At 73.3% G+C, this 113,175-nt stretch carries 91 protein-coding genes, 2 tRNA genes and 5 pseudogenes (1 of these 98 only partly in view); 45 read left to right on the top strand and 53 right to left on the bottom strand.

From position 1 onward, the window contains the following. The 5 genes from AB0N31_RS14970 to AB0N31_RS14950 all read left to right on the top strand — a co-directional run. Positions 1-776, top strand: the 3' portion of a protein-coding gene (locus tag AB0N31_RS14970; RefSeq protein ID WP_366058782.1) for an ABC transporter substrate-binding protein. 535 nt of this gene lie to the left of the window's left edge; only the last 776 of its 1,311 coding nucleotides appear in the window; its start codon lies beyond the left edge, outside the window; it ends in the stop codon at positions 774-776. Between the two features lie 70 nt (positions 777-846). Continuing rightward, a complete protein-coding gene (locus tag AB0N31_RS14965) occupies positions 847-1,806 on the top strand; it encodes a sugar ABC transporter permease (protein ID WP_366058781.1) in 960 nt (319 codons plus the stop codon). After that, positions 1,806-2,639 (top strand): carbohydrate ABC transporter permease, encoded by an 834-nt coding sequence (locus AB0N31_RS14960; RefSeq protein WP_366058780.1) that lies wholly within the window; start codon positions 1,806-1,808, stop codon positions 2,637-2,639. Before AB0N31_RS14965 ends, AB0N31_RS14960 begins: the two co-directional genes overlap by 1 nt. Positions 2,640-2,728: 89 nt before the next feature. Beyond that, on the top strand, positions 2,729-3,916 hold the full coding sequence (gene ugpC, locus AB0N31_RS14955) for a sn-glycerol-3-phosphate ABC transporter ATP-binding protein UgpC (RefSeq protein WP_366058779.1): 1,188 nt from the start codon (positions 2,729-2,731) through the stop codon (positions 3,914-3,916). Positions 3,917-4,172: 256 nt separating this feature from the next. Further along, complete coding sequence (locus AB0N31_RS14950; protein ID WP_366058778.1) at positions 4,173-5,987, top strand: ABC transporter ATP-binding protein; 1,815 nt, start codon at positions 4,173-4,175, stop codon at positions 5,985-5,987. A 38-nt stretch (positions 5,988-6,025) separates the two neighbouring features. Here AB0N31_RS14950 and AB0N31_RS14945 read toward each other — a convergent pair whose 3' ends face one another. Genes AB0N31_RS14945 through AB0N31_RS14925 form a run of 5 tightly spaced genes read right to left on the bottom strand, consistent with a single transcriptional unit; the run spans position 6,026 to position 10,443 of the window. Next, positions 6,026-6,454 carry a (2Fe-2S) ferredoxin domain-containing protein gene (locus tag AB0N31_RS14945; protein WP_366058777.1) on the bottom strand — a complete coding sequence of 143 codons (429 nt, stop codon included), beginning with the start codon at positions 6,452-6,454 and terminating at the stop codon, positions 6,026-6,028. Positions 6,455-6,459: 5 nt separating this feature from the next. Then, positions 6,460-6,999, bottom strand: a complete 540-nt coding sequence (locus AB0N31_RS14940; protein WP_363090647.1) for an NUDIX hydrolase family protein — start codon at positions 6,997-6,999, stop codon at positions 6,460-6,462. Between the two features lie 7 nt (positions 7,000-7,006). Beyond that, positions 7,007-8,146, bottom strand: a complete 1,140-nt coding sequence (locus AB0N31_RS14935) for an amidohydrolase family protein (RefSeq protein WP_366058776.1) — start codon at positions 8,144-8,146, stop codon at positions 7,007-7,009. A 1-nt stretch (position 8,147) separates the two neighbouring features. Then, positions 8,148-9,551: a glutamine synthetase family protein gene (locus tag AB0N31_RS14930; protein ID WP_366058775.1), complete on the bottom strand. Its 1,404-nt coding sequence runs from the start codon at positions 9,549-9,551 to the stop codon at positions 8,148-8,150. Between the two features lie 40 nt (positions 9,552-9,591). Continuing rightward, entirely contained in the window at positions 9,592-10,443 is an 852-nt protein-coding gene (locus AB0N31_RS14925; RefSeq protein WP_366058774.1) for an SAM-dependent methyltransferase, read from the bottom strand. A 121-nt stretch (positions 10,444-10,564) separates the two neighbouring features. On the opposite strand from AB0N31_RS14925, the gene AB0N31_RS14920 reads away from it, so the two are divergent. After that, positions 10,565-11,434, top strand: a complete 870-nt coding sequence (locus AB0N31_RS14920; RefSeq protein WP_366058773.1) for a Cof-type HAD-IIB family hydrolase — start codon at positions 10,565-10,567, stop codon at positions 11,432-11,434. 88 nt (positions 11,435-11,522) lie between these two features. Here the strand turns inward: AB0N31_RS14920 and AB0N31_RS14915 are convergent, their stop codons facing one another. The 3 genes from AB0N31_RS14915 to AB0N31_RS14905 form a co-directional block, all read right to left on the bottom strand. Next, complete coding sequence (locus AB0N31_RS14915) at positions 11,523-11,855, bottom strand: DUF3140 domain-containing protein (RefSeq protein WP_366058772.1); 333 nt, start codon at positions 11,853-11,855, stop codon at positions 11,523-11,525. Positions 11,856-11,952: 97 nt separating this feature from the next. Further along, on the bottom strand, positions 11,953-12,435 hold the full coding sequence (locus AB0N31_RS14910; RefSeq protein WP_366058771.1) for a DNA starvation/stationary phase protection protein: 483 nt from the start codon (positions 12,433-12,435) through the stop codon (positions 11,953-11,955). After that, entirely contained in the window at positions 12,432-12,689 is a 258-nt protein-coding gene (locus AB0N31_RS14905; RefSeq protein WP_366058808.1) for a WhiB family transcriptional regulator, read from the bottom strand. The genes AB0N31_RS14910 and AB0N31_RS14905 overlap by 4 nt, the downstream gene beginning before the upstream one ends. A 213-nt stretch (positions 12,690-12,902) precedes the next feature. On the opposite strand from AB0N31_RS14905, the gene AB0N31_RS14900 reads away from it, so the two are divergent. Together AB0N31_RS14900 and AB0N31_RS14895 are read left to right on the top strand one after the other, a co-directional pair. Then, positions 12,903-14,090 carry a thiolase family protein gene (locus AB0N31_RS14900; protein WP_366058770.1) on the top strand — a complete coding sequence of 396 codons (1,188 nt, stop codon included), beginning with the start codon at positions 12,903-12,905 and terminating at the stop codon, positions 14,088-14,090. Between the two features lie 91 nt (positions 14,091-14,181). Further along, positions 14,182-14,955, top strand: a complete 774-nt coding sequence (locus AB0N31_RS14895; RefSeq protein ID WP_366058769.1) for a sulfite exporter TauE/SafE family protein — start codon at positions 14,182-14,184, stop codon at positions 14,953-14,955. Here the strand turns inward: AB0N31_RS14895 and AB0N31_RS14890 are convergent. Further along, positions 14,944-15,741, bottom strand: a complete 798-nt coding sequence (locus AB0N31_RS14890; RefSeq protein WP_366058768.1) for an HAD-IIA family hydrolase — start codon at positions 15,739-15,741, stop codon at positions 14,944-14,946. The genes AB0N31_RS14895 and AB0N31_RS14890 overlap by 12 nt on opposite strands. Positions 15,742-15,853: 112 nt before the next feature. Here AB0N31_RS14890 and AB0N31_RS14885 point away from each other — a divergent pair, with 112 nt between their 5' ends. Further along, entirely contained in the window at positions 15,854-16,600 is a 747-nt protein-coding gene (locus tag AB0N31_RS14885) for a cobalt-precorrin-6A reductase (RefSeq protein WP_366058767.1), read from the top strand. A gap of 20 nt (positions 16,601-16,620) precedes the next feature. On the opposite strand, the gene cobF is transcribed toward AB0N31_RS14885, so the two are convergent. Then, positions 16,621-17,394, bottom strand: coding sequence for a precorrin-6A synthase (deacetylating) (gene cobF / locus AB0N31_RS14880; RefSeq protein ID WP_366058766.1), 774 nt, complete (start codon positions 17,392-17,394; stop codon positions 16,621-16,623). A gap of 45 nt (positions 17,395-17,439) precedes the next feature. Next, positions 17,440-17,946, bottom strand: coding sequence for a DUF309 domain-containing protein (locus AB0N31_RS14875; RefSeq protein ID WP_366058765.1), 507 nt, complete (start codon positions 17,944-17,946; stop codon positions 17,440-17,442). Between the two features lie 98 nt (positions 17,947-18,044). Here AB0N31_RS14875 and AB0N31_RS14870 point away from each other — a divergent pair. The 4 genes from AB0N31_RS14870 (at position 18,045) to AB0N31_RS14855 (ending at position 20,954) form a co-directional block, all read left to right on the top strand. Beyond that, positions 18,045-18,118, top strand: a tRNA-Pro gene (locus tag AB0N31_RS14870). A gap of 210 nt (positions 18,119-18,328) precedes the next feature. Further along, positions 18,329-18,901, top strand: a complete 573-nt coding sequence (locus tag AB0N31_RS14865) for a TetR/AcrR family transcriptional regulator (RefSeq protein WP_366058764.1) — start codon at positions 18,329-18,331, stop codon at positions 18,899-18,901. A gap of 113 nt (positions 18,902-19,014) precedes the next feature. Then, positions 19,015-20,193 carry an acyl-CoA dehydrogenase family protein gene (locus AB0N31_RS14860; protein WP_366058763.1) on the top strand — a complete coding sequence of 393 codons (1,179 nt, stop codon included), beginning with the start codon at positions 19,015-19,017 and terminating at the stop codon, positions 20,191-20,193. 2 nt (positions 20,194-20,195) lie between these two features. Then, entirely contained in the window at positions 20,196-20,954 is a 759-nt protein-coding gene (locus AB0N31_RS14855) for an SDR family NAD(P)-dependent oxidoreductase (RefSeq protein WP_366058762.1), read from the top strand. 3 nt (positions 20,955-20,957) lie between these two features. Here AB0N31_RS14855 and AB0N31_RS14850 read toward each other — a convergent pair whose 3' ends face one another. Further along, positions 20,958-21,743 (bottom strand): GntR family transcriptional regulator, encoded by a 786-nt coding sequence (locus tag AB0N31_RS14850; protein ID WP_366058761.1) that lies wholly within the window; start codon positions 21,741-21,743, stop codon positions 20,958-20,960. Between the two features lie 278 nt (positions 21,744-22,021). Between AB0N31_RS14850 and AB0N31_RS14845 the strand changes: the two genes are divergently transcribed. From AB0N31_RS14845 to AB0N31_RS14825, 5 genes are all read left to right on the top strand, one after another. Then, complete coding sequence (locus AB0N31_RS14845) at positions 22,022-23,041, top strand: sugar ABC transporter substrate-binding protein (protein ID WP_366058760.1); 1,020 nt, start codon at positions 22,022-22,024, stop codon at positions 23,039-23,041. Then, positions 23,041-24,117: an ABC transporter permease gene (locus AB0N31_RS14840; protein WP_366058759.1), complete on the top strand. Its 1,077-nt coding sequence runs from the start codon at positions 23,041-23,043 to the stop codon at positions 24,115-24,117. Before AB0N31_RS14845 ends, AB0N31_RS14840 begins: the two co-directional genes overlap by 1 nt. A 4-nt stretch (positions 24,118-24,121) precedes the next feature. After that, positions 24,122-25,036 carry an ATP-binding cassette domain-containing protein gene (locus tag AB0N31_RS14835; protein WP_366058758.1) on the top strand — a complete coding sequence of 305 codons (915 nt, stop codon included), beginning with the start codon at positions 24,122-24,124 and terminating at the stop codon, positions 25,034-25,036. A gap of 25 nt (positions 25,037-25,061) precedes the next feature. Next, positions 25,062-25,649, top strand: coding sequence for a GNAT family N-acetyltransferase (locus tag AB0N31_RS14830; RefSeq protein ID WP_366058757.1), 588 nt, complete (start codon positions 25,062-25,064; stop codon positions 25,647-25,649). 238 nt (positions 25,650-25,887) lie between these two features. After that, on the top strand, positions 25,888-27,132 hold the full coding sequence (locus AB0N31_RS14825) for a serine hydrolase domain-containing protein (RefSeq protein ID WP_366058756.1): 1,245 nt from the start codon (positions 25,888-25,890) through the stop codon (positions 27,130-27,132). Between the two features lie 81 nt (positions 27,133-27,213). Here the strand turns inward: AB0N31_RS14825 and AB0N31_RS14820 are convergent, their stop codons facing one another. The 3 genes from AB0N31_RS14820 to AB0N31_RS14810 all read right to left on the bottom strand — a co-directional run bounded on the left by AB0N31_RS14820 (position 27,214) and on the right by AB0N31_RS14810 (position 30,376). Then, positions 27,214-28,218 (bottom strand): Gfo/Idh/MocA family oxidoreductase, encoded by a 1,005-nt coding sequence (locus AB0N31_RS14820; RefSeq protein ID WP_366058755.1) that lies wholly within the window; start codon positions 28,216-28,218, stop codon positions 27,214-27,216. 160 nt (positions 28,219-28,378) lie between these two features. Further along, the gene (locus AB0N31_RS14815) at positions 28,379-29,212 is read right to left on the bottom strand and encodes an SDR family oxidoreductase (protein ID WP_366058754.1); all 834 of its coding nucleotides are present in this window, start codon (positions 29,210-29,212) and stop codon (positions 28,379-28,381) included. Between the two features lie 15 nt (positions 29,213-29,227). Further along, on the bottom strand, positions 29,228-30,376 hold the full coding sequence (locus AB0N31_RS14810) for a phytanoyl-CoA dioxygenase family protein (protein WP_366058753.1): 1,149 nt from the start codon (positions 30,374-30,376) through the stop codon (positions 29,228-29,230). 108 nt (positions 30,377-30,484) lie between these two features. Between AB0N31_RS14810 and AB0N31_RS14805 the strand changes: the two genes are divergently transcribed. Next, positions 30,485-31,516, top strand: coding sequence for a LacI family DNA-binding transcriptional regulator (locus tag AB0N31_RS14805; protein WP_366058752.1), 1,032 nt, complete (start codon positions 30,485-30,487; stop codon positions 31,514-31,516). A gap of 47 nt (positions 31,517-31,563) precedes the next feature. Here AB0N31_RS14805 and AB0N31_RS14800 read toward each other — a convergent pair whose 3' ends face one another. After that, the gene (locus AB0N31_RS14800) at positions 31,564-32,724 is read right to left on the bottom strand and encodes a Gfo/Idh/MocA family oxidoreductase (protein ID WP_366058751.1); all 1,161 of its coding nucleotides are present in this window, start codon (positions 32,722-32,724) and stop codon (positions 31,564-31,566) included. A 143-nt stretch (positions 32,725-32,867) separates the two neighbouring features. After that, positions 32,868-33,212 (bottom strand): cupin domain-containing protein, encoded by a 345-nt coding sequence (locus AB0N31_RS14795; protein WP_366058750.1) that lies wholly within the window; start codon positions 33,210-33,212, stop codon positions 32,868-32,870. A gap of 212 nt (positions 33,213-33,424) precedes the next feature. Between AB0N31_RS14795 and AB0N31_RS14790 the strand changes: the two genes are divergently transcribed. The 6 genes from AB0N31_RS14790 (at position 33,425) to AB0N31_RS14765 (ending at position 39,276) form a co-directional block, all read left to right on the top strand. Continuing rightward, positions 33,425-34,075 carry a GntR family transcriptional regulator gene (locus tag AB0N31_RS14790; protein WP_366058749.1) on the top strand — a complete coding sequence of 217 codons (651 nt, stop codon included), beginning with the start codon at positions 33,425-33,427 and terminating at the stop codon, positions 34,073-34,075. A 178-nt stretch (positions 34,076-34,253) separates the two neighbouring features. Continuing rightward, entirely contained in the window at positions 34,254-35,006 is a 753-nt protein-coding gene (locus tag AB0N31_RS14785) for a PIG-L deacetylase family protein (RefSeq protein ID WP_366058748.1), read from the top strand. Beyond that, on the top strand, positions 35,003-35,716 hold the full coding sequence (locus AB0N31_RS14780) for a 4-carboxy-4-hydroxy-2-oxoadipate aldolase/oxaloacetate decarboxylase (protein WP_366058747.1): 714 nt from the start codon (positions 35,003-35,005) through the stop codon (positions 35,714-35,716). The genes AB0N31_RS14785 and AB0N31_RS14780 overlap by 4 nt, the downstream gene beginning before the upstream one ends. Then, complete coding sequence (locus AB0N31_RS14775) at positions 35,713-36,825, top strand: 4-oxalomesaconate tautomerase (protein ID WP_366058746.1); 1,113 nt, start codon at positions 35,713-35,715, stop codon at positions 36,823-36,825. The genes AB0N31_RS14780 and AB0N31_RS14775 overlap by 4 nt, the downstream gene beginning before the upstream one ends. Then, positions 36,822-37,772 carry a catechol 2,3-dioxygenase gene (locus tag AB0N31_RS14770; protein WP_366058745.1) on the top strand — a complete coding sequence of 317 codons (951 nt, stop codon included), beginning with the start codon at positions 36,822-36,824 and terminating at the stop codon, positions 37,770-37,772. The genes AB0N31_RS14775 and AB0N31_RS14770 overlap by 4 nt, the downstream gene beginning before the upstream one ends. 172 nt (positions 37,773-37,944) lie before the next feature. Then, positions 37,945-39,276: an aromatic acid/H+ symport family MFS transporter gene (locus tag AB0N31_RS14765; RefSeq protein WP_366058744.1), complete on the top strand. Its 1,332-nt coding sequence runs from the start codon at positions 37,945-37,947 to the stop codon at positions 39,274-39,276. 359 nt (positions 39,277-39,635) lie between these two features. On the opposite strand, the gene AB0N31_RS14760 is transcribed toward AB0N31_RS14765, so the two are convergent. From AB0N31_RS14760 to AB0N31_RS14730, 7 genes and pseudogenes are all read right to left on the bottom strand, one after another. Next, on the bottom strand, positions 39,636-40,694 hold the full coding sequence (locus AB0N31_RS14760) for a class I SAM-dependent methyltransferase (protein WP_366058743.1): 1,059 nt from the start codon (positions 40,692-40,694) through the stop codon (positions 39,636-39,638). Further along, positions 40,691-41,854: a glycosyltransferase gene (locus tag AB0N31_RS14755; RefSeq protein ID WP_366058742.1), complete on the bottom strand. Its 1,164-nt coding sequence runs from the start codon at positions 41,852-41,854 to the stop codon at positions 40,691-40,693. The genes AB0N31_RS14760 and AB0N31_RS14755 overlap by 4 nt, the downstream gene beginning before the upstream one ends. Beyond that, positions 41,851-42,705, bottom strand: coding sequence for an alpha/beta hydrolase (locus AB0N31_RS14750; protein WP_366058741.1), 855 nt, complete (start codon positions 42,703-42,705; stop codon positions 41,851-41,853). Before AB0N31_RS14750 ends, AB0N31_RS14755 begins: the two co-directional genes overlap by 4 nt. 2 nt (positions 42,706-42,707) lie before the next feature. Beyond that, a complete protein-coding gene (locus AB0N31_RS14745; protein ID WP_366058740.1) occupies positions 42,708-43,025 on the bottom strand; it encodes an acyl carrier protein in 318 nt (105 codons plus the stop codon). Beyond that, entirely contained in the window at positions 43,022-47,587 is a 4,566-nt protein-coding gene (locus AB0N31_RS14740) for a beta-ketoacyl synthase N-terminal-like domain-containing protein (RefSeq protein WP_366058739.1), read from the bottom strand. Before AB0N31_RS14740 ends, AB0N31_RS14745 begins: the two co-directional genes overlap by 4 nt. Before the next feature lie 8 nt (positions 47,588-47,595). Next, on the bottom strand, positions 47,596-54,468 hold the full coding sequence (locus tag AB0N31_RS14735; protein ID WP_366058738.1) for an SDR family oxidoreductase: 6,873 nt from the start codon (positions 54,466-54,468) through the stop codon (positions 47,596-47,598). A 452-nt stretch (positions 54,469-54,920) separates the two neighbouring features. Continuing rightward, positions 54,921-55,067 (bottom strand): annotated as a pseudogene (locus AB0N31_RS14730) (TetR family transcriptional regulator); the annotation flags it as partial. A gap of 141 nt (positions 55,068-55,208) precedes the next feature. Here AB0N31_RS14730 and AB0N31_RS14725 point away from each other — a divergent pair. Together AB0N31_RS14725 and AB0N31_RS14720 are read left to right on the top strand one after the other, a co-directional pair. Further along, a tRNA-Pro gene (locus tag AB0N31_RS14725) sits at positions 55,209-55,285 on the top strand. Between the two features lie 164 nt (positions 55,286-55,449). Next, entirely contained in the window at positions 55,450-56,205 is a 756-nt protein-coding gene (locus tag AB0N31_RS14720; RefSeq protein WP_366058737.1) for a class I SAM-dependent methyltransferase, read from the top strand. 171 nt (positions 56,206-56,376) lie between these two features. Here the strand turns inward: AB0N31_RS14720 and AB0N31_RS14715 are convergent, their stop codons facing one another. Further along, the gene (locus tag AB0N31_RS14715; protein ID WP_366058736.1) at positions 56,377-57,462 is read right to left on the bottom strand and encodes a M12 family metallopeptidase; all 1,086 of its coding nucleotides are present in this window, start codon (positions 57,460-57,462) and stop codon (positions 56,377-56,379) included. A gap of 71 nt (positions 57,463-57,533) precedes the next feature. Here AB0N31_RS14715 and AB0N31_RS14710 point away from each other — a divergent pair, with 71 nt between their 5' ends. Continuing rightward, complete coding sequence (locus AB0N31_RS14710; protein WP_366058735.1) at positions 57,534-59,417, top strand: LuxR family transcriptional regulator; 1,884 nt, start codon at positions 57,534-57,536, stop codon at positions 59,415-59,417. 99 nt (positions 59,418-59,516) lie between these two features. Here AB0N31_RS14710 and AB0N31_RS14705 read toward each other — a convergent pair whose 3' ends face one another. After that, positions 59,517-62,081 carry a CHAT domain-containing tetratricopeptide repeat protein gene (locus AB0N31_RS14705; RefSeq protein ID WP_366058807.1) on the bottom strand — a complete coding sequence of 855 codons (2,565 nt, stop codon included), beginning with the start codon at positions 62,079-62,081 and terminating at the stop codon, positions 59,517-59,519. A 329-nt stretch (positions 62,082-62,410) separates the two neighbouring features. Here AB0N31_RS14705 and AB0N31_RS14700 point away from each other — a divergent pair, with 329 nt between their 5' ends. Genes AB0N31_RS14700 through AB0N31_RS14690 form a run of 3 tightly spaced genes read left to right on the top strand, consistent with a single transcriptional unit; the run spans position 62,411 to position 64,999 of the window. Beyond that, positions 62,411-63,847 carry a S8/S53 family peptidase gene (locus AB0N31_RS14700; protein WP_366058734.1) on the top strand — a complete coding sequence of 479 codons (1,437 nt, stop codon included), beginning with the start codon at positions 62,411-62,413 and terminating at the stop codon, positions 63,845-63,847. Between the two features lie 7 nt (positions 63,848-63,854). Continuing rightward, entirely contained in the window at positions 63,855-64,493 is a 639-nt protein-coding gene (locus tag AB0N31_RS14695; RefSeq protein ID WP_366058733.1) for a sigma-70 family RNA polymerase sigma factor, read from the top strand. 5 nt (positions 64,494-64,498) lie between these two features. After that, entirely contained in the window at positions 64,499-64,999 is a 501-nt protein-coding gene (locus tag AB0N31_RS14690; RefSeq protein ID WP_366058732.1) for a hypothetical protein, read from the top strand. A 349-nt stretch (positions 65,000-65,348) separates the two neighbouring features. On the opposite strand, the gene AB0N31_RS14685 is transcribed toward AB0N31_RS14690, so the two are convergent. The 4 genes from AB0N31_RS14685 to AB0N31_RS14670 all read right to left on the bottom strand — a co-directional run bounded on the left by AB0N31_RS14685 (position 65,349) and on the right by AB0N31_RS14670 (position 71,617). After that, entirely contained in the window at positions 65,349-67,568 is a 2,220-nt protein-coding gene (locus tag AB0N31_RS14685; RefSeq protein WP_366058731.1) for an NADP-dependent isocitrate dehydrogenase, read from the bottom strand. 198 nt (positions 67,569-67,766) lie between these two features. Continuing rightward, a complete protein-coding gene (locus AB0N31_RS14680; protein WP_366058730.1) occupies positions 67,767-68,858 on the bottom strand; it encodes a mechanosensitive ion channel family protein in 1,092 nt (363 codons plus the stop codon). Between the two features lie 183 nt (positions 68,859-69,041). Further along, complete coding sequence (locus tag AB0N31_RS14675) at positions 69,042-70,574, bottom strand: amino acid permease (protein WP_366058729.1); 1,533 nt, start codon at positions 70,572-70,574, stop codon at positions 69,042-69,044. A 47-nt stretch (positions 70,575-70,621) separates the two neighbouring features. Beyond that, on the bottom strand, positions 70,622-71,617 hold the full coding sequence (locus AB0N31_RS14670) for a hypothetical protein (RefSeq protein ID WP_366058728.1): 996 nt from the start codon (positions 71,615-71,617) through the stop codon (positions 70,622-70,624). A 296-nt stretch (positions 71,618-71,913) separates the two neighbouring features. Between AB0N31_RS14670 and AB0N31_RS14665 the strand changes: the two genes are divergently transcribed. Genes AB0N31_RS14665 through AB0N31_RS14650 form a run of 4 tightly spaced genes read left to right on the top strand, consistent with a single transcriptional unit; the run spans position 71,914 to position 78,034 of the window. Next, positions 71,914-73,353 carry an FGGY family carbohydrate kinase gene (locus tag AB0N31_RS14665; protein WP_366058727.1) on the top strand — a complete coding sequence of 480 codons (1,440 nt, stop codon included), beginning with the start codon at positions 71,914-71,916 and terminating at the stop codon, positions 73,351-73,353. After that, a complete protein-coding gene (locus tag AB0N31_RS14660; RefSeq protein WP_366058726.1) occupies positions 73,350-74,792 on the top strand; it encodes an FAD-dependent oxidoreductase in 1,443 nt (480 codons plus the stop codon). Before AB0N31_RS14665 ends, AB0N31_RS14660 begins: the two co-directional genes overlap by 4 nt. After that, on the top strand, positions 74,789-76,081 hold the full coding sequence (locus AB0N31_RS14655; protein ID WP_366058725.1) for an FAD-dependent oxidoreductase: 1,293 nt from the start codon (positions 74,789-74,791) through the stop codon (positions 76,079-76,081). The genes AB0N31_RS14660 and AB0N31_RS14655 overlap by 4 nt, the downstream gene beginning before the upstream one ends. 39 nt (positions 76,082-76,120) lie before the next feature. Next, positions 76,121-78,034, top strand: coding sequence for an ABC transporter ATP-binding protein (locus AB0N31_RS14650; RefSeq protein ID WP_366058806.1), 1,914 nt, complete (start codon positions 76,121-76,123; stop codon positions 78,032-78,034). A 138-nt stretch (positions 78,035-78,172) separates the two neighbouring features. Here the strand turns inward: AB0N31_RS14650 and AB0N31_RS14645 are convergent, their stop codons facing one another. Next, positions 78,173-79,240, bottom strand: coding sequence for a MerR family transcriptional regulator (locus AB0N31_RS14645; RefSeq protein ID WP_366058724.1), 1,068 nt, complete (start codon positions 79,238-79,240; stop codon positions 78,173-78,175). 207 nt (positions 79,241-79,447) lie between these two features. Here AB0N31_RS14645 and AB0N31_RS14640 point away from each other — a divergent pair, with 207 nt between their 5' ends. After that, on the top strand, positions 79,448-81,100 hold the full coding sequence (locus AB0N31_RS14640) for an N-6 DNA methylase (protein ID WP_366058723.1): 1,653 nt from the start codon (positions 79,448-79,450) through the stop codon (positions 81,098-81,100). A gap of 9 nt (positions 81,101-81,109) precedes the next feature. Here AB0N31_RS14640 and AB0N31_RS14635 read toward each other — a convergent pair whose 3' ends face one another. The 6 genes from AB0N31_RS14635 to AB0N31_RS14610 form a co-directional block, all read right to left on the bottom strand. Further along, the gene (locus AB0N31_RS14635) at positions 81,110-83,266 is read right to left on the bottom strand and encodes a UvrD-helicase domain-containing protein (RefSeq protein ID WP_366058722.1); all 2,157 of its coding nucleotides are present in this window, start codon (positions 83,264-83,266) and stop codon (positions 81,110-81,112) included. Between the two features lie 40 nt (positions 83,267-83,306). Next, complete coding sequence (locus tag AB0N31_RS14630) at positions 83,307-84,542, bottom strand: restriction endonuclease (RefSeq protein WP_366058721.1); 1,236 nt, start codon at positions 84,540-84,542, stop codon at positions 83,307-83,309. Further along, positions 84,539-86,374: a DUF4357 domain-containing protein gene (locus AB0N31_RS14625; RefSeq protein ID WP_366058805.1), complete on the bottom strand. Its 1,836-nt coding sequence runs from the start codon at positions 86,372-86,374 to the stop codon at positions 84,539-84,541. Before AB0N31_RS14625 ends, AB0N31_RS14630 begins: the two co-directional genes overlap by 4 nt. Before the next feature lie 233 nt (positions 86,375-86,607). Further along, on the bottom strand, positions 86,608-86,919 hold the full coding sequence (locus AB0N31_RS14620; RefSeq protein WP_366058720.1) for a hypothetical protein: 312 nt from the start codon (positions 86,917-86,919) through the stop codon (positions 86,608-86,610). Then, the gene (locus AB0N31_RS14615) at positions 86,919-88,307 is read right to left on the bottom strand and encodes a hypothetical protein (RefSeq protein ID WP_366058719.1); all 1,389 of its coding nucleotides are present in this window, start codon (positions 88,305-88,307) and stop codon (positions 86,919-86,921) included. Before AB0N31_RS14615 ends, AB0N31_RS14620 begins: the two co-directional genes overlap by 1 nt. Next, positions 88,304-89,935, bottom strand: coding sequence for a GTPase (locus AB0N31_RS14610; protein WP_366058718.1), 1,632 nt, complete (start codon positions 89,933-89,935; stop codon positions 88,304-88,306). Before AB0N31_RS14610 ends, AB0N31_RS14615 begins: the two co-directional genes overlap by 4 nt. Before the next feature lie 708 nt (positions 89,936-90,643). Here AB0N31_RS14610 and AB0N31_RS14605 point away from each other — a divergent pair. Then, complete coding sequence (locus AB0N31_RS14605; RefSeq protein ID WP_366058717.1) at positions 90,644-90,886, top strand: DUF5302 domain-containing protein; 243 nt, start codon at positions 90,644-90,646, stop codon at positions 90,884-90,886. A gap of 560 nt (positions 90,887-91,446) precedes the next feature. Here AB0N31_RS14605 and AB0N31_RS14600 read toward each other — a convergent pair. From AB0N31_RS14600 to AB0N31_RS14590, 3 pseudogenes are all read right to left on the bottom strand, one after another. Continuing rightward, positions 91,447-91,593, bottom strand: a pseudogene (locus tag AB0N31_RS14600) (ABC transporter ATP-binding protein); the annotation flags it as partial. Beyond that, a pseudogene (locus tag AB0N31_RS14595) lies at positions 91,590-91,742 on the bottom strand (ABC transporter ATP-binding protein); the annotation flags it as partial. The pseudogenes AB0N31_RS14600 and AB0N31_RS14595, both read right to left, overlap by 4 nt. After that, positions 91,739-91,891 (bottom strand): annotated as a pseudogene (locus AB0N31_RS14590) (ABC transporter substrate-binding protein); the annotation flags it as partial. The pseudogenes AB0N31_RS14595 and AB0N31_RS14590, both read right to left, overlap by 4 nt. Before the next feature lie 357 nt (positions 91,892-92,248). Between AB0N31_RS14590 and AB0N31_RS14585 the strand changes: the two are divergent. Continuing rightward, positions 92,249-93,211, top strand: a complete 963-nt coding sequence (locus tag AB0N31_RS14585; protein WP_366058716.1) for a hypothetical protein — start codon at positions 92,249-92,251, stop codon at positions 93,209-93,211. An 84-nt stretch (positions 93,212-93,295) separates the two neighbouring features. On the opposite strand, the gene AB0N31_RS14580 is transcribed toward AB0N31_RS14585, so the two are convergent. Further along, complete coding sequence (locus tag AB0N31_RS14580; RefSeq protein ID WP_366058715.1) at positions 93,296-93,763, bottom strand: hypothetical protein; 468 nt, start codon at positions 93,761-93,763, stop codon at positions 93,296-93,298. 87 nt (positions 93,764-93,850) lie between these two features. After that, a complete protein-coding gene (locus AB0N31_RS14575) occupies positions 93,851-94,075 on the bottom strand; it encodes a DUF397 domain-containing protein (RefSeq protein WP_366058714.1) in 225 nt (74 codons plus the stop codon). Between the two features lie 306 nt (positions 94,076-94,381). On the opposite strand from AB0N31_RS14575, the gene AB0N31_RS14570 reads away from it, so the two are divergent. Beyond that, positions 94,382-95,269, top strand: coding sequence for a helix-turn-helix transcriptional regulator (locus AB0N31_RS14570; RefSeq protein ID WP_366058713.1), 888 nt, complete (start codon positions 94,382-94,384; stop codon positions 95,267-95,269). After that, positions 95,266-95,457, top strand: coding sequence for a DUF397 domain-containing protein (locus AB0N31_RS14565; RefSeq protein ID WP_366058712.1), 192 nt, complete (start codon positions 95,266-95,268; stop codon positions 95,455-95,457). The genes AB0N31_RS14570 and AB0N31_RS14565 overlap by 4 nt, the downstream gene beginning before the upstream one ends. Before the next feature lie 54 nt (positions 95,458-95,511). On the opposite strand, the gene AB0N31_RS14560 is transcribed toward AB0N31_RS14565, so the two are convergent. The 4 genes from AB0N31_RS14560 to AB0N31_RS14545 form a co-directional block, all read right to left on the bottom strand. Beyond that, positions 95,512-96,021 carry a hypothetical protein gene (locus AB0N31_RS14560; RefSeq protein ID WP_366058711.1) on the bottom strand — a complete coding sequence of 170 codons (510 nt, stop codon included), beginning with the start codon at positions 96,019-96,021 and terminating at the stop codon, positions 95,512-95,514. Positions 96,022-96,609: 588 nt separating this feature from the next. Beyond that, positions 96,610-96,891: a hypothetical protein gene (locus AB0N31_RS14555; RefSeq protein WP_366058710.1), complete on the bottom strand. Its 282-nt coding sequence runs from the start codon at positions 96,889-96,891 to the stop codon at positions 96,610-96,612. 514 nt (positions 96,892-97,405) lie between these two features. Beyond that, complete coding sequence (locus tag AB0N31_RS14550) at positions 97,406-98,083, bottom strand: response regulator transcription factor (protein ID WP_366058708.1); 678 nt, start codon at positions 98,081-98,083, stop codon at positions 97,406-97,408. After that, positions 98,070-99,356, bottom strand: coding sequence for a sensor histidine kinase (locus AB0N31_RS14545; RefSeq protein ID WP_366058707.1), 1,287 nt, complete (start codon positions 99,354-99,356; stop codon positions 98,070-98,072). Before AB0N31_RS14545 ends, AB0N31_RS14550 begins: the two co-directional genes overlap by 14 nt. Before the next feature lie 270 nt (positions 99,357-99,626). On the opposite strand from AB0N31_RS14545, the gene AB0N31_RS14540 reads away from it, so the two are divergent. Both AB0N31_RS14540 and AB0N31_RS14535 read left to right on the top strand, forming a co-directional pair. Continuing rightward, positions 99,627-100,406, top strand: coding sequence for an ABC transporter ATP-binding protein (locus AB0N31_RS14540; RefSeq protein ID WP_366058706.1), 780 nt, complete (start codon positions 99,627-99,629; stop codon positions 100,404-100,406). Beyond that, positions 100,406-102,979 carry an FtsX-like permease family protein gene (locus tag AB0N31_RS14535; RefSeq protein ID WP_366058705.1) on the top strand — a complete coding sequence of 858 codons (2,574 nt, stop codon included), beginning with the start codon at positions 100,406-100,408 and terminating at the stop codon, positions 102,977-102,979. The genes AB0N31_RS14540 and AB0N31_RS14535 overlap by 1 nt, the downstream gene beginning before the upstream one ends. A gap of 203 nt (positions 102,980-103,182) precedes the next feature. On the opposite strand, the gene AB0N31_RS14530 is transcribed toward AB0N31_RS14535, so the two are convergent. The 5 genes and pseudogenes from AB0N31_RS14530 to AB0N31_RS14510 form a co-directional block, all read right to left on the bottom strand. Then, a complete protein-coding gene (locus tag AB0N31_RS14530; protein WP_366058704.1) occupies positions 103,183-104,289 on the bottom strand; it encodes an aliphatic sulfonate ABC transporter substrate-binding protein in 1,107 nt (368 codons plus the stop codon). A 445-nt stretch (positions 104,290-104,734) separates the two neighbouring features. Next, positions 104,735-105,193: an Rrf2 family transcriptional regulator gene (locus tag AB0N31_RS14525; protein WP_366058703.1), complete on the bottom strand. Its 459-nt coding sequence runs from the start codon at positions 105,191-105,193 to the stop codon at positions 104,735-104,737. Positions 105,194-105,572: 379 nt separating this feature from the next. Further along, a complete protein-coding gene (locus AB0N31_RS14520) occupies positions 105,573-106,802 on the bottom strand; it encodes an acyl-CoA dehydrogenase family protein (RefSeq protein ID WP_366058702.1) in 1,230 nt (409 codons plus the stop codon). Positions 106,803-106,816: 14 nt separating this feature from the next. Then, on the bottom strand, positions 106,817-107,386 hold the full coding sequence (locus AB0N31_RS14515; protein ID WP_366058701.1) for a winged helix-turn-helix domain-containing protein: 570 nt from the start codon (positions 107,384-107,386) through the stop codon (positions 106,817-106,819). 301 nt (positions 107,387-107,687) lie between these two features. Then, positions 107,688-107,963 (bottom strand): annotated as a pseudogene (locus tag AB0N31_RS14510) (amino acid ABC transporter permease); the annotation flags it as partial. A 1,023-nt stretch (positions 107,964-108,986) separates the two neighbouring features. Between AB0N31_RS14510 and ssuE the strand changes: the two are divergent. From ssuE to AB0N31_RS14495, 3 genes are all read left to right on the top strand, one after another. Then, positions 108,987-109,544: an NADPH-dependent FMN reductase gene (ssuE, locus tag AB0N31_RS14505; protein WP_366058700.1), complete on the top strand. Its 558-nt coding sequence runs from the start codon at positions 108,987-108,989 to the stop codon at positions 109,542-109,544. A 49-nt stretch (positions 109,545-109,593) separates the two neighbouring features. Then, entirely contained in the window at positions 109,594-110,685 is a 1,092-nt protein-coding gene (locus tag AB0N31_RS14500) for an LLM class flavin-dependent oxidoreductase (protein ID WP_366058699.1), read from the top strand. Positions 110,686-111,063: 378 nt separating this feature from the next. After that, entirely contained in the window at positions 111,064-112,020 is a 957-nt protein-coding gene (locus tag AB0N31_RS14495; protein WP_366058698.1) for a glutathione S-transferase C-terminal domain-containing protein, read from the top strand. A gap of 576 nt (positions 112,021-112,596) precedes the next feature. On the opposite strand, the gene AB0N31_RS14490 is transcribed toward AB0N31_RS14495, so the two are convergent. Then, positions 112,597-112,899, bottom strand: coding sequence for a muconolactone Delta-isomerase family protein (locus AB0N31_RS14490; RefSeq protein ID WP_366058697.1), 303 nt, complete (start codon positions 112,897-112,899; stop codon positions 112,597-112,599). Positions 112,900-112,970: 71 nt separating this feature from the next. Further along, positions 112,971-113,175, bottom strand: a 205-nt coding sequence (locus AB0N31_RS14485) for a nuclear transport factor 2 family protein (RefSeq protein ID WP_366058696.1), incomplete at its 5' end; no start/stop codon positions are given.

The following is a 113,175-nucleotide window of genomic DNA, read 5'->3' as shown; positions in this document are numbered from 1 at the left end:
CCTGGGGCGAGATGCTGGACATGGCCGGCGCCCTCGCGGGGCAGGGCAAACCGCACTTCGTGGAGATCCAGGGCGCCCAGTACGAGGGCCTGACCGTCTGGTTCAACACGCTGATCAACAGTGCGGGCGGCTCCATCCTCAACGCGAGCGCGACCGAGCCCTCCCTCGGTCCCCCTGCCGTGCGGGCCGCCGGGATCATGCGTGATCTGGCGAAGTCCCCGGCCGCGGACCCCTCCCTGTCCAACCAGATGGAGGACCAGAACCGCCTCGCCATGGAGTCGGGGGTGGCGGCGTTCGAGCTCAACTACCCGTTCGTCTATCCGTCGATGAAGGCGAACAACCCCGAGCTGTTCAAGAACTTCCGCTGGGCGCCGTACCCTCGGGTCGACGCGAACCGCCCGGCACGGCCCACCATCGGCGGCATCGACCTGGCGGTGAGCGCCTACTCGCGCCACCCCGACCTGGCCTTCGAGGCGGCGCTGTGCCTGCGCAACCGGGAGAACCAGCTCACCGCCGCGCTCGAGGGCGGTCTGCCGCCCACCCTGCGCGCCCTGTACGACGAGCCCGCGTTCATGAAGGAGTACCCCTTCTCCAAGGACGTGCTGGCCGCCCTGGAGTCGGCGAGCGTGCGCCCGCTCACCCCTGCCTACCAGAACGTGTCGATCGCGGTCTCCCACACGCTGTCTCCGCCGTCCGGGATCAAACCGGAGAGTTCCGTCGACACCATCGGGGAGCAGATCGACGATGCCTTGCGATCCGAGGGTGTGATCCCGTGAACCACCTCCTCCCGCACCACTTGGTCAGCCGGCGCCGCAGTGCGCGGGCCTCGTCCTCGGACGGCCCGAGATGAGCACGCGGGCGCAACCGGCCGGGACCCCGCCGCCCCCCGAGGCGGAGACGGAGCAGGCGGGGCCGGACCGGGCGGCACTCTCGGCGGGCGCCAGGCAGGAGCGGCGGCTCGGCTGGCTGCTCTGCGCGCCCGCGGTCGTCGTCATGATCGCCGTGACCGCCTACCCCATCGGGTACGCCGTCTATCTGTCCCTCCAGCGGTACGACCTGCGTTTTCCCGGGCGGGCGGAGTTCGTGGGCCTGAGCAACTACGGGGCGGTGCTGTCCTCCCCGTTCTGGTGGGACGCCTTCTGGGTCACGCTGTTCATCACCGCCGTGTCCGTGACGGTCGAACTGGTCCTCGGAATGGGGCTCGCCCTGGTCATGCACCGCACGATCTTCTGGCGCGGCGTCGTCCGCACGTCGGTTCTCGTTCCGTACGGGATCGTCACCGTCGTCGCAGCCTTCTCCTGGCAGTACGCCTGGACCCCGGAGCTCGGATACCTCGCCGCGCTGTTGCCCAGTGGGGAGGCCCCGCTGACCGAGCAGTGGCCCGCCCTCTGGCTGATCATCCTCGCCGAGGTGTGGAAGACGACGCCGTTCATGGCCCTGCTGCTGCTCGCGGGCCTCGCGCTGGTCCCCGAGGAGACCTTGAAGGCGGCCATGGTGGACGGGGCCACCGCCTGGCAGCGCTTCACCAAGGTCATGTTGCCGCTGATGAAACCGGCCATCCTGGTGGCACTGCTCTTCCGCACACTGGACGCGTTCCGGATCTTCGACAACATCTACGTCCTGACCGCGGGCGCCCACGGGACCGGGTCTCTGTCCATCCTCGGGTACGACAACCTCTTCACCGCGCTGAACCTGGGCATCGGGTCGGCGATCTCGGTCCTGATCTTCATCTGCGTCGGGATCATCGCCTTCACCTTCGTCAAACTGTTCGGCACGGCCGCACCCGGCGCGGAGGTGAAGCGCTGATGGCCGCGGCGGGAAAGACGCATGCCGCCCGATGGGGTGTCATGAACGTTGTCGTGGTGCTGTACGCCCTGTTCCCTGTGTGGTGGATCGCCGCCCTGTCGTTCAAGGCCCCCACCACCCTGACGGACGGCAACTACATCCCCACGGAATGGACCTGGGAGAACTACCGGGGCATCTTCGAGACCGCCGAGTTCACCCGCGCGCTGATCAACTCGATCGGTATCGCCCTGATCGCCACCGTGATCGCGGTGACGCTGGGCACCATGGCCGCCTATGCGGTGGCCAGGCTGCGCTTCCCCGGCAAGCGGGTGCTCATCGGCATGTCACTGCTGATCGCCATGTTCCCCCCGATCTCCCTGGTGTCACCCCTGTTCAACATCGAGCGGATCATCGGGATCTTCGACACCTGGGTCGGGCTGATCATCCCGTACATGACCTTCTCCCTGCCGCTCGCGATCTACACCCTGTCGGCTTTCTTCCGGGAGATCCCCTGGGATCTGGAGAAGGCCGCCAAGGTCGACGGGGCGACGCCCGCGCAGGCCTTCCGGATGGTGATCGTGCCGCTGGCCGCGCCGGGCGTGTTCACCACGGCCATTCTCGTGTTCATCTTCTGCTGGAACGACTTCCTGTTCGCGATCTCGCTGACGTCCACCGAGTCCGCGCGCACGGTGCCGGCCGCGATCGCGTTCTTCACCGGGAGCTCCCAGTTCCAGCAGCCCACAGGGTCGATCGCCGCCGCCGCTGTGGTCATCACCGTCCCGATCATCGTTTTCGTCCTGTTCTTCCAGCGGCGGATCGTCGCCGGACTGACCTCCGGGGCGGTCAAGGGGTGAGCGGACCGACCGCGGCGGACAGGCCACCGGTCCGAGACACCGACCGCGGTGCGCGGACCCGGAAGGCATGAAGGCAAGGAGGCACCACCATGGCCGAGATCATTCTCGAGGGAGTCACCAAGCGCTTTCCCGACGGGTCCCTCGCGGTGAAGGGCGTGGACCTCGATATCGCCGACGGCGAGTTCGTGATCCTGGTCGGTCCGTCGGGATGCGGCAAGTCCACCACCCTGAACATGATCGCCGGACTTGAGGACATCACCGAGGGCACCCTCCGCATCGGAGACCGAGTCGTCAACGACCTGGCTCCCAAGGAACGCGACGTCGCCATGGTGTTCCAGAGCTACGCCCTGTACCCGCACATGAACGTCCGGGAGAACATGGGCTTCCCGCTGCGCCTGGCCAAGGTGGACAAGGACACCATCGACGCCAAGGTGACGGAAGCCGCCCGGATCCTCGACCTCACCGAGCACCTGGACCGCAAGCCCGCCAACCTCTCGGGCGGTCAGCGCCAGCGGGTGGCCATGGGGCGGGCGATCGTCCGTGATCCCAAGGCGTTCTTGATGGACGAGCCGCTGTCCAACCTGGACGCCAAACTCCGGGTACAGATGCGCACGCAGATCTCCCGGCTGCAGCGGAGCCTCGGCACGACCACCGTGTACGTCACCCACGACCAGACCGAGGCCATGACGCTCGGCGATCGCGTCGTGGTCATGCGGCAGGGCCTGGTCCAGCAGATCGGCACGCCTGCCGAACTGTACGACTTGCCGCGCAACATCTTCGTCGCGGGCTTCATCGGCTCCCCGGCGATGAACTTCCTGAACGCCACGCTGGAGCACGGTGCCCTGCGCTCGCCGCTCGGCGACCTGACCCTCGACGACCGTACGCGGCAGGCGCTGGAACGCCAGAACGCGCCCCGCGAGGTCATCGTCGGGCTGCGGCCGGAGGCATTCGAGGACGTGGCCCTGTCCCACGACTCGGACCGGACGGGTCCGGTCTGCACCGTCACCGTGGAGGTACTGGAGTCGCTGGGCTCCGACGCGTACGTCTACTTCACCGCGGAGGGCGGGCCCGCCACGAGCACCGAACTGGAGGAGCTCGCCAAGGACTCGGGCCTGCGCGACACCGGCACCGACACCCAGCAGATCGTGGCCCGCCTGGACGCCGCCACGCGTGCCCGCGAGGGCGAACCGGTGGAGCTGCAGGTCGACATGGCCAAGGCCCACGTGTTCGACCCGGCGACCGGAGCGAACCTCACGCATCCGGTGAGGGCGGACTGACGACCCGCCGCACAGGACGCGATCCGCGTCCGTGTACCCGGCGACCCGAGAGGCGGCTGGTCCTCGCCGACCGGGCAGGCGTCCCGGAAGGCGGCCTTCGCCGTGTCCGCGGCCGGGGGCGGTCCCGGTCGCCCTCCGGGGGCGCACGGGAGCACCGGTGGCGTTCGGCGCGTTATTCCTTGGACTCCGTCGGAGCCGTCGCGGGACACTGCGAGGGCCGGCCCGGCCGGTTGGCGGACGACCGCACGGGGTGGGGATGGGATCGTCTGAAGCGCGCAAGGTCAGGCCCGGGAAGGGCTCCGTACTGCTGGCACTGCGTTACTACGGACGGGAGCTGGGCCGCCTTCGGTGGCTGACCGCTCCCGCCCTGCTGCTGCCGGCGCTCGGCAACATCGGCATCAACTACATCGCCCCGCTGGTCGTCGCGAAGCTCGTCGGGCGGCTGGCCGGGGAGCCCGGCATCGGCGTCGGCCCGGCGCTGCCGTACGTGCTCGGCTTCGCCGGGGTGCTGCTGCTCGCGGAGACGCTGTGGCGGGTCGGGCTGCACTGCCTGAACCGCCTGGACGCGTTCGGCATCGAGCATCTCTACGTGATCGGCATGGACGAGCTGTTCGCCAAGGACGCCGCGTTCTTCCACGACAACTTCGCCGGGTCGCTGACCAAGCGTGTGCTGAGTTTCGCCTCCCGCTACGAGGAGTTCGTCGACACGCTCACGTTCCAGATCGTGGGCCGTTTCGTGCCCCTGCTGTTCGGCTCGGTGGTGCTGTGGCACTACGAGCCGCTGCTCGTCGTCGGACTGCTGACGATGATCGCCGTCACGGCGTGGTGCGTGGTGCCGCTGATCCGCCGCCGGCAAGCGCTCGTCGCCGAACGCGAGGAGGCCATCGCCCGGGTCTCCGGCCACGTCGCCGACAGCCTCATGAACATGGACACGGTCCGCGCGTTCGCGGCGGAGGAGCGCGAGGCCGCCGAACACCGCTCCCGGGTCGCGGCGTCCCGGCGGCTCACCCTGCGCTCGTGGGACTACGGCAACCTGCGCATCGACACCCTGGTGGCGCCGATGTCCGTGCTGACCAACGCGCTGGGCCTGCTGCTCGCGGTCGCGCTCGGCGGGGGCGGCCACGGCGTGGAGGCGGTCGTGGTGGCCTTCACGTACTACTCCAACGCGACGCGGATCATGTTCGAGTTCAACCAGGTCTACCGCCGCCTGGAGAGTTCGATGACGGAGGCCGCGCAGTTCACCGAACTGCTGCTGTCGCCGCCGACCGTGCTCGACCCGCAGGTGCCGGAGCCGCTGCGGCCCGCCGCCGACGTCCGCTTCGAGCGGGTGACCTTCGCCCACGGCGGCGCGCGGCCGCTCTTCGAAGGGCTCGACCTGGTCGTGCCCGGCGGGACGAAGCTCGGCCTCGTCGGCCGGTCCGGCGGCGGCAAGACCACACTGACACGGCTCCTGCTGCGGATGACGGACATCGACGGCGGACGCATCCTCGTCGGCGGCCAGGACATCACCCGGCTGCGCCAGGCCGACCTGCGCAGCCTGATCGCCTACGTGCCGCAGGACCCGGCGATGTTCCACCGCTCGCTGCGGGACAACATCGCCTTCGCCCGGCCGGACGCCACCGAGGCCGAGGTCCGCCGCGCCGCCGGGGCGGCCCACGTCACGGAGTTCGCCGACGCGCTGCCCGAGGGCTTCGACACCCTGGTCGGCGAGCGGGGCGTCAAACTGTCCGGCGGTCAGCGCCAGCGGGTCGCGCTCGCCCGGGCGATCCTGCGCGACGCCCCGATCCTGCTGCTCGACGAGGCGACCAGCGCCCTCGACTCCGAGAGCGAGATCCTCGTCCAGGAGGCGCTGTGGCGGCTCATGGAGGGGCGGACGGCGCTGGTCGTCGCGCACCGGCTGAGCACCGTCGCCGGGATGGACCGGCTGGTCGTCCTGGACCGCGGCCGGATCGTCGAGCAGGGCACCCACCAGGAACTGCTGGCCGCGGACGGCACCTACGCCAAGCTGTGGCAGCACCAGTCGGGCGGCTTCCTCGACGACGACCCGGCCCGGGCGGCCGATCTGCGCTGACCGCGCCGCCGGCGGGCCGAGGACCGCCGCCCGCCCCGTCACCCGCGGGCGCGGGCCGGGCGGGGTGGGCTGATGAACTGGAGCTCCAGGATGGCCGGGGGCCCGGCGACACCCGGGCCGCCCGCCGCCGCCCAGGCCAGGATCTCCTCGGTGCAGTCGTCGTCCGTCGCGAAACCGACCCAGGTGGCCCGGCCGCCCGCCCGGCGGCCCGCTCCGGACGGCTGGACGACGATCACGTTCGCCTGGTCGCAGGGTCCCAGACAGTCCGTCGTACGGACCTCGAAGGCGCCCGCCGACGCGGCGGCCGCCGCCCGCAGGCGCTCCAGCTGCCAGGCGTGGTCGTAGCCGGGGTGCTTGCGGGCGTCGCCGCAGCAGCAGCCCCGGCAGACCACCAGGGTGCAGGGCCGGCGTGCGGCGGCGCCGACCAGCGCCACGCGCCGGGCGGGCAGGGCGGAACGCGGCCCCACGCCGGTCAGGACGCCGACTGGCCGACGTGGGCCAGCGCCTGCCGCAGCAGGAAGCCGTGCCCGCCCGGCATCTCGCTCTGCACCGCGGGCGAGACCGCCTCCTGCGGGTCGAACCACACCAGGTCCAGGGCGTCCTGCCGGGGCCGGCAGTCACCGGTCACCGGCACGATGTACGCCAGCGACACCGCGTGCTGACGCGGGTCGTGGTACGGAGTGATGCCCTGCGTGGGGAAGTACTCCGCGACCGTGAAGGGCTGGAGGGAGGCCGGGACGCGGGGCAGCGCCATGGGGCCGAGGTCCTTCTCCAGATGCCGCAGCAGGGCGTCGCGGACCCGTTCGTGGTGCAGGACCCGACCCGAGACCAGGGTCCGGCTGACGTTGCCGTCCGGTCCTATCCGCAGCAGCAGGCCGATCTTGGTGACTTCGCCGCTGTCGTCGACGCGCACGGGCACGGCCTCGACGTACAGGATCGGCATGCGGGAGCGGGCGAGTTCGAGTTCGTCCTGGCTCAGCCAGCCGGGCGTGGTATCGGTCAAGTCTGACATTGCTTGATCATACTTTCAGTCCGTCGGGAAGCCGGTAGACCCGGCGGGCGTTGTCCGCCCCGGCCCACCGCGCCAGGCGCAGCGCGTCGGGCAGGCCCAGTTCGTCGGCGTCCACCCGGTCCTGGAGCAGGTCCCCCAGTCCCCGGCGGAACGCCAGCGCGCCGAGCCCGTAGAACTCGGCCACGCCGTAGGCGTCCGAGCTGTACAGCAGCTTGCGGAACGGTGTGATCTCCAGTGCCTCCTCCAGGACCGTCCGCGCCCGCACCGGGCCGACGTGGGGCAGGGTGAGCCCCACGTCCAGGTACACCTGCTCGAACACCGCGGCCAGATAGGCGGCTTGCCGCTGGTAGGGCCAGCAGTGCAGGAGCAGCACCGGGATCGTGCCCGCGATGAGGTGCAGCCAGTCCGTCAGTCGGGCCGGATCCGCCCGGTGCAGGCGGACGTCGTTGTCGCCGAAGCCGGTGTGCAGCTGGAGCGGCAGCCCCAGATCGACGGCGGTCCACAGCAGGTGCCGCACGAGCACGGGCTCCGCCAGGCGTCCGCCGCGCGCCAGCCAGCGCCGGGCCGCGCGGGTCACCTCCGCGTCCGCGGGCCGGACCGGGTCGAGGTCGAAGCCGGTGCGGTACGCGGCCACCGACTTCACCGCCACCACGCCGGGCGCGCGCACCGCGTCCAGCGCGGCCGCCCGGAACGCGTCGCCGTACCCGTCCGCGTCGACGCCCCGCGCGGACACGGCCTCGGCGACCGTCTCCAGCCGGACGACCTCGTGGGCCACCCCGCCCGCCGCGTCGGCGAGTTCGGCCGGGGTGGTGAGGCGGTCCGGCGCCAGACCGGTGTCCACGCAGAACACGCCGGTGCGGGCGGCCGTCAGGAACCGCCGGTTCACCTCCCGCGGTCCCAGTTCGGCCCGCCGCGCCAGATAGGCGTCGGCCGGGGCGTGCCGCTCCAGGTCCAGCAGGGGCGCGCAGTGGCGGCGCACGGCCACGCCCGCCGGGGTGTCGAAGGGGGAGCTGCCCGGCCAGCGGTCGCCCTCGGTGAGCAGCGCCTCGAACCCCGGCCGGTCCAGGGGGGCGGTGACCACGCCGTGGCAGTGGTGGTCGACCAGCTCCAGCTCGGCGAGCGCCTCGTGGACCGGTCCGCCGCCCATGTCAGTACACCCAGCGGTAGGCCGCCGCCACCCGCTCGTCGTCCAGCCCGGCCACGCCCTCGATCTCCCCCTGCCGTACGGCGGTCACCGCGTCGGCGAGGACCGGGCCCAGCGCGGCCCGTAGCACCTCGTCCGCGCGGAACTCCGCCACCGCCTCGCCCAACGAGGTCGGCAGCCGGCGCACGCCCCGGGCCGAGGCCTCCTCCGGGGCCAGCCGGGCCGGGTCACCGGTGGTCTCCTCGGGGAGGACCGCGGCCGAGACGATTCCGTCCAGGCCCGCGGCGATGAGACAGCCGAGGGCGAGATAGGGGTTCGCGGCCAGGTCGACCGGCTTCACCTCCAGGTTCGCCAGCTCGGCACGCCGGCCCGCGGTGCCCCGCACCAGCCGGATCGCGGCCTCGCGGGTCTCCAGGCCCCAGGCGGTGAACACGCCCGCCCACTGGGAGGGCCGCAGCCGCAGCCGGCTGGCGGGGCTGGGCGCGGTCACCGCCGTGAGCGCCGGGAGATGGGCGAGGACACCGGCCGCGAAGGCCTCCGCGTCGGCCGTCATGCCGTACCGGCGGCTCCCGCCGCTGTGCAGGTTGGTGCCGTCGCGCCAGGCGGAGAGGTGGACGTGGCCGCCGTTGCCGACGCCCCGCGCCAGCACCGCGGGGGAGAAGGAGACCCGCAGGCCGTGCCGGCGGGCCACCGCGCGGATCGTCTGGCGCACCAGCACGCTGCGGTCGGCCGCCGCCACCGGGTCCAGGGCGGCCACCGAGATCTCGAACTGGCCCGGCGCGTACTCGGGATGGACCTGGTCGACGTCCACGCCCTGGGCCGCGCACGCCGCCAGCAGCTCGGCGGCGCAGTCGCTCAGCTCGATCTGCCGGATCGCGCCGTACGCCGGCCCGGAGGTGGCGGGGACGAACTCGCCGGCCGGTGCGGAGTCCAGGCCCACGGACCACTCGATCTCGATGCCGGCCCTGAAGGCGAGACCGTGCGCGCGGGCCGCCCCGGCGACGGTGCGGCGCAGGAAGGTGCGGGAGCAGCCCGGGTGCGGCTCGCCGTCCTGGGTGACGCGGTCGACCGGCGCCCACGCCCAGCCGGGCTGCGCGGCCAGCACCACCAGCCGGTCCAGGTCCGGGTAGAGGCGCAGGTCGCCGTCGGGGGAGCCGAGGACGTCGGTGGTGACGCTGCGGTCGTCGGCGAGGAAGGTGTCGAACACCGGGGACATCCCCACGCCCCAGGCGGCCGCGGAGGCCAGCCGGGCCGTCGGGACCGTCTTCACCCGGCCGACGCCCGCGGTGTCGACGTAGGCCAGGACGATCCCGTGCACGCCCCGGCCCGCCAGTTCGCCGCTGAGGGCCCCGGCCCGTTCGACGTCGCCGGGGCGGCCGCCGGGGAGGGGATCGTCGAGGGTGGTCATGTGGGCCTCCAGGGTCGCGTCGGCGCGCGGGCCGTGCCGGTCAGGGTTTCACGGCCACCGCGCCGTACTGCGGCACCACGGTGGCCCCGCCGTCCTCCGCGCGCCAGCGGGAGCAGGACACCAGGCCCGGCTCCAGCAGGTCCAGGCCCGTGAAGAACGCGGCGATCTCCTCGCCGGTGCGGGCGGTGATCGGCGGGGTGGCGTTCTCGTTCCAGAACCTCATCGCCGGGATCTGGCCCTCGCCGCCCAGCGCGCTGTCGTGGGTGGGGTGCGTGAGGACCAGATGGCTGCCCGGCGGGAGCTCCGCCATGATCCGGCGCACGATGTCGCGCGCCGCCCCGCCGTCCGGCACGAAGTTGAGGATGCCGAGCATCATCACCGCCACCGGCCGGCCGAGGTCCAGGGTGCCGGCGGCGCGTTCGAGGATCGCGGCCGGGTCGCGGACGTCGGCCTCGAGGTAGGCGGTGGCGCCCTCGGGGGCGCCGGTCAGCAGCGTGCGGGCGTGCGCCAGGACGACCGGGTCGTTGTCGACGTACACGACGCGCGCGTCGGGCGCGATGCGCTGGGCGATCTCGTGGGTGTTGTCCCCGGTCGGCAGGCCGGTGCCGAGGTCGAGGAACTGGCGCGCGCCGCGCTCCCGGGCCAGGTGGGTCACCGCCCGGCGCAGGAACCGGCGGTCCGCGCGGGCGATCTCGCGGATGAGCGGGAACATCCCGGCGATCCGGTCGCCGACCCGCCGGTCGACCTCGTAGGCGTCCCCGCCGCCGATCCAGTGGTTCCACACGCGCGCGTTGTGCGCCACCGTGGTGTCCACCCGTGCCGTCCCGTCCGCCGGCCTGCGGTCCTCGCCCACGTCCCCGCTCCTTCGCGCGCCCTGCCCGTCGTCCGCCATTGTGCCGTCGGGCGATCACCGGTGTCCCGGGATCGGCCGCACCCGCGACCCCGGGCCCGGGGCCGGCCGGGGGTCCCCCGGTAGGGTGACAATCCGGTCACCCCCGTACAGGAAGCAGGACATGCCCTACTCGCACGCCCCCCAGCTGACCGCGCCCGAGCCGTCGGCCGGCAGCGCCGGCATCCGTCTCGTCGTCACCGACATGGACGGGACGCTGCTCGACGACGACAAGCGGACGCCCGACGGGCTCTGGGAGGTCCTCGCGCTGCTGCGGGAGCGGGGCGTGCTGTTCAGCCCCGCCAGCGGCCGGCAGTACGCGACGCTGGCGCGGGAGTTCGCCGAGGTCGCCGACGGGATGGTCTTCATAGCGGAGAACGGCAGCTACGTCGTCCGCGACGGCGAGGAGATCAGCTCCGATCCGCTGGACCCCGCCGTGGTCGCCCGCGTCGTCGACGCCGTACGGCGGCTCGTGGCGGGCGGCGCGGACGTCGGGGCCGTCGTCTGCGGGAAGCGGTCCGCGTACGTCGAGCGTGCCGACGAGGCCTTCCTCGCGGAGGTGGGCCGCTACTACCTGCGCCACCGGGTCGTCGAGGACGTCGCCGCCGTCGAGGACGACGTCATCAAGGTCGCCCTGTTCGACTTCGGGTCGGCGGCGGAGACCACCGCACCCGCCCTGGCCGCCTTCGCGGACACGCACCAGGTCGTCGTCTCCGGCGAGCACTGGGTCGACGTCATGAACCGCACCGCCAACAAGGGCGCCGCCCTGCGCCGGCTCCAGCGCGAGCTGGGCGTCACGCCCGCGCAGACCGTGGTGTTCGGCGACTACCTCAACGACCTGGAGATGCTGGACGCCGCCGACTGGTCCTTCGCCATGGCCAACGCCCACCCGGAGGTCGTCCGGCGGGCCCGCCACCTGGCTCCCTCCAACAACGACAACGGGGTGCTGCGCACCCTGGTCCGCCTTCTCGACCTGCCGGTGACCGGGCTCTGACCCGGGCGCCCGGCTCCGTCCGGCCCAGGGCTCCACCGACTCAGGGCTTCACCGGCTCAGGGCTTCACCGGCTCAGGGCTTCACCGGCTCACGGCTTCAGCGGATCGTGGCCGATCGTCATGAGCCGGTGGCGCAGGCCGGTGTCCTCGGCCGCGGGCTCGTCCGCCGTGTCCGTCTCGTCGTCGACCGTGTCCACCACCTTCCGCATCACGCGGAGGTCGTCCTCGGTGAGGTCGGTGCGCCGCTTCTGGAGGATCGCCAGCACGTGCCGGCCGGTCGGGGTGCCCGCATCCTCGGGCAGGGCCTCGGTGTCCTCGTCGGCGTCCCGCACCCGGAGCCAGGCGGCCAGCTCCTGCGAGGTCATGTTCACCACGCGGTGGAAGTCCTCCCACAGCGCGTCGAGTTCGAGAACGTCGGTCATGGCATGCCCTTCCGTCGTGCCACTGCGTCGTGCGCCCGGGCCGTGTGCGCGCGTCGTGCGTCCGCGTCGTGCCCTGCCGCGTGGTCCGTGCCGGCGGTCAGTCCTCGCGCGGCCAGTTCTCCGCCTCGAACATCCACCGCTGCTTCTCCAGCTCGGCGGTGATGCCGATCAGCAGGTCCTGGGTGACCGGATCGGCCTTCTCGGTGGTCCCGATCCGCTCCCGCAGCCGGTCGATGGCCACGCCCAGCGTCTCCGCGATCACCCGCACCACGTCCTCGTCGCGCAGCCAGCCGTCCTTCGGGGACGGCAGCGTGAACGCCGACGCGATCGTCTCCGGGCGGCCGTCCGGCGGCAGGCCGAGCGCCGCGGCCCGCTCGGCGACCGTGTCGGCGAAGGCGCGGGCGGTCGTGACCACCTCGTCGAGCTGGAGGTGGATCGAACGGAACCGCGGGCCGACGATGTTCCAGTGCGCCTGCTTGCCGATCAGGGAGATCCCCAGCAGATCGACGAGCGTGCCCTGCAGCGCGTCGAAGGTGACCTGGCGGGCCGGTTCCGGCAGAGGGCTCTTGACGACAGTCATACGGCGGTCCTCCTTCTCACGTCGTCTCGTGCGGTACGGAGCAGGTCGGCGCGTTCCGCCTCGTCGGTGCCGCCCCACACGCCGGACATCTGTCCGCCGGCGAGGGCGTACTCCAGGCAGTCGGCGGTCACCGGGCACCGCCGGCAGACCCGCTTGGCGTCCGCGGTCTCCCGCAACGCCGGTCCGGACGTGCCCACGGGGAAGAAGAGTTCCGGGTCCTCGCCGATGCAGGCGGCACTGCGCAACCACTCCATGGGGGCGCGGGTGCCCAGGGCGATTCGGTGCAAACGCGGCTCCCGGCGGGAGCGGCCGCGGCTTCGGGGCGGGTGCGCGCGGAACTCCGGGGCGGCCGGCGCCGCCGCCCGGTGACCTTCCCACGGGACGTGACGGCGGTCTATAGTCCGAAACTAGCAGTGCTAATTAATCTGTCGGACCACAGCGTCGTCGTCGGTCAGGAGTCCCCAGTCGTGCGTCCCGTCCACTTCGCGGCCGCCCGCCGCACCCCCATCGGCAAGCTGCGCGGCGCCCTGTCCGCCGTACGGCCCGACGACCTCGCCGCGGGCGTCATCCGCGGCCTGGTCGCCGACCTGCCCGCGCTCGATCCGGCCCGGATCGACGACGTGTACTGGGGCGCCGCCAACCAGGCCGGTGAGGACAACCGCAACGTCGCCCGCATGGCCGCCCTGCTCGCCGGACTCCCCGAGACCGTGCCCGGCGCCACGGTGAACCGGCTGTGCGCCTCAGGAATGGAGGCGGTCACCGCCGCCGCCCGCACGATCGCCGCCGGCGAGGCCGAGATCGTGCTCGCGGGCGGCTCCGAGTCGATGAGCCGCGCCCCCTTCGTGCTCGCCCGCCCCGACGAGGCCCTCCCGCACCGGCTGGAGACCGTCGACACCCGGCTCGGCTGGCGCCTGGTCAACCCCGCGATGAAGGACCTGCACGGCCTGCTGGCGATGGGCGAGACCGCCGAGGAGGTCGCCGAACGGTACGGCATCCCCCGCGAGCGCCAGGACGACTTCGCGCTCCGCAGCCACCGGCGTGCCGCGCTCGCCCGCGAGAAGGGCCACTTCGACGACGAGATCCTGCCGGTCCGGCTCCCGGACGGCGCGGTCGTCGACGCCGACGAATGCGTCCGGGAGGACACCTCCTACGACAAGCTCGCCCGGCTCCGGCCCGTCTTCCGGCAGGGCGGCACGGTCACCGCGGGCAACGCCTCCCCGATGAACGACGGCGCCGCCTGTCTCCTCCTCGTCAGCGAGGAGGCCCTGAACGAGCTGGGCCTGGAATCCCTCGGCCGCTACGTCGCGGGCGCCTCCGCCGGCGTCCACCCCGACGTGATGGGCATCGGCCCGGTCCCCGCGACCCGCAAGGCGCTGGACCGCGTCGGGTGGAGCGTCGACGACCTCCAGGAGGCCGAGTTCAACGAGGCGTTCGCCGCGCAGGCGCTGGCCTGCGTGGACCAGCTGGGCATCGACCCCGAACTGGTCAACCCCAGCGGCGGCGCGATCGCCCTCGGCCATCCGCTCGGCTGTTCCGGGGCCCGCATCCTCACCACCCTCCTGCACCGGATGCGGCGCACGGGCGCGGAGCGGGGCCTGGCGACCATGTGCGTCGGGGTGGGGCAGGGCAGCGCGGTGCTGGTCGAGCGGCACTGACGCACCACGGCAGGACGGCCCGGCGGCCCCGGCCGCCGGGCGGGAGGCTCCTCACCGGGACCGATCACGTGTGCGTAGCATCGGTCCCCGCATGAACACGATGACGTTGTGGCACATCACCGGCTGGGAGTTCGCCGCCCTCGCCCTCGCGGCCCTCCTGGTCGGCTTCTCCAAGACGGCCGTCAGCGGGGCCAACACGGTCAGCCTGGCGGTCTTCGCCGCGGTCCTGCCCGCCCGCGCCTCCACCGGCGTCCTGCTGCCGATCCTGATCGCCGGGGACGTACTGGCCGTCCTCACCTACCGGCGGCACGCCCACTGGCCCACGCTGTGGCGGCTGTTCCCGGCGGTGGCCGCCGGTGTCGTCGTCGGCACGCTGTTCCTGATGCGGGCCGACGACGCGGCCGTACGCACCTCCATCGGCGCGATCCTGCTGTTCATGGCCGGCGTCACGGTGTGGCGGCGGCGCACCGCCGAGGCGGCCGACGACCCCGACGCCGTGGTGACCCGCGCCGGCCGCCTGAAGGCCCGCTCCTACGGCGTCCTCGGCGGCTTCACCACGATGGTCGCCAACGCCGGCGGCCCGGTGATGTCGATGTACCTGCTGTCGGCGGGATTCCGCAAACTCGGCTTCCTCGGCACCTCCGCCTTCTTCTTCCTCATCGTCAACGTCTCCAAGGTGCCCTTCAGCGTGGGCCTCGGCCTGATCGACGGCCGCTCGCTGCTCCTGGACGCGGCCCTCGCCGCCTTCGTCGTCCCCGGGGCGCTGCTCGGCAGGTGGGCGGTGCACCGCATCGACCAGCGGCTGTTCGAGCGGCTCGTCATCGCGGCGACGGTGGTGGGCGGCCTCCAGCTGCTACTGCGCTGACCGCAGCCCCGCCAGCAGGGCGGGCAGGTCCGCGAACGAGTCGACGACGTGGTCCGGGGTGCCGTCGGCCGCCTCCAGCGCCCGCGGCAGGAACTTGCCGGTCCTGACCAGCACCCCGGTGATCCCCGCCCGCTGCGCCGCGAGGACGTCCGACTCGACGTCGTCGCCCACCATCAGCGCCTGTCCGGCGCCCGCCCCGAGGCGCCCCAGCGCGGCCGCGAAGAACGCCGGCGACGGCTTCCCCGTCACCTCGGCCGTCACCCGCGCGGCCGCCTCCAGCCCCGCCAGGAACGCCCCGGCGTCCAGCCGCAGTCCCGCGTCGGTGCGCCAGTACAGGTTGCGGTGCATCGCCACCAGCCGCGCGCCCCGCTGCAGGTGCCCGAAGACCCGGTCCAGCGCCTCGTAACCGAACTCGGGGCCCGCCCCGCCGAGGACCACCACGTCCACGCCGTCCGCGTCGAGGCCGACCCGGTTCACGCCCGCGAGGTCCTCCTCGACGTCACCGCTGTTCAGCAGTGCGCACCGGGCGCCCGGAAACCGCTCGGCGAGGTGGGCGGCGGTCGCGGCCGGCGCGGTAAGGACGTCCTCGGCGCCCACCGGGAAACCGGCGTCCGCCAGCGTCGCCGCGATCGAGGCCCGGGTCCGCGAGGTCGTGTTGGTGACGAGGACGACGCCGAGCCCGGCCTCCTGCACCGCCCGCAGCGCCTCCACCGCCCCCGGGAGCGGCTTCCAGGAGACGGTGAGGACCCCGTCGACGTCGATCAGGACGGCACGCACAGCACCCATACGGGGACGATAACGCCGGGGCCGGCGGTCCGCCGCGAGGATCACCCGGGTGTGCCGCCCGGGACCGGCCCCCGCGCGTCCGCCGCCGCCCCCGCCTCGTACGCTCGACGCCATGTCCGCCCACGTCCTGGTCCTCGGCGGCACCACCGAGGCCCGCGAACTGGCCGCCGCCCTGGCGGCCCGCCCCGGTGTCCGGGTGACCTCGTCACTGGCGGGGCGGGTGTCCCGGCCGGCGGCCCTCGCGGGGGACGTCCGCAGCGGCGGGTTCGGCGGGGCCGACGGGCTCGCGGCCTGGCTGGCCGAGCACGCCGTGGACGCCGTGGTCGACGCCACCCACCCCTTCGCCGCCGGCATCACCGCGAACGCGGCGCACGCCGTGACCGCCGCCGGACGGCCCCTGATCGTGCTGCGCCGACCGGGCTGGCGGCCCGGCCCCGGCGACCGCTGGCACCCCGTGGGCTCCCTGGCGGAGGCGGCGGAACTGCTGCCCCGGCTGGGCGGACGCGTCCTGCTGACGACGGGACGCCTGGGCCTCGCGGCCTTCGCGCACCTCACCGGGCCGCACTTCGTCGTCCGGTCCGTGGAGCCGCCCGCGCCGCCGATGCCGCCGGACACCGAACTCGTCCTGGCCCGCGGCCCGTTCACCGTCACCGACGAGCTGGCGCTGCTGCGGGAGCACCGCATCGACGTGCTGGTCACGAAGGACAGCGGGGGAGCGGCGACGGCCGCGAAACTGACGGCCGCCCGCCGGCTGGGCCTGCCCGTCGTGGTCGTACGGCGGCCGCCGCTGCCGGACGGCGTGACGGCGGTGCCGGACGTGGCCGGAGCACTGGAGCGGCTGGGGCTCGACGCGCCGTGACGCGGTGCCCCCCGGTGGTCCTAGTCGCCCCGGGGGTTGCGGCGCAGGAGGTACGTGTCCATGATCCAGCCCTTGCGTTCGCGGGCCTCGGCGCGCAGACGCTCGATGCGGGGGCCGGCCTCGGCGAGCGGGCCGGAGACCAGGATCTCGTCCGGGGTGCCGATGTAGGCGCCCCAGTAGATGTCGATGTCCTGGTCGGCGTACCGGCGGAAGGTCTGGTGGGCGTCGAGCATCACCACCACGTCGTCCACCCCCTCCGGGAACCCTTCGGCGAGCCGCCGCCCGGTGGTGATCTGCACCGGCCCGGCCACCCGGTTCAGGCCCGTGCGGTGGCGGGCGACGAGCGCCGAGACGCTGCTGACGCCGGGCACCACGTCGTACGCGAAGGTCACCGTGCCCCGTGCCAGCACCTCCTCCAGGATGCCGAGCGTGCTGTCGTACAGCGCGGGGTCGCCCCACACCAGGAACGCGCCGCTCTCGTCCTCGCCGAGTTCCTCGGCGATCAGCCGTTCGTAGATCCCGGCACGGGCGCTGCGCCAGTCGCCGACGGCGGGGGAGTACGCGGCGCCGCCCGCGCGGCGGTCCCGCTCCGGGTCGCGGGCCTCCACGACCCGGTAGCCGCCCTCCGGCAGATGCGTGTCCAGCATGTCCCGGCGCAGCCGCGTGAGGTCGCTCTTCACCTCGCCCTTGTCGAGGACGAAGAACACGTCCGTGCTCCGCAGCGCCCGGACCGCCTGGAGGGTCAGCTGGTCGGGGTCGCCCGCGCCGATACCGATGACATGAATCGTTCGCACGGCCACGAGTCTGCCGTACGCCACCGGCGGTGACGGTGGCGGGTGTCAGTGCAGCCGCGGCGCCGAGGCCCGCGCGTCCACCGCCGTCCCCGACTCCTCCACCTCCCCCGCCAGCCGCCGCGCCCAGTCGGCCAGTGCGGCGAGGTCCATCCCGTACGGGTCCCACCGCCCGGAGCCGCCGGCCCACTCCTCCACGGACGCCGCCCCGCGCCGCAGCAGACGCGGCCCGCCCGTGAGGTTGCCGCGGGCGGCGTGGGTGAGACCGACCGCGAGCTGGGCCAGTCCCCGCCACAGCGCGCGCTCCGCCTCCGGGCCCGACTTCCAGGCGTCCTCGAACACCTCGTGGGCGTGGAACGGCTTCCCGGCGTCCAGCAGCGCCTGGGCCTCGGCGAGGCTCTCCCGCGGACGGCGTACGACGCCCTCGGGCTGGCGCTCCACCCCGGCCGCCCCGTACGGCAGCGGCCGCCCCAGCCCGTCCCGGGGCCGCGCGCTGCGCGCCCGCCCCTCCTCGTCCCGGTCCCGCGCGTCCCCGTCGTTCCTCATGCTGCCCATGGGGCGATTGTCCCGCGCCGGTGCCGCTTTCGGCGCAGCGCCCGGTGTGGGGTAAAGTGCTGTTCGCGCGATCACGCGGACATCCGTGGGAAGCGCACCGGGACGTGGCGCAGCTTGGTAGCGCACTTGACTGGGGGTCAAGGGGTCGCAGGTTCAAATCCTGTCGTCCCGACCGGCGTCATCGCAGGTCGGAAGCCGCTTTCTCATCCGTGAGAAGGCGGCTTCGGTGCGTTCGGGGGATGTTCCGGCGCGATGAGGGGCGGTGCGCCTCACGCCGGGGCCGAGAGGTGCGGCGGCGGCTGGATTCCGCGCGCTGAGGCCCGACCGCGCCGATTCCGGACCGGGCGGCCGGGCGTGGCGGAGGCGCGGATATTCTGGGATCATGCCGTCCCCCCGCCGCACCGCCCGACAGGCCGACCTGCTGGAACGACTCGTCGCGCTGCTGACGGCGGAGGGGTTCTCCGACCTCACCCTGGACGATCTCGCCGAGCGGCTGCGCTGCTCCAAGACCACCCTGTACCAGCTGGCCCGCAGCAAGCAGGGGCTGGTCGTGGAGGCGGTCAAGCACTACTTCCGGGGCGCGACCGAGGCCGTGGAGAAGCGGGTGGCGCAGACCGACGATCCCTCCGACCGCGTCCGCGTCTACCTGACTGCCGTCGCCGAGCAGTTGCGCCCGCTGTCCCGCCGTTTCCTCGACGACGTGGCCGAGTTCCCGCCCGCCCGCGAGGTGTACGAGGCCAACACGCGCATGGCGGCGGAGCGGGTGCGCCGGCTGATCGCGGAGGGCGTCTCCGACGGCGCCTTCCGCGAGGTGCACACCGCCTTCGTCGGCGAGGTCGCCGCCGCCACCATGCGCCAGATCCAGCAGGGCGAGCTGAAGGCGCGCACCGGGCTGACCGACGCCGAGGCGTACGAGCAGCTCGCCTCGCTCATCGTGCACGCCGTCTCCTCCTGAGACCTGCGGCTCCGGCATCTTCGATCCCGTCCGCGGATGTCCCGGCACACCCGCGTGCAGTACTGTGAATGATACTTTCGTACTCCTTTCAGTATCACTCCGTGGAGGCCGACATGCCCGCCACCCGCGCCCTGCCCACCGAGGAGGCCGTCGACCTCGTCGAGCTGACGCGCACCCTGGCCGCCAGGGAACTCGCGCCCCGGGTCGCCGACGCGGAGGCGGACGGGACGTTCCCGCGGGACGTCTTCCGCACCCTCGGGCGCAGCGGTCTGCTCGGGCTGCCCTTCGCCGAGGAGGACGGCGGGGCGGGACAGCCGTACGAGGTGTATCTCCAGGTCCTGGAGGAGATCGCCGCGGTCTGGTCCAGCGTGGCCGTGGGGATCTCGGTGCACGCGCTGTCCTGCTTCCCGCTGGCCCGCTTCGGCACCGAGGCGCAGCGGCGCAAGTGGCTGCCCGAGATGCTGGGCGGAGAACTGCTCGGCGCGTACTGCCTCTCCGAGCCGCACGCCGGCTCGGACCCGGCGGCGATGCTCACGCGCGCCGTCCGCGACGGCGACGAGTACGTCCTCAACGGCGCCAAGGCGTGGACGACGCACGGCGGGTACGCCGACTTCTACACGGTCATGGCCCGCACCTCCGACGACCGCGCCCGCGGCATCTCCTGCTTCCTCGTCCCGGCGGACACCCCGGGGCTCAGCGCCGACCCGCCGGAGCGGAAGATGGGCCTGACGGGGTCGGCGACGGCAACCATGCGCCTCGACGACGTGCGGGTGCCCGTCGAACGGCGGATCGGGGAGGAGGGGCAGGGCTTGAAGATCGCGCTCGCCTCCCTCGACTGCGGCAGGCTCGGCATCGCCGCCGTCGCCACCGGTCTCGCCCAGGGCGCCCTGGACCACGCGGTGCGTTACGCCCGCGAGCGCGAGACCTTCGGCAAGCCGATCATCGAGCACCAGGGCCTGGCCTTCGTCCTCGCCGACATGGGGGCGGCGACCGAGTCGGCGCGCGCCACGGCGCTCACCGCCGCCCGGCTCAAGGACGCCGGCCTGCCCTTCACCCGGGAGGCGTCCGTCGCCAAACTCGTGGCCACCGACAACGCCATGAAGGTGACCACGGACGCGGTGCAGGTCCTGGGCGGGTACGGATACACCCGCGACTTCCCCGTCGAGCGCTACATGCGCGAGGCGAAGGTCATGCAGATCTTCGAAGGAACCAATCAGATCCAGCGCATGATCATCTCGCGTGCGCTGGACCGGAACGAGGGCGGTGCGCTCACCGTCCTCGGCAAGGAGTGATGATGCAGCTCGAGAACACCGCCGCCCTTGTCACCGGCGGTGCGTCCGGCCTCGGCGCGGCCACCGCGAAGGCGCTCGCCGAGGGCGGCGCGCGGGTCTTCGCCCTCGACCTCGAGGACGGCATCGACAAGGCGCCCGAGGTGCCCGGCGTGAGCTACGTGCCCGCCGACGTCACCGACCCCGAGCAGGTACGGGCCGCGGTCGCCACCGCGGCCGGCTCGGGCGTGCCGCTGCGCACCGTCGTCAACTGCGCCGGCATCGGCCCGTCGATGCGGATCCTCGGCAAGAAGGGCGTCCACGACCTCGCCCTGTACGCGAAGGTGATCCAGATCAACCTGGTCGGCACCTTCAACGTGCTCGCGCTCGCCTCGGAGGCCATCGCCGAGACCGAGGCCGACGGCAACGGCCAGCGGGGCGTGATCGTCAACACCGCCTCCATCGCCGCCTACGACGGCCAGATCGGCCAGGCCGCCTACTCCTCCTCCAAGGGCGGCGTCGTCGGACTGACCCTGCCCGCCGCCCGCGATCTCGCCCAGTACGGCATCCGGGTGTGCACCATCGCCCCGGGCATCGTCGAGACCCCCATGCTGGCCACCGTCTCCGAGGAGTTCCGCGCCTCGCTCGCCGCGGGCGTGCCCTTCCCGCGCCGGCTCGCCCGGCCCGAGGAGTACGCCAGGCTCGCCCTGGCGATCGTCGACCACGACTACCTCAACGGCGAGACCATCCGCATGGACGGCGCGCTGCGGATGGCGCCGAGGTGACGCTCAGGGTCTGACCAGCAGCCGGAAGTCGAAGGCGTACCGGGACGCACGGTAGACGTGCGTCCCGTACTCGACCGCGCGTCCCGTGTCGTCGTACGCCGTGCGCCGCATGGTCAGCAGGGCCGCCCCCGTCCGCTCCGCGAGGAGGGCGGCCTCCTCGGCGGTGGCGGAGCGGGCGCCGATGGTCTGCCGGGCGCTGTGCAGCGTGACGCCGGCCGCGCGCAGCAGCCGGTACAGGCCGGTCGCCTCCAGTCGTGCCGTGTCGAGGTCCGGCAGGGCCGGGGGCAGGTAGTTGCGCAGGTGGGCCACCGGCTGTCCGTGCGTCGAGCGCAGCCGCTCCAGGAGCGTGACCTCGGCGCCCTCCGGCATCCCCAGCGCGGCGGCGACGTCGGCCGCCGCCGGGACGCGTTCGTTGCGGACGACACGCGTGGTCGGTTCCTGCCCGGCCGCCTCAAGGTCGTCGTAGAGGCTGCTCAGTTCCAGCGGCCGTTTCACCTTGCTGTGCACCACCTGCGTGCCCACTCCGCGGCGGCGCACCAGCAGACCCTTGTCGACCAGTGACCGGATGGCCTGACGGACCGTCGGACGGGACAGGCCGAGCCGGGCGGACAGGTCGATCTCGTTGCCGAGCAGGTCGCCGGGGGCGAGTCCCCCGTGCTCGACGGCTGCCTCCAGCTGCTGGGCGAGCTGGTGGTAGAGCGGCACCGGGCTGCCGCGGTCCAGCGTGAGGTCCAGCGCGTCCACCGCCGACCCCGGCACGGCGCGGGAACGGTCACCGGTCCTCGGCATCGGGCACCTCCTCATGGGGTGGGTGACGCTCCTGCGTGCGGGGTAGAGATCGCCCCCTCAGGTGTAGGGCCCGCCCGCCCCCCTGTCAATGCTTTGTTCTTACATTCGGACCTGCTTGTGAAATGATGTCTTAACAAAGTATTGACAGAGAGCGCCTCAGGGGATTGGATCCCGTCCCAGCAGCGCGCAGTTCCCGGCCTTCCGGTCCGGGCCCGGATCCTCGTGATCACCTCCCCTTTCCCCGTCGTTCCCCTGTCGCACAGTGAGGTGCAGGAAAGATGGACAGCTCTTCTCCCTCCCGTTCCCGCAGAATCGCCCCGGTCGTGGCCGTGGCCGCCGCGGCCGCCCTGACCCTCGCGGGCTGCTCCAGCAGTTCCGGCGGCAAGAAGGCCGAGGACGGAGGGGGCGAGGCCGCCGCCGGCAAGGCCACGACACCCCGGATGACCGTCGCGCTGGTGACCCACCAGTCGCCCGGGGACACCTTCTGGGACATCGTCCGCAAGGGCGCCGAGGCCGCCGCGGCCAAGGACAACGTCAAGCTGGTCTACTCCGCCGACCCCAACGCCGGCAACCAGGCCAACCTGGTGCAGAACGCGATCGACCAGAAGGTCGACGGCATCGCCGTCACCCTCGCCAAACCCGACGCCCTCAAGGACGTCGTCGCCAAGGCGAAGGCCGCGAACATACCCGTCGTCGGCCTCAACTCCGGTGTCAGCGAGTGGAAGAGCCTCGGTCTGATGGAGTTCTTCGGCCAGGACGAGACCGTGGCCGGCGAGGCGCTCGGCAACCGGCTGAACTCCGAGGGCGCCAAGAAGGTCGCCTGTGTCATCCAGGAACAGGGCAACATCGGCCTCACCCAGCGCTGCGACGGGGTGAAGAAGACCTTCTCCGGGACCACGGAGACCGTGTACGTCAACGGCACCGACATGCCCTCGGTGAAGTCGACGATCACCGCCAAGCTCAAGCAGGACAGCGCCGTCGACTACGTCGTGACCCTGGGCGCCCCGTTCGCGCTGACCGCCGTCCAGTCGGTGTCGGAGGCGGGCAGCAAGGCGAAGATCGCCACCTTCGACCTGAACAAGAACCTCACGGGCGCCATCGACCAGGGCACCATCCAGTTCGCCGTCGACCAGCAGCCCTACCTCCAGGGCTACCTGGCGATCGACTCGCTGTGGCTCTACAAGAACAACGGCAACTACCTGGGCGGCGGGGAGCAGCCGGTGCTCACCGGTCCGGCCTTCGTCGACAAGTCCAACGTCGACGCGGTCGCCGCGTACGCCGCGAAGGGCACCCGGTGATGAGCATGACCCGGCACGCCGGGCCGGTGGCGACCACACCGCCGGCCCCCGGCCCGAAGGAGACCGACGGCCGGACCTCCCGACGCCCACTGGCCCTGCGGCTGCTGGCCAGGCCCGAGGTGGGGGTCTTCCTCGGCGCCGTCGCGGTGTACGTCTTCTTCCTGGTCACGGCCCCGCCGGTGCGCGACGGCAGCTCGATGGCCAACGTCCTGTACCAGTCGTCGACGATCGGGATCATGGCCCTGCCGGTGGCGCTGCTGATGATCGGCGGCGAGTTCGACCTGTCGGCCGGTGTCGCCGTCGTCACCTCGGCGCTCACGGCGAGCATGCTCAGCTACCAGCTCACGATGAACGTCTGGGCCGGTGTGGTCGTCGCGCTGGTCGTGTCCCTCGCGATCGGCGCGTTCAACGGCTGGATGCTCGTGAAGACCGGCCTGCCCAGCTTCCTGGTCACCCTGGGCACCTTCCTGATCCTCCAGGGCGTCAACCTCGCGGTGACCAAGCTGGTCACCGGGAACGTCGCCACCGACGACATCAGCGACATGGACGGCTTCGGCCAGGCCAGGAAGGTCTTCGCCTCGTCCTTCGACGTCGGCGGCGTCCAGGTCAAGATCACGGTGGTGTGGTGGCTGGTCTTCGCCGCCCTCGCCACCTGGGTCCTGCTGCGCACCAGGTACGGCAACTGGGTCTTCGCCGTGGGCGGCAACAAGGAGTCCGCCCGGGCCGTGGGCGTCCCGGTGACGTTCACGAAGATCTCCCTGTTCATGCTGGTCGGTTTCGGCGCCTGGTTCGTCGGCATGCACCAGCTGTTCACCTTCAACACGGTGCAGTCCGGCGAGGGCGTCGGCCAGGAGCTGATCTACATCGCCGCGGCCGTCATCGGCGGCTGTCTGCTCACCGGCGGCTACGGCTCGGCGATCGGCCCGGTCTTCGGCGCCTTCATGTTCGGCATGGTCCAGCAGGGCATCGTCTACGCCGGCTGGAACCCCGACTGGTTCAAGGCCTTCCTCGGCGTCATGCTCCTGGGCGCCGTCCTGATCAATCTGTGGGTCCAGCGCACGGCCACCCGGAGGTGACCCCATGACGAACGACAAGACCGGCACCCACGGTGCCGTCCTCGCGGACATCCCCCCGGCCGACGCCGACCGCCCCCTGGTCGAACTGCGCAACGCCGGCAAGTCGTACGGCAACATCCGTGCCCTGCACGGCGTGCACCTCACCGTCCGCCCCGGCAAGGTCGCCTGCGTGCTGGGCGACAACGGCGCCGGCAAGTCCACCCTCATCAAGATCGTCTCGGGGCTGCACCAGCACACCGAGGGCGAGTTCCTCGTCGACGGCGAGCCGGTGCGCTTCACCACCCCGCGCGAAGCCCTCGACCGCGGTATCGCCACCGTCTACCAGGACCTCGCCACCGTCCCCCTGATGCCGGTGTGGCGCAACTTCTTCCTCGGCTCCGAGATCACCAAGGGCCCCTGGCCCGTGCGGCGCCTCGACATCGAGACGATGAAGAAGACCGCCGACGAGGAACTGCGCAACATGGGCATCGTCCTCGACGACCTCGAACAGCCCATCGGCACCCTCTCCGGCGGCCAGCGCCAGTGCGTGGCCATCGCCCGCGCCGTCCACTTCGGCGCCCGCGTCCTCATCCTCGACGAACCCACCGCCGCCCTCGGCGTCAAGCAGTCCGGCGTCGTCCTGAAGTACATCGCCGCCGCCCGCGACCGCGGCCTCGGCGTCATCTTCATCACCCACAACCCGCACCACGCCTACATGGTCGGCGACCACTTCAGCGTCCTGCGCCTGGGCACCATGGAACTCTCCGCCGACCGCAGCCGGGTCGGTCTCGAGGAACTCACCCACCACATGGCCGGCGGCACCGAACTCGCCGCCCTCAAACACGAACTGGCCCAGGTGCGCGGCGTCGACGTCGACGAACTCCCCGAGGAGCGGGACCTCACCCCGCCCGCGACGGAGAGCGGCGAGGAGAAGGCCTGATGAGCCGTCACCTAGGCTGACGGCCATGGACACGACGGACGACACCGCCCTGCGAGCCGTACGACTGGGGGCCGGCGCCACCGCGTCGGCCCCCGCACTCCTGCTGCGCCCGTGGTGCGCCGAGGACGCCGCCGGGGTGGTCGAGGCGTACCGGGACCCGGTACTGCGCCGCTGGGCGACCGTGACCGTGCGGGACGAGGCGGAGGCGCTGCGCTGGCTGCGGGTGCAGCACGACGGCTGGCAGACGGGGGAGCGCCTCGCCTTCGCCGTCCTGGAGACCCGGCCCGACGGCGGCGAAGGGCGGTTGGCGGGACACGTCGTCCTCAAGGCGCCGTACGGTCCCGAGCCCGAGGTCGGCTACTGGACCGCCGCCCCCGCACGCGGCCGGGGCGTGGCCCCGCGCGCGCTGAGCACGCTCACGCACTGGGCCTTCACCGCCTTCCCCGAGGTGACCCGTCTGCGACTGCTGCACACCGCCGCCAACACCGCCTCCTGCCGCGTCGCGGAGAAGGCCGGCTACGACTTCGAAGCCGAACTGCCTCCCGTACCACCGGAGTTCCCGGCCGACGGCCACCTCCACGTACGGGCCGCCACCGGGTGGACTCCCGCGTGAACACCATCCGTGGCCGACCGGGACCGTAGTGCTCCTCCTCCGGCCGGACGGCTTCCCGGCCTCCCCGGACGGCGGTGACCCGGTGGCCGGCCTCGCCCCGCCCGCTCGGGCAGGGGGTGCGGGCCGCCCGACAGGCGACGGTCCGCACCCGCTCCTATCCTGGTGCTGATGGGCCGCGCGGCCCGTGCCCCTGGTGCGGCTGTGGCCTGCGGCGAAGTCTCCTGGTGGGAGTGAGCCCATGACGCATCCGCATGTCCGTGCGTGCAGAGGGGCCGTGGTCGCCGCCGCGGCGGCGGCTCTGGTACTGCCGCTCGCGGGCGGTACGGCGGGGGCGGCGCCCCTCGTCGGGACCACCGTCGCCGCGGCACCCTCCCCGACCCCCTCCGGAGACGACGTCCGCGACCTCACGCCCGAGGTGAAGCAGCAGCTCGACCAGGCCGTCCAGCAGGTCATGAAGCAGGCGAACATACCCGGTGTGTCCGTCGGCGTCTGGACGCCCGACAAGGGCGAGTACGTGAAGTCCTTCGGCGTCGCCGACAAGGACACCGGCCGGAAGATGGCGCCGGACCTCTTCATGCGGATCGGCAGCGAGACCAAGACGTTCACCGTCACGGCCGTGCTGGAGCTGGTCGACGACGGGAAGATCGGCCTGGACGACACCATCGACAAGTACGTCGACGGCGTACCGAACGGCGACGAGATCACCCTGCGGCAGCTGGCCGGCATGCGCAGCGGACTGTTCAACTACTCCATGGACGAAGGCTTCTTCAAGGCGCTGACGTCCGACCCGGAGCGGCCGTTCGCGCCGCGGGAACTCCTCGACTACTCCTTCAAGCACCCGGTGCTGTTCCAGCCCGGCGCGGAGTTCAACTACTCCAACACCAACCTGATCCTGCTCGGCCTGGTCGTCGAGAAGATCAGCGGGCAGACCCTCGCGGACTACATCCAGGAGAACATCCTCGACCCGGCCGGCCTGGACGACACGAGCTTCCCCACCGGCAACGAGTTCCCGCAGCCGCACGCGCAGGGCTACACGAACCAGACCGCGACCGGCAAGGTCGAGAACGCGACCGACTGGAACCCCTCCTGGGGCTGGGCCGCCGGCGCGATGATCTCCAAGCTGGAGGACCTGCGGGTCTGGGCGCGGACCGTGGCCACCGGTCAACTCCCCGACGGAGGAAGGATGATCAGCCCCGCCACCCAGAAGCAGCGGCTGATCACGCCGTCCATGCCGGTCCCCGGCTCGGGCTACGGGCTCGGCATCTTCGACGTGCAGGGCTGGATCGGCCACAACGGCTCCCTGCCGGGCTACCAGTCCCTGACCGTCTACCTGCCGTCGGCGCGGGCCACCCTCGTCGTCGTGCTGAACACCGACGTCAACTACAAGGACGAGGAGCCCAGCACCCTCTTCGGCAACGCCATCACGAAGATCATCTCGCCGGACCACGTCTTCGACCTGCCGGCCCAGCCGGTCCCGAAGTGAGGGAGCCGGCCGGCGGCGACCTGAGGACGAGGTGAGGGAGGTACCCGGCGGCCGGCCGGGCGCCCGCCGCCCGTACGCCGGTCAGGCGGCGCGCACCTCCGCGATCGTCACCGGCCGGTGCTCGTGCAGCGACAGCGTGCACGCCTCCGCGATCCAGCCGGCCTCCAGGGCGTCCTCGACCGTGCAGGGCGAGGGCCGGGTACCGGCCACCACCTCGGTGAACGCGGTGAGTTCGGCCCGGTAGGCGGCGGTGAAGCGGTCCATGAAGAAGTCGTGCGGGGTACCGGCAGGGAAGGCCACGCCCGGCTCCACCGAACGCAGCGGCAACTTGTCCTCCAGGCCCACCGCGATGGAGTCCTGGAAGCCGTGGATCTCCATGCGGACGTCGTAACCACGGGCGTTGTGACGGGAGTTGGAGACCACGGCGATCGTGCCGTCGTCCAGGGTGAGGATCGCGCCCGTGGTGTCGGCGTCGCCCGCCTCCCTGATGAAGTCCGCGCCCCGGTTTCCGCCGACCGCGTACACCTCGCGCACCTCGCGGCCGGTGACCCAGCGGATGATGTCGAAGTCGTGCACCGAGCAGTCCCGGAAGATGCCGCCCGACGCGGCGACGTACGCGGCCGGCGGCGGCGCCGGGTCCAGGGTGGTCGACCGCACGGTGTGCAGGGCGCCCAGCTCACCGGAGCGCACGGCGGCACGCGCGGCGGCGAACCCGGCGTCGAAGCGGCGGTTGTAGCCGATCTGGATCGGCACGTCCCTGCCCCGGACGGCCCGGAGCACGTCGACGCCCTCCCGCATGGTCCTCGCGACGGGCTTCTCGCAGAAGACGGGCACGCCCGCGTCGACGGCGGCCAGGATCAGCGCCGGGTGGGCGTCGGTGGCGGCGGCCACGACGATGCCGTCCACCCCGGCCGCCAGCACGGCTTCCGGGGAGTCCGCGACCTCGGCACCGAACCGGTCGGCGGCGGACTTGGCGGCCTCGGCGAACGGGTCGGCGACGACGAGCGACTCGACGGCGTCGAGTCCGGACAGGGTCTCGGCGTGGAAGGCGCCGATGCGGCCGAGGCCGAGAATGCCGATACGCATGGGGGTGCAGCTCCTTGGAGGTAGTGCAGGGGGAGGTCGTGCGGGGAAGCGGAGGAGAAGGGAGGGGAGGGGAGCGGAGCGGAGGAGAAGGGAGGGGAGGGGGGGAGCGGAGCGGAGGAGAAGGGAGGGGAGGGGAGGGGAGGGGAGGGGAGGAGGGGGGCTAGTCGAGGCCGCCGAGCACGTTCTGGTCCCAGTCGATCACCGAACCGGTGACCACGCCGGACCGCTCGGACAGCAGGAACACCACGAAGTCGGCGATCTCGTCCGGTTGGCCGAGCCTGCCCATCGGCAGTCGGGCTGCCGCCCGCTCGCGCCAGTCGTCCCCGGCGCCGTGGAAGGCCCGCTGGGTCGCGTCTTCGCCCTCGGTCGCCGTCCAGCCGATGTTCAGGCCGTTGACGCGGACCCGGTCGAAGCGGTGGGCGTGCGCGGCGTTGCGCGTGAGGCCCATCAGGCCCGCCTTGGCGGCGACGTAAGGGGCGAGGAACGGCTGCCCGCCGTGCGCCGACGAGGTGATGATGTTGACGACGGTGCCGGGCGCGCCGCGGCCCACCATGTCCGCGACGGCGGCCTGCATGGCGAAGAACGGCGCCTTGAGGTTGACGGCGATGTGCTGGTCGAACAGCTCGGGCGTGGTGTCCAGCAGCGTGCCCCGTGAGGTGAGCCCGGCGGAGTTCACCAGGCAGTCCACCCGGCCGTACGCCTCGACCGTGCGGGCCACGGCGGCCTTGGCCTGTGCGGCGTCCGCGAGGTCCGCCCGGACGAACACCGCCGTGCCGCCGGCCGCGGCCAGCTCCGCGACCAGGGCCTCGCCCGGCTCCGGACGGCGGCCGGTGACGGCCACCACCGCGCCCTCGCGGACGGCGGCCCGCGCGATCGCGGCGCCCACACCCTGGCTGCCGCCGTTGACGAGGACGACCTTGTCGCGGAGGAGTCCCCCGGAGGAGGAAGGATCGTCGGAGGGAAGGGGTCCCGTGGATGAGGGAAGGGGTCCCATGGAGGAAGGGTCCTTTCAGCTCGCGCGCCGCTCGGCGCCCGCCCGCAGCGCGTCCCGCAGGACTTCGGGGGTCCAGGCCTCGCGCAGCGCCCGCCGCACGGTGTCCGCCTGCGAGGGCGGGGCCAGGCCGTCGGCCGGCGGGTCGCTGTCGAGGTTGGTCGGGAAGGGGTAGCCCTCGGCGCACACGGCGACCACCCGCTCCAGCCAGCCCGGGTCGGCGCCGTCCGCGGCGCGCTCGAGCAGCACCGGATAGACGGCGTCTGTCACCGCCGCCCGGTCCACCGTCTCCATGGCCCGGCCGAACGCGGAGGACACCTGGAGCAGGTTGGCCGTGCGGCGGACGCCCGCGGAGCGGTTGGTGCCGGCCGCGTGGAACAGCGCCGGGTTGAAGAAGACGGCGTCGCCCTTCGCGAGGGGCAGCTGGACGTGCCGCTCCTCGAAGTACGCGCGGAACTCCGGCAGCCGCCACGCGAGATAGCCGGGCTCGTACGTCTGGGAGTACGGCAGGTACATCGTCGGGCCGGACTCCACGGGCATGTCGCAGTGGGCGACGGCGCCCTGGAGGGTGAGCACGGGGGAGAGGCGGTGGACGTGCGCCGGGTAGGCGGCCGCGGCCTCGTTCGAGAGGAACCCCAGGTGGTAGTCGCGGTGCGGACTCTGCGCGGCGCCGCCCGGATTGACGACGTTGACCTGCGAGGTGACCTGGTAGCCGGGGCCGAGCCAGGCCCGCGAGACCAGCGCCAGGACGTCGTTGGCGTAGTAGTCGGCGAACGCCTCCGGGTCGTGGCGGGCCGCCTTCTCCAGCGCGTTCCACACGCGGTCGTTGGCGCCGGGCTTCGCGAAGTGGTCGTCGGCGGCCCTGCCGGACGCCCGCTGCCCGGCGATCAGGGCGTCGAACACGGCCGTCAGCCGGTCCACGACCGCCGTCTCGGGGAAGGCGCCCCGGACGACCACGACGCCGGGGCCGTCGGTGAGGGCGCGGACCAGCTCGGCCCCGACGTCCGGGGCGCTGCCGCCGCGCAGCCGGTCGCCGTCGTACACGGGGACGTTGTGCTCCACGCGGGAGGCGTGGGGATGGTCGGCCGCGTCGGTGCCGCGTTCGACCAGCGCGCGGAAGGCGTCGAGATCGCAGTCCCGCTCGGACAGCCAGGGGGTGAAGGACATCGTCGTCCTCTCGATGCCAAGGGTGGTTCGGTGCTGTCATTCTTGTCAGTACAAACCCCTCGAACAACCAGCAGGAAGCCATCAAAAACCCCTCAAGGAGCCGACGGCATGGGCCACCCCTTCCCGATCCGCGAGATCGCCCGCCAGGCGGGGCTCAGCGAGGCCACCGTGGACCGGGTCCTGAACGCCAGGGGAGGGGTGCGCGAGAGCACCGTGCGGGAGGTCCGCCGGGCGATCGCCGACCTCGACCGGCAGCGCACCCAGGTCAGGCTGGTCGGCCGCACCTTCATGATCGACATCGTGATGCAGACGCCGGAACGGTTCTCCACCGCCGTGCGGGCCGCCCTGGAGGCCGAGCTGCCGTCGCTGCGCCCGGCGGTCGTCCGCTCCCGCTTCCACTTCCGGGAGACCGGGCCCGTCGCCGAACTGGTCCGCACCCTGGACCGGATCGCCCGGCGCGGCTCGCAGGGCGTGGTCCTCAAGGCCCCGGACGTGCCCGAGGTCACCGCCGCCGTCGGCCGGCTCGCCGAGGCCGGCGTCCCGGTGGTGACGCTCGTGACCGACCTGCCCGCCTCCGCCCGCCTCGCCTACGTCGGCATCGACAACCGGGCCGCCGGAGCCACCGCCGCCTACCTCATGGGCCAGTGGCTGGGCGAGCGGCCCGGCAACGTGCTCACCAGCCTCAGCAGCGGGTTCTTCCGCAACGAGGAGGAGCGCGAGATGGGCTTCCGCAGCGCCATGCGCGCCCGCCACCCGCACCGCGCGCTCGTCGAGATCGCCGAGGGCCAGGGCCTCGACGCCACCCAGTACGACCTGGTGCGCGCCGCCCTCGAACGCGACCCGGAGATCCGCGCCGTCTACTCCATCGGCGGCGGCAACATCGCCACCCTGCGCGCCTTCGCCGACCTCGGCCGCGCGTGCGCCGTGTTCGTCGCCCACGACCTCGACCACGACAACACCCGCCTGCTGCGCGAGCACCGGCTGTCCGCCGTGCTCCACCACGACCTGCGCCAGGACGTGCGCGAGGCCTGCCACGCCGTGATGCGCGCCCACGGCGCGCTGCCGCCGGCCGGGCCCGTGCTGCCGTCGGCGATCCAGGTGGTGACGCCGTACAACCTGCCGCCGGCCGCCATCGGGTGACGCCGTGCGACGGCCGTCGCCCGCCACCGGGCCGTGGCACCGGCGCGTCATGCCGCGGGGACGTCCACCCAGGTCCCGCTCGCGGCCGAGCGGGCCATCGCGTCCAGGACGGCCGCACTGCGCACGGCGTCCGTGAGGGTCGCCCCGTACGGGGTGCCCTCGGCGATCGAGCGGAGGAAGCGGTACGCCTCGATCACCTTCAGGTCGTCATAGCCCATGGCATTCGCCGCGCCCGGCTGGAAGGCGCCGAACTCACCCGCGCCGGGGCCGACGTACACCGTGCTGACCGGCTGGTCCTGGTACGTGGTGCCGCGGCTGACCGCCAGCTCGTTCATCCGGCGGAAGTCCCAGGACACCGCGCCGCGCGTGCCGTGCACCTCGAAGCCGTAGGAGTTCTGCTCGCCGACCGAGACCCGGCAGGCCTCCAGGACACCGCGGGCGCCGGAGGCGAACCGCAGCAGGCAGCTGACGTAGTCCTCGTTCTCGACCGGGCCCCTTACGCCGCCCGTGGCGAGGGTGTGGCCGGCGGTGGTACCGGTGGGGCGGGCCCGCTCGGGGACGAAGACGGCCGTGTCGGCGGTCAGCGAGGTGATCTCGCCGAGCAGGAAGCGGGCCAGGTCGGCGCCGTGCGAGGCCAGGTCGCCGAGGACTCCGCTGCCGCCGCGCTCACGCTCGTAGCGCCAGGTCAGGGCGCCGTCGGGGTGGGCGGCGTAGTCGCTGAGGAGGCGGACGCGGACATGCGTGACCGCGCCGATGTCGCCGGCCGCGATCAGCTCGCGGGCCGCCTCGACGGCGGGCGCGTTGCGGTAGTTGAAGCCGACCGCGCCCTGGACGCCGGCCTTCGTCACCGCGTCCGCGACCGCGCGGGCGTCGTCGGCGGTGAGGCCCACCGGCTTCTCGATCCACAGGTGCTTGCCCGCCTCCGCCATCGCCACACCGATCTCGCGGTGCAGGAAGTTCGGCGCGGTGACGCTGACCGCCGCCACCCGCGGGTCGGCGGCGACCTCCCGCCAGTCACGCACCGCCGAGGCGAACCCGTACTGCCCGGCGGCCTCCTCGGCCCGGCCCGGCACCTCCTCGGCGACCGTGATCAGCTCGGGCCGCAGGGCGAGCCGCGGGAAATGGTGCGGCACGCGCGCGTACGCCCGCGTGTGCACGCGGCCCATCCAGCCGAACCCGACGACGGCGACACCCAGCGGATCACTCACGGCAGCAGCCCCTTTTGGACCGGTCCACACCTTGTCCAGGTCACCCTGATCTTCTGTTTTCCGGGGTGTCAAGACCCGGGGCCACCGGGTGGCCCGTGGAACGGTCCACCGCACGGTCGTGCCTCTCACGGCGGACGGCGCCGTCAGAGGCTGATCGCGTACGCCTTGCGCAGGGTCTCGTGCACGGTCCACGTCGTCCGGTCGCCGGCCCGCAGCACGGCCATGTCGCCGGGCCCGACGCGCAGCGTGGGCCCGCCCTCGACCTCGACGGTCGCCGAGCCGCCGACCACCACGAACAACTCGTCCGCCTCCGTGTCGGTGACGACGCCGGGCGTGATCTGCCAGATCCCGCGGACCTGCCGCCCGTCCGCCGACTCCCACACCACCTTGCCGGTCACCTCGGGGGTCCCGGACACGATCTGCCCCGGGTCGAGCGGCTCGGGTTCGAGATCGGCGTCGGGGACGTGGAGAGCGAAGCTGGGTGTCATGGGGCGACCCTAACGACGCTGCGCGCGGGAGGGTGTTGACAGGGTGTGCGGTATCGGGGCGTTCGCCGGGACACATCGTCGTGCGGCGGCGTCGGCCGACGCTCGGGCCGCGTCGGCGCGGCGGGCGTGGCCGCAATGCAGCGAACAAAATTGTTGACAATCTTGTTTGGCTAGATTTAGGTTCGACAGGCACTCACTCAGGGAGGGCAACGATGCCGAAAGAAGCCCGTCCGAGCACCGGGGAGCAGGCCAGGCAACACGCGCTCGCGCAGTTGCGGCAGGCGATCCTGCACGGCGAGATGGCACCGGCGCAGCGGCTGGTGGAGAACGAGCTCGCCGAGCAGTTCGGTGTGACGCGGGCCAGCATCCGCGCCGCGCTCATCGATCTGGAGTCCCAGGGGCTCGTCGAACGGATCCGCAACCGCGGCTCGCGGGTGCGGGTGGTGAGCGTGGACGAAGCGGTCGCCATCACCGAGTGCCGGATGGTCCTCGAAGGGCTGTGCGCGGCGAAGGCCGCCGTCGCGGCCGACGACGACCAACTGGACCGGCTGACCGACCTCGGCACCGCGATGAGCAAGGCCGTGGCCGCCGGCGAGCCGGTGACCTACTCCGAGCTGAACCACGAACTGCACGTCTGTATCCGGGAGTTCTCCGACCAGCGGACCGCGCAGGAACTGCTGGAGCGGCTCAACGCGCAACTGGTCCGGCACCGCTTCCAGTTGGCACTGAGGCCGGGGCGTCCGCAGCAATCCCTGAACGAGCACCTGACCATGATCGAAGCGATCAGGGCCAGGGACCCGCAGGCGGCCGAGGCGGCCGTCCGCGCCCACCTCACCAGCGTGATCGAGGCACTGCGCGACTGATCACGGCTGCGCGGGCGGGCGCCCACCTGTCACCACGGCGACCGATCCGAAGGAACGCGCCGGTGTCCGGAGCGCGAGCGTGCGTGCGGCCCGCAGGGCCGACCGCGCGGTCGCGGTCTTCCCCGGACGCCGGCGGGAGCGCTCCGGAGGCGAGTCGCCCCACAAGGGAGATTGCAGCATGACCCAGGCCACAGCGCCCGCCCGCCCACCCCGATCGACCCTCGTCGTCACCGCGCACGCCGGTGACTTCGTGTGGCGGGCGGGCGGTGCCATCGCCCTGGCCGCCTCGCGCGGGGAGAAGGTCACCATCGCGTGCCTGACCTTCGGCGAGCGCGGCGAGTCCGCCAAGGCGTGGCGCGAGGGCAAGCGGCTGGACGAGATCAAGGCGATGCGCCGCGACGAGGCCGAACGCGCCGCCGCCACCCTCGGCGCCGAGGTGCGTTTCTTCGACGCGGGCGACTACCCGCTGGTCGCGACCGCGGAACTGACCGACAAACTGGTCGAGGTCTACCGCGAGACCCAGCCCGACGTCGTCCTCACCCACCCCGCGGAGGACCCGTACAACGGCGACCACCCGGCCGCCAACCGGATGGCCCTGGAGGCCCGTGTCCTCGCCCAGGCCATCGGCTATCCGGGCCCCGGCGAGATCATCGGCGCCCCGCCCGTCTTCTGCTTCGAGCCGCACCAGCCCGAGATGAGCGGCTTCCGGCCCGAGGTCCTCCTCGACATCACCGAGGTCTGGGAGACCAAGCGCAAGGCCATGGAGTGCCTCGGCGCCCAGCAGCACCTGTGGGACTACTACACCGACCTCGCCGTCCGCCGCGGCGTCCAGCTCAAGCGCAACGCAGGTCCCAACCTGGGCCTCGCGCACAGGACGATGGCCGAGGCGTACATGCGCCCCTACCCGCAGATCGCGAAGGAGCTGGCATGAGCGGCGTGATCGTCACCGGCCCGCCGAAGGCGGATGCGAAGGACGTCGAGGCGCTGGCCGCCTTCGGGGTGGCCACCGTGAGCGAGGCGATGGGGCGAAGGGGCCTGCTGGGCCCGGAGATCCGGCCCGTCCAGCAGGGCGTACGGGTCGCGGGCACCGCCGTCACGGTGCTCAGCTGGCCCGGCGACAACCTGATGATCCACGCGGCCGTCGAGCAGTGCGGCGAGGGCGACGTCCTCGTCGTCACCACCACCTCGCCCTCCACCGACGGCATGTTCGGCGAACTGTTCGCCACCGCGCTGCAACAGCGCGGCGTGCGCGGCCTGGTGATCAACGCCGGCATCCGCGACACCCAGGAGCTGCGCGAGATGGACTTCCCGGCCTGGTCCCGTGCCGTCTGCGCACAGGGCACGGTGAAGGCCACCGGCGGCTCGGTGAACGTCCCCGTCGCCGTCGACGGCCAGGTGGTCCGCCCCGGTGACGTGATCCTCGCCGACGACGACGGTGTCGTGGTCGTCCCGCGCGAACGCGCCCGGGCCGTCGCCGAGGCGTCCGAGGCCCGCGAGGCGAAGGAGGCGAAGTCCCGCACCGCGTTCCTCCAGGGCGAACTCGGTCTGGACCGCTACGGGTTGAGGGACACGCTCAAGCGGCTCGGCGTCGAGTACCGGACGTACGAGGAGTACGTCTCGGACGCGGGGGAGTCCTCGTGAGCGGTGTGCCCGAGGAGGTGCCGTGTCTGCTGATGCGGGGCGGCACCTCCAAGGGCGCCTACTTCCTCGCCGCCGACCTGCCGGCCGGACCGGGTCCGCGGGACGACCTGTTGCTGCGGATCATGGGCAGTCCCGACGAGCGCCAGATCGACGGCCTGGGCGGCGCCCACCCGCTCACCAGCAAGGTGGCGGTGGTCTCGCCCTCCGCCGACCCGGACACCGACGTCGACTACCTGTTCCTCCAAGTGGGGGTCGACCGAGCAGAGGTGACGGATCGTCAGAACTGCGGGAACATCCTCGCCGGCGTCGGCCCGTTCGCCGTCGAGCGCGGACTGGTCCCGGCGGGCCCGGACGAGACCTCGGTCCGCATCCGGATGGTCAACAGCGGCGACCGGGCCACGGCGACCTTCCCCACGCCCGGCGGCCGGGTGGACTACACCGGCGAAGCGGAGATCTCCGGTGTGCCGGGTGCCGCGGCGCCCGTGCTGATCGAGTTCCCGCCGGGCCCCAGCCCGCTCCTGCCCACCGGCAGCGTCCGCGAGGAGATCGACGGCGTCCAGGTGACCTGCGTGGACAACGGCATGCCGACGGTCCTGATCGCCGCGACCTCCCTGAAGCTCACCGGCTACGAGCCGCCCGCCGAGCTGGAGGCCGACCGGGGCCTCGCCGACCGGCTCCACCGGATCCGGCTGGAGGCGGGCCGCCGGATGGGGCTCGGGGACGTGACGGACGCCACCGTGCCCAAGCTCACGCTGCTGGCCCCGCCCCGCGACGGCGGCGCCGTCACCACCCGCACCTTCATTCCGGTGCGCTGCCACCCCTCCATCGGAGTGCTCGGCGCGGCGGGCGTCGCGGCGGGCCTTCGCGTCGAAGGCGGCGTCGGCGCCGAACTGGCGGACCTCGCGCCCGGCAGTGACCGAATTCGCATAGAACATCCCACCGGATTCCTGGACATCGAAAGCAGCCTCGGCACCACCCCCGAGGGCCTGCCCTCCGCCCGCCGCACGGCCGTGGTCCGCACGGCCCGCAAGATCTTCGACGGCACCGTGTTCCCGCGGTCCGCCGGGACGGCACCGATCCACCCGCGCCCCCTTGGAGGTCAACGATGACTCCGCCGCTCGGCGACATCGCGCACATCGGCCACACCCAGCTGTTCACCCCGGACCTGGACGCCAGCGTCGGCTTCTTCACCGACTACCTGGGCCTCACCGTCAACGGCCAGGACGGCGACACGGTCTACCTGCGCACCTACGACGACTACGAGCACCACAGCCTCGTCCTCACCGCCCGTGACACCCCCGGCCTCGGCCGGCTCGCCCTGCGCACCTCCAGTGAGGAGGCGCTCCGGCGCCGGGTCGAGGCGGTCGAGGGGGCGGGCGGCACCGGCCGCTGGGCCGAGGACGAACCCGGCCTCGGCAAGCTGTACGTCACCACCGACCCGGACGGCCACGAGCACGCCCTGTACTGGGAGAGCGAGCACCACCGGGCCCCCGACGAGCTGAAACCGGCGCTGAAGAACCAGCCGCAGGCCAAGCCCAACCGCGGCGTGGGCGTGCGACGACTGGACCACGTCAACTTCCTCGCCGCCGACGTCCTCGCCAACGCCGAGTTCCAGCAACACGTCCTCGGCGCCCGGCCCACCGAGCAGATCCGGCTCGACACCGGGAAGATCGCGGCGCGCTGGCTGACGTACACGAACAAGTCGTACGACGTCGTCTACACCTCGGACTGGACCGGCAGCGCCGGGCGGCTGCACCACGTCGCCTTCGCCACCGACACCCGCGAGGACATCCTGCGCGCCGCCGATCTCGCCATCGACACCGGTGTGTTCATCGAGACGGGGCCGCACAAGCACGCCATCCAGCAGACGTTCTTCCTGTACGTCTACGAGCCCGGCGGCAACCGGATCGAACTGTGCAACCCGCTCACCCGCCTGGTGCTCGCGCCCGACTGGCCGCTGATCACCTGGACCGAGGAGGAGCGCGGGAAGGGCCAGGCCTGGGGTCTGAAGACCATCGAGTCGTTCCACACGCACGGCACCCCGCCGGTCGCGTAACACCCCTCCCAGGCACCACGGACGGCCCCTGACGGCCCTCCGGCGGCTCTTGCCGGGCCTCGCCGCCCCGATGCGGGACTCATCGTCGATGAGATTGTTGACAAAAGTGTTGACGAAAATCGCCGCAGGTCTCTAGCGTCGGGGCACCCCGCCCGCACGAGAGGAAACGAAGATGTCCTCCTCCCCCTCCCCCCTGTCCGCCCGCGGCAGCAGACTGGCCTTCCTGGTCGTCGGTCTGTGCTGGCTGGCCGTCCTCTTCGACGGCCTGGACATGTTCATCTACGGCTCGGTCCTCCCGCACCTGCTGGAGACCAAGACCTTCGGCCTCACCCCGGACCAGGCCGGCGACCTCGGCAGCTACGCCACCTTCGGCATGCTGGTCGGCGCCCTCACCGCGGGCACGGTCGCCGACCGGATCGGCCGCAAGAAGCTGATGGTCGCCTGCGTGACCCTCTTCTCGCTGGCCTCGGGCCTGTGCGCCCTCGCCGACGGCGTCGCCGTCTTCGGCCTCGGCCGGACCCTCGCCGGCATCGGCCTCGGGGGACTGCTGCCGACCGCGATCAGCATGGTCTCCGACTACGCCCCGCGCGGCCGCGGCGCCATCGTCATCGGCCTGCTGATGACCGCCCACCACGCCGGCGGCATCCTCTCCGCCTACGTCGCCAAGTGGCTCGTCGACCCCGTCGGCTGGCGCGCGGCGTTCTGGGTGTGCGTGCTGCCGCTGCTGTTCGCCCCGGTCCTCGTCCGGTTCCTGCCCGAGTCGCTGAGCTTCCTCGTCGCCAAGGGGCGGACCGAGGAGGCCTGCGCACTGGCCGCCCGCTACGACGTCGAACCGCCCGCCGCCAAGCCGGCCGCGGCGGGCGCGGGCGACCGCTGGACCAACCTGGTCGGCCTCTTCCGCGACGGCGAGTGGACCCGGACCCTGCTGTACTGGCTGGCCTCCTTCGGCGGTCTGCTCCTGGTCTACGGCGTCGCCACCTGGCTGCCCACCCTCATGCGCGCCGAGGGGTACGAACTCGGCTCCGCGCTGTCCTTCGTGGTCGTCTTCAACCTCGGCGGCATCGTGGGCATGCTGGTCGCCGGCCGGGCCGCCGACCGCTTCGGCGCCCCGCGCATCTCGGCGGTCTGGTTCGCGCTGACCGCCGCCGGCGTGTACCTGCTCAGCGTGCACATGCCGATGACGGTCACGATGATCGTCGTCTTCCTCACCGGCGTCTTCCTCAACAGCGCCCAGACGATGATCTACGCGACGGTCTCCATACGCTCCGACCCGCACACCCGCGCCACCGCCGTCGGCTGGACCTCGGGCATGGGCCGCTTCGGCGCCGTCTTCGGCCCGTGGCTCGGCGGTCAGCTCCTCGCCTCGGGCCAGGGCGACCGGGGGTTCACCGCCTTCGCGCTCGCCGGTGTCTCCTCCATGGTCTTCATCGGGATCGCGGCCCTGCGCACCCCGCGGACGGCTGCCGAGGACAGCCCGCGCGAGCAGCCGCTGGCCGCGCACTGACCGGCCGGGCAGCCGGTCGGGGGCTGCCCGGCCGTCGGGCCTTTCCGACAGGTCACCCCGGGCCCCGGGCCTCTCCGGGTCTTCCCGGCAGGGCCCCCGGCTGCCGGCCCGGCCACGGGGACGCGACACGTGGGCCAGGCCCCGCGGGCACGCACGGACGCCGGCCACCGCACCGCAGAGGTGACGGGGGCCGGCGTCCGGCGTACCACCGCCACCCGAGAAGGCGGGGCGCGACCTGACGGAACGCGCCGGGAAGCCGGGCGTCGCCCCGCCCGCGGCGACCGGACAGGGGACGGCGCCCCCTGCGGGACGGAACGCCCCCGTCCCGCGGGACCGGGGCGTGGCGCGAGGCCCCTCCCTCAGTCGCGCCGCGCCACGATCCGGTAGGCGTTGGACAGGCCCAGCCGGTGCGACAGCGGCCGGACCGCGAACCGGTCGAGGAGGGTGCCCGCGACCAGCGCCGGGACACCGGCGAGGAACAGCGCGGCCCGCAGCGCGCGGCGTGCCCTGCCGGGCGGCTCGGGCAGCCAGGGCGCGTCCTCGCGCGGCGCCGCGTGGTCCAGCGACAGCCATACGGCCGCCAGCAGGTCCACCGGGTCGTGCGCTTCGGCGTGCTGCTCCGCGACCACCGTGAACCCGAGGTCCGCCAGCCGCTCCCGCAGGTTGGCGACCGGCACGAAGTGCAGGTGCTGCGGCTGGAGCCACGGCAGCCACCACCGCCCGAGGAGGCGGGCGTACCGGCTTTCCGGGTCCGGGACCTCGATCAGCAGGTGCCCGCCGGACCGGACGGCCTGCCGGGCCGCGCGCAGCTCCCGGTCGGGGTCGGTGCTGTGCTCCAGGTAGTGGAACATGCTCACCACGTCGTAACGGGCGGCCAGTTCGGGCGCGAGGTCGGGGAAGGCGCCCCGGTAGCCGTGCCGCACCCGGCCCTCGCGCTCGGCGAGTTCGACGCCGTCGGTGAAGTCCAGTCCGTCGAACGCCGTGCCCGGCAGGACCTGACCGGCGACCGCGCAGAAGTGCCCGTGCCCGGTGCCGACGTCCAGCCACGTCTTCGGCCCGGCGTCGTGCGGCAGCATCGACTCGGCCCGCCCCCGGTACATCTTCGTGCGCCCGCCGAAGGTGTCGCCGAGCTTCTTCTCGCCGAGCCCGTCGTAGAAGTCCCGGTAGTAGAACTCCAGCCCCTCCGCGCCGAGCCGGGGGTTCTGGAAGGTGTGCCTGCAGTCCTCGCAGCGGTCCAGGACGAACCGGCCCGGCTTGTGCTGGAGCAGGTCCGTGGTCCGCAGCCGCGTGGTCAGCCGGGCCGAACCGCACCAGGGGCAGTCGGTGCGGCGCGGCTCGAAGAAACGGCCCACGCCCGCCGCGAGATCGTCCTGGTAGCCGGGCCGCAGCGCCGCGATCCGCTCGGTCCCGTCGCTCATCGCGCCTCCCCGGCGAGTTCCTCGAGACGGTCCGCGGCGGCCGACGCCCCGCCGGCGGCACGGAAGGCGGCCCCGATCCGTTCGGCGGCCGCCCGGTGGCCGGGTGCGTCCAGTACGGCGTCCAGGGCCGCGCCCAGCCGCTGTGCGCCGACGCGGCCGAACCGCACCCGCACCCCGGCCCCCGCGTCCGCGACCTGCCCGGCCACCACCGGCTGGTCGTCGCGGATGGGGGCCACCACCAGCGGGATGCCGTGCCACAGCGCCTCGCACACCGTGTTGTGCCCGGCATGGCAGACCACCGCGGCCACCCCCCTCTCCAACAGGGCGAGTTGGGGAACGGACGGGACGACCAGGACGTCCTTGTCACCGGCCGGCGGCGGACGCAGGGCGCCGCCGGGATCGACGACCACCCCCTGCACCCGGTCCGCCCGTTCGCGCAGCGCCGCCACGCACACCTCGAGGAAGCGGCCGCCGACGTCGGTGTTCGCCGTGCCGAGCGTCACCAGCACGGCCCTGCGTCCGGCGTCGAGCCACTCCCAGGGGAAACCGGCCGCGGCGGGCCGGGCCGCGATCGAGGGGCCGACCCAGCGGACGCCCTCGGCGGGGCCCGCCAGCTCCGGCGCGCTGAAGGCGAGGACGAGCCACGGCGAGAACCGCGGGTCGGCGCCGCCGGCAGGGTTCCCGACCGAGGCCCGCAACCGCCCGAGCCGTTCCTCCAGCCACGCGCGGACCTTCGGCAGCCCCGCCAGCGGATCGGTGAACTCGGCGGAGGTGGTCGCCGAGGTCGCCCACGGCACGCCCAGGCGTTCCGCGACCAGGGCGCCCGCGAAGGCCTGCTGGTCGGCGACCACCACGTCCGGCCCGAACCGCTCCACGGCCGCCCGCACCCCCGGCGCCATCGCCTCGGCGAGCGGCAGCAGGTACCACTCCCACAGGAATCTCAGCGCCTCGGGTCCGCGCAGCTCGGGCGGCCGGCTCCCGTCCGGCGCCCCGGCACAGGCGAACACCTCGGTGCCCGGTCCCGCCAGCCGTCGGACCAGCGCGGGATCGGGGCACGCCCACGCCACCCGGTGCCCCCGTCCGGCGAGGGCGGCCGCCACGCCCACGGCCGGGTTGATGTGCCCGGTCAGCGGCGGCACCACGAACAGGTATCGGCTCACCGGACCTCGGCCCCCGCCCGCTCGGCCTTCCGCGCGGGGACGCCTGCGTGGCCGCCCGGTACCTCGGCCTCCCGCACCAGCGCCAGGACGTGGCCGCCCACCGCCGCGGCCGCCTCCACCAGCACCGAGTGCTCGTGTCCCGGGATCACCACGGTCCGGCAGTCCGGCAGCAACTCCTGGAGCCAGGGCGCCAGTTCGGCGAGGTCGGAGTCGCCGCCGTAGACGCCGAGCACCGGGCAGCGCACCGCCGCGATCTGATCCTCCGTCAGCACCCGGCTGGCCGGGATGTCCCTGCCCAGCGTGGTGTCGCGGGCAAGGCGGGCCGCGCCCCTGGCCAGCCGGGCGGTGTTGTGGCCGCGGTGCGCGGTGATCCAGGCGATGGCGTCGGGCTCGTTGTGCGCGAGCTGCGTCACCACCCGGTCGAGGATGCCGCCCAGTTTCACCGCCCAGGCGGCGGTGGCCGGTTCGGACTCGACGAGGGTGACGCTCGCCGCCCGCTCCGGATGGCGGGCCGCGTAGCCGAACGCGACCGTCCCGCCGTAGGAGTTGCCGACCAGGTGCACCGGGCCGTCCACCGCGAGGCGGTCGAGGAGCGCCTCCAGGTCGTCGACGTTGTCGTCCAGGGTGTAGCCGTCGGCGGGGCGTTCGCTGCGGCCGTGGCCGCGCAGGTCGTACATGACCACGTCCAGGCCCGCGGCGGCGAACGCGGGTGCCACGGTGAAGTAGTAGCTGGCCAGGCTGTCGGTGAGCAGGCCGTGCACCAGCACCACGGTGGCGGTGGCCGGCCGGCCGTCGCGGGGGCCGAGCCGCTGCACGTGCAACCGGACGGCGCCGGTGTCGACCATGGCCATCGTCAGCTCGCCTCCGCGGTCTTCAGGCCCGCCACGACGTACTCGACGAGCCGTCCGACGGTCAGCTCGATGATCTCGTCGAACTCCATGCCGGCCAGGAACTCGGCGAAGTTGATCCGGTCGCCGTACCGCTCCTGGAGCAGCCCGGCCAGGGTGACCAGGTCGATGCTCTCCAGCTCCAGGTCCCGGTTGAAGGTGGTGTGCGGGCCGATCTCGACGTCGTCGAGGCCGTACTCGTCCGCCATGAGCCGGCCGAGCATCTCCGTGAGGTCGGCGAGGACGGTCGTCTCGTCGGCGGCGGTGGGGGTGTGGGGGGTCATCGGTCGTACTCCTTCGCTTCGGTGGGACCTGTCGTCCAGGCCACGACGTACGCGCGGTCCGGCAGGTGGGGCGGGTTGGCGGCCGGTGCGCAGTGCACGGTGTAGGCGCGTTCCAGGCGGCCCGCGACGGTCAGCCGGTCGCCGGCCGGGGCGGCGTCGAGGACGGCGAAGTCCCGCGGCCGTCCGCGCAGCCCGGTGCCCTCCGCCTTGGCGACGGCCTCCTTCGCCGCCCAGAAACGCGTGAACCACCACGCCTCGGAGCCGTCGGACGCCCCGTCGGACGTCAGTGCGCGCAGCAGCCGCAGCTCGTCCCGGCCGAGGGCGGCGGCCAGGGTCTCCGGCGTCCGGTCCGTGACCTCCTCGACGTCGATGCCGGGACCCGGCCACGGCGTGTGGGGCCGCACGATCGCCACGCCCGCCTCCGCACAGTGCGCCAGCGACACGTCCAGCGGCGGCAGGACCCGGCCGTGCACACCGGTGACGTACGGCCGGCCCGCCTCGTCGTTGTGCACCCGCAGCTCGGCCGGGAAGACCGGCCCCTCGCCCTCCTGGTCCCACAGCCACCGCCGTACGGCGTCCTTGACGGCGATCCGGCCCAGCAGCCACTGCCGGCGGCCCCGGGGGGCGTGTTCCGCGTACTGCACGCGCTCCGGACCGGCCAGTGAGTTGCGCATGATCAGCTCGCGGGACGCCAGATCGGGCCAGCGTTCGTGGAGCAGCGACCAGCCGCCCGGACGGGCCTCGGAGAGGGTGTTGCGCTCCGGGAAGCGCTCGACGGGACGGGTCTTCGGGTCGTTGTCGAAGCGGCGGTCCTGCCAGCCGTACAGCTCCGCCCACACCGTGCGGCCGACGGTCAGCTGGATGTCGGCCTCCAGGGACGTGTCGGTGAGCGAGGTGATCCGCACCAGGCATCCCACCGGGGTCCCGGGCGCCGGATGCGGCCCGTGGAAACGCATCTCGCGCATGCCGACCGGGAACACGACGGTGCGTTCCGTGCGGGTCGCCATGATCCAGTAGCCGAGGATCTGACCCACGTTGTCCAGCAGGGCGCCGGGCGCGGACGGGGTGGTGATCACGCCCCGGACGTGCCGGTCGCCGATCGCGGTGAGCTCGGTGACGCCCTGGAACGCCGGGCCGTGGAACATCCAGCGCTCGGCGTACAGCCGGCCGGCCGTGTGCTCGGGGACCCGCTCGGCGGCGGTGCCGGCCGGCCAGGGGGCGGGCGGGGCCGGGTGGGCGGCGGCGAGTTCGACGGTGGCGCGGGCCCGCGGGCCGAAGGAGACCGCCAGCCGGTCGGGACCCTCGGGGACCGCGGTGACGGGCACGTCGACGGCGGGGGTGGCGGTGAGCCACTCCTCGAACCGCGCCCCGTGCACGGCGACCGGCACCCGGCCGGGCGCGGCCTGCCGTGCCGCGTCCATGATGTGCTGCACGATCGTCGTCGCCGGCACCACCGGCCACCGGTCGGAGACGTCCGGCCAGCCGGGCCGCTGCGGGAAGAAGCAGTGGTCCAGGAGGTACGGCATCGTGTCGGGGGAGACCCGGACGGTCGTGCGGTACGGGCCGGACGGCGGCGGGGTGAGCGGCCGCCCGGTGAGCGGCGGCCGGGTGAGCGGCGGCGGCGCGGCGGGATGCCCGGCGCGAGCCGGTGCGGTCAGCAGGGCGGCCGCGGTGTCCGCCGTGTCCTGGAGCAGCGCGGACAGCTCGGCGGCGACCGGCGAGCCGGGCACGAGGGCGTCGAGGGAGCCGAGGGCGGCGGTCCCGGGGCTGTTCGCCGTCCGCCCCAACCCGGCCCGCAACGAATCCAGTTGATCGGGCGGGAGTGACACCAGGCCGCCATCCAGGTCCAGTTCGACCGGCTGCCGCCGGGACCGCACGTTCCCGGCGCGCGCCGCCGGTGCCGGCGCCGGGGCCACCTCGGCGCCCGCCGCCCACAGCGCGGTGGCGACCCGGCGGAGCTGGGCGAGGCCGGTGCGGTGCGGGGAGTTGGCGGCGACGACGAGATGGTCGTGGCCGCCGAGCGTGTCGCCGACGAGGGAGCCGAGCTGCCCCGGACCCACCTGGACGAACACCCGGTGGCCCGCCGCGTGCAGGGCCTCGGCGAGTTGCCGGAAGCGGACCGGTTCCAGCAGGTGCCGGACGAACAGCTCCCGCACCCCCGCCTCGTCCTCGGGGAAGGGCGCGGCGGTCGTCCCCGACCACACGGGGGTGTGCGGCGGGTGCAGCCGGAACCGTCCGGCGGCCTCCCTGATCGGGCCGAGGTGGGGTGCCAGCATCGGCGTGTGGAAGCCGGAGCGGAACGGCAGCACCTGGCTCAGCACGCCCCGGGCGCGGAAGTCCCGCACGAACTCCCCGACCGCCTCGTCCGGGCCGCACACCATCGACTGGCCGGGCGCGTTGTCGTGCGAGAGCACCAGACCGGCCCCGGCCCACCGCTCCTCCCGCAGCGCGGCCAGCACGCGCTCCGCGGGCGCGCCGACCGCCCCGAAGGCAAGGCCCGGCACGGTGAGGGCCGCGGGGTCGAAGTCCGCCATGAAGGCGTCGACCTCGTCCCCCGCGTACAGCCCGCCCGCCGCCATCGCCGTCCACTCGCCGAGGCTGTGCCCGGCGACCGTGTCCGGCACGATCCCGGCCCGGCGCAGCGCCGTGTCGAGGAGTCGGCCGACGGCGACGACGCCCAGCCCGTGCCGGCCGAGGTCGCGGGCGCCGTCCTCGGCGACCGCGGGCACGGACAGCCCGAAGTGGTCGGCGACGTCGTCCACCCGGGGGGTGAAGTCGCCCTCCAGACCGGGGAAGAGGAAGGCCAGCTTGCCGCCGCCCGCGCCCAGCAGGGGGCCGGGCCGGAACCAGACGTCGCTGCGGCCGTGCCAGGCACGCCCCTTGGCGACCGCGCGACGGGCCAGGGCGAGCCGTCTGTCCGTCGGGCCGACGATCCCGAGCCGGACCGGCCCGGCCTCCGGGCGGGGCCGGGCCGGATCGAGTCCGGCGGCGCGCACGGCGCCGTCGTCGGCGTCGAGCAGGGCGGCGAGCCCCTCGGGCGAGTCGGCGGCCAGCAGGAGCACCGGCTCGGTTTCGGCGACGTGGGGTGCCGGGCGGGCGACGCCCTGGCCGCGGCCCCCCGGCATCGGGTGGGCGGCGGCCAGGCCGCGGCCCCCCGACGGCTCCTCCAGCACCACGTGCGCGTTGATCCCGCCGAACCCGAACGCGTTGACCGCGGCCCGCCGGACCGGCTGATCCGGGGAGGTCTCCCAGGGGGCGGCCTTCCCCAGCGTGCGGAAGCGGGTGCGGGCCAGCGCCGGGTGCGGGTCGTCGCAGTGCAGGGTCGGCAGCAGCGTCGCGTGGTGGACCGCGAGGGCGGCCTTGACCAGTCCGGCGACGCCGGCGGCCGGCATGGCGTGCCCGATCATCGACTTCACCGAGCCGAGCACGGCCTCGCCGTCACCGGGCCCGAACACATCGGCCAGCGTGGCCAGTTCGGCCCCGTCGCCGGCCGGGGTGGCGGTGCCGTGCGCCTCCAGCAGGCCGATCGCACCGGGTGCGGCCGGATCGAGCCCGGCCGCCCGCCACGCCTGCCGTACGGCCTGTGCCTGGCCGCCCGGATCGGGGTTGACGAGCCCGGCCGCCCGGCCGTCGCTCGCCACGCCGGTGCCCCGGACGACGGCGTAGATCCGGTCGTCGTCGCGTTCGGCGTCGGCGAGCCGCTTGAGGACGACCACGCCCGTGCCCTCGCCGATCAGGATGCCGTCGGCGTCGCGGTGGAAGGGCCGGATGCGCTGGCTGGGGGAGAGGGCGCGCAGCTGGGAGAACACGCTCCACAGCGTGATGTCGTGGCAGTGGTGGACGCCTCCCGCCAGCATCAGGTCGCAGCGGCCGGTGGCGAGTTCGCCCACCGCCTGGTCGACGGCGACCAGCGAGGAGGCGCAGGCCGCGTCCACCGTGTAGGCGGGGCCGCGCAGGTCGAGCCGGTTGGCGATCCGGGAGGCGGCGAGGTTGGGCACCAGGCCGATCGCCGACTCGGGGCTGTCGGACCCCAGCCGGTCCGTGAACGCCTGCCGCACCCGGTCGAGTTGGCCCGGCGACAGGTCCGGCAGCAACTCGCCCAGGGTGCGCACGAGCTGGCCGGCGGTCCGCACCCGCTGGTCCAGCCGGACCAGGCCCGGGGTGAGGTAGCCGCCCCGGCCCAGGACGACGCCGGCCCGCCCCCGGTCCGCCAGGCGGTCCGCACCGCCCGCGTCGTCGAGCGCGGCGGCGGCCACGTGCAGCGCGATGAGCTGGTCGGGTTCGGTCCCGGCCACCGAGTTCGGCATGATCCCGAACCGGGTGACCTCGACCTGCGCGAGCCCGTCCACGAACCCGCCCCGCCGCGCGTACACCCGGTCCGCGACGGCCGGTTCGGAGGCGGTGCCGGGACGGTAGTAGTCCGCGTCCCAGCGCCCGTCCGGCACCTCCCCGACGGCGTCCACGCCGTCCCGCAGGTTCCGCCAGTAGGCGTCCAGGTCGGGGGCGCCCGGCAGCAGCACCGCCATCCCGACGATGGCGACCGGTACCTGACGTGGCGTCACGGCGGCGGTCACCAGCCCGAGGCGGTGTGGACGACGGCCGTCGCGGACTCCTCGCCCCAGGCCAGCTCCCGCAGCAGCGCCGCGGTGCCCTCCTCCGGGTCGATCAGCCGGATGCCGCGCCGGGCGTACTCGCGGGCCAGCTCCGCACCCACCATGCCGCCGTGCCCGGCGGCGGGCGCCCAGGGGCCCCAGTGCACGGTCAGCGCGCGACGGCCGGTGCGGGCGGCGAAGGCGGCGCCGAGTGACTCCAGGGCGTCGTTGGCCGCCGCGTAGTCGGCCTGGCCGCGGTTGCCGAGGACGGCGGAGATGCTGCCGAACAGCACCGTGAACGCGGGCGCGGCGGGCAGTTCCTCCAACGCCGTGAGCAGCGCCCGGGCACCGCCGGCCTTCGTGCCGTAGACCCGGCGGAAGGACTCGGCGCCCTTCTCGGCGATGAGCCGGTCCTCGATCACACCGGCCGCGTGGACCACGCCGTCGAGCCGGCCGTGTTCGGCGTGGATCTCCTTCACGGCCTGGCGGACGGCGTCCGGCTCGCGGAAGTCGACCGAGCGGTAGCGGGCCCGGCTGCCGAGCGCGGCGAGTTCCGTCAGGGTCGCCCTGATCTCCCTCTGCGCGAGCAGGAGTTCGGCGGTGCGGTTGATCTCGGCCGGTGTCGCCCCGCCGCGCGCGGCGAGCGCGGCGCGCAGCTGCGCCGGGGTGCGGGCGGCCGCGGTGTCCGCGTCCTCCTGACCGTCCGGCACGGGGGTGCGGCCGAGGAGTTCCAGACGGCAGCGGGCCGCACCGGCGAGCGCCGCGGCGAACTGCGCGGTGATGCCCCGCGCCCCGCCGGCCAGCACCACCACCGAGTCCCGGTCCAGGCCCAGTGCGACGGCCTCGGCCGCGCCGTCCCCGGCAGGTCCGGCGCCCGTGCCGGCGAGGGCGCCGAGCGGCGCCTCCACCAGCTCGAACCCGTGCCGCCCGGCCGCCGACCGCACCACGACCGGCGTACGGTCCGGGGCGGCGGCCTCCAGCGCCACGGCCTCCGCGACCGCGGCGGGCGAGACGTCGGCGAGGTCGACGACCCGCGCCACCGTCTCCGGGTACTCCCGGGCCACGGTGCGGAACAGGCCGCGCAGCCCCGCCGACCGCACGTCGCCGCCGGCCGGCCGGACGGCCAGCAGCCACCTGGGCCCGCGTGCCAGGGCCGCCTTCAGCACCGGGAACGCGTCCGGCAGCACGGACGTGCCGTCGTCCGCGAGCGCGCCGAGGTACAGCACCCCGTCCACCTGCCCGTCCCCGTCATCCGGCAGATGATCCCGGCCGCGTACGACGACCTCGGCGCCCGACGCCGCGATCGCGGCCGCCACGTCGGGGGCGTCACCGAGGACGAGCCAGCGGGTGCCGGGGAGCGGGGACGCGGGGCCGGCGCCGCCGGGGCCGTCCAGGAGCACCGGGCGCAGGACGTGCCGGCGGGGCGGCTCACCGGGCACGGCCTCCGCGGGCGCGGGCCCGTCCGGTGCCGTTTGCGTCCTTGGTGTCTCCGGTGTCTCCGGTGCCACGGGCGTTCCCGGCGTCTCCGGTGCCGCGGGTGTCCCCAGCCGGGCCGTGAGCCAGCCGGTCACCGCTGCCGCCGTACGCGCCTTCGCCAGCTCCTCCAGGTCCGCGTCGGCCATCGAGGTGAGGTCCGCGCCGCTCCCGGCGCCCAGCCGCCTGGCCAGCTCACCGGCGATCTCGGCCCGCTTGATGGAGTCGATGCTGAGGTCCGCCTCCAGGTCGAGATCGGGTTCGATCATGTCGACCGGGTAGCCGGTGCGTTCGCTGATGATCTCCAGGACCACCCGCTGGACGTCCACGGGCCCGGCGGCCTCCGGCGCGGGCTCCGGCTCCGGCGGCGCCGCGGCCGGCAGGCCGGGCGCCCGCGGCACGGTCACCGTCGCGGGCAGCGGCGCCTGCGGGGGGACGGGCGCGGCGACCGGGGCGCCGGGCGCGCCGCCGAAGTAGGTGAGCAGCACGTCCCGTTGGGCGGCGATCATCTCCCGGCTGGTGCGCAGGAACTCGGCGATGAGCGCGTCCCGGTCGGACGGCAGGCCGTGCGGGGGGTTGGTCGTCACAGTCGTCTCCAGGGTGTCCACGACTCGTCGGGCCGGTGCGAGGGCACCGGGGAGGAGGGCGCCGGCGGCGGTGCGGACGAGCTGCCCGTCCACCGTCCAGCCGGGGACCCGGGGCGCGGGGGCGCGTACCGCGTCGACGGCGTCCCGGCCGCGCAGCAGCCGTCCGGTGCGCACCGGCAGCCCCGCGACGGCCAGCCGGGCGAGGGCGTCGAGCCAGTCGCGCAGGCCGCCGCCGGGGCGGGGCTCGCAGGCGACCGCGGTGTGCGGGCGCTCGCCGAGGATCTGCCCGACCAGCCGGGTCAGCACCGATCCGGGACCGGCCTCGACGAAGACGCGCGCGCCCGCCTCGTACATCGACTCGATCTGCTCGACGAAGGAGACGGGGGCGCCGATCTGCGCGGCGAGCTCGGCCCGGACCGCGTCCGCGTCGGCGGCGTACGGGGTGGCCGTGCGGTTGGACCACACCGGGAACTCGGGGGCGTGCACCGGGCGGGCCGCGAGCGCCTCGGCGAAGCGGTCGCCGGCGCCGGCCACCAGCGGGCTGTGGAAGGCGCACGCCACCGGGATCCGCCGGGCGTCGAGACCGGCCTCGCGCAGCAGTCGTACGGCCTCGGCGACCGCGTCGGTCGGACCGGAGACGACCGTCTGGCGGGGGGAGTTGCGGTTGGCGACGACGACGGTGTCCGGTGCGCCGGCCGCCTTGAGGGCCTGCTCCACCTCCTCGGCACCGGCGGCGACCGCGGCCATGGTCCCCGGGTCCTCCCCGGCGGCCCCCAGGATCGCCGCCGCCCGCTCGCCGCTCAGCTCCAGCAGCGTCTCGGGGGCGAGGGCCCCGGCGGCGCAGAGGGCGACCAGCTCGCCGTAGCTGTGCCCGGCGGCCATGTCCGGTTCCACGCCGGCGGCCGTGAGCAGGGCGTGCGCAGCGAGCCCGGCCACGCCGAGGGCCGGTTGCGCCACCCTCGTGTCGGTGAGGGCGGCCCGCTGCCGGTCCCGGGCGGCGTCGTCGAACGCGGCCGGCGGGTACAGCGCGTCGGCGTGCGCCCGCCCCAGTTCCAGGTGCGGGCGCAACTCGGGCAGGGCGACGAACAGTTCGGCGAGCATTCCGGGGCGCTGGCTGCCCTGCCCGGGGAAGAGGAAGGCGACCTTGCCGCCGTCGGCGCCCCCGGCGCCGGCCAGGTGGATCCCGCGGGCGGCGGGGGCGGCGCCGGCCGGGGCGTCGAGCACGGCCCGCAGCTTCCCGGTCAGGTCGTCCACGTCGCTCGCCACGACCGCGATCCGCACCGGGTCGGTGCTCGCGTCCGAGCGCCGTGCCGCACCGAGCGCCAGGTCGCGCAGGCGCCACGGGCGGCCGTCCGCCCCGGCGGCCCGCAGCAGCTCCTCGACCGCGTGCCGGGCCGACTTCTCGTCCCGGCCGCGGAACACGAACAGCTCGGCCGGCCAGGCGTCCAGTCCCCGCGCCGAAGGCGCCCCGCCGGCGTGGGCGGCCAGCACCACGTGGAAGTTGGTGCCGCCGAAGCCGAACGCGCTGACTCCGGCCAGGCGTTCGGCGGCGGGAGCGGCCCACGGCCGGGCCTCGGTGTGGAAGGCGAACGGGCTGCGGTCCGCGTCCCAGGCCGCGTTGGGCGCCTCGACGTGCAGCGTCGGCGGCCGGACGCCGGTGTACAGCGCGAGCACCGCCTTGATCAGGCCGGCCAGCCCGGCCGCGCACTTGGTGTGCCCGATCTGCGACTTGACCGAGCCGATCACACAGCCGCCCGCCTCGGCGCCCGCCTCGCGGAACACCTCGTCCAGGACGGCGAGTTCGGTGCGGTCGCCGACCACCGTGCCGGTGCCGTGCGCCTCGACGAGGCCGACCCGCGCCGGGGAGACGCCCGCGTTCGCGTAGGCCCGCTCCAGCGCGGACCGCTGCCCCTCGGGGCGGGGCGCGGTCAGTCCGAGGGAGCGGCCGTCGCTGGAGGAGCCGAGGCCCTTGACGACGCCGTAGATCCGGTCGCCGTCCCGCTCGGCGTCCGCGAGCCGCTTGAGGACCACGCAGGCCACGCCCTCGCCGAGGGCGATGCCGTCGGCCGAGCCGTCGAAGGCGCGGGAGCGGCCGGTGGGGGAGAGGGCGTGCACCGAGGAGAACAGGACGTAGTCGTTGATCCCGTTGTGCAGGTCGGCGCCGCCGCACAGCACGACGTCACTGGTGCCGGCGAGGAGTTCCTTGCAGGCGGCGTCGACCGCGGCCAGCGAGGAGGCGCAGGCGGCGTCGACGGTGTAGTTGGCGCCGCCGAGATCGAGCCGGTTGGCGATCCGGCCGGAGATGACGTTGGCGAGCATGCCCGGGAACGAGTCCTCGGTGAGCCGCGGCAGCTGCTCGTCCAGGCCCCGCGGCACCGTTCCGTAGTAGGAGGGCAGTACGGCCCGCAGGGTGGCCGCGTTGGAGAGGTCGCTGCCGGCCTCCGCGCCGAACACCACCGAGGTGCGGGAACGGTCGAACTCCCGCCCCCCGTCGCCGTATCCGGCGTCCTCCAGGGCCCGCCGGGCCGCCTCCAGGGACAGCAGCTGGACCGGCTCGACGTGGCCGAGGGAGGCGGGCGGGATGCCGTAGCGCAGCGGGTCGAAGGGGATCGGCGGCAGGAAGCCGCCCCACTTCGACGGGGTGGACGCGCCGTGGTGCACGGCCGGGTCCCAGCGGTCGGCCGGGACCTCGCCGACCGCGTCCACGCCGCCCACGACGTTCGCCCAGAACGTGGACAGGTCGGGTGCCTGCGGGAACATGCAGGCCATGCCGACGACGGCGATGTCGAGCGGCGCGGGCGCCGCGGGGTGCGGCGCCTTCCCGACGCCGAGTTCGGCGGCCCGCCGGGAGAGGAACGCGGCCGCTCCCGTCGTCACGGACGCGTGCAGCGCGGCGAGCGTCGTGGTCGCCGAGCGCAGCACGGCCACCTCGCCCGCCATGAACATCCCCTCGGCGAGCTGCCGTTGCTCGTCGACGGGCGCGAGGGCGCCGTCCGCCTCCCGCGTCACCCCCTTGCTGGCGAGGCGCAGCCGTCCGACGTTGAGCCGCTCCAGTTCCTCCCAGATCCGCCGGTCGGGGACGCCTCCGGCGCGCAGCCGGGCCTCCTCCTCGCGGTAGCCGGCCGCGAACGGGCTGGGCACGCAGCGCGTGGCGTGCCCCGGCGCCGACTCCAGCAGCGTGGTGCGGTCGGCGGCCAGCACCTGTCGCTGGAACAGCGGCCGGATCGCCCCGTGCGCCACCGCCTCCTCGGTGAACAGGTACGCCGTGCCCATCAGGACGCCGACGGCGGCCCCGCGCGCGGTCAGCGGCGCGGCGAGCGCGGCGACCATCGCGGCGGACCGCTCGTCGTGCACCCCGCCCGCGAAGAACACCTCGAGGTCACCGGCGTCGCCGCCGTCCTCCACGTAGTCCTCCAGGACGGCGAGTTGAGCCTCCCACAGCGGGAAACTCGGACGCGGTCCGACATGCCCGCCGCACTCCGAGCCCTCGAACACGAACCGGCGCGCACCGGCCTGGAGGAACTGCCGCAGCAACCCGGGCGACGGCACGTGCAGAAAGGTCCGGATCCCGTCCCGCTCCAGCGCCTGCGCCTGCGCGGGCCGCCCGCCCGCGATGATCGCGTGCGTCGGCCGCACCTCGCGTACGGCCTCCAGCTGTGCGGCCCGCACGTCCTCCGGCGCGAAGCCGAGCACGCCGACCCCCCAGGGCCGGCCGGCCACCGCGTCCCGCGTCCCGGCCAGCATCGTCCGCGTCCGCTCGCCGTCGGCCAGCGCCAGCGCCAGGAACGGCAGCGCCCCGTCCGCGGCGACCGCCGCCGCGAACCCCGCCTCGTCGCTGACCCGCGTCATCGGTCCCTGGGCGACCGGCAGCCGGGTGCCCAGCGCGCGGCTCATCGCGGACCCCGGCGCCGGCGCCCGTACCGCCCCCTCGTCGCCCACGGCGTCGCGCACCGCGTCCCGCAGCGCCCGCACCGTCCGCCGTGCGTCCCCCCAGCGGTCGGCGAACCGGGCGGCGAGGAAGCCGTCCTGGCCCACCGGCAGCAGCCGGGTGCGCGGGTCCCGCCCGCCGAGCAGGGCCGCGACCTCCTCGGGACCGGCGTCCCCGGGCAGCGGCGGGGCGTCGGGCCCCCGGCGCAGCAGTACCCGGTGACCGGCCACGACGACGGTCTCCGAGCCGTCCAGGGGGCGCAGGGCGGCGGCCGTCGCCTCGGGCAGCGCGGATTCGGCCAGCAGCGCGAGCTGTCCGTCGAGGACGACCCCGGCCGCCCCGCCGGCCACCGCGGCGGCGGCCGTGCGCGGGCCGATGCCCCCGCAGGCCCACACCGGCAGGTCCTGCTCCGGTGCGGAAAGCAGCTGTTGGAGCAGCACGAAGGTGCTCAGCGTGCCGGTCCGGCCGCCGCACTCGCCGCCCCGCGCGATCAGACCGTGCGCGCCGGCGCGGGCGGCCTCCCGGGCGCCCGGCAGATCGGTGACCTCGACGAGGACACGGTGCCGGGCGACGAGTTCGCCGAGCGGCCAGGCCGAGTCGGTGGCCAGCACCACCGTGTGCGGGCCGTCGGCTCCGAGGTCGGCGGGGGACAGCCGGCAGCGCGGGCCGACCCTGACCCCGAAGCCGCCCGGCGCCGAGCGCCGCAATCGGGCCAGCGCCTCGCGCGATCTTCGGCCGCCGTCCCCGAGATCGAGCACGCCGAGGCCGCCGGCCCCGGCGATCGCGAGAGCGAGCCCGGCATCGGGTTCGCCGAATGGAGTGATGCCGATGATCATGTCCTCGGAGCGCACAGCGGACGTCATTGATTCTCCGAATCAAGGTGAAACCGCACGGTGGGGGGTTCGGGACAGCAAAGGCGTGCACCGGGATCCCGGCGGGAGAAGATCACCGCGGAATACCGTGGAAAGCGCTTTTTCGGAGCGCGTCGAAAGGTAGTGGGCTTATTACTCGCCAGTCAACGTTTGAACGACCGCTCGTTTTCCTGCCGTATTGATTCGGTCACCTTCGGAGAAAAGGCCACGGTGGAGGAAAACGGATCTATTGCTTTTCTCGCTGGCCCGTTTCATCCGCTCCATACATTGTTGAAACACGCACGAGCGACGGAAATGGGTTCCTTTGGAGCGCATGTCCGGAAAGCGGGGCCGAAGGGTCCGCCCGAAGGTGACCCGCGGGGAAAATTCATGTGTCGCATCCGAGTGACCGGGAAGGGGCCGGATCCGCCCGTCCCGGCGTCGCGCCCTCCGGGGTGCGCCGCTCAGCGCGCGGCGCGCACCCCGTCCAGCGTGACGGCCAGGACGCGGTCGCGCCGCGCGTCGTCGGTGAAGGTGGTCGCCGTGATGCCGGCGGCCATCCGCGGCAGGTCGCCGAAGTCCATGTCCTCGCGGACCTGGCCGCCCTGCTGGTCCCCGTCCGCCGCCCCGCCCGCCCCGCCTCCCCGCCCGCCCCGCGGGCCCGGCGCCCCGTCCGGCCGCGACCGCGGCACCGGTACGCGTACGGTAGTGTTCATCTGCGCGTTCCCACGGTTCACCGGCGCGGGACGCGGCGGGACGTGGCGCAGCTTGGTAGCGCACTTGACTGGGGGTCAAGGGGTCGCAGGTTCAAATCCTGTCGTCCCGACCAGCACGATGTGGTCGGAGGCCGTCTTCTCGGACGAGAAGGCGGCTTTCCCCGTGCCCGGGGTCCGGTCGCGGGGCGCGGCGGGCGTGCGCGAGCCGCCGGGGCGGGCGTCGTCACGGCCGGCAAACCGTTGGACAGCTCCCGGAGGCCGGGCCATCGTGGAGCCCATGGAGCAGCAGCAGATCTGGGACGCCGACACCGCCGCCCGCTACGACACTCCCGGCACCGGCATGTTCGCCCCCGAGGTCCTCGGACCGACCGTCGACCGGCTCGCCGAACTCGCTTCCGGCGGAAGGGCGTTGGAGTTCGCGATCGGGACCGGACGGGTGGCGGTGCCGCTCGCCGCGCGGGGCGTGCTCGTCACCGGCGTGGAGTTGTCCCGCCCGATGCTCGGGCAACTGCGCACCAAGGCCGACGAGTCGGCGATCCCGGTGGTCGTCGGAGACATGGCCACGGCCCGCGCGCCGGGGGAGTACGCGCTGGTCTACCTCGTCTACAACACGATCTCCAACCTCCTCACCCAGGCCGAGCAGGTCGCGTGCTTCCGCAACGCCGCCCGTCACCTGGGACCCGGCGGGCGGTTCGTCGTCGAGCTGTGGGTGCCCGAACTGCGCAGGCTCCCACCGGGACAGGAGGCGACCGTCTGGCACACCGAGCCCGGTTACATCGGTCTGGACACCTACGACGTCCTGCGCCAGCACGTCGTCTCCCACCACTTCAGGTTCGACGGGAACGGCCGGCGGGCGCGGCTGGACCGCAGCCCGCACCGTTACGTCTGGCCCGCCGAACTCGACCTCATGGCTCAGTTGGCCGGCTTCGGGCTGGAGTCGCGGCACGCGGACTGGACCGGCTCCGAGTTCACCGCCGAGTCCCGGTCCCACGTGTCGGTGTACCGGCTGCCGGGCCCCACGGCCGCGGAGTGAACCGCCGGCCGGCCCCGGCGCGAACAGGGCGGCCGCGTCCACGCCCCACCGCCGCGGGCCGCACCGGGTGCGGCCGGCGCCCGTCTCCCTCCCCCGAAGGCTACGGACGCCGGCACTCTTCCCCCGGCGCCGGACCGTGGTCCTGGGCGCGTACGGCGCCGTCCCGTGCCGTCACCAGCACATGACGGCGGTCTCTCCCGCGCCCCAGCCGCAGTACAGCCGGACACGGACGAAGTAGCGTCGGCCCTTGACGAGCCGGACCCTGATGGTGGCGTTGTGCGGGGTGCCCCCGTCGTCCCGCCCGGCCAGGAAGCGGGGCTCGCCGTCCCGCTCCTCGAAGACCACCACGACCGCGTCACCGTCCCCGAAGGTCCCGAAGGCGTACTCGCGGGTCTCCGGCGGCTCGATCGTGAAGTCGGCCTGCTCACCCGCCGCCAGCGACAGCGGCACCGAGCGGAACGGCACCAGCGCGGGCGGCCGCGACGCGGCCGGCGGCGGATACCGGCGGAGCGCGAACTCCTTGTCCAGCGGCGACAGCGCACCCGGCGGGTGCACGCCCCCGCGGAACTGCTCCGGTTCCAGGATCAGACCCGCCGGGAACGGATACTCCATCACGGACTGCGGGTCCCACACCGAGCCGTTGGCCTCGGCCGGGTCCAGCTTGCGCAGGACGTTGAAGTAGGTGCGGTCCCGGCTCCAGTGGTTCGGCGGGCCCGCCAGGTCGGCGTACACGGCCTCGTCGTCCCAGTGGATGCCGGCGAACGGACTCTGGTGCTCGTGCTGCATGCCCAGCGCGTGCCCGATCTCGTGCAGGGCCGTCCCGCGCTCCCCGGGCGCGGTCAGGTCCCAGCCGAAGTTCATGGTGCGCTCGTTCAGACCCGCCCGCAGCGCGTTCCGGCCCACCGCGGACCAGGAACCGTCGCCCTGCTGGAACCCGATGCGCAACTCCGCCTCCGAGCGGTCGTCGACCTCGGCGAACGACACCCCGATGCCGAGATCCGCCCACTCGTGGAACGCGTCGCGCACCACCTCCCGCTGGGCCTCGTCGCCGACCCACGACACCCACCGGGTCCCCCCGGAACCCGGCACCGGGATGACCGACCCGTCGCTGTCGCCGTCCAGGAAGCAGTAGTGCAGCACGGTGCCGTTGACCCACATCCGGCGTCCGCTCATCAGCGCGCCGAGCCGCTCGGCGGCCAGCCCCGGAGCGAACGCGGGGGCCGGCTGCTGCGTCAGCGAGCAGTAACGGGCGGTCATGGTCACCAGATTGCCCGGGAGCACCGTCCGGGACCTGAGTCGGGGCCTACTCAAGTCGCCCTGTATCAGGCATGAGTATGCGGACTCCTGTAGACGTGACGACCTCCGTACATGACACAAGGACCCTTCGGCCGCTCTCCTCGCTGCCGTGGCCGTTCACCGGCCGCGAGGACGAACTGGAGCTGCTGCGCGGTGCGTTGGGCGCCGGGCGGCCGGGCGCAGTGGTGACCGGGCCGCCCGGCGTCGGCCGCAGCCGGCTGGCCGCGGAGGCGGTGCGCGCAATGGAGTGCGTGCGGGTGGCCGGCACGCCGGAGACCCGCGGCACGGCCTTCGCCGCCTTCGCCCACCTCCTGCCCGAGGGCGTCACCCTGCACCGCGCCGTCCACCTGCTGTCCGGTGTGCGGCTGCTGCTGGTCGACGACGCCCAGCTGCTGGACGACGACTCCGCCGCCGTCGTCCACCAGCTGGCCGTGCAGGGACGCACCCGGCTGCTGATCCTCGTCGCGGACGGCGTGCCGGCGCCGGATGCCGTGGCCCGTCTGCGTTCGGGTGACCTCCTGCCGCGGCTGGCCCTGGAGCCCCTGCCCCGTGCGGACGTCGCCCGGGTGCTGGCCGCCGTGGCCGGGGCCGGGCCGGAGCCGCTCACCGTCAACCGGCTGCACCGGCTGGCCGGGGGCGACCTCGTTCTGCTGCGTGACCTGCTGGACGCGCTGCGGGACCAGGGGCGGTTCGACCAGGGGCGGTTCGACCGGGGGTCGGACGGTCGGGAGTGGAGGTGGCGGGGGCCGGTCCCGGTGACCCCCGCCCTGTGCGAGTGGGCCGCCGCCGTGCTCGGCCGGTCCCGTCCCGAGGAGCGGGAGGTCCTCGACCGGCTCGCCTTCGCGGAGCCGCTGCCACTGGCCGCGGCGGCGGCCGGGCCGGACCTGGATGTCCTCGAACGGCTGGAGGCCGAAGGGCTGGTCCGGGCCGACGACGACGCGGCGGTTCGGCTCGCCCGTCCGCTGCACGGTCCGCTGCTGCGGGCGGCCGCGGGGAGGCTGCGGGCCCGGCGGCTGGCGGCGGGCCGGCCGCCGTGCGGGGCGGCGCTGGAGGCGGAGGCGGCGGAGTTGCTGCGGCGGATCGACGCGGCGGACGTGCGGTCGGGGGCGGCGCCGGTGGGGGACTGGCTGGTGGGGGAGGGGGAACCGGTTCCGGCCGGGTACGCGGCTGTGCGGGCGCGGTTCGCCCGGCTGCGGGGGGAATTGCGGGAGGCGGTGGCCTGGGCGCGCGAGGGGTTGGCGGGGACGCCGGGGGACGCGGGCTGTCTGTCCGAACTGGGCTGTGCGACGGAAGGGCTGGGGGAGGAGTCCGCCCCCGCCCTCGGCCCTGCACGGGCCTCGTCCTCGGAGGCCGGACGGGTCGAGCCGCCGCCACGGCCGCTTTCCACCCCGCCGGGCCGGGTCGTGGTGGGGCGGGGAACGCCGTCCGGCACGCCGGACCGGACGAGCGCCGGTGACGCCGTACGGCGGGCCGCTCCCGAGGGGGGCGTCTTCGCGCGGCACGCCGAAGCCCTGGCCCGCGGGGACGGGCCCGGACTCGACGGGGTCGCCGCCGAGCTGGAGGAGCGGGGCTTCCTGCTGTTCGCGGCCGAGGCGCACGCACGGGCCGCGCAACTGCACCGGGACCCGCGCGCGGCCCGCACCGCCCGCACCCGTGCCGTCGCCCTGGCCCGCCGGTGCCAGGGCGCCCGTACCCCCGCCCTGGCGGGACTGGCGCTGGGCGAACTCACCGCCCGGCAGCGCCAGATCGTCACGCTCGCGGCGGCCGGCCTCAGCAACCGGCAGATCGCCGAGCGGCTGACCCTGTCCGTCCGCACCGTCGGCAATCACCTGTACGGCGCGTACACCCGCCTCGGCGCGAGCGACCGTGCGGCGCTGCCGTGGCTGGTGGACCTGCCCGACACCCGGACGGCCTGATCCGCCGGGCGGCGGGCGTTCACGTCCAGCGGGCGGCGGACGGCGGGCGTTCCCGTCCGCCGGGGCCACGAGGGTCCCCGTCCGCCGGGCCACGGGCGTTCACGCGGCTCCGAAGGCGGTGAACGCCCACCCCGTCGCCTGGTGCAGCGCGTCCCCCGGCAGGGCGGCGCGGGCGTCGCGCAGCGCCTCCGCCAGGGACAGGCCGGCGCTGACCCCCTTGTGCAGGGCCAGCATCAGCGCGACCACCGCCTCGTCGTTGACCGGTGCGCTGCTCGCCACCACCCCGGCCGTGCCGAGCGGCAGCAACGCCGTCACCAGGCCGAGGAGTTCGTCGGCGCCCACCGAGGCGAGGCGGGCGGTGTCGCAGCTGGAGAGGATGATCCGGTACGGACTGCGGGCCAGGCGCTCGAAGTCGTGCACGATCAGCGGGCCGTCGGCCATGCGCAGGGACGAGAACATGGGACTGTCCGCCCGGAAGGTGCCGTGGGCGGCGATGTGCGCCAGCGCGGCCCCGTCCAGTGCCTCCAGCACCCGCGGCACCCGCGCGTCCGCGTGCTCCAGCACCGTCGGCCTGCCGTACCGGCCCGCCACCTCCGGCACCTCGGCACCCCCGGACGCCAGACCCGGCCCCCGCACCAGCACGTGCCGTCCGCCCGGCACGGGGTCGGTCTCCCGGGCCCGCAGCCAACTGCCGGCCGACGGCGACACGCTGAGCACCCGCTCCCGCAGGGCGGGCAGCAGCGCCCACGGCACCTGGTGCAGCCGGGCCGGGGGGACGACCACGACCGGGCCGGGCCCCAACCGCGCGGCGGCCTCGCCCAGCAGCAGGTTCTCCAGTCGCCGGCCGGCCGCCTCCACCACCGGCAGCCGCGCGTCCGCGCCGGGGTGCGCCAGCCGCCGCAGCCCGGCCTGCACGTGCTCGGCCTCCCGCTCCGCCTCGGCCACCGGCCCGCCCGCGAACCTGCGCACCCGCCCGCCCCCGCACAGCAGCACCTGCACCCGCCCGTCCAGTACGGCGATCTCCACCAGCCGCCCGTCGCCGAGCCGTTCCAGCAGCCGGCCCACGTCGAACCGGTCGCCGTCCCCGGGGGAACCGCCCCGGATGTGCAGGGTGCGGGAGCGGATCTCCCGCTCCAGACGGCGCTGCTCGCGCTCCAGCGTCGGCACCGGACGGCCGTCCATCCGCGCGCCCTCCGCGCGGGCGGCGATCTCGCGGTAGGCGGTCAGCCCGCTGAGCAGCGCGGGATCGGCGGGCGGCCGGGTGGGCGGCGCCGACAGGACGGTGGCCCGCCAGCGCTCGCTCCACACCAGCAGTCGCCGCGGCCCGCCCCGTTCCAGGCTCACCTGCTGGGCGAGCGCGGCGAGTTCGGCTCCCTGGGCGGTGGCACGGGCCCGCAGCTCGGAGGCGCCCAGCGTCGTGCGGTGGTCGTCGAGCACGTCGAGGCCGCGCCGGCAGGCCTCCAGGACGCCCCGGCCCGAACCGGTCGCCCGCGCCCACAGCGCCTGTGCCGCCCAGCCCGTCATCCGTGCCAGCGGCGGCCCGCTGCGCCGGCTGCGTGCGGCGACCGCCAGATAGCGTTCGGCGTCCTCGGTCCAGTGCAGGTCCAGCGCGATCCGGCCCGCCAGCAGCCAGCCCTCCGGCGCGGCGGGCGCCCCGAAGGAGGACAGCCGTTCCGCCACCCGCACCGCGTCCGCGACCAGCCGCCCCGAGCTCCGCCCGGTCGCCACCCGCGCCTCGATCAGCACGAGTTGGGCGTGCGCCTCCCACCAGGTGCGGCGTTGTCCCGCGAACAGCCGCACGGCCAGCGCCGCCCGTGCGGTCGCCGTGCCCGGATCGCCCGCCAGCCGGGCCGCCTTCGCCGCGGCCAGCAGCAGTTCCGCCTTGCGGGTGGACTGCCCGCCGATCCCGTCGAGGACCGTGATCGCCGCGTCCGCCTCGGTCAGCGCCTCGGGCGCCAGCCCGGCCGCCATCAGCACCTCGCAGCGCCGGATGTCGAGCATGAAGGTGGGCGTGCCCAGCTTGGCGTACCGCTCCTCGGCCTCGTCCAGCAGCCGCAGGGCCGCCGGAACGTCCCCCGAGCGGAACGCGGCCAACCCCCTGCTCTCCACCGCGTCGGCCTTGTCGTGCTCCTGGCCGGTGGTGTCCCACAGCGCCTCGGCCGCCGTGAAGTCGGCGTCGGCCCGGTCCACCGCGCCGAGCGCCAGGTGCACGGTGGCGCGCAGGGTGAGGGCGCGCGCCGTCCAGATGACGTCGTCCGCCTGCCGCAGCACGGTGATCGCCCGGCGCAGGTCGTCCAGCGCCTCGCGGTGATGGCCCAGCACCCACCAGGAGTACGCCCGCCGGTACCGCACGCGCGCGCGAGTGTGACCCGTACCGCGCTCGATGCCCCGCTCGAACGCCGTCAGGCCCTGCCGGGTGCGGCCCGCGTGGACGAGGGCCACGCCGAGGGTGGCCAGGACGTCCGCCTCCCGCTCCGCCGAGTCGGCGCGCGCCGCCAGCGTGCGGGCGCGCCGCAGGTGGTCCAGGGCGAGACGCAGGTCGCCCCAGTCCCGCTGCCAGATGCCGATCACCTGATGGGCGACCGAGGCGTGCAGGGGCGGGGGATCGGTGCGGAGCACTCCCTCCGCCCGTGCCAGGGCGTCGTTGGGGGCGGCGAACACCATGGGCAGCAGTTCGAGCACCGCGTCGTTTCCCGCTGTCACCCCACGGATGGTAGTGCTCCGGTCGCATCACACACAGGGCTGAGGTCGTTTCAGGTTGTACTTGTGAGACGCCATGTCAACGGGACACGCACACCGCCCGTCCTGCGTCCCCCGAAGCGAGGCCGCGCACCGCCCGTCGTACGCCCCTCGAAGCACGGCAGCGCACCGCCGCGCACGCCGAGGGCGCGCGGTCGCAACCGCGCCCCTCCCCGCTGTCGTCGCACCACCTGTATCAGACAGGGGTTCCGCGGGTCTGATAGACGACCATCGGGTTCAGGGGAGGACGGGTCATGGCACCACGGAGATTCCACGAGCAGTTCGGTCAGATCCAACGCGCGCTGCCGGGCGTGCCGTTGGCGATGGGCCCGGACGACTCCGCCGAGTTCATCTACGAGAAGGGCGTCGTCCTCGCGCGCGACGGCGAGGAGGCCCAGGTCGTCGAGGACGCCGTCCGCACCCACTTCACCGCGGCCCCCGATCTCACCCCCGACCACGTGCGCCGGGCCGGACCGCAGGCCAACCGCTCCGGCATCACCCGCATCCAGGTCGCCGACCCCGGCCAGGGCGTGCCCGGCACGGACCGCGCCGTCGCGGGCGCCCTGCGCGCGCTGCGGGGCACCGAGGACCGCGTGGGCCGCCGGCTGGTCAGCCGCAACCACGTGGTGTCCATCGCGGTCAACGCCTGCCCCGGCGACGAGCCGGTGCCCGTCGGCCGCAACGGGCCGCCCAACCCGGCCGCGGCCCGGGCCGCCCACGACCCGGCCGGCGCCGTCGGCGTGCTCGTCGTCGACACCGGCCTGATGCACGACCACCGCTCCTACCCCCTCCTCGCCCACACCGACGGCGACGCGCAGATCCGGGAGACCGACGACGACGGCGTCCTCCAGCAGTACGTCGGCCACGGCACGTTCATCGCCGGGCTCGTCGCGGCCGTCGCCCCCGACACCGACATCACCGTGCGCAACACCCTCAACGACGCCGGCGCGATCCTCGAGTACGACTTCGGCGACAAGCTGTTCGAGGCCGTCGAGCAGGGCGGCTGGCCCGACATCCTCAGCCTCTCCGCCGGCACCTCCAACGGCCGCGTCGACGGCCTGCTCGGCGTGGCCGCCTTCATGGACGAACTGCGTTCGCAGCGAACCCTGTTGGTGGCCGCCGCGGGCAACAACGCCAGTGCCACGCCCTTCTGGCCCGCCGCCTACGCCGCCCTGCCCGAGTACGCGGACGCGGTGCTGTCGGTCGGCGCGCTGCGCGGTGACGGGGAGTTCGGCGCCTGCTTCAGCAACCACGGCCCCTGGGTACGGGTCTACGCCCCCGGCGAGCGCCTCACCAGTGCCCTCACCGGATTCGGCAGCCCCGTCCCGTACGTGTACCAGCACTCCACCTACGACGCCTGCCGCTACGGCTTCACCTACGCCTGCACCTGCCAGTCGCCGCGCCACACCGGGGTGTTGAGCGAGGAGCGGGCGACCGGCACGGGCAAGCCCGACCAGGTCATGTTCGAAGGACTGGCCTCCTGGAGCGGCACCTCCTTCGCGACGCCCGTCGTCGCCGGACTCGTCGCCGCGCACATGACGGCCCACGGCCTGACCGACCCGCGCGCCGCCGCCCGTGAACTGCTCGCCGCGCACGCCGAATCGGCCGAGGTGCGCGGAGCCCACGTGCCGGCGCTGCTGCCGGCCACCTGGACACCGGTGCCCGTCGGGCAGCCGGCCGTGCCGGCGTGAGGGCGTCATGAGGTCCGGGTCCGGCCCCGTCACGGCGTACGATGACGTGCCGTACACGAGGGGTGGGACCGTGGACCGTAGTGAAGTCGGCGCGCTCGTCCGGTCCGCCGTCGACGGTGACACGGCGGCCTGGAAGGCGATCGTGGAAGGGCTGAGCCCGCTGGTGTGGTCCGTCGTGCGCGCGCACCGGCTCTCCGACGCCGACGGGCACGAGGTGTACCAGACCGTGTGGTTCCGGTTCGCCCAGCACCTCGGGCGGATCCGCGAACCCGACAAGGCGGGTTCCTGGCTGGCGAGCACCACGCGCAACGAGTGCCTGAAAGTGATCAAGAGTCTGCGCCGGCTCACCCCGACGGACGATCCCCAGCTGCTCGACCGGGTCAGCGAGGACCGTACGCCGGAACAGTCGGTGCTGGACTCGGAGGAGGCGGCCGCGCAGAGCGAGCGCGTCCGCCACCTCTGGCAGGAGTTCGAGGCGCTCGGCGAGCGCTGCCGGCAGTTGCTGCGGGTGCTGATCTCCTCGCCGCCGCCCAGCTACCAGGAGGTCTCGGCCGGCCTGGGCATCGCCGTGGGCAGCATCGGACCGATGCGCCAGCGATGCCTGCGCCGCCTGCGGGCCCGACTCGACGCACGGGGAGCCTTGTGAGCCACATGGACGACAACGCCTTCGACGACAACGCCTTCGACGGCACCCGCCACGACGCGCAGTCCGACCGGCAGTCCGACCACACGGGGCTGGAGGCGGAACTCCGCGAGGCCGCCGCGATCCTCGACCCGGTACCGGCCGAACTGCGCCTGCTCGCCGTCGAGGCCTACGCGCTGCACGACATCGACGCGAAGATCGCCGAGCTGACCTTCGACTCACTGGTCGACGCCATCCCGGTCAGGGGAGCGATGGACGTCCCGCGGATGCTCACCTTCCACACCGGCGGGCTGACCGTCGACGTCGAGGTGACCTCCCGCGGCATCATGGGCCAGCTGCTGCCCCCGCAGTCCGCCTCCGTCGAGGTCCTCGACGGCCCCCGCGCCGGAGCGGCCCTGACCGCCGACGACATGGGCCGCTTCACCAGCGAGGCCCGGCCCGTCGGCCCGTTCGCCCTGCGCCTGCGCGCGGGCGGCGAGGTGGTGGTCACCGAGTGGATGCGCGCCTGACACCGTCCGCCACGTGACGTCGGCCGTCCCGGCGGGCGGGGCGGGGACCGGCCGTCTCCGGAGTGGAGGCGACCCTCCCGCGACAGGTCCCACGCGCCCGCCGGGACCCCGCGCCCCTCAACCGGAGACCGCGTCGACCGGTTCCGCCAGTGCGGCGGCGAGCCGGGTCAGCCCCGGACCCGCCGGACCGCCCGGCGTGCCCCTCCACTCCGACACCTGCCTCCGCCCCGACACCTGCCCCCGCCCCGACACCTGCCCCCGCCCCGCCCCGACCCGTGACCGCGCCCGGACGCGCCTCCGCCCCGGCCGGGCGGTGCGCCGGTCGGGGCGGAGGTTCGGCGGACGGGCGTCAGCTCAGGGAGGCGAGCAGCTCGTTCCAGGTGGCCGACGGGCGCATGACCGCCGCAGCCTTCGCCGGGTCGGGCTGGTAGTAGCCGCCGATGTCGACCGGCTCGCCCTGGACGGCGTTCAGCTCCTCGACGATCTTCTGCTCGTTCGCCGCGAGGGTCTCGGCGAGCGAGGCGAAGGCCTTCGCGAGGTCGGCGTCGTCGGTCTGCTGCGCCAGCTCCTGCGCCCAGTACAGGGACAGGTAGAAGTGGCTGCCGCGGTTGTCGATGCCGCCGACGCGACGGGTCGGGGACTTGTCCTCGTTGAGGAAGGTCGCCGTGGCGCGGTCGAGGGCGTCGGCGAGGACCTTCGCGCGGGAGTTGCCGGTGAAGTCGGCGTACTGCTCCAGCGACGGGACCAGCGCGAAGAACTCACCGAGGGAGTCCCAGCGCAGGTAGTTCTCCTTGACCAGCTGCTGGACGTGCTTCGGCGCGCTGCCGCCGGCGCCCGTCTCGAACAGGCCGCCGCCCGCCATCAGCGGGACCACCGACAGCATCTTGGCGCTGGTGCCCAGCTCCAGGATCGGGAACAGGTCGGTGAGGTAGTCGCGCAGGACGTTGCCCGTGACCGAGATCGTGTCCTCGCCGCGCCGGATGCGCTCCACCGACAGCTTGGTGGCCTCGACCGGGTCGAGGATCCGGATGTCCAGGCCCTCGGTGTCGTGCTCCGCCAGGTACGCCCGGACCTTGGCGATGAGCTGCGCGTCGTGGGCGCGGGTCTCGTCCAGCCAGAACACGGCCGGGGCGCCGGTGGCGCGGGCACGGGTGACGGCCAGCTTGACCCAGTCGCGGATCGGGGCGTCCTTGGTCTGGCAGGCGCGGAAGATGTCGCCCTCGGCGACCGGCTGCTCCAGGACGACGTTGCCGGCCCGGTCGACCAGGCGGACCGTGCCGGCGGTCTTGACCTCGAAGGTCTTGTCGTGGGAGCCGTACTCCTCGGCCTTCTGCGCCATGAGGCCGACGTTCGGGACCGAGCCCATGGTCGACGGGTCGAAGGCGCCGTGGGCGCGGCAGTCCTCGATGACGGCCTGGTAGACACCCGAGTAGGAGGAGTCCGGCAGCACCGCGAGGGTGTCGGCCTCCTCGCCGTCCGGGCCCCACATGTGGCCGGAGGTGCGGATCATGGCCGGCATCGAGGCGTCGACGATGACGTCGGACGGCACGTGCAGGTTGGTGATGCCCTTGTCGGAGTCGACCATCGCCAGGGCGGGGCCCTCGGCCAGCTCGGCCTCGAAGGAGGCCTTGATCGCGTCGCCCTCGGGCAGGGCCTCCAGGCCCTTGAGGATGCCGCCGAGACCGTCGTTCGGGGTCAGGCCGGCGGCGGCCAGGGTCGCGCCGTACCGCTCGAAGGTCTTCGGGAAGAAGGCGCGCACCACGTGACCGAAGATGATCGGGTCGGAGACCTTCATCATCGTGGCCTTGAGGTGCACCGAGAACAGCACGTCGTCGGCCTTGGCGCGGGCGATCTGAGCGGTCAGGAACTCGCGCAGCGCGGCCACGTGCAGGACGGAGGCGTCGACGACCTCGCCCTCCAGGACCGGTACGGACTCGCGCAGAACGGTGGTGGTGCCGTCCTCGCCGACCAGCTCGATGCGCAGCGCGCCGGCCTCGGAGATCACGGCGGACTTCTCGGTGGAGCGGAAGTCGTTCTCACCCATGGTCGCGACGGCGGTCTTGGACTCCGCCGACCAGGCGCCCATGCGGTGCGGGTGGGTCTTGGCGTAGTTCTTGACCGACGCGGGGGCGCGGCGGTCGGAGTTGCCCTCGCGCAGGACCGGGTTCACGGCTGAGCCCTTGACCTTGTCGTAGCGGGCCTGGACGTCCCGCTCCTCGTCGGTCTGCGGGTCGTCGGGGTAGGCCGGCAGCGCGTAGCCCTGCGCCTGGAGCTCGGCGATCGCGGCCTTGAGCTGCGGGATCGACGCCGAGATGTTCGGCAGCTTGATGATGTTCGCCTCGGGCGTCTTCGCCAGCTCGCCCAGTTCGTGCAGGGCGTCCGGGACGCGCTGGTCCTCGGTCAGGTACTCCGGGAACACGGCGATGATGCGCCCGGCCAGCGAGATGTCCCGCGTCTCCACGGAGACACCGGCCTGCGAGGCGTACGCCTGGACCACCGGCAGGAAGGAATATGTCGCCAGGGCCGGGGCCTCGTCAGTGTGCGTATAGATGATGGTCGAGTCAGTCACCGGTGCTCCGCTCCACGTCTGCAACATTGCTCGACATCAAGATATCTCGTGACCGACCCGGACTCGACAGGACCCCACGGCGGCCGGTCCTTTCCGGACCGGCCGCCGCATCCCGAGCCGTCCGCATCCCGAGCCGTCCGGACCCCGGGGCCCGAAGCCGTACCGGTGCGTCCGGGCCGTCCCGGACGGCCGGCGGGATCAGTCGTGCAGGGCCGCGGGCGGCACCAGGTCCTCGCCCGCGCGCTGCTGCGGGATGACCACCGCGCCCTGCTGGAGCGCCACGGTGCGGGCGGGCGCCGGGATGCGGATGCCCTCGGCGCGGTAGCGGCGGTGCAGGCGCTTGATGAACTCGTGCTTGATCCGGAACTGGTCGCTGAACTCGCCGACGCCGAGGATCACCGTGAAACCGATCCGGGAGTCGCCGAAGGTGTGGAAGCGGACCAGCGGCTCGTGGTCGGGCACGGCGCCGGTGATCTCGGTCATCACCTCGGTGACCACCTCGCAGGTGACCCGCTCGACGTGCTCCAGGTCGCTGTCGTAGGCGACCCCCACCTGCACCAGGATGGTCAGCTGCTGCTCGGGGCGCATGAAGTTGGTCATGTTCGACTTGGCGAGCTGCCCGTTGGGGATGACGACCAGGTTGTTGGAGAGGGCGCGCACGGTCGTCTGCCGCCAGTTGATGTCCTCGACGTAGCCCTCCTCGCCGCTGCTGAGCCGGATGTAGTCGCCGCGCTGCACGGTCTTGGAGGCGAGGATGTGGATGCCCGCGAAGAGGTTCGCGAGGGTGTCCTGGAGGGCCAGCGCGACGGCCAGACCGCCGACGCCGAGGGCGGTCAGCATCGGCGCTATCGAGATGCCGAGGCTCTGGAGCGCGACCAGGAAGCCGAGCGCCAGGACCAGCACCCGCGTGATGTTCACGAAGATGGTGGCGGATCCGGCCACCCCGGAGCGGGCGTGGGTGACGCTCTGCACCAGCCCGGCTATCACCCGGGCCGCCGACACCGTCACCGCGAAGATCAGCAGGACGGTCAGGCTCTGGTTGACGGTGTGCTGGACGGGCCTGGTCAGCGGCAGTACGGCCGCCGCGGCCGCCCCGCCGCCCACCAGCGCCGCCCACGGCACGACCGTGCGCAGCGCGTCCACGACGACGTCGTCGCCGCTCCACTTGGTGCGCTTGGCGTGCTTGGCCAGCCAGCGCAGCAGCGTCCGCGACGCGAACGCCACCAACAGGCCCGCGGCGAGGGCTATTCCGGCGAGGACGGCGTCGTCGAGGGTCAGCGCGCGGTTCACCGGTCGCCTCCGGAGGGACGGTCCGCGGCGAAGGGGGGCGCCGACGGCCGGATGTGATGTGTCGTCACTTGGGTCACCTGCTCGGTTCCGGGAAGTGCGAAGTGCGGTCGCGCCCGTCCCGTGCACGGACGCGACCGCTCATCCTGCCGTATGCGCGACGGCGGTTCGTACCCGGTGACCGGCTCAGACGATGCCTTCGGCCAGCTCCGCCCGCTCCCGGTCCGAACCGTACGCCGCCGCCGTGGGCGTGCCGTAGGAACGGCGGGCCACGAACCACCACACCGTGGCGAGGGCCAGCACGACGACGAGGGCGAGGGACGCGTAGTTCATGGTGTCCGCCGTCACCGGTGAGGACTGCGGCAGGCAGAACAGCACGGTCACACAGGCCACCCACACCACGGCGATCCAGCCGATCGGCCTGCTCCAGCGGCCCAGGTTCCAGGGGCCCGGCCGGAAACGGTCCCCGGCGCGCAGCCGCAGCAGGACGGGAATGGCGTACGCGGGCGTGATGCCGATGACGTTGATCGCGGTGACCGCGCCGTAGGCGGTCGCGGAGTACAGCGACGGCAGGGCCAGGACGCAGGCGACGGCGACCGACAGCCACACCGCGGCGACCGGGGTCTGGGTGCGGGCGCTGACCTTGCGCCACAGGTGCGAGCCCGGCAGGGCGCCGTCCCGGCTGAACGCGAACACCATCCGGCTGGCCGCGGCGACCTCGGCGTTGCCGCAGAACAGCTGGGCGACGATCACGACGAGCAGCAGCGCGCTCGCCCCGCCCGTGCCGAGCCCGTCCAGGAGGATCTGCGCGGGCGGCACGCCGGTCGCGGTGGCGCGCGTGGCGTCGTAGTCCTGGATGGCGAAGGTGAGGCCCGCCAGGAGGGCGAACCCCGCCGCCCAGGACACCCAGATCGAGCGGACGATGCCGCGCGCCGCGGACACCGACGCGTTGGCGGTCTCCTCCGACAGGTGCGCCGAGGCGTCGTAGCCGGAGAACGTGTACTGGGCCAGCAGCAGGCCGATCGCCGCCACGTACACCGGGTTCTCCCAGCCGGTGTCGTTGACGAACTCGCCGAAGACGAAGGACGGGGAGCGGTGGTGGTCGGGGACGACGGCCAGCGCGCCCACGATGAGCGCCACTCCGGCCAGGTGCCACCATACGGAGACCGAGTTCAGGACGCTGACCAGGCGGACCCCGAACAGGTTCAGCACGGCGTGCAGCAGCAGGATCGCCATGAAGATCAGCATCGTCTTCCCCGGCGTCGGCTCGAAGCCCCACCGGAGGTTGGCGAACGCCCCCGCGAACAGGGCGGCGCCGTAGTCGATGCCGGCGATCGCGCCGAGCAGCCCGAGCAGGTTCAGCCAGCCCGTGTACCAGCCCCAGCGGCGCCCGCCGAGCCGGTCCGCCATGTAGTACAGGGCGCCCGACGTCGGATACGCGCTGGTGACCTCGGCCAGCGCGAGCCCCACGCAGAGCACGAACAGCCCCACCCCGGCCCAGCCCCACAGCATCACCGCGGGACCGCCCGCGCCCATGCCGAAGCCGTACAGGGTCATGCAGCCGGAGAGGATCGAGATGACGGAGAAGCTGATCGCGAAGTTGCCGAAGCCGCCCATGCGGCGGGCCAGCACGGGGCGGTAGCCCAGTTCGCGTAACCGCTGCTCCTCGTCGGGCCGCGGGACGGGGGTGGCGAGCGGTGGTTCGGTAGTGCCGGACATGCCAAATCCTCCGAAGAGTGGTCGGGCGAGTGTGTGATGACGGACCGTCAGTCGGGCACGGGCCGCGCGGCCGGTTGGCTGCGGGTGCGGGCCTGGAGGAACACCTGCACGGCCTGGCCGTGATCGCCGGGCACCGCGGTGCGGTACGCCCAGGGCAGGGGCGTGCAGTAGGGGCCGATCGCGTCGAACACCCGTGCCGCGTCGGCGAACCGGTGCGCGCCCCACAGCGCGTGGGCGAGATGGTTCAGATCGAGCGGGGAGCGCTCGGCGGCGGCGCTGTGCGCGAACCACGCGGTGTGCGCGTGCAGCGCCTCACGGGCGGCGTCGTCGGCCACCCAGTGCAGATCGAGGGCGGCCTCCCGCCCGCCGCCGCGCCGGTAGCGCTCGACCCGCACGTACAGCGGCAGGACGTGCAGCGCCGAACCCGGCGGGGCGTTCTGGGCGGCCAGTTGGGCGAATCCGGCCGCCTCCGCCAACCGCCCGGACGCCGCACGCGCGTAGAGGAACTGGAGCATGCGGTGGTGGGCCTCGCGGTTGTGCGGGTCGCGCTCGACGGCCGCCTCCAACAGCCCCCACGGGCCGGGCGGCAGGGTCGGGTCCGGCGGCGGCGCCCGGTGCTCCTCCCACGACTGCTCACGGTCCAGCTGGGCCAGGGCCAGCAGGCACACCCACGGCACCGGGTCGGCCGGCGCGGCGCGGGCGGCGCTCTGGCTCACGTCCCAGGCCTCGATCCACAGTTCGTGCGTACGGCGGTGCCGCTCGCGGTGCGCGCGCAGTGCCCGCTCGACGGCGACCCGCGCCGCCATCACGGCGGCCGGCACACTGTCCGGCTCCTCGGCGAGCCAGGCCCGGACCACATCGGTCCCGGCCGCCCCCGCGGCGAGCACCTGGGTGCGCTGCGTCCACTGCCACCACCGCGTCGTGCGCTCCAGCAGGGTCCGCATCGACAGCCAGCGGCCGGTGCGCACCTCCTGCAGGGCCGCCCGCAGTTCGCCGTCGTGGCCCGCGGGGTCGTAGGCGGGGCGTGCTCCGTCTCTGGCCATCAGCCGCTCGCCCCCGGTCGGGGATGGGCCGGGACGGCAGGGTGGAGTAACAACAGCCCTCCTCGGGGCGGCAGATGAGGAGATCGCCTGGGTCGGCGGTCACTATAGGGCCCGGCCCGCACCCCTCACACCCGTTTCCGGATCGATCCGACCATGCTTGGCGATACTGCAACTGAGCGGTGATCAGGCGGCGTTGGAGTGGCCGGATGGATGCAGGTGGGGACGGCCGGCGCCGCTTGACTGGGCGGGTCGCCCGGAGGCAGGCTGAGGCCGCCGATCACCGAGGAAGGGGCGTGATGACGGGTCCGGTACTCGCCGTCGACCAGGGCACGTCCGGCACCAAGGCCCTGGTCGTCTGCCCCGAACGCGGCGTCCTGGGAACCGGGTTCGCGGCCGTACGCCCCCGCCACCTGCCCGGCGGCCTCGTCGTGGTCGACCCGGCCGAGCTGTACGCCTCGGTGCTCGACGCCGGCCGGTGCGCGCTGGCCGAGGCCGGTGAGCCCGTCATGGCGTTCGGCCTCGCCAACCAGGGCGAGACCGTCCTCGCCTGGGACCCGGCGACAGGCCGCCCGCTCACCGAAGCCCTCGTCTGGCAGGACCGCCGCGCGGCCGCGCTGTGCGCTGAACTCGCCCCGCACGCAGAAGAGTTACGGCAACTGACCGGTCTGCCCGTCGACCCGTACTTCGCCGCCCCCAAGATGGCCTGGATCCGCCGTCACCTGACCGCCCGGGGAGTCGTCACCACCAGCGACGCCTGGCTCACGCACCGCCTCACCGGCGCCTTCGTCACCGACGCGGCGACCGCCGGCCGCACCCAGCTCCTCGACCTCGACCGGGTCACCTGGTCCCCCCGCGCCCTCGGCCTGTACGGGCTGGACGGGGAGCGGCTCCCGGAGATCGTCGACAACGCCCAACACGTCGGAACGACAAGCGAGTTCGGGTACGACATCCCGCTCACCGGCCTCGTCGTCGACCAGCAGGCCGCCCTCCTCGCCCAGCGCGTCACCGCACCCGGCACCGCCAAGTGCACCTACGGCACCGGGGCGTTCCTCCTCGCCCCGACCGGCGGCACCCCGCGACGGAGCACCTCGGGCCTGGTCAGCTGCGTCGCCTGGCGGCTCGCCGGACGCGCCGACCACTGCCTCGACGGCCAGGTGTACACCGCCGCCTCCGCCGTGCGCTGGCTCACCGACCTCGGCGTCATCGCGGGCGCCGCCGACCTCGACACCGTCGGCGCGGCCGTACCCGACAGCGGCGGCGTCACCTTCGTCCCGGCCCTCGCCGGCCTCGCCGCCCCCTGGTGGCGCGGCGACCTGCGCGGCTCCCTGACCGGACTCGGCCTGGACACCGCCCCCGGACACCTGGTGCGCGCCCTGTGCGAGGGCCTGGCCGCCCAGGTCGTCGAGCTGGCCGAGGCCGCGGCGGCCGACCTCGGCACCCCCCTGACCCTGCTGCGCGTCGACGGCGGCCTGACCCGTTCCGCCCTGCTCATGCAGACCCAGGCCGACCTGCTGCAACGCCCGGTCGAGGTGTCCGCCCTGCCCGACGCGACCGCCCTCGGCGTGGGCGCCCTGGCCCGCCTCGGGGCCGCCGACGGCACGACCCTCGCCGAAGCGCTCCCCGGGACCGAGCCGTCGGCGGTGTACGAGCCCCGCGTCACGCCCGACGAGGCGGCGGACCGCCTGGGCCGCTTCCGCGCCGCGGTGACGGCCCTGCTGGACGGTGCCCCGGCATGACGGTGACCGCCGAAGGACCGCTGCCCACGGACCCGTACGACGTCGTGATCGTCGGTGCCGGCGTCGTCGGCTGCGCCATCGCCCGCGAACTGGCCCGCCGGCCCCGCCTGAAGGTCGCGCTCGTCGAGGCCCAGGACGACATCGGGCAGGGCACCTCCAAGGCCAACACCGCGATCCTGCACACCGGTTTCGACGCGGCGCCCGGCTCCCTCGAGGCACGGCTCGTCCGCGAGGGCGCGCGCCTGCTCACCGCGTACGCCGCCGAGTCCGGCATCCCCGTCGACCCGGTCGGCGCGCTCCTGGTGGCCTGGGACGACGAACAGCTCGCCGCCCTGCCCCGCCTCGCCGAGAAGGCCGAACGCAACGAGTACCGCGACGCCCGCCTCCTCGGACCGGCCGAACTCCACGCACGCGAACCCCACCTGGGACCCGGCGCGCTCGGGGCCCTGCACGTGCCCGGCGAGAGCGTCGTCTGCCCGTGGACCACCCCGCTGGCGTACGCCACCCAGGCGGTCCGGCACGGCGTGGACCTCCATCTCAACTCACCGGTGACGCAGGTGAGCCGACAGGACGGCGTCCACGCACTCGGCACCGGCCGGGGCACCCTGCGCGCCCGCCGCCTCGTCAACGCGGCCGGGCTGCACGCCGACACGCTGGACGCCCTCCTCGGCCACGGCGACTTCACCGTCACCCCGCGCCGCGGCCAGCTCATCGTCTTCGACACCCTCGCCCGCGGCCTCGTCCGCCACATCCTGCTGCCCGTCCCCACCGCCCTCGGCAAAGGCGTGCTCGTCGCCCCCACCGTGTACGGCAACGTCCTGCTCGGCCCCACCGCCGAGGACCTCGACGACAAGCGGGCCACCGGATCCACCGCCGAGGGCCTCGCCGCCCTGCGCGCCCGGGGCGCCCGCATCCTGCCCGCCCTCCTCGACGAGGAGGTCACCGCCGTCTACGCCGGCCTGCGCGCCGCCACCGAGCACGAGGACTACCGCATCACCGCCCACCCCGACGCCGGACACGTCACCGTCGGCGGCATCCGCTCCACCGGCCTCACCGCGTCCCTCGCCATCGCCGCCCACGTCACCGCCCTGCTGGCCGACGAGACCGGCCTCGACCTGGGCCCCGCCCGGCCCCTGGAGCCGGTGCGCATGCGCGACCCGCGCCCCGCCGCCGACCGCATCGCCGCGGACCCGGAGTACGGCACCCTCGTCTGCCACTGCGAGCACGTCTCCCGCGGCGACATCCGCGACGCCCTCGCCGGCCCGATCCCGCCCCGCACCCCCGAGGGCCTGCGCCGCCGCACCCGCGCCCGCGCGGGCCGCTGCCAGGGCACGCACTGCGGCCCCGAGGTCCGCGCCCTCCTGGCGCAGGCGACGGCCGCGCCGGCCCCGCCGGTGAAGGCGAGGCCGCCCCGGCCGGGGGAGGCGAGGCCGGCATGACGGCCGCACGCGAGGTGGACGTCCTGATCGTCGGCGCGGGCCCCGCCGGACTCGCGGCCGCCGCCCGCCTCGCCGCGGCGGGAGCCGGCCGCGTCGAGGTCCTGGACCGCGAACGGCAGCCCGGCGGCACACCCCGCCACTGCGCACACGGCGGCTACGGCACCCTCCTGCACCCCCTGACCGGCCCGGCGTACGCCCGCCTGCTGGTCACCGCCGCCGGGCGGGCCGGCGCCACCGTCCGCCCCGGCGTCACCGCCCTCGACTGGGCCGGCCCGCTGTCCCTGCACACCGTGAGCCCCGACGGTCCCGAGACGCTCACCGCACGCGCGGTCGTCCTCGCCACCGGCGCCCACGAACGCCCGCGCGCCGCCCGCCTGGTGCCCGGCACCCGCCCGGCCGGCGTCCACACCACGGGCGAACTCCAGCGCGCCGTCCACCTCCACGGGCAGCACATCGGGACCCGGGCCGTGGTCGTCGGCGCCGAGGACGTCTCCTACGCGGCGGCCGACACCGTACGGGCCGCGGGCGCCACCGTGGTGGCGATGCTCACCGAGCACGCCCGCCCGCAGACCGCCGCGGCCCGCGCCGCCGACGCCCGCCTGCGCCACGGAGTACCCCTCCTCACGCACACCACCGTCGCCGAACTCCTGGGCCACGGCCGCCTGTCGGGCGTCCGCGTCCGGCACCGCGACGGCCGGACGGCCGTACTGCCCTGCGACACCGTCGTGTTCACCGGCGACTTCGTCCCCGACCACGAACTGGCCCGCCGCGCGGGCCTGTCGCTCGACCCCGGCACCCGCGGCCCCGCCGTCGACGGCACCCTGCACACCTCGCGACCGGGCGTCTTCGCCGCCGGCAGCCTGCTGCACCCCGCGGAGAGCGCGGCGACCGCGGCCCGCGACGGCGTCCACGCGGCGGGCGCCGTCCTGGACCACCTCACCGGTGCCGGCAGCCGCACCGAACGCCGGACGGCCGGCACCGGACGCCCGCCCGCCGTCCCCCTGACCGTGGCCCCGCCCCTGCGCTGGATCGCCCCGAACCGCGTCACCCCGGCCGACCGGCTCCCGTACGTCCTGCGCACGGCGACGGAACTCACCCGCCCGGTCCTGCACGTCACCCAGAACGGCCGGGTCCTGCACCGCGAGCGGCTGCGCACCGCACTGCCGAACCGCACCCTGCGCCTGCCCGCCGACTGGACCCACCGGGTCGACCCCGACGCCGGTCCGGTCCGGGTGACGGTCTCCCCGCCCGGTGTTTCCCTGCCCGGCGTTTCCCCGCCGCCGGGTTGACCTCAACTCCGGTCGAGGTCCTACGGTCCCTCCATGAGCATGGAGACCACCGCCTGGACGCAGCTGTACAGCGTCATGCACGCCCGGCACGAACGCCGCCCCTTCAACCGCGTCACCCTGCGCCGCATCGGCGCCTTCGCCCGCCCGCACCGCCGCCGTATCGCCGCCTTCGTCCTCATCGGGGTGGTGACCGCCCTGTTCGCCGTGGCCACGCCCGTCCTCGCGGGCCGCGTCGTGAACACGATCGTGTCGCACGGCGAGGCCGCGACCGTCGTCCGGCTGGCGCTGCTCATCGCGCTGATCGCCGTGCTGGAGGCGGCGTTCGGCATCCTGGGCCGCAGACTCTCCGCGGCCTTGGGGGAGGGGCTCATCCTCGACCTGCGCACCACGGTCTTCGACCACGTGCAGCGGATGCCGGTCGCCTTCTTCACCCGCACCCGCACCGGCGCGCTCGTCTCCCGCCTCAACAACGACGTCATCGGCGCCCAGCGCGCCTTCAGCAACACGCTGTCCGGAGTGGTCAGCAACCTGGTCACCCTGGTCCTCACCCTCGCCGTCATGCTCACCCTGTCCTGGCAGGTCACCCTGCTCGCCCTCGCCCTGCTGCCGGTCTTCGTGGTGCCGGCCCGCCGCATGGGCCGCCGGATGGCCGAGATGCAGCGCGAGGCGGCCGCACTGAACGCGGTGATGGGCACCCGCATGACGGAACGCTTCTCCGCGCCCGGCGCCACCCTCGTGAAACTCTTCGGCCGCCCCGAGCAGGAGTCCGCCGAGTTCGCCGAGCGCGCCGCCCGGGTCCGCGACATCGGCGTCCGCACGGCCACCGCCCAGTCGGTGTTCATCACCGCCCTCACCCTGGTGTCGGCCCTGGCCCTCGCCCTCGTCTACGGCCTCGGCGGCCGGCTCGCGCTGGACGGCACCCTCGACCCCGGCGCCGTCGTCGCCCTCGCCCTGCTGCTGACCCGCCTGTACGCCCCCCTCACCGCGCTCGCCGGGGCCCGCGTCGAGGTGATGAGCGCGCTGGTCAGCTTCGAGCGCGTCTTCGAGGTGCTCGACCTGAAGCCGCTCATCGAGGAGAAGCCCGACGCCCGCGAGGTGCCCGAGGGCCCGGTCGCCGTCGAGTTCGACGACGTCCGCTTCGGCTACCCCTCCGCCGACAAGGTCTCCCTCGCCTCCCTGGAGGAGGTCGCCGCCCTGGAGGAGGTCGCCGCCCTCGACACCCGCGACGGCGCCGAGGTCCTGCACGGCGTCTCCTTCCGCGCCGAACCCGGCCAGACCGTCGCCCTCGTCGGCTCCTCCGGCGCCGGGAAGTCGACGATCGCGCAACTGCTCCCGCGCCTGTACGACGTCGACGAGGGTGCCGTCCGCATCGGCGGGACCGATGTCCGCGACCTGAGCGCCCGTTCCCTGCGGGCGACGCTCGGCATGGTCACCCAGGACGGCCACCTCTTCCACGACACCGTCCGCGCCAACCTCCTCCTCGCCCGGCCCGAGGCCCCCGAGGACGACCTGTGGGACGCCCTGCGCCGCGCCCGCCTCGACGACCTGGTCCGCTCCCTGCCCGACGGCCTGGACACGGTCGTCGGCGAGCGCGGCTACCGCCTCTCCGGCGGCGAACGCCAGCGCATGACCATCGCCCGCCTGCTGCTGGCCCGCCAGCGGGTCGTCATCCTCGACGAGGCCACCGCCCACCTCGACAACACCTCCGAGGCGGCCGTCCAGGAGGCGCTCACCGAGGCCCTCCAGGGCCGTACCGCCGTCGTCATCGCCCACCGCCTGTCCACCGTGCGCTCCGCCGACCTGATCCTGGTCGTGGAGTCCGGCCGGATCGTGGAACGCGGCACGCACGAGGCCCTGCTGGCGGCGGACGGCCGGTACGCGCAGCTGTACCGCACCCAGTTCGAGAAGCCGGGGACGGCGACGGAGGCGACGGCGGTGGCGACGACGACGTGAGGCGGGCCCGCCGGTAGGGGGCGGTACCCGCCGGACGGGGCGCTCGGCGCGGTCGACCGGGGCGCGGCGGCGCCGGTCGGCCCTGCCACGCCGACGCCGTGCCCGGCCCGTCGGGGCCGGGAGGCCGGGTCCTCCGGCTCAGTCCTCCAGCCGGACCGGCATCAGGACCGAGAGGGAGCCCTCGTCGTCGGGCCGGCGGATCGTGATCGGCGCCGTGGGAGCGTCGACCTGCAGCACCAGCCGCTCCCGGGCCCCGGCGGTGAGCGCGTCCAGCAGGAACGCACGGTTGACGGCGACACGGTCCGGGCGCTCGTCACCGTCCGCGCAGACGGTCACGGTGCCGTCGTCCCCCACCCGGAGCACGCTGAGGTCCGGCGCACCGGTTCCCTCGGCGCAACGGACGGGGCCGGTCTCCAGCGCCGTACGGAAGGCGGCCACGTCCACGAGGGCGGCGCGCCCGCCCGCCGGGGGGAGGAGCCGGCGGTACTCGGGGAAGTCGTGGCCGAGGCACTGACCGGCCGCCTGCCGGTCCCCCGCCTCCAGCGTCACCCGGTCGCCGTCCACCGAGAGCCGCACCTGGCCGTCGTCGAGCAGTGCCCGCATCGCGTCCGCGAGCGGGGTGGGCACGACGACCTGCACACGGCTCCCCTCGTGGCCGGTGACGTCCGCCCGGGCGACGGCCAGGCGGTACCGGTCGGTCGCTACGACATGGAGCCGCCCCGCCTCGATGTCGAACAGGACACCGCCCAGCATCGGCAGCTCCGGGTCGGTGCTCGCGGCGAAACGGACGGCGTCCAGCGCGGCGGCCAACTCGATTGCCGCGACGGACAGTCGGGCGGCGGCGGTACGGAGCGAGGTCATGGGGTTCTCCCGGTGATCGAGGACTGCTCGGAGTGCGGAGAACTCGCCGCGGGCGTCGGACAGCCCCTGTTCGAGGCGCCGCAGATGCGCGTCGAGGAGTTCGCGTACGAGGCCGGTGTCCGCACCGGACCAGCCGGCCAGCACCAGCCGCACGTCGGCCAACGGCATCCCGGCCCGCCGCAGCCGCGCCAGCAGCCGGGCCTCGCCGAGCTGCTCGGGCCCGTACCACCGGTACCCGCTGACCGGATCCACCCGGGCCGGCACCAGCACCCCGGCCCGGTCGTAGAACCGCAGGGCACTCACCCCGAGCCCACTGTCGCGGGCCATCTCCCCGATACTGCGCATCTCGCTCTCCACACCCGGGACTGTGCCCCCTCGACCAGGTCGAGGGTCAACCGGGCCCCGGCCGTTCCGATGGTGCTGCGCGAATGCCGAAAAGGGGTCCGGCTTCTGGATCGTTCAGGTACACGTCGCCCCTTTGGGGCCTATTGTTAACGGCGTCAACAAAAACATGCATTGGACAGTCGTATCCGTCCGTGTACGGTTGCCGGTATGACGGAAACCCCTGCCCCCAAGGCCGGCCCGTTGGTCACCGGTTCGGAGATCGCCAGGCTCGCGGGCGTCACCCGCGCCGCCGTCTCGAACTGGCGGCGACGTTACGAGGACTTCCCCGCGCCGTCCGGCGGGGGTGTCAACAGTCCGCTGTTCGACCTGGCCGAGGTGCAGGCCTGGCTGGACCGGCAGCGCAAGGGACAGGACGTCTCGGTGGAGGTGCAGCTGTGGCAGGCGCTGCGCGGGGCCTACGGCGACGACCTGATCGGCGGCCTCGTGGATGTCGCCCGCCTGCTCGCCGGGGGAGAGACACCCGAACGGCTTCCGTCGGACGTCGTCCGGCTCGCGCGTGATCTGGCCGACAGCGGTGGCGTGGTGGAGGCGGTGAGCGCCCTCGTGGAGCGCTTCATCGACTCCGTGCGCCGGGCCGGATCGGACCAGATCACCTCGCCCCGCGTCGTCCGTGCCATAAGCCACTTCGCCGGTGAGGTGGCGCCTGACGCGACCCTCTTCGACCCGGCCTGCGGCATCGGCTCCCTCCTGCTCGCCGTGGGCCAGGAGCGAGGCCCCAGACGCTGCGGGCAGGAGTCCGAGGCCCGACGAGCTCTGTTCGCGCAGCTGAGGGCCGACCTCACCGGGCGCGTCGATGTCGGCATCGTCGCGGGGGACTCCCTGCGCGACGACCGGTGGACGGACCTCAAGGCCGACCTGGTCGTCTGCGACCCCCCGGTCGGTGAACCGGACTGGGGCCGCGAGGACCTGTTGCTCGACCCGCGCTGGGAGTTCGGCACCCCCTCGCGCGCCGAGGGCGAACTCGCCTGGCTGCAGCACGCCTACGCGCACACCGCGCCCGGCGGCCGGGTCCTCATGGTCCTGCCGGCCTCGGTCGCCTACCGCAAGGCGGGCCGTCGTATCCGCGCGGAGCTCGTACGACGGGGCGTTCTCACCCAGGTGACCGCCCTGCCGTCCGGTACGGCGGCCTCGCACGCGCTTCCGGTCCACCTCTGGCACCTGCGCCGCCCGCGGACCCCGGGGGACGCCGTCACCGCTGTCCGCATGGTCGATCTGACGGCGGTCGATCCGGACGGCTCACTGGAACCGGGCCCCGAAAAGGTGGCGGACGTTCCCCTCATCGATCTGCTCGACGACGTCGTCGACCTCACGCCCGGCCGCCATGTCGACGATCTCCGACGCGACTACGCGGCGGAGTACCGGACGTTGCGACAAGAGCTGACCGAACAGGTGCGGCTGCTGGCGGGGTTACTGCCGGCACTGATCGAGGGGGACGGCCCCAGCTCTTCGGACGGATCCACCGTGAGCGTCGCGGACCTCGCGCGCGCGGGGCTGGTCGAGTACGGCGATCCGGAACCGGTCTCGATCAGCGACCAGTTGGACACCGACTACCTGCAGGGCTTCCTGCGCAGCGCGGCCAACTCCCGGCGCTCCACCAGCGCCAGCGGAACGTTCCGCCTCGACGGCAAGGGCGCCCGCATCCCGCAGATGGACATCACCGAGCAACGGCGTTACGGTGCGGCCTTCCGCGCGCTCCAGGAGTTCGAGGAGCGCGCGCGGAGAGTGGTGGAGCTGAGCCGGGACGCGGCGACCCTGGCGAGGGACGGCCTCGGCAACGGCGCGCTCGCCCCGGAAAGGTGACGGAGGCGGTCAGACCGCCTGGCCCGTGAGCTGATGCGACCGGGGCACGAACGAGCTGGCCGACCCGCTCCAGGTCACCGCCAGAGCCTCCCGGGCGCGCGTGCACGCGACGAACAGCAGACACCGCTCCCGCAGCAGATCCGACTCGCGCTGCAGCGCGTCCACGGAGGCCGGGGTCACCTCGCGGGCGAACGGCACCGCGCTCGCCGTCACGCCCAGGACGGCGACGCAGCGGAACTCCAGCCCCTTCATGGCGTGCATGGTGGCCAGCCGCACCCCGTCCGTGCCGGGCCCCGGGTTGTCCCTGACCCGGACCACCGGGACCTTGGCCGCGGCCAGCTTGTCGTACGCCTTGTCGAGCAGCACGTTGAACCGCGCGCACACCCCGATCTCCGACGGCCGGATGCCCTGGGCGATCCAGCCCTCGACGCGCTCGACGAGTGCGGCGACCTCCGCCTGCTCGGAGCCGTACCCGTCCACGTGCGGCTTCCGCCCGTGCAGCAGGGAGCGGTAGCCGGCCAGGGTGTCACTGCCCTCGCCGCCCAGGTCGTCGACCGAGACCGGGCTGAGGATGCCCGTCGACCAGATCAGGATCTCCTCCGTCGAGCGGTAGTTGATCCGCAGACGGTGCGTCCGGCCGGCCACCGAGATGCCCAGGGAACCGAGCGACACCTTCGAGTCGTAGATGCGCTGGTGCGGGTCGCCCGTGATGAACAGGTCGTCGCCGCCGGGCGCCACCGCGCCGCGCAGGACACGCCACTGCGCGGGGTGCAGGTCCTGCGCCTCGTCGACCACGACGTGGTCGTGCGTGGGCCCCGACCCGGCCAGGAGGTCGGCCGCACGCGCGCACACCTTCAGGTGCGTGGTGGCCTTCTGGACCCGCAGCATCGACTCGAACAGCTCGACGCCCGACCACAGGTGATCGCGTCGCGCCGACGGCAGCGCGCTGCCGCGACCGCGCCGCAGGGCCGCGCGGTAGGCGTCGGCGGTGCGCAGGTCCTGGGCGAGGACGACGTGCCGGTACTCCTGGGCCAGGAACTGCTCCGTCCACGGCAGCCCCAGCTGCTTGACGACCCGCTGCCACAGCTGCCGCTCCTCCCGGTCGTTCACGGGGGAGGGGGACCTGCCGTCGATCCGGGTCACGACGCCGTGCGCGTAGGCGTTGACCGTGGTCACGTCGACGCGGCCGAGCAGCGCCTCGTCCCCGTCCAGCAGCAGCGACAGGTTCTCGCGCAGTGAGCCCGCCAGGGCGTTCGTGTAGGTGGTCAGCAGGACCCGGGTGTCGGGCGAGCGGGAGAGGAGGTGCTTGACGCGGTGCAGCGCCGCGACCGTCTTGCCCGTGCCGGGACCGCCGGTGATCTGGACCGGGCCGCCGTACGACATCCGGTAGGCGACACGGCGCTGCGAGGGGTGCAGGAACACCCGCCAGGCCGTGAACGGCTTCTCCAGGATGTCCGCCAGCTCTTCGGGACCGCTGACCAGGGTGATGCGGCTCGTGGTGTTGGCGATGGCGACGGCGAGGCTCTCGTCGGGATCAGGGCCCGCGTCGGCCGGGCGGCGGACGGCGACCACGTCCCGGTACACCTCGTCGGGTCCGAACCCTTCGGCGAGGTACTGGAGCACCTCGCACTGGTCCTCGGGCAGCAGTGTCTCGAACGCCTTGAGCTGCGCCTTGTCGACGATGGTCCGCACCGCGCGCAGCACCTGGTCGTCGATGCCCAGTTCGCGCAGCACGCCGTCCGAGTACCTCGCGAAGAGCAGGGAGCCGGCGGCGGCTGCTGCTTTCTCCAGCGCCGGAGTCAGCTGTTCGAGCGCGACCACGTTGCGGACTTCGAGCGCCCGCGTCGCGGAGTTCGTCGTGTACAGCCTCTTGGCCGCCCAGGTGTACGCGTCGTCGTGCCGTACGACGTTGACGAGCAGGAACACGTCACTGCCGTCGTCCGGGGCGAGGACGACGCCGCGCCAGAAGTCGTTGATGCGGATGGTCCGCATGCGGGTGTCCTGCGCGTTCTGCACGGACTCGAGGTGGAGCCCTTTGTCCGCGTGCAGTTCGGGCACGGAGAGCAGCTGGAACTTCTGCATCGCCTTGCGCACGCCGGCCTTGACGGGCTTCTCCAGGGAGTCGTAGCTCTCCCAGAAACTGTTGGCGAACGCGAGCTGCGGCACGAGGTGAACTCCCCACCCTGAATGGACACTCCGCAGTCGATCATACGCGCGGGGTGTTCACCAGCCGCCGGGCCAGTTCCTCGACCTCCGCGAGCAGTCCGACGGGCTCCTGGTCCAGGTCGAGGGCGTGCTGGTGGATGACGATGCCCGCGTGACGCACCCGGTGGGCGGCGTGCGGGGCATTGCCCTTCGCGTACACGAGGTGGCCCTCGCGCAGGTCGAGGGCCGTGCAGTACGCCAGCATCTGGTAGAGGTCGGCGTCCGGGTAGCCGCTCCGTTTCTCCGCCTTGTACTTGGCGTCCGCGACCGCGCACGGGATGCCGTCCGGCCCGTACAGCACGAAGTCGGGTCTCATGCGGATCGCGGCGGCCTCGTCGAGGTGGTGGGAGTCCTGGAGGCGGCTGGTGTGCCCCGACCCCATGGTCCGGAAGGCATCCCGCAGGGCGACCGTCACGAAGTCCTCGAAGAGCTTGTTCATGTCGAACAGGAACCCGTCGATGCGCAGCCCGCCGGGAGCGTGCTCGGCGGAGACGCCGTCCAGGACCGCGCGGGCGAGGTGCAGGGCGTGGTGGTACCGGGCGTTGAGGCGGGTGGGCAGCCAGTCGGGGATCGGCTGCCCGCGCACGATCGTGGTCACGTCGGCCAGCCGGGCGCGCTGGTGCAACAGTCTGCGGCGTACGTCGCGCGGCACACCGGGCAGCCGGAGGAGACGTTCGACGGCCGCACGCAGGATGCGGTTCTCCGCGATGTCCGTGCTGAACTCGTCGTACGCGACCTCCACCGGCAGTGTCGCCCCGAAGCGGCGCCGGATCTGTTCCGCCTCCCTGATCCGGCCGCGGACGACGAGCGCGGATTCCTCGGTCGCCCGGTAACCCTGCAGCAGGCCCCGTCGCAGGGCCCGGTCCACCTGCCGCTCCACGGCGTGGGCGAGCGCCGGCAGCAGATCGCGGTGCTCGGCGACCTCGACCTCCCCGTCTCGCCAATTCCGTCGCGGGTCGAGCGTGTGGCCGAGCAGGAAGAACAGCCGGGCGATGGGCACCTTGGGTGTGACGCGCACGGTGACCGGGGCCCCGCCGTCCGGTGCGGTGACGGCCACGGCCCCGATCTTGCTCCCGGCCCGCAGGGACCAGAACCCGGGCGTGTACGGGTCGGGGACCGCATCCACGACGTCGGAAGCGGCGAGTGCCCGGCCGACGGCGTCCGGCAGGGCGAGACGGGTCGCCGGCGCGTGCTCGACGAGTTCCACGGACCGCACGGCGTCCACTGCGGACGTCACCCCAGGGACCTCAGCGACTCCCGCAGCGCGGCCAGCCCGTACCGCTTCTCGACGTCCACGCCCTCCCCGTAGTGGTGCTCCTCCAGCAAGGGCAGGATCTTCGTCCGCCAGGTCCGCTCCAGACCGCCCTCCCGGTAGACGCCCTTCTTCATCAGGTAGGAGGGCCCGATGCGGAAATCGGCCTCGTCGACCCGCGAGTTGAGCGCGTCGAGCAAGTCGGCGGGCTCCGCGTCCCTGCCCTCCCTGACCAGCCAGCGGCGTAGCAGGCCGCGCGTGGGTTCCGTACGCGGCGACAGCTCGACGAAGGCGAAGCGGCGGCGCATCGCCGCGTCCACGAGGGCGATGGAGCGGTCGGCGGTGTTCATCGTGCCGATGACGAACAGGTTCGGCGGCAGCGCGAAGTCGTCACCGGAGTAGGTGAGCCGCACCGACTTGTTGCGGTACTCCAGCAGGAAGTACAGCTCGCCGAAGACCTTCGCCAGGTTGGCCCGGTTGATCTCGTCGATGATGAGGAAGTGCGGGATGTGCCGGTTGCCCTCGCGGGAGGCCAGGTCGGCGAGTTCGCGCAGCGGGCCGGCGGTGAGCCGGAAGGCGACCTCTCTGGTCTGCGGGTCCTCCTGGGGCCGGAACCCCTCGAAGAAGTCCTCGTAGGCGTACGACGGGTGGAACTGCACGAGCTTGACCTGCTCGGGCCCGCCGCCGAGGAACTCGGCGAGCTTGAGCGCCAGGTAGGTCTTGCCGGTGCCGGGCGGCCCGTACAGCACCAGCTGACGGTCGTCCCAGAGCAGATCACGCACCTCGCGCAGCCACTGGGCGTCGTGCACGAGCAGCTCGGCGGCCAGCTCGTCCGTGGGCTCGGGCAGCTCCAGTTCCCGACGGGCGGTGAGCGCCGGAATCTCCAGGCTGGGGTCCCGCTCCACGGCCTCCGCCTCCGCGACCAGTTCCTGGTCGGACCGGCCCAGTCCTTCGATGTGTGCCTGTACGGAGGTGAGGTCGACGACGTCGTGCTGGACGGACAGCTTCTGCTGGAGTTCCTCCGGCAGGTCGTCGTACGGATAGCCGGCCGCCTCCCACTCGACCGGTCGCCGCAGGTTGCTCCGCCCGTCGTCCGACGCGACCTGTTCGACCTCGCCCGCGACCTCCCCGGCGTACAGCCGACCGCCGGAGATGGTGCACACGGTGTCTCCGGGTTTCATACGGGAGAGGAAGGCGTGCAGGTCCTCGACGAGCTGCTGCTTCTGGCTGTAGGTGGCGGTGGACTCGTAGTCCTCCTGGACCAGGGTCCGTAGTTCGTCCTTGCTGACGCCCTGCCCGACTCCCTGCCTGAGACGGGAGGCGGCCAGCGTGACGCGGCCTTCGGGGAGCCACATCCTCTGGACCAGGTCCAGCCCGGTCACGTTCGACCCGCGTACCAGCCAGGGACGGTTCGGTCCGTGCCACACCGCCGCCATGAAGTCGGACAACGGCGCGCCGTCCGCCGTCCGCCATTCCCTCCACCCGTTGCGCGGGGCGCCGACCAGGAGGACGGCGGCGAACGAGGGCGAACCGACGACCACGTCCTCGGTCAGCTCCAGCCAGCCGGGCCACCGGGCCGAGGGCACGAGCACGCCCCGGGCCCTCAGCTCCTCCCGGTGCTTGAACGGGGCTTTGAAATGTGTGGAGAGTGACGGCGTCACATGATCCCGGGCCGGGGATCCGGCCCGGATCAGGAACCTCCGGCTTCCGTTGGTGCCCGTCTCGTCCAGCAGCGCACCGCGTGCCCGGCCGATGCCGTCGCCGTTGGGCAGACGCAGCTGAAACTCCGGATACGTCGCGGACTCGGCCACGGACATCACTCCCCACTCGGACACCGTCTGACGAGAACGATAGGTGCGGCCACCGACAGACCGCTCCCCACCAGGACGCGGGTACTGTCCGCGCGGATCGCCTCCCATGCCTGCCCCGGCGTCACCGCCCGGTCGCCATCCGTGAAACGACCGTACGGCGCACCTGGGCCCGAGGGGGTGTGATCCGCGAAGTCGACCCGCCTTGCGCGGTGCCGACACACGTGACGGTGGTGGTGGGCCTAACCGCCCACGGCCCATCGCACTCCCGCGACCACGCCCAGCAGCAGAGCCGGAAGTATCCACCACCACGAAATAGTCCTGCGCACCGAAGGCGCCAGCCACAGGGCCGCCGCGGTTCCGGCGGTCGCGAGGGTGACGACGCACGACAGGACGATTCCGGCGTACGCGTCGTCGTCCCAGGTGCCTGATGGAGTGATGGTCAGTGCCGTCCAGCAGAAGTACGCGGCGATGAGGGTGAGCAGGGTGAGCGGTACGGCGAGGACCGCACGGAGGCAGCCGCGGTCGTCGTCCACGGGAGATGGGCCGGTCATCAGCGCAGTGCGTTCCTTGCCTCGTCCAGATTGTTCGCGAACCCACGCCCGTAGGCCTGGGCGTCGTCGGTCTGCCAGTACGGCCCGCCGTTGTAACGCGCGGCGAGTTCCTGGTATCGGGCCGGTGTCATCTCCTCGGCCGGCACATCGGCGAACTCGCTCTCCGCCTTGAGCTGGGCCAGGTACTCCGAGGCGATGAACATGTTCTGCGCGGGGTCCTGCAGGGCTGTTTCCACCGTGCCGCGCTGCTGGTCGGTGAGGTGCTCGGGGTCATAACCGAGAACCTCGGCGCCACGTCGCACCTGGATGGCGATGGGGCCCATGGACGTGTTGTCGGGGTCACCGCCGAGGCGCCACGGCAGGCTCTCGGGAGCGATCGGGCTCAAGGGAGAGTCCGCCTGCTCGCGGATGGTGTCGGTCATGTCGTCCAGGATGCCGGGCTGTCCGCCGATCTCCTGCCACGCGATACCGGCGACCATGTCCGGCGGCAGCCCCGAATTCCGTGCCGCGGCCTTGATGATCTCCTTGTTCGCCGCGATCCAGTCGGCCCGCTCCTGTGCGTTGGACGGCGGGCTCCAGTAACTGTCGGTCGCGCCGGGAAGGTTGGCGATCTGGAGGCGGACGTCCCGCAGGGTCGGGGAGACGATGTCGTCGCCGGCGACGGGGTAGTAGTCCTGCTTGGGGCCGCTGCCGGGCAGCCGCGTCAGCGGGTTCGTGCTCGCCTCGGCCGCCTCGCGCCGCAGCTCCGAGATCGCCGAGACGATGTCGACGCGTTGGACGAAACCCATCCGGAAGTCCGGCAGCAGGTCGTAGGCCTGCTTGAGTTCGTGCACGCAGATCTCCCGCGCCTCGTGCTCCGTGGTCTTCGCCAGGTGGAAGTCCCCACCGGCGGCGTCGTGCAGCCGGTCCGCGTCGTCGCGGATGTCGTCGACGTCCATGGTCAGCTCGGCGAAGAAGTCCATGACACCGGTGGTGGCCCGCATGTCCTCCCACTGGCGCATCGGCTCCGCCTCCTGGGCCTCCCGGGTGATCGCCGTGCCCTTGGTGCGGATCAGTTCCGCGAGGGCCTGCTCGTTGGCCTTGCCGTTGGAGTAGTGGGCCTTGGCGACCTCCAGGGCGAACGCGTAGCCGCGCAGAGCGCCGGCGGCCTTGTCGTAGCCCTCCGCGAGCTGCGCGATCAGCTTGCGCCCCTCGGTGAGTCGGGCTTCGTAGTGCCGACTGCCCTCGCTCTTCCACTGCGTGTGCTTCTCGGCACGCTCGGCGGAGGGGTCGACCGATACGAGCATGTCGTGCAGGCGCTTGAACTCGTCCGCGTTCCGCTCCACGAGGGGCGGGTTGCAGTCCTCCAGGAACTCGACGTCCTTGCGGTGACTGATGCCGCTGCTCATCGCGCCTCCGGGGCGACGTACTGACCGTATTCCAGAACGGTGTCCAGGAAGTGCTGGGCAGTGTCGTCCTCGATCTTCACGAAGCCGCTGCCGGTCGTCCTGAGGCGGGTGGACAGCGCCGCGAACAGGGCGACCGCGTCCAGGTACTGGTCATCGGCGAATCCGGCGAACCGCGCCACCTGCTTGGCCACGTCCTCGGGCGTCCGGGGTTCCCGGGCCATGGTGGTCAGTTCGGCATCGGGCCGGCCCTCATGGAGGAAGCCCGCGATCTCGATCAACAGATTCGCGTTCCCGTTGATCGACTCCGCCTTGGCGACCAGGGAACCGGCAGCCGGGGCGACGGCCCCGCCGCCTCCGTCCGCCGGCAGCTGGTCGATCTGCATACCGGTCCGCTGACGCGCCAGGGCGTCGGCCTTCAACCGGGCCCATTCCTCTTCGAAAGACAACCTGTTCCCCCTCCAGCCCGTCACCTCGAACAACCAATCGGTCATGCACGCCGATGCGAACGCCCTTTCCGGGCGCTGGGCGAAGAGTTGAAGACGGTCCGGTGTGTCGACTCGTTCCTTCACGTTGACGACAGCGAGCAGAGGCTTCCCCGAGAGGAGGAGTCGCTGGAGTTCGGCGGACTCCTCGTCGCGAAGCGTGTCGGCGTAGTTCCATATCACCGCGTCGGCGGTGTCGCACGCGGCCCGCGCGCGTTGGGCGTCGAGGTCGTCGTCCTTCGCGGCGACGCCGGGCGTGTCGAGGTAGGTCACGGAGCCGATCTCGAACGCGGAGGTCTTCCGCGTGGTGCGGTGCGCCCCTCGCCCGATCCCGGTTCGGTCTGCATCGCGGGTCAGGGCTTTGCGGAGCGTCGTCTTGCCGGACTTGGTTCTTCCGGCGACGGCCACGAGCAGTCTGCCTCTCACCACGGGCATGGCCTGCACGGCATCGCGCAGTTCGCGTTCGAGCGCCCCGATGCGGCTGATGGCCCCGACGAGATCCTCGTTCTCGATTGCGTGCGCTGAGTACGACGTCCGCTGAAGACGTGCCTCGACCTCGGCCCGGAGGGTGGACTGGATATCGCGGTAGGCCGAGCGACTCGCGTCCACCGCACCGGACGGAAGCGCGAGCTCGCCGACCAGGGACTCAAGGGCCGCGCGGAGATCCGGTTCGGTTGGCCGTACGTCCATGGCCGCTGCCACGCGGTCGAACAACTCGACGTTTTCCGTGTACCAGGACTCAAGGGCTCGCAGCTCGCTGATATCGGTCCGAGAGGCGACCGCCGGCAGCCCCGCCACGAGCCGTGCGGCCGAAGTCGTAGCAGGCGGGGCCAGGGACACGGCCGTGCTCACGAGCGCCGTCGCGATCCCATGCTCGATCACTGCCCGAGCGCTGTTGTCCGCGAGCATTTCCAGAGCGCTCCCCGAAGCGGCGCCGGTGTCGCGAGCCTCGATCGCCCAGAGCAGGGCATCACGCCGATCCGATCTGAACCCGAACCGCGCGTCCGGCCCGAGCCGGCGCCACCACTCCGGTCGCACGGACAGGAACACCTCGTACGACTGCTCCGCGGCGACGAAGTCCCGCACCTTCTCAAGCCGCGTCACCAGATCCCGGTTCTGCAAAAGGAACGTGCCCCCTGCATTCATTGCCGCTCCGCTCATCGCTGCAGAGCGGGAACGCGATGTCCGCAACGGTACACGAAGTGACGTAACCGCAGGAGCTGTTGGATATGTTGACATCGTCAACGTGCAGTCATGCGCTCTGTGGGGTCGTCGGGGAGGGGGTGGGTGGTGTGAGACGTCAGTCCGTCGGAGGGCATGGAGCACCAGGTGTGTCGGGGCGGGAGTCCGGGGTGCGGCGCAGAGGGCCCGGTCGGGTGGTGGGCCAGGACCGAAGGTCGCGCCGGCCGGGCCGGGGCTGCCCGCCCCGAGGGCGGTGGTGCATGCAGACGGTGACGGTCCGAATGCGGAAAAGGTTGCACGGATTCGTGAAGAAAATGTATCCAGGGCTGCCTCTCCTTCAGCGGCGTGGTTCGGGCCCTGCGAGAGCATGCGCATGATCCGGACTTCGCGGCGGAAGCGGTCGATCTCCTTGCCGGACCCCGAGGTGTCGAGGGCGCTACCGGTCCGGCCGCGCAACAGGGTCTTGACCGCGACCTCCCGGTGCGGGGAGTCCGGGGCGGCCTGGAGATCTTCGGCCCGATGGCCTTCCCCCGTCTTCCCGCGACCCACGATCACCGTGATCCGGAGCCGTCCGCCGACTCCGCAGGCGACCCCGGACAGGGCGTCGGCAGCTCCCCGCCGCGCCCGGCATGACAAGCTGTGCTCGCCCACCCCCGAACCGAGGAGATCACCATGACCGCAGAGTCCGCATCCACAGAAGGTTCGGAGCCGACTGCCCCCGAGGCGTACCCGGTGACACCGGACAGCGACGGCAACTACGACCTCAAGCGCAAGTTCCGCGAAGCCCTGGCACGCAAGCGCGGTACGCAGGCGGACGCCGCCGATGCCGCCGCCAACCCCGACGCGTCGAAGGTGCGTGCGGCGCACGGCCCGGCTGCGAGCCAGCGGTCGTTCAGGCGCAAGAGCGGCGGCTGAGCCGATCGGCCCGGCGATCCGGCCGCGTCACCGGCGCTCTGCGCGCTGTCCACTCGCGCGCCCGGTGACGTCGCCCGCAAGGCGCGTACGGCGATCGGGACGAACGCGAGCACGCCGCGAAGGACTTGCGACCCGGAGAGGCGAACACGGTTCCTGCTCGGGACCGGGGCGATCCGCGGGACGACCGGTTCCCGCAGGCCGGAGGCCGTCCTCTCGACGGCGACCACGGCCCGGCGGACGGCGTCCGCTCGGGTGAGGTGTCCTGGCCTTCCGCGCAACCCGGTGGCTGCGGGCGGGCGGCATCGGCATGGACGCGGCCGGCCGCACCGTGGAGGCGCCGGTCCGGGGTTCAGGGAAGAGCGGTATGGGCCGCGGACCGCGGCGTCGGCTCGTAACAGCCTTACGCCCACGGCGACTTGCAGGTGATCGTCCGGGCCGGCATGAGCCCCGCGCGTGCCCTGGGGCGAAGCCCGCGCCTGCTCCTACCCCGGCTGCTCCCCGGTGACGGCTTCGGGCTCTCATCGTGGCAGCCTCCGTACCCGAACGTCCGCCCACCGGTCTCACCGGGCCACGCGGTCGGCCTTCGGCTCGGCCGCGCCGGTCAGCTCGTCCCAGTGAATCGTGCGGTCGCACCAGCGGCGCAGGAGGGTGTGGTCGTGGCCGACGGCGAGGAGGCCGGCGCCGGTGCCGGCGCGGTAGTCCTCGACGCGGTCCGTACGGCGGTACGGCGCCGCACCTCGGTCAACGCGCTGACGGTTTCCTCCAGTTGGGAGCGGATCGTGCGCACGGGCGTGAGGTGCGCCGCCGGGCTCTGCGGGGCGAGCCCGATCAGACGGCCCCGTACGGTGTGGGCGAGCCGAAGCCGGCCAGGACCGCGTCGTTCTTCATGCGCGGCTCGATGACCTCCCAGGTGCCGGTCTCCACCTTCACCTCGATGCCGGCCTTCTTGGCGTCGGAGGCGTAGGCGAGGGCGTGGTCCTGGCGGACCTTGTCGCCGGAGGGGTAGAGGAGGGGCTCCGGCCACATCGGCGGCCCCTGGCCGGCCGGGCAGGGGTTCGCGGCCCAGGGTGAACTGCGCGGCCTGGGGCACTGCCACGGCGATGCCGTGGACTTCCGGCTGCCTCCCGAGTGTCTCCGGGCGGCTTCGACGGGAGATCCGCTCTCCGCCGGCCGCGGACGCGTCACCTCCCCGGCGCGGACCGCCGTCCGGTGTGGCCGATACCGGCCCGCGGGGTCGTCCCGGGGTGTATACCTGTGCCTTCACCCGGGACGCCTTCACTCGGGCGGTCTCGAACGTGGAGACGCCCGCCGCCACCGTTCCGCGTGAGACGTGGGACGTGCGAGGGGGAGGACGGGGATCTCGTGGAGGAGCTGTATTACAGCGGCTACTGGGAGGAGGAGGAGAGACGGCGGGCCGCGACGGCCGCGACGACGCTGACCTCTTACGACGCGGCGCTGGGCCGTCTGTCCCGTGCGCCGGAGGAGGTTCCCCTCACCCGTGCGACGATCGGCACGCCGAAGACCGATCCCTTGTGGCACGAGGCCCTCGTCAGCCTCCTCGTGTGCCTCCCCGTAGTGGGCGGCCTCCTCTCGGCCTTCGGTGTGGGCCGCGCCTTCCCGAACGGTCCGCGGCCGGCGGTCACGGCCGGCGCTCTGGCCACTGCCGCGGTGGTCGTCCTGCTGCTCATGGTGGCGGTCTTGTGGCTGGCGGACAGACTGGACCGGGCCGGGCGGCGGGACGAGCTGCTCCGCACGGGCACGGACATGGTGCTCGCCTGCGTCAGCGCCCTGGAAGCACCGGACGCCGACCGCGCCGGACACCTCCGTCGGCTCGACGATCTGCACCGCCGGACCGAGCGCCTCGTCCTGCGGGCCCACCGTGTTCGCGGCACGATCGGCGGCTCCTCGCCGCGGCGGGCCGCCGCCCGGCAGCACGCAGAGCTGGTGGCGGGCGCGCTGCGCCGGGAGCTGTGCCGGGTGGACGCCGAGCCGCAGGGCGCGCTGCGGGACCTCGCCGGGAAGCTGGTGACGGTGTGCGAGCGGTACGCCGAGGGCCGGATCGGCCGGCTGCTGCCCGAGGAGGATCTCGTGGACGTGGAGCCGGTGACGGTGGCCCGTCAGGCGCTGCGGGAGTCGGCGCTCATGACGGCGGTGATCTTCGTCGCGTTCTGCGGGGCCCTGGGGGCGTGGCTGGGCTGCCGGGCGGCCGGTGTGCCGGACGACCTCCTGCCGCTGGCTGCGGCTGCGGGCCTGCTGCTCGGCGGGACCCTCGCCGGCGGCTGGCGGCGGGCGGTGCGGTTGGTGGAGCTGCTGCCGGGCCTCTAGCGTTCCCGGGCCGTCGGTCCGGTTCGGATCCCGCGCGGGGCGGGGTGTCGCGGGACGGTACGGGGAGGTCCCGGCCGTCTTCTGCTACGCGCACGGGCAGGGCAGTTCGGGGGCCGCGCGGTTCGGGGAGCACGTGACCACGGCCAGAGAGAGGTACGCGGGGCGTTCGAGGTAGTGGCCGTACGACACGTCGGCGCCCGAGCGCAGTCGTACGGCGGCGGAGTCCACCAGCCGGGACAGGCGCGCGATGTCCCGGTCGCCCTCCGACGCGAACCGGGGCGCGTACTCGGCCAGCCGTTCACCGAGCCAGGCCGCCGCCTCCTTCGCCTCGTCCCACGTGCCCCGGACCAGTGTGCGGGGCTTGACGAGCCAGTACGACGTCTCCAGAGGTGGCAGGTCCGACACGGGGAACTCCGCGGCCACCTGGAGGTGGCGCTGGATCAGTTCCGGTCGGCTTCCGGCCGGGGGCGGATCGGGGTGCGGGGGGCGCCGCAGGGCCTCGTCGTCGAAGTGCGCCTTCGGGCCGGTCCAGAGGTAGCCGTGGTGGTGCACGTGCCGTTCCCGTTTCGAGGAGCGCCGGCCGGGCGCGGGACGGACCCGGCCCGGCCGACGGGGGAGGAGGGGGAAGGGAAGGGAGGGTCAGACGTCGAGGCCGAAGCGCGCCGGGTCGATTCCGGCCGCGTCCAGCTCCTGCGTGGTGAAGCGCAGCGGCCGCGCGTCGGGCCGCTTGCTGTCGCCCAGGGCCCAGGCGTCCTCGCCGATCCGGGCCAGCGTCACGCATCCCTCGGTACAGGGGCCGCCGCACGCCTTCACGAACGAGGCCCCGCTGATGTCGAGGGCGTACAGGGGGGTTCCGTTCTGCATCGCTGCACCTTCCTGTTCGTCTGGTCGCGGCCGTGGCCGGCCGCCGCCGCCCGTGGCGGGCGGGAGTCCGGGAGAGAGGCGGCGGCCCCCCACGCGCGTTCTCGCGGACGGCTCCTCCTCGCTCTCCACGACGCCAGAGTGGCGGCCGGATGCGGGCGGGGACGAGCACCTTACCCCGTACGCTGTGTCAGCGTACGGGCACGCAGAGTGGACGGTACGACGGGTTTTCCGCCACGCTGTGAGCCGTGAGCGCGGGCGGTGCAAGGAGCCGTCGCGGCGCGCGGTACGGAGGGAAAGGGGCGGCCGATGGAGCACGTCGGAGTCGAGGGGGAGGCGGCCGGGGCCGTCGACGCGCGGGTGGTTCCGGCGGGAGAGTGCGAACGGGAACCCCACCCGTCCGACAGCCTGCGCACGTTCGGCGCCTTCGTCCAGGCACTGCGCGAGCACACGGGCCTCAGCCGGACCGACCTCGGCGCCCGGGTCCAGTACTCCAAACACACGGTGGAGTCGGTGGAGCTGGGCCGCCGGATGCCGGACGAGGCGTTCGTGGAACGCGCGGAGGAGGCCCTCGGCAACACGGGCGCCCTGCGGAAGGCCGCACGGCATCTGACGCGGGGCGAGGCGGGGCTCGCGGCGTGGTTCCGGCGGTGGGCCCGGCTGGAGCGGGAGGCGGTGAGCCTGTGCACGTACGAGTGCCGGTTGGTGCCGGGGTTGTTGCAGTCGGAGGCGTACGCGCGGGCGGTGTTCGAGGGCACGATCCCGCTGCGGACGGACGAGGAGTTGGATGTGCAGCTCGGCGCGCGGATGGAACGGCAGACGATGATGCGGGAGCGGCCGACGGTGCCGTTCAGCTTCATCGTCGAGGAGCACGTGTTCCGGCGGCGGTTCGGGGACACGGAGGCGATGCGCGGGTTGGTGGATCATGTGCTGGAGCGCAGCGCCCCACGCAATGTGACACTTCAGGTGGTGCCGCTGACGGCTGGGCTGCACGCGTGTCTGGATGGACCGGTGCGAATCTTGGAGACACCTGCGGGGCAGCGGCTCGGGTACTCCGAAGGGCAGAAGAACGGGCGGCTGATTGCCGACCCGAAAGAGGTGAGTGCGCTCTGCCAGCGCTATGAAACACTGCGGTCGCAGGCCCTGAGCCCCGAGGAATCCCGGGCCCTGCTGGAGCAACTGCGAGGAGAGCTATGAGCAGCGGTAGGACAGAACTCGCCTGGTTCAAGTCCAGCTACAGCGGCAGTGAGGGCGACGACTGCGTGGAGGTCGCGATCGCCGAACAGGCCGTCCACGTACGGGACTCCAAGGACGTGACCCGCCCGGCCTTCGCCGTCGGCCGTGAGGGCTGGGGACAGTTCGTGCGGTTCGCGTCGGAGCGCTGAGCGACGAGAGGGCGTGCCGTCCACCGCTCGGTGGACGGCACGCCCTCGCCGTGTTCAGGAACCCTTGGTCTCGGTGTAACCGAGAGCTGCACGGTTGATGAAACGGTCACCGAGGTCGCGAACGGGCGCGGGCTTCGGCTTCTGTACGGCAGTTTTCGCCGTGGACTTCTTCGGGGCGGGCTTCTTGCCGCCCGCCCGCCCGGCTGGAGTCGGCTTCGCCTGCCGGGCGTTCTTCGCGGCCGGCGTGTTGCGTGCCGCGTACTTCTTGCGGAGCGCGGAGAACTGCTCGCGTTCCTTGACGGCCACGTTGGCGGGGAGGGCGCTGGTGAGGGCGCGGGCCCTGCTGAGTGCGTAACGCGCTTCGTTCCAGCGCTTCTTGTCGATTGCCAGGCGGGCCACCTCGATGGTCTGCTGCAACGCCTTGATCTTCCCGGGTCGCCGCTTGGGTATGGGGGACTCGGCGCCGCTGCTCCGCCGCTGCCCGGCGGCACGGGTGCCCCAGTCCGTACCCGAGGTCAGGACGACGACCGAACGGGGGTTGCTGCTCTGACTTCGACGTACCACGTGCGTTGTTCCTTGGATGAGCGAGGGGCACTCCTGGGTGACCGCAGGTGCGGCCACCCAGGGAGCGGGTCAGTCGTGGCGGGGCCCTGGCCGGGCGGCGGGGTGAGGGTGGACCGGTAGCTGCCGGACGGTGGTGAACGGCCTGATTATTGATCTCGTGGTGGGCCGTCGCGAGCAGGGCGGTGCGACCGAGGAGGAAACGGCCTCCCTCCCTGCGATGCCGCCGTCCGGTTCGGGGACACGGCCGTTCAGGCGGGCAGCGGACTGCTGCCCGCCGCGGCGGCCAGTCACGATCCGCGCCGCCACGTCGACCCTGGCACACCGGACCCGGGCTGCAGCACCGCCAACCGCCACTTGACCTTCGGCCCGGGCCCGCATCACTGCCCCGGATCGACCCTGGCCCGACCGGAGTTCACGGTGGCCCTGACCGGCCTCCTCGGCCGCTGGCAGCGGCGGCCCCCTGGGCGAACTGGTCCGGGGCGGCCGCTACCCGCACCGCCGCCCGGCCGTACTACCCGGCCTGCCCGGCGGACCCGCGTAGGGGGCAGGACGGGGCCTGAGCCCGGCGGCGGTGCAGCCCCGCCCGGGTCAGCGGTTCATCCGGTCGACGGCCTCCTTGGCCTCGCGGAGGCCTGCACCGGTGATCTCCCGGTACTTCCGGATCGCGGCGACGTCCTTCCCGGCGCGTGCCAGAGCCGCCACGTCGGCCGGTGCGGCACTCCCGGCCTCCAGGTCCCAGTGGTCGAGCAACACGTCGAGTCTGCGTTCCAGGCCCCGGATCCGCTTGTCGAGCCGACTGGCCCTGCTCTCCACCGTCACGATCGTGGTGACGCCGGTCATGACGACGAGGAGGAGAACGAGAACGTCCACTGGTGCTGTCCGATCGATCGATTACTTGGGGAAGGCGCGACGGCCCGGGGAAGTGCCCTTCCTCGGGCAGGAGTTCGGCGTACCGGTCCAGAATGCCGGGTCGGTGGAGCCGTGTCCGCGGCAGGGTTTCCCGAACGCGTCCGCCCGGCCGCAGGACGGCGGGCCGGGTCGGCGGGTGGACGTCCGGTCGGCCGCCCGGGAGGCGGCGAAGTGCCCTTGGAGCGCGGCCGGGCCGCTGCCGTACAGGTCCGTGACGAACCGTCGCACGGCGGCGGAGTCAGGCGCGTCCGGCGTCGTCGTGGGCGGCCGGGCGCTCCGTCGCGACGGTGTCCCCGCCGGCGAAGCCGAGCCGCCGCAGGGCCCCGACGGTCGTCGGCCCGGGTACCTGCCCCTGCCCCTACTCCTGCCCCAGCGCCTACCCCTGCCCCCGCCGCTGCGCCGCCCGCGCCCGCGCCGACGGGGGGCGCGTGGCGCCGGGCGCGCTGTCGGCGCCGGCCCCGGCCCGGCCCGTGGTTCACGGCCTCCCCGCCGTGCCCGGGGTCACGAGCCCGCAGTCGTAGGCGAGGATCACCGCCTGGATCCGGTCGCGCAGACCGTACTTGGCCAGGATGTGCGCCACATGGGTCTTGACGGTCGTGTCCCCGATGCCCAGGGCCTGGGCGATCTCCGCGTTCGACAGGCCCCGGCTCAGGGCACGCAGCACGTCGAGCTCCCGCGAGGTCAGGGCGTCCAGGCGCGCCGGCACCGCCGTCTCGGATTCCGCGGACATCGCGGCGAACCGCGTCAGCAGCCGTCGGGTGACCCGGGGGGCGAGCACGGCGTCGCCCGCCGCCACCGTACGGATGGCGCTCACCAGCGAATCGGCCGGACCGTCCTTGACCAGGAAACCGCTCGCGCCCGCCCGCAGCGCGTCCACCACGTGCGCGTCGAGGTCGAACGTGGTCAGGACGATGACCCTGCTGGGCGACCCCGACTCCGACAGCAGCCGTGTGGCCTCCACACCGTCCATGTGCGGCATCCGGATGTCCATGAGCACGATGTCGGGGGAAAGCCGACGGGCCTCCTCGACGGCGCCGTGGCCGTCGGACGCCTCTCCGAGGACGGTGATGTCGGGCTCCGCCTCGAGGATGAGTCGGAACCCCGTCCGGATCATGGGCTGGTCGTCGACCAGCAGAACGCTAATGGGCTGCATACCGTGGGCTTCCCTCGTGCTGTGCGGTGGTCTCGTCCGGCTCGGGCAGGGGCAGCGTGGCGTGCACGCAGTAGCCGCCTCCCGGCCGCGCACCCGTGTACAGGGTGCCGCCGACCGCGGAGACGCGCTCACGCATCCCCAGCAGGCCGTGACCGGTGCCGGTCGGCGCCGTCGGCGGCCGGTGCGGACGGGCGTCGTCGCGGGGGCCGTCGTCGCAGACCCGCACGACGAGCCGGCCGCCGTCGCCGTCCCAGTCGAGGCTCACACCGGTGCGGGTGGGGCCGGCGTGCTTGAGGGTGTTGGTCAGCGCCTCCTGGACCACTCGGTACACCGTGAGGTGCGCGCCCGCCGGCAGGGCGACCGGAGTCCCGGCGGTGCGGTGGTCGACGTCCAGGCCGGTGGCGCGGACCGAGTCGATCAGCTCGGGAAGGGCGTCGACGGTCGGCTGGGGCGGTTGGCGCGTGGGGTCGTCGTCGGCGTCCTCGTCGGTGCGCAGCACACTCAGCAGCCGGCGCAGCTCGGTGACGGTGTCCCGCCCCGTCTGCTCGATCGTCGCGTGCAGTTCGTGGGCCTTCTCGGGGGAGCGGTCCTGGACCCGGTCGGCCGCGATGGTCTGGACGACCATCAGGCTGACGTTGTGCGCCACGATGTCGTGCATCTCCCTGGCGATGCGGGCCCGTTCCGCCATCACGGCCGCGCGTGCGTTGGCCGTCTGCTCCCGTTCCAGGGCGGCGGCGCGTTCCACCGCCTCGTTGCGCATCGCCGTCCGGGCCCGCACCAGGAGCCCCAGGGCCCACGCCGCCAGCAGGAGCAGGGCGTCCGTCAGGAAGGTGGCGATGCGGCTCCCGGCGGAGGCGAGCAGCGCTTCGACGAACGCGTGCACCGGAATGAGCAGGGCCGTCGCCGTCGTGATCCGCGGCTCGCACCGTACGGAGGTGAGGAAGACGGCCACGGCCACGCCGAGGTAGGCCGGGCCGATCGAGGTGCCCTCCGGGCCGGAGAGGTCGGGAATGTACGACAGTCCCTGAAGGGTGCTGGTGGCGGCCGCCACGATCAGCGGACTCGCCCACGAGAAGCGGTGGTGCAGGGCGATGGGCAGGGTCAGGAGCAGGACGAGCGCGAACCACCGGGCGTCCTGGCCGCCCAGCTCCGGTCCGTCCGGAGGAATCAGGCCGGGCAGGGCCAGACAGCCCGCGGCCACCAGTGCCGCCAGACTCGTGTCGGTCAGGGCGGCAGGTATGCGAAGCCCTGCGAACGAGTCCATCAGTTTCATGACCCCACCGTAAACGGCCCCTCGTGGGCCGCGGCTCTGCCCCGAGGCGGATGTGCCCCGGCAGACCTCCTCCCCGCCACCTCCTCCGCAAGGAGGAGACCCGCGCCCGGCGGTGCCGCGGCGCCGCCGCGCCCGCTCGTCCGGACGCAGGACCCCTCCGCCCGCCTCGCCCGGGCGGAGGAGCACGGACTTCGCCGCGGGGGAGGAGGCCAGGGGCCGGCACCTCGGCTGAAGTGGAGTTCTCACACCTCATCGACCTGCGAGGACTCCATGGTCAGGCTGCACAGCCGCGACGAACCGGCCGCCGCCCCGGTCACCACCACAAGCGCCGTACGACTGACACAGGTCACCAAGTACTACGGGAGCGCGGCCTCCGGCGTGGCGGCTCTGGACGAGGTCAGCGTCGGCATCACGCCCGGTACCTTCACGTCCGTCATGGGGCCCTCCGGCTCCGGCAAGAGCACGTTCCTGCACTGCGCCGCCGGTCTCGACCGGCCCACGTCCGGCACGGTGCACCTGGGCGGGCAGGACCTGGCCCGGCTCGACGAGACACGGCTGACGGAACTGCGCCGGACCCGCATCGGATTCGTCTTCCAGGCGTTCAACCTGCTGCCGTCCCTCACCGCGGCCGAGAACATCACCCTCCCCCTCCGGCTGGCGGGCACGCGCGCGGACGACGGCTGGGTGCGTGACGTCACCGAGCGAGTGGGGCTGTCCGGGTTGCTGAAGCGCAGGCCCGCGGAACTGTCAGGAGGGCAGCAGCAGCGCGTGGCCATCGCACGGGCCCTGGTCACCCGGCCGGAGGTGCTGTTCGCGGACGAGCCGACCGGGGCCCTGGACCCCGACACCGCCCTGGAGATCCTGTCGCTCCTGCGGCAGACGGTCACCGACCTGCACCAGACGGTCGTCATGGTCACCCACGATCCCGTGGCGGCGGAGCACGGCGACCACGTGCTGTTCCTGCGGGAGGGACGCGTCGTGCGGCATCTGGACCGGCCGACCGCGGAGCAGGTCAGGCACATCATGTCCGGACTGCGGAGGACCTCGTGATGCTGCGCCTGGGACTGTCGTCCCTGCGGGCGCGTCGGGGCGCCTTCGTCGCCACCTTCCTCGCCCTGTTCCTGGGCGCCACGGTGATCAGTGCCTGCGGCGTGCTCCTGGAATCCGGACTCCGCTCCACCCTGCCGCCCGAACGGTACGAGAAGGCCGCGGTGATCGTCTCCGGCGAGCAGAAGGTCGTACTCGACGTGAAGTCCGCCGACGGATCGGCCTACGAGAGCGGGCAGCCGCTGTCCGAGCGAGCCCTGCTGCCCCGGTCGACGGCGGAACGGATAGCCGCCGTCGACGGTGTCGGGTCCGTGGTCGCGGACCGCGGGGCCACGGTCCGCGTGCTCGCCGACGGACAGGCCGTCACGGGCCGCAACGGCGGCGCCCCCCAGGCGCACACCTGGAACAGCCTCACACTGGGCGGCTTCCGCCTCACCGAGGGACGCGCGCCGCGAGGCAGCCGGGAGGTCGTGCTGGACACCGACCTCGCGGCCAGAGCAGGCGTCCGGGCCGGCGGCACCGTCAAGCTCATGACCTCCTCCACCCCGCGCACGTACGGCGTCGCCGGGCTGGTCGCGCTCGACGACGGACGCACCCCCCGCCAGTCGGTGCTGTTCGTCACCGACGCCGCCATGGACCGCCTCGACGACAGCGCCTCCGACGGCGTCCGCGCCTTCGGGGTCCTGACCTCGCCGGGCACACCCACGGAGCAGGTGGCCTCGGCCGTCGAGAAGGCTCTCGCCGCACAGCCGGCCGTCGTCGAGACCGGCGCGGGGCGCGGCAGGGCGGAGTTCGACGACGTCGCCGTCGGCGCCGCCAACCTCGTCGAACTCGCCACCGCCATCGGCGGCAACGTCCTGCTCGTGGCGGTCTTCGTCCTGTACGCCACCATCTCGCTGGCCATCCTGCACCGGCGCCGGGAACTGGCGCTCCTGCGGGCCGTCGGCACCACCCCGCGTCAGCTGCGCCGCATGCTCGTCGCCGAAACGGTCACGGTCGCGCTGGCCGCGGGAGTCGTCGGATGCCCGGCCGGCGCCGGAGCGGTCCACTGGCTCAGCGCCCGGTTCGCCGGGCACGGCATCGTCCCTCCCGACTTCCGGCCGACCCTGGGGCCGCTGCCGTTCCTCGCGGCGATCGCCGCGACCGTACTGACCGCGCTGACCGCGGTGTTCTTCGCCTCCCGCCGCACCACCCGCATCCGTCCGACGGAAGCCCTCGGCGAGGCCGCGGCCGAGCCCACGCGCCTGGGACGCGGGCGCACCGTCACCGGCTGCGTGCTGCTGGCCCTGGCGGCCGCCGTCACCGGCCTCGGTCTCGGCATGCGCACCGACTTCCTCACCCTCGTCGGACTGGCCAACTCCCTGGTCCTCGTGCTCGTGATCGCGGTGGCGGTACTCGGCCCGGCCCTCACCCGCACGGCGATCCGGATCCTGGCCCCCGCCCTGCGCCGGACCGGCGCCACCGGCTGGCTGGCCACGGCGAACGCGCGCAGTCAGGCCACCCGCACCGCGGGGGCCGTCACCCCTCTCGTGCTGGTCGTCGCCTTCGCGGCCACGGTGGTCTTCACCCAGACCACGCAGCTGAAGGAGTCCGCCGACCAGATCCACGCCGGCACCGTCGCCGACCACGTCCTGACCGCCCCGTCCGGGGTTTCACCCGAAGTGGCCCGGCGGGCCGGCCACTTGCCCGGCGTGCGCGCGGCCACGGGGATCGTGCGCTCCAAGGTGGTGGGAGTGGGCTCCCTGCTCGGAGAGGAGGAAGCGGTCTCCCTGAGCGCACAGGGCGTCGAACCGCGGGCCGCGGCCGCCACCATGGACCTGGGCGTGACGCGGGGCGACCTGGCGGAGCTGTCCTCCGGCACGGTGGCCGTCAGCACGACCACCGCCTCCTGGCTGGGCATCGGCGTCGGAGACCGGGCACGGCTGCATCTCGGGGACGGTACGGCCTTCACCGGCCGGGTGATCGCCCTCTACGAGCGGGGATTCGGCTTCGCGGACGTCACCTTCGACCACGACCTGCTGCTGGCGCACACCACCGACCGCCTCGACCGGTCCGTGCTGGTCCGGTCGGCGTCCGCGGGGCCGGACCCGGCCGGAGCGCTCTCGGCGCTCGCCGCCGACTATCCCGGCACCTCACTGAACGACGGACCGGCGACCGACGCGCAGGTGGCCGAGCAACGCGCGACGGCCTGGGTCAACTACCTCGTCGTCGCCATGATCATCGCCTACACCGCGATCACGGTGGTCAACACCCAGGCCATGAACACCGCCACCAGGCGCCGTGAGTTCGCCCTGCTGCGGCTGAACGGAACCACCCGTCGTCAGGTGATGGCCATGATGCGCCGCGAGAGCCTCACGGTGGCCGTGGTGGGAGTCCTGCTCGGAACCGCTCTGTCGGCCTTCCCCCTGGCGCTGGTCGCGACGGCCGTGAACGGAACGGTGTGGCCGTCCGTCCCCGTGCCCGGGTACCTGGCGATCGTCGGCCTGACGGCCGCGCTGGCCGCGGCCGGCGCGATGGTGCCCGCACGCCTGCTGCTGAGGGCCCGCCCGGTGGAGGCCGTCGGGACGAAGGAGTGACGGCGTGGCCGGCGTGGCCGGCGCCCGGGGCGCCGAACGGCACCTCGGGCTCGGTGGCCTTGCTGCGGACGTGCTCGATCCGGGCGGCGCGTGTCACCGCCGCCGGGTCCCGACGGCCTTGCCGATCGCGGCCGCCGGGGACGTCATCCTCCGGGAACTCATCGGTCCTCTCGTCGTTACCGGGCGCCCGGCGCGGCTTGTCGTTACCGGGCACCCAGACCGGCGTCGTCGACCTCGCCCTTGCCCTCGGCCTTCAGGACCTTGTTGAGCAACGTGAGGTCGTAGATGCCCTTCAGGTCGGGCTCGTCCAGCAGACCGGCCTTCACCGCGTGCCCCGCCTCCGTGTCGAGGGTCGAGGCCAGCGGGTCGTCGAGGAAGGTGACGGACTTCCAGGCCGGGTCGATGACCTCGGCGGGCAGCGCCTTTCCGGACAGCGTCGCCAGCGCCGCGTTGGCGGACGCCTTCGCCTTGTCCGGGTTGGCGTTGATCCACTCGTTGGTCTTCACCGAGCCGCGCAGTACGGCCTCGACGACGTCCGGGTGCTGCTCGAGGAACGTCTGCGACACGATGATGTTCGTGATCACGAACTTCTTGTCGGGCCACAGGTCGGACTCGTCCAGCAGCACCTTCGCGCCCTCGGCGACCAGCTTGGACGCGGTCGGCTCGGGCACCCAGGCGCCGTCGATGGAGCCGGACCTGTAGGCGTCCGGGGTGATCTTGTTGTCGGTGCGGACGACCGAGACGTCGCCCTTGCCGCTCTGGGCGTCGACCTTCCAGCCCTGGCCGGCGATCCAGTTGAGGAACGCGACGTCCTGCGTGTTGCCGAGCTGCGGGGTCGCGATCTTCTTGCCCTTGACGTCCTTCAGGGACTTGATCTTCTTCGGGTCGACGACGAGCTTCACGCCGCCGGAGGCGGAACCGCCGATGATGCGCAGGTTCTTGCCGTTCGACTTGGTGTAGCCGTTGATGGCGGGGGAGGGGCCGATCCAGCCGATGTCGATGGAGCCGGCGTTGAGCGCCTCGATCTCGGAGGGACCGGCGTTGAAGGTCGAGGCCTTGATCGTGGTCCCGCCGAGCTCCTTCTGGAGCAGCCCCTCCTGGACGCCCACGAGAGCGGTGGCGTGCGTGAGGTTGGGGAAGTAGCCGATCTTCACCTCGTCGGCGGAGAGCTTCTCGGCGTCGGCCGCGACCGCGGTCTTCTTGCCGTCGTCGGTCGACTCGGATCCGTACCCGCAGGCGGTCAGCAGGACGGGGAGCGCCGTCATGAGGGCGAGGGCGCGCAGGGTCGTGAGCGGTCTTGCGGCAGACACGGAGGTGTCCTCTCGGATAGGCGATCAGGGAGGTGCGGAAACGTGAGGGGCGAGGCCCGTGGGCGTGCGCCGGTACGCCACTCGCCCACCCTCGCCGGCAGGCATGCCGTCTCGGGGGAGGAGCGGATCGCGGGGGTGGAGGTCACGCCTCCGGCGTCGCCGTGCCACGCCTGGGACGTGGGGTCAGGAGGGCGCGAGGGCGCTATCGGACGGGCCGACAGATGGCGCTGGACACACGGCCGAAGTCGATGTGGCGGCGCGAGGTCAGGCGAGGCGGCAACCGGACGCCGCGGTAGAGCGTTCTCATGGCCGCACCCCCGCTGTTCCCTAGTTTTCCTACCTGACTGCTAGGGATCGTGGCAGAAGAAGGCGCCTGCCCCAAGAGGGTGTTCGCGATGCGGACCGACCTGTCTCGAATCACGAGATGAGCGGACTGTCAGGAGGGTCAGGGGTTGATCCAGGCGTCCGGCGCCTCCGTCAGTGCGGACACGTCCGCGGGGAGCCGGGCGGATGCGACGTCGGCGAGCGACACGCCGTCGAGGATCTCGCGCACGTTGGACCGCAGCGCGATCCACAGGGGGAGCAGCGACTCGGCGGGGCCGGTGTAGGACAGCTCCGGGGGGCGGACCCCGCGCACGGAGACCAGCGGCCCGTCCACGACGCGGATGACGTCGGCGATGCTGATGGCCTCGGCGGCCTTGGCCAGGCGGTAGCCGCCGTTGCCGCCGCGTTGACTGAGCACGAGACCGCCCCGGCGCATGTCGTTCAGGATGCCCTCGAGGAATTTGTGCGGGATGTCCTGAGCGGCGGCGATGGCCTCGGCCTTCAGTGGCCCGTCGTCCCGTGACGCGGCGAGTTGCAGCGCGGCACGTACCGCGTAGTCCGCCCTGGCTGAGATCCGCATGCGCCCATTATCCCGTACGGCTGTGGCCGGTACCCGCTGCGGGAGGGCCGCCGGGCAGCGGGAGGCGTCCCCGCCCGGCGGCCGGCGGACCCAGGCCGCGGCGGAGGTGTGGTGGGAGGCGTCGTCGCCCTCGATGACGTGGCCGAGGGTGCCGTCGACACCGGCGGGGACGCGGACGGCCGGGTGGGCGGTGCGGTACTTCCGGGAGGCGAACCTCTTGCGGCGCTCGGCCGCCTTCTCGGTCCTGGGCGGCGTGGTCGTGGTCGTCGGTGTGCGCCGACCCCGGCTCGTCGGCCGGCTCGCGCGACGGTTCGGGCAGGTCGCGGTGCGCGGCTGCCGCGTCGGAGATCAGGGTGCCCGCGGGGCCGCGCCCGCACCCTCAGATGGGCAGGACGAACGGAGGGTGCTCACCGTTGAGGAAGTAGTCGCCGACTTCGCGGATCCGGTGGGTGACCGGCTCGTAGAGGGTGTGGGTCCGGGCATTGCGCCAGAAGCGGTCGAAGCCCAGCCGTGAGGAGGCGGAGCGGGTGCCGACGATGTCGAGGGCGCGTGCGGCGGACTCCTGCGCGGCCCGGGAGGCGGCGGCTTCGGCCAGGGCCACGAGGACCGAGATCTCCGCGCAGTCGTCGAAGGTCAGGTCCTCCCCGCGTGCCAGCCCGTCGTGCACGGCCTGCAGCGCCTGATCGGCGAGCGCGGAGGCCGAGCGCGTGAGGACGGTGAGTTCTCCGTAGACGGACAGCACGTGCGGGTCCTGGGGGGAGCCGACCGGCCAGGCGGTCTGCCAGGCGGAGTGTGCCGCCCGGCTGTACTCACGGGCTTCGGCGAGCACCCCCTCGGCCATACCGAGACGGAGCTGGACGGACAGCAGCCGTCCGAGAGGCGACACCAGGGCGGTCAGGGGCGACAGGACGTCCTCGTCCGCGGACAGGGAACCGAGTACGTCGTCGGTGGCGACGTGTACGGCGTCGAACTCGACACTCCCGCCGGCCGCGAGCCGTTGGCCGAAGGCGTCGGCGTCGCCGTCGATCGCCACGCCGTGACGGGTCGGATCGACGACGACGGCGAGGGGTTCGCCGGTGTCGGCCCGCACGGCCCGCACGGCGAGGCGGTCGGCGACCAGGACCCCGGTGACGTAGCTCTGGCGGCCGTCGAGCACATGGCCGCCGCCTGTTCCGGTCAGCGTCAGCGGGCTCTCCTGAGGGGCGAGACCGCCGCCCCAGCACCACTGCTCCGCCGTGGACTGCCGCTCGAGCCGGTCGGCGAAGGAGGGCCGGGTGAAGAACCGCGCGCTCCACGACAGGAAGTAGTGGCAGCCGAGCAGTTGACCGATCGCACCGTCGGCCGCGGCGATCTCCCGGATCACGGCGTAGGCCGTGGGCCAGTCCGCGCCGCCTCCCCCGAACCCGGCCGGTACGAGGAGGGTCAGCAGGCCCGCCTCACGCAGCCGGGACACCTCGTCGAACGGGGCCTTGCCCGCCTGTTCCCGGGCCGACGCGTCCGTGGCCAGGTCGTCCGCCGTCTCCCGGGCCACGCGCAGCCAGTGCGCCCGGCCGGGCCCGGTCCGGTCGCATTCCGAAGCGGGGTCGGCCGGCGCGGGGGCAACGCCCATGGAAGCGGTCTCCTCTAAGGTCGATGGCACGGTGCGGTGGTGGTGTCGTCCTGCCGGGCGGGCACGTACTTGTAACCCACCCGCCGGACGGTGACGATGCGATGCCGGTGTGCCGCGCCGAGCTTGCGGCGCAGACGCGCGATGTGCACGTCGACGGTGCGCCCGTCGCCGATGTGGTCGTAGCCCCATATGCCGGCCATCAGCCGCTCGCGCGAGTGCACCTGGTGGGGCTGCTGGACCAAGTGGGCCAGCAGCGCGAACTCCAGGTAGGTGAGGTCGAGTTCGGCTCCGTCCACCTTCGCGACATGACGCGCGGGATCGATCCGCACGGCGTCGTCTCCCGTCTGCCGGACGGTGGGTGAGCCCGCGTGGGCGACCGGTCGGAGCTCCGGTCGTGTCACGTTCTCGGCGAAGAGCTCGGCGGGATCGGTGCCCTCGGGGACGAGCAGGAGGTAGCCGACGAGCGGAGCGGAACCGTGTCCCCCGTCGCCGTCCCGCGCGATGTCGCCCACGAGGCGGAGGTGACGCGTGTCGGCGAGTGGCGAACCGGGCGGGGTGGCCTGGGCCGGAAGTGCCGTGGTCATGGCAGTCGTCCTTCAGGAGGATGTCGGGTCGTCAGGCGCGGCGGAAGGGGCGCGCCCGAGCACCTGGGGTGAGGGAGAAGGAGCGGCGCGGCACGCGCGGAGTGTGAGGCGCGCGCTTCACACGCGACAGCAGGCGGCGCTGACGACGTGACCAAAGTCGACATGCCGACGACGAACGAGTCGTTGCTGCGTGGGGGACATGCGCATCATCCTGCGCACCCGCCGGGTGGTCGGTCAATACTTCCCCAGTAAATCGATAGGAAATGTAGGGAACGCAACACCGCGGGCGGGCTCACCGGGCTCACCGGTCGCCGTCCACCACCGGGCCGGCCCCGGGTGCGGTCGCCCTTGCCGACCGGGCGCGAAGGGCGGCGAGACGGAGCCCGAGCCGTTGCACGGGTGTGGGCGGCAGGGTGCGTGCGGAGCCGCGCGCGTAGTGGCGCTCGACGTAGAACCGTCCCGCACTGAGCACGGTGGTCACGGCGACGTACCGGAGGGTGGCGACCATCAGCAGCGGGATGACCTGGTAGGTCTGGTTGCAGACCAACTGCACCGAGCACAGCAGGTCGTGCACGGCCGGCAGGCCGAGGAACACGCCGCCGTCTTCGCTGTCTGACATCGCACCCTTCCGGGGCTCGGCGGTGCCGGCCTTGGCGGTGGTGTCGTACGCGCGCATCCACGTTGTGCAGACCTGCCGCCCGCGAACCGTCCGGCGTTGCGCCGGACCGGGTGGTGGTCGGACCTCTCATCAGCGTCTCCGACGGCACCTCCCGGACCCGGTGACACCCCCCAGGTCATGCCTTCGGCAAGGGGCAACAGTCCTGCCGGGCCCGGAGGCCGGCGGCTCTCTTGCAGGACTGCGGAAAACATAACTGTGAGAGTTCTTCTGCGGCCCGGGATGGGTTGCTGCCAGGCTCGCCGCGTCCCTCAACGCGGCCGGTACGGCTGCCGCGCGCGGCGGAGCCGGTCCGTGCCCGATCGTATGCGCCCGACGCGCGCACATGTGAACCACGCACAAGGACCACGTGCGGGAACCAGGTATCGGAATCAGGTATCGGAATCACCGGGCCGGTCCGGCATCCGGGACCTGGTTGACGAGAAGGGAGATGTACTGCTCAATTGACCGCATGAATGCCGAGCAGCGCCTGGTCACCCGTGACCACATCGACTTCGGTCGAGTGTGGTCCGCCGCGTGTTGCGTCTGAACCCGAAGCGGCAACGGGCTTTCTGACCGGCCCTTCCCTCCCTCGGCACCCCCGTCGCGGGCCGAGTTCGCCCCTTCGTGGCACCCTCCCCCGCCCGAGGCCCGCGCCCGGGCGTCATCACACCTGCCCAACCCCCGGCTTCCCGGCATCCCGAGCGCGCCGTCACACCCGGCCGCGGCGAGGGCTGCTCCGCGGTGCCCGCCTGCCACCCGCCGGCACGGCACGGCACGGCACCAAAGGATTTGAGAAAGGCCATCTCCCATGCCAGTGGAGTTCCTCGGCATCGCCGCCACCAACAAGTAGCCGTCCCCGCGGGCATCCCCCGCACGGCGCGGGGTCCGCTCCGCGTCCCCGCCCCGACCTCACGCCCGTCCCACGCTCCCGAAGGGTCCGCCATGGCCACCGTCCTCTCCGTATCCGGAAGTCCCTCCGCCGCCTCCCGTACCGCCCGCCTGCTGCGCCATCTGGACCGGCGGCTCGCGGCCCAGGGGCACGAGGTGATCCCGCTCGACGTCCGCACCATCCCCGCCGAGGCACTGCTCGGCGCCGACTTCCGGCACCCGGCGATCGTCGAGGCGGCCGAACTGTTCGACCGCGCCGACGGGGTCGTGATCGGCACGCCCGTCTACAAGGCCGCCTACTCCGGGCTGCTGAAGTCCCTGCTGGACCTGCTGCCGCAGTACGGCCTGGCCGGCAAGACGGTCCTTCCGCTGGCGACCGGCGGGAGCACGGCGCACGTCCTGGCGATCGACTACGCCCTGCGCCCGGTCCTCAGTTCCATGGGCGCCGCGCACATCGTCCAGGGCTGGTTCACGCTCGACAAGGACATCGCGGTCGGCGCCGACGGCACGCTCGCCGTCGCGCCGGGCCCGGCCGAGGCCCTGGCACAGGTCGTCGACCGGTTCTCCGAAGCCCTCGGCAGCCGAACGGCCCTGCTGGCCGCGGCCGGATGAACACCGTGCCCCGGACCGCCGACGACGAGCGAAAGGGCGTGAGCCCCGAGTGAGCCTCACCTTCCACTGGTTCCTGCCCACCAACGGCGACAGCCGCCACGTCGTCGGCGGCGGCCACGGCACCCCGGTCACCGCGACCGGAGGCGACCGGCCGCCGAGCATCGGCTACCTCACCCAGATCGCCCGCGCCGCGGAGGACCTCGGCTTCACCGGCGCGCTGACCCCGACCGGCGCCTGGTGCGAGGACGCCTGGCTGACCACCGCCATGGTCAGTCGGCACACCGAGCGGCTGAAGTTCCTGGTCGCCTTCCGGCCCGGCTTCGTCTCACCGACGCTGGCCGCGCAGATGGCGTCCACCTTCCAGCGGCAGAGCGGCGGCCGCCTGCTGCTCAACGTGGTCACGGGAGGGGAGAGTCACGAGCAGCGCGCCTACGGCGACTTCCTCGACAAGGACGCCCGGTACCGCCGTACCGACGAGTTCCTCCACGTCGTACGGGAGTTGTGGAAGGGGAAGACCGTCGACCTGCACGGCGAGCACCTCCGGGTCGAGGACGCCAGGCTGGCCCGGCTGCCCGAACTCGTCCCCGAGGTGTACTTCGGCGGTTCCTCGCCCATCGCCGGGGAGGTCGCGGCACGGCACGCCGACGTCTACCTCACCTGGGGCGAGCCGCCCGCCGCCGTCGCCGGGAAGATCGCTTGGATCCGGACCCTGGCGAAGCAGGAGGGACGGAACATCCGCTTCGGCATCCGGCTGCACGTCATCACCCGCGACACCTCCGAACAGGCGTGGGCCGAGGCGAACCGCCTCCTGGACGGCTTCGACCCGGAGACGGTGCGGTCGGTGCAGGCAGGGCTCGCCCGCAGCGAGTCCGAGGGCCAGCAGCGCATGCTCGCCCTGCACGCCGGCGGCAGCCGGGAGGCCCTGGAGATCCACCCCAACCTGTGGGCCGGCATCGGTCTGGTGCGTGGCGGCGCGGGCACCGCGCTGGTCGGCAGCCACGACGAGGTGGCCGAGCGGATCAAGGAGTACCACGCCCTCGGTGTCGAGGAGTTCGTCCTCTCCGGCTACCCGCACCTGGAGGAGGCGTACTGGTTCGGCGAGAACGTCCTGCCGAGGCTCCGGGCGCAGGGGCTGTGTTGACGCCGTGTCCTGCTCCCCTCATGTGAGACGTCGGGCGGGAAGTGGGACGGCCCCCTTGACGAGGCGCGGAGGCGGCCCGACACTCCTTACAGATTCCCTAGTGGATGGATAGGAAATGATGGAGCGTCCGGAGCCGCCCGCTGACCGCCCCGCGCGGGTGAATCGGCGGCCTCTCCTGCTGACCTCCCGCCGCCACATCGATCTCCTGCGCGTCTGCAGCGCGGCGAGCGCTCCGCGCTGAACCGGCGGTGCCCACCGGCACCCCGTTCCGCCCTCTCCACGGGTACGCGCCGACGCCGCCGTGCGCCCGTCACCCCACGCGTGCCGCCCGCCCGCACCTCTGAGAACCAGAAGCCGGACCCGGACCCAGGGAGACACATGCCCGCCGCCCCCTCGACCGTCACGTCGTCCCTCCCCTCCGTGCCGTCGTTCCGCGGCAGGATCGGCTGTGACGCGCGCAGCGGCTACTACGCCGTGCCGCGCCGCTACCGCCTCCACCTCTCGCTGTCCTGCCCCCACTGTCTGCGCATCGCCATCACCCACAGCCTGCTCGGTCTGCGGGAGGCCCTCCCGGTGACGCTGCTGCCGGCCGTGCCCGACGGGGCCGACGGGGGACACTCCGCTCTGCGCCCCTTGTACGAGACCAGTTCGCACCGGTATCCCGGACCCACCGCGGCACCGGTGCTCAGCGACGACTGGACGGGACGGATCGTCAGCACGCACGCTCCCGACATCCTGCACGACCTCGCCCGCCGCTTCGGCGGCGACCACCCCGACCGGCCCGTGCTGTACCCGCACGGCACGGAGGCGGAGATCGCGGCCGTCGAGCACCTCTGCGAGGACCGCATCAACGAGGCCGCACAGCGCGCGGGGCAGGCCGACGCCGACGCCGCGGTGCGCCGAACCGCCCTGCACACCCTGCTTCGCACCCTGGGCTCGCTGGAGGGGCGGCTCACCTTCCAGGACTTCGTCCTGGGCGACGAAATGACCGCTGCCGACGTGCAGTTGTGGGTGGTCCTGGTGCAACTCGACACCGTCCACCGTCAGCACCTGGACGCCGCGGCCGTCCACCGCATCGCCGACCACCCCCACCTGTGGGCCTACGCACGGCGACTGGCCGCCCACCCCGCCTTCGGCGCCCACCTCGACCTCGACGGCATCGCCCGCAGGCATCACGCCCGCTGCCACGGGCTGGAGGCCGCAGGGGCGGCGGTGCAGATCCTGGACTGGGCCGTCCACATCGCGGACGGCGCTGCCCGGCCCCGCGAGGAGGGCCCCGGCGGTTTCATGGAACCGCGACACGCTCTCCAACTCCGCCCGTCCGGCTCCGCCTAGCCTGCGACGGTATGAGGACCACCACGCCGGAGCGCGACACGCCACCCCGGACGGCTGCGCGGACCGGTGAGCACCCGGCCGAGGGGACCGTCCCGGCCGGTGACCGACTGCCGGCGCAGGAGTGGCAACGCCGGTGAGTTCGGCGCGGCCCCGTTCCCGAGGTGGCCGGGGGACACCGGCCGGGCCGGACGGCGCCGGCGCGGCCGCGCACGGTCGCGCTGCTGCGTGCGATCCCGGTGAAGGGGGTGCCTGACGAACTCCACCAGCAGGAACCGCAGGGCCTCGTTGCTGATGGACATCGTGCCCTGGAAGGAATGGTGTTCCCCGTGCGCGGCGTAGGTGATCGGTGATGCCACCAGCACCTGCGCGCCCGGCTGCCGGGTGAGAGGCGCGCGGACCCGGTCTCCCTGAGGTTGCCGTGCTGACTGTCCGCCACCACGGGAAGCGCCCGCGTGATGGCCGCCCGGGTCGGGCAGCGGGCCCGGGAACCCGCCGGGCGGTGGAAGGACGGTCCGTTGCCTCGTCGGCACCGGGCGTGCTTCCGGAAGCGCCGGTCAGAGGTGGCCGTCAGAGATGTCAGGCGGTTGTGCCGGTGCTGCCGGGGTCATTGGGGTGGGACTGCAGCGGGGTGACGGCGGCGGTCATCCAGGGCCACAGCGGCAGGGTGCCGAGCACCTTCTCCCGTAGTTCGGCTTCGTCATCGGCGCGCCACAGGCCGATGCTGCGCAGTTCTCCGACCGGGCGCCACAGGCGTACGAGGTGGCCGCCGGCCGCGAGTTCCCCGGCGCGTACGGATTCCGCGGCACGGATCCGGTCGACCTCGGCCGGGTCGGTGCCTTCGGGGACGGTCGTGGTGAGCTCGACGAGGAATTCACGCATGGTCTTTCTCCGATTCAGCCGAGGCGCCCTGGACGCCGATGATCGAGGGGAGCGGGGGCGGTGGGGAGCCGTCAGCTCTGGGGGATGACCTGGGAGACGTGATACTGGCGAATCTTCCAGTCGTCGTTCTCGCGGTGCAGGACGAGGGACATGTGGACCTTCGCCTCCCATCCGTCCGCACCGCTGAAGGTGACGTCGGCGAAGCCGCCGGCGACCTGTTCGCCGATGGAGAAGGTGTGGAGGACCGTCACCTCCGCGCGCCGGTCGTCCGCGACC

Source organism: Streptomyces sp. NPDC051051 (assembly GCF_040682975.1).
GTDB lineage: Bacteria > Actinomycetota > Actinomycetes > Streptomycetales > Streptomycetaceae > Streptomyces.
Note: the sequence above shows the minus strand (reverse complement) of the source record. Positions and strands in the feature narration are given on the sequence as shown.

What these genes read in the sequence shown, in the direction of transcription:
- AB0N31_RS14965 (WP_366058781.1), top strand. Translation starts at nt 847, where the DNA reads ATGAGCACGCGGGCGCAACCGGCCGGGACCCCGCCGCCCCCCGAGGCG.
- AB0N31_RS14960 (WP_366058780.1), top strand. Translation starts at nt 1,806, where the DNA reads ATGGCCGCGGCGGGAAAGACGCATGCCGCCCGATGGGGTGTCATGAAC.
- ugpC (WP_366058779.1), top strand. Translation starts at nt 2,729, where the DNA reads ATGGCCGAGATCATTCTCGAGGGAGTCACCAAGCGCTTTCCCGACGGG.
- AB0N31_RS14950 (WP_366058778.1), top strand. Translation starts at nt 4,173, where the DNA reads ATGGGATCGTCTGAAGCGCGCAAGGTCAGGCCCGGGAAGGGCTCCGTA.
- AB0N31_RS14940 (WP_363090647.1), bottom strand. Translation starts at nt 6,999, where the DNA reads ATGTCAGACTTGACCGATACCACGCCCGGCTGGCTGAGCCAGGACGAA.
- AB0N31_RS14935 (WP_366058776.1), bottom strand. Translation starts at nt 8,146, where the DNA reads ATGGGCGGCGGACCGGTCCACGAGGCGCTCGCCGAGCTGGAGCTGGTC.
- AB0N31_RS14930 (WP_366058775.1), bottom strand. Translation starts at nt 9,551, where the DNA reads ATGACCACCCTCGACGATCCCCTCCCCGGCGGCCGCCCCGGCGACGTC.
- AB0N31_RS14925 (WP_366058774.1), bottom strand. Translation starts at nt 10,443, where the DNA reads ATGGCGGACGACGGGCAGGGCGCGCGAAGGAGCGGGGACGTGGGCGAG.
- AB0N31_RS14920 (WP_366058773.1), top strand. Translation starts at nt 10,565, where the DNA reads ATGCCCTACTCGCACGCCCCCCAGCTGACCGCGCCCGAGCCGTCGGCC.
- AB0N31_RS14915 (WP_366058772.1), bottom strand. Translation starts at nt 11,855, where the DNA reads ATGACCGACGTTCTCGAACTCGACGCGCTGTGGGAGGACTTCCACCGC.
- AB0N31_RS14910 (WP_366058771.1), bottom strand. Translation starts at nt 12,435, where the DNA reads ATGACTGTCGTCAAGAGCCCTCTGCCGGAACCGGCCCGCCAGGTCACC.
- AB0N31_RS14905 (WP_366058808.1), bottom strand. Translation starts at nt 12,689, where the DNA reads ATGGAGTGGTTGCGCAGTGCCGCCTGCATCGGCGAGGACCCGGAACTC.
- AB0N31_RS14895 (WP_366058769.1), top strand. Translation starts at nt 14,182, where the DNA reads ATGAACACGATGACGTTGTGGCACATCACCGGCTGGGAGTTCGCCGCC.
- AB0N31_RS14890 (WP_366058768.1), bottom strand. Translation starts at nt 15,741, where the DNA reads ATGGGTGCTGTGCGTGCCGTCCTGATCGACGTCGACGGGGTCCTCACC.
- AB0N31_RS14885 (WP_366058767.1), top strand. Translation starts at nt 15,854, where the DNA reads ATGTCCGCCCACGTCCTGGTCCTCGGCGGCACCACCGAGGCCCGCGAA.
- AB0N31_RS14875 (WP_366058765.1), bottom strand. Translation starts at nt 17,946, where the DNA reads ATGGGCAGCATGAGGAACGACGGGGACGCGCGGGACCGGGACGAGGAG.
- AB0N31_RS14865 (WP_366058764.1), top strand. Translation starts at nt 18,329, where the DNA reads ATGCCGTCCCCCCGCCGCACCGCCCGACAGGCCGACCTGCTGGAACGA.
- AB0N31_RS14860 (WP_366058763.1), top strand. Translation starts at nt 19,015, where the DNA reads ATGCCCGCCACCCGCGCCCTGCCCACCGAGGAGGCCGTCGACCTCGTC.
- AB0N31_RS14855 (WP_366058762.1), top strand. Translation starts at nt 20,196, where the DNA reads ATGCAGCTCGAGAACACCGCCGCCCTTGTCACCGGCGGTGCGTCCGGC.
- AB0N31_RS14850 (WP_366058761.1), bottom strand. Translation starts at nt 21,743, where the DNA reads ATGCCGAGGACCGGTGACCGTTCCCGCGCCGTGCCGGGGTCGGCGGTG.
- AB0N31_RS14845 (WP_366058760.1), top strand. Translation starts at nt 22,022, where the DNA reads ATGGACAGCTCTTCTCCCTCCCGTTCCCGCAGAATCGCCCCGGTCGTG.
- AB0N31_RS14840 (WP_366058759.1), top strand. Translation starts at nt 23,041, where the DNA reads ATGAGCATGACCCGGCACGCCGGGCCGGTGGCGACCACACCGCCGGCC.
- AB0N31_RS14835 (WP_366058758.1), top strand. Translation starts at nt 24,122, where the DNA reads ATGACGAACGACAAGACCGGCACCCACGGTGCCGTCCTCGCGGACATC.
- AB0N31_RS14830 (WP_366058757.1), top strand. Translation starts at nt 25,062, where the DNA reads ATGGACACGACGGACGACACCGCCCTGCGAGCCGTACGACTGGGGGCC.
- AB0N31_RS14825 (WP_366058756.1), top strand. Translation starts at nt 25,888, where the DNA reads ATGACGCATCCGCATGTCCGTGCGTGCAGAGGGGCCGTGGTCGCCGCC.
- AB0N31_RS14820 (WP_366058755.1), bottom strand. Translation starts at nt 28,218, where the DNA reads ATGCGTATCGGCATTCTCGGCCTCGGCCGCATCGGCGCCTTCCACGCC.
- AB0N31_RS14815 (WP_366058754.1), bottom strand. Translation starts at nt 29,212, where the DNA reads ATGGGACCCCTTCCCTCATCCACGGGACCCCTTCCCTCCGACGATCCT.
- AB0N31_RS14810 (WP_366058753.1), bottom strand. Translation starts at nt 30,376, where the DNA reads ATGTCCTTCACCCCCTGGCTGTCCGAGCGGGACTGCGATCTCGACGCC.
- AB0N31_RS14805 (WP_366058752.1), top strand. Translation starts at nt 30,485, where the DNA reads ATGGGCCACCCCTTCCCGATCCGCGAGATCGCCCGCCAGGCGGGGCTC.
- AB0N31_RS14795 (WP_366058750.1), bottom strand. Translation starts at nt 33,212, where the DNA reads ATGACACCCAGCTTCGCTCTCCACGTCCCCGACGCCGATCTCGAACCC.
- AB0N31_RS14790 (WP_366058749.1), top strand. Translation starts at nt 33,425, where the DNA reads ATGCCGAAAGAAGCCCGTCCGAGCACCGGGGAGCAGGCCAGGCAACAC.
- AB0N31_RS14785 (WP_366058748.1), top strand. Translation starts at nt 34,254, where the DNA reads ATGACCCAGGCCACAGCGCCCGCCCGCCCACCCCGATCGACCCTCGTC.
- AB0N31_RS14780 (WP_366058747.1), top strand. Translation starts at nt 35,003, where the DNA reads ATGAGCGGCGTGATCGTCACCGGCCCGCCGAAGGCGGATGCGAAGGAC.
- AB0N31_RS14770 (WP_366058745.1), top strand. Translation starts at nt 36,822, where the DNA reads ATGACTCCGCCGCTCGGCGACATCGCGCACATCGGCCACACCCAGCTG.
- AB0N31_RS14765 (WP_366058744.1), top strand. Translation starts at nt 37,945, where the DNA reads ATGTCCTCCTCCCCCTCCCCCCTGTCCGCCCGCGGCAGCAGACTGGCC.
- AB0N31_RS14760 (WP_366058743.1), bottom strand. Translation starts at nt 40,694, where the DNA reads ATGAGCGACGGGACCGAGCGGATCGCGGCGCTGCGGCCCGGCTACCAG.
- AB0N31_RS14750 (WP_366058741.1), bottom strand. Translation starts at nt 42,705, where the DNA reads ATGGCCATGGTCGACACCGGCGCCGTCCGGTTGCACGTGCAGCGGCTC.
- AB0N31_RS14745 (WP_366058740.1), bottom strand. Translation starts at nt 43,025, where the DNA reads ATGACCCCCCACACCCCCACCGCCGCCGACGAGACGACCGTCCTCGCC.
- AB0N31_RS14735 (WP_366058738.1), bottom strand. Translation starts at nt 54,468, where the DNA reads ATGACGTCCGCTGTGCGCTCCGAGGACATGATCATCGGCATCACTCCA.
- AB0N31_RS14720 (WP_366058737.1), top strand. Translation starts at nt 55,450, where the DNA reads ATGGAGCAGCAGCAGATCTGGGACGCCGACACCGCCGCCCGCTACGAC.
- AB0N31_RS14715 (WP_366058736.1), bottom strand. Translation starts at nt 57,462, where the DNA reads ATGACCGCCCGTTACTGCTCGCTGACGCAGCAGCCGGCCCCCGCGTTC.
- AB0N31_RS14710 (WP_366058735.1), top strand. Translation starts at nt 57,534, where the DNA reads ATGAGTATGCGGACTCCTGTAGACGTGACGACCTCCGTACATGACACA.
- AB0N31_RS14705 (WP_366058807.1), bottom strand. Translation starts at nt 62,081, where the DNA reads ATGGTGTTCGCCGCCCCCAACGACGCCCTGGCACGGGCGGAGGGAGTG.
- AB0N31_RS14700 (WP_366058734.1), top strand. Translation starts at nt 62,411, where the DNA reads ATGGCACCACGGAGATTCCACGAGCAGTTCGGTCAGATCCAACGCGCG.
- AB0N31_RS14695 (WP_366058733.1), top strand. Translation starts at nt 63,855, where the DNA reads ATGAGGTCCGGGTCCGGCCCCGTCACGGCGTACGATGACGTGCCGTAC.
- AB0N31_RS14690 (WP_366058732.1), top strand. Translation starts at nt 64,499, where the DNA reads ATGGACGACAACGCCTTCGACGACAACGCCTTCGACGGCACCCGCCAC.
- AB0N31_RS14675 (WP_366058729.1), bottom strand. Translation starts at nt 70,574, where the DNA reads ATGTCCGGCACTACCGAACCACCGCTCGCCACCCCCGTCCCGCGGCCC.
- AB0N31_RS14670 (WP_366058728.1), bottom strand. Translation starts at nt 71,617, where the DNA reads ATGGCCAGAGACGGAGCACGCCCCGCCTACGACCCCGCGGGCCACGAC.
- AB0N31_RS14665 (WP_366058727.1), top strand. Translation starts at nt 71,914, where the DNA reads ATGACGGGTCCGGTACTCGCCGTCGACCAGGGCACGTCCGGCACCAAG.
- AB0N31_RS14660 (WP_366058726.1), top strand. Translation starts at nt 73,350, where the DNA reads ATGACGGTGACCGCCGAAGGACCGCTGCCCACGGACCCGTACGACGTC.
- AB0N31_RS14655 (WP_366058725.1), top strand. Translation starts at nt 74,789, where the DNA reads ATGACGGCCGCACGCGAGGTGGACGTCCTGATCGTCGGCGCGGGCCCC.
- AB0N31_RS14650 (WP_366058806.1), top strand. Translation starts at nt 76,121, where the DNA reads ATGGAGACCACCGCCTGGACGCAGCTGTACAGCGTCATGCACGCCCGG.
- AB0N31_RS14645 (WP_366058724.1), bottom strand. Translation starts at nt 79,240, where the DNA reads ATGCGCAGTATCGGGGAGATGGCCCGCGACAGTGGGCTCGGGGTGAGT.
- AB0N31_RS14640 (WP_366058723.1), top strand. Translation starts at nt 79,448, where the DNA reads ATGACGGAAACCCCTGCCCCCAAGGCCGGCCCGTTGGTCACCGGTTCG.
- AB0N31_RS14625 (WP_366058805.1), bottom strand. Translation starts at nt 86,374, where the DNA reads ATGTCCGTGGCCGAGTCCGCGACGTATCCGGAGTTTCAGCTGCGTCTG.
- AB0N31_RS14620 (WP_366058720.1), bottom strand. Translation starts at nt 86,919, where the DNA reads ATGACCGGCCCATCTCCCGTGGACGACGACCGCGGCTGCCTCCGTGCG.
- AB0N31_RS14615 (WP_366058719.1), bottom strand. Translation starts at nt 88,307, where the DNA reads ATGAGCAGCGGCATCAGTCACCGCAAGGACGTCGAGTTCCTGGAGGAC.
- AB0N31_RS14610 (WP_366058718.1), bottom strand. Translation starts at nt 89,935, where the DNA reads ATGAATGCAGGGGGCACGTTCCTTTTGCAGAACCGGGATCTGGTGACG.
- AB0N31_RS14605 (WP_366058717.1), top strand. Translation starts at nt 90,644, where the DNA reads ATGACCGCAGAGTCCGCATCCACAGAAGGTTCGGAGCCGACTGCCCCC.
- AB0N31_RS14575 (WP_366058714.1), bottom strand. Translation starts at nt 94,075, where the DNA reads ATGCAGAACGGAACCCCCCTGTACGCCCTCGACATCAGCGGGGCCTCG.
- AB0N31_RS14570 (WP_366058713.1), top strand. Translation starts at nt 94,382, where the DNA reads ATGGAGCACGTCGGAGTCGAGGGGGAGGCGGCCGGGGCCGTCGACGCG.
- AB0N31_RS14565 (WP_366058712.1), top strand. Translation starts at nt 95,266, where the DNA reads ATGAGCAGCGGTAGGACAGAACTCGCCTGGTTCAAGTCCAGCTACAGC.
- AB0N31_RS14550 (WP_366058708.1), bottom strand. Translation starts at nt 98,083, where the DNA reads ATGCAGCCCATTAGCGTTCTGCTGGTCGACGACCAGCCCATGATCCGG.
- AB0N31_RS14545 (WP_366058707.1), bottom strand. Translation starts at nt 99,356, where the DNA reads ATGAAACTGATGGACTCGTTCGCAGGGCTTCGCATACCTGCCGCCCTG.
- AB0N31_RS14540 (WP_366058706.1), top strand. Translation starts at nt 99,627, where the DNA reads ATGGTCAGGCTGCACAGCCGCGACGAACCGGCCGCCGCCCCGGTCACC.
- AB0N31_RS14535 (WP_366058705.1), top strand. Translation starts at nt 100,406, where the DNA reads ATGCTGCGCCTGGGACTGTCGTCCCTGCGGGCGCGTCGGGGCGCCTTC.
- AB0N31_RS14525 (WP_366058703.1), bottom strand. Translation starts at nt 105,193, where the DNA reads ATGCGGATCTCAGCCAGGGCGGACTACGCGGTACGTGCCGCGCTGCAA.
- AB0N31_RS14520 (WP_366058702.1), bottom strand. Translation starts at nt 106,802, where the DNA reads ATGGGCGTTGCCCCCGCGCCGGCCGACCCCGCTTCGGAATGCGACCGG.
- AB0N31_RS14515 (WP_366058701.1), bottom strand. Translation starts at nt 107,386, where the DNA reads ATGACCACGGCACTTCCGGCCCAGGCCACCCCGCCCGGTTCGCCACTC.
- ssuE (WP_366058700.1), top strand. Translation starts at nt 108,987, where the DNA reads ATGGCCACCGTCCTCTCCGTATCCGGAAGTCCCTCCGCCGCCTCCCGT.
- AB0N31_RS14495 (WP_366058698.1), top strand. Translation starts at nt 111,064, where the DNA reads ATGCCCGCCGCCCCCTCGACCGTCACGTCGTCCCTCCCCTCCGTGCCG.
- AB0N31_RS14490 (WP_366058697.1), bottom strand. Translation starts at nt 112,899, where the DNA reads ATGCGTGAATTCCTCGTCGAGCTCACCACGACCGTCCCCGAAGGCACC.